The organism is Streptomyces cavernicola (assembly GCF_029968035.1).
Classification (GTDB): Bacteria; Actinomycetota; Actinomycetes; order Streptomycetales; family Streptomycetaceae; genus Streptomyces; species Streptomyces cavernicola.
The window spans coordinates 1-115,343 of the sequence record NZ_JASCIQ010000025.1; the positions used below are offsets into that span (position 1 = coordinate 1).

A 115,343-nucleotide genomic window follows, 5' to 3' on the forward strand; every position below is an offset into this window, starting at 1 on the left:
AGGGGTTCTCGGGGCGGGGCCGCCGTCGTGTGCGCCGTGCGGAGCGGGCGTTACTCGATGCCCAGCTCCTCGTACGACTTGTCGAGCTCGTTCTTCGCGACCCGCTTGCGGACCGCGAACCAGCCGCCCACCATCGCCGCGGCGATGATCGGGATCAGGTACAGCGTGCGGCGGCCGATCTCCGGGTCCTGCCACATCAGGGCGAGCACCGAGAGCAGGAAGACGATCGTGACGATCTCGGTGACCGGGGAGCCGGGAAGCCGGAACTTCGGCCGCTCGATCAGGCCCTGCTTCGACCGGCGGACGAACGCCAGGTGACAGACCATGATCGTCACCCAGGTCGTGATGATGCCGAGCGAGGCGACGTTCAGGACGATCTCGAAGGCCTTCTCCGGCATCAGGAAGTTCAGGCCGACGCCGAGCACGCACACCGCGGAGGTGAGCATGATGCCGCCGTACGGAACCTTGGAGCGGTTCATCTTCGCCGTGAACTTCGGCGCCGAGCCGGCCATCGCCATCGAGCGCAGGATGCGGCCGGTGGAGTAGAGACCGGAGTTGAGGGACGACATCGCGGCCGTGAGGACCACGAGGTTCATCACGTCACCGGCCGCCGGCACGCCGATCTTCGACAGGACGGTGACGAACGGGCTCTCGTCGCCCGAGTACATCGAGCCGGGCATGAGGAGCGCGAGCAGCACGACCGAGCCGACGTAGAACAGGCCCACGCGCCACATGATCGAGTTCACCGCGCGCGGGACGACCTTCTGCGGCTCCGCGGTCTCGCCCGCGGCGACGCCGACGAGCTCGAGCGAGGCGTACGCGAAGACGACGCCCTGCATCACGATCACGACCGGCATGATGCCCGCCGGGAACCAGCCGCCGTTCTCGGTGATCACATGCAGGCCGGGGGTCTCGCCGCCGACCGGCTGCTGCGTCACGAGCAGGAAGATGCCGATCAGCATGAAGGCCACGAGCGCGGCCACCTTGATGATGGAGAACCAGAACTCCATCTCGCCGAAGATCTTCACCGAGATCAGGTTCACGACCAGCACGATCGCGAGCGCGATCAGGGCCAGCACCCACTGCGGTATGTCGGTGAAGAAGCTCCAGTAGTGCGTGTAGAGCGCGATCGCCGTGATGTCGGCGATGCCGGTGGTCGACCAGTTGAGGAAGTACGCCCAACCGGCGACGAAGGCGCCCTTCTCACCGAGGAACTCGCGCGCGTACGACACGAAGGAACCGGAGGAGGGGCGGTAGACGACGAGCTCGCCCAGAGCTCGGACTACGAAGAAGGCGAAGACGCCGCAGACGAGATACGCGAGCGCGAGGCCCGGTCCTGCCGAGTTGAGGCGTCCTCCTGCGCCGAGGAAAAGGCCGGTGCCGATCGCTCCACCGATGGCGATCATGTTGATGTGGCGGGCCTTGAGGTCCTTGCTGTAACCGGCGTCGCCCGCATCCGCGGGCGTCTGCGGGGCATCTGTGCGGGATGCGGCCGCAGCCGTCGTGACGGCGTCCTTGCTCACGGGTGGATCTGCTCTCTCGAGGGGATGTGCCTTGGTCCGTACCCCCACCTGACCTCGAACAGAGACCACCTCGACACGAACCGACGGGACACCTTCACCCCTGACGGCGCGTTTATGCGGTGGCGCAGATCACATCGCGTTCTATCTCACATGCTGGTCGGGGCCTTGCGGCTGCCTGACCCCACCCCATACAGCCGGTGAACGGGCGGCGGCTCGGGGCCTCCCGGCCGTACGGCGGGGCGTCCGGGCACTTTCGCAGCAGTGGTGAGACAGCAATACTGTTGCACCGGACGGACGTACGACCCGGAGATGGAGCGCAGCCATGACGACCGAAGCGGACTCCTCCGCCCAGGACACCTCCGAGGACGTCGGCGGTCCGGGGGCGCCCACGCTCACGGTCGACGAGCTGGCCGCGCGCGCCGGGGTCACCGTGCGCACCATCCGCTTCTACAGCACCCGCGGGCTGCTGCCCCCGCCGGCCATCGGCCCGCGCCGCGTGGGGCGGTACGGCCCGGACCACCTGTCGCGGCTCGCCCTGATCGAGGAGCTGCAGCACCACGGCCTGACCCTCGCCGCGATCGAGCGGTACCTGGAGCAGCTGCCGCCCGACATGAGCGAGCACGACCTGGCGATCCACCGCGCCCTCGTCGCCAGCTGGATCCCCGACAGCGCCGCCGAGCTGAGCCGCGAGCAGCTGGAGCGGCGCGCGGGCCGCGCCCTCGCCGAGGCGGACGTGGACCGGCTCGCGGCGATGGACGTCCTGGAGCGCACGGACGACGCAGACACGTTCCGCATCGACCCCGGCCTGCTCCACCTCGGCCTGCGCCTGCTCGACGTGCCGATCGGCTTGGACTCGATCGTCGCCGCGCGCGAGGTGATGCTGCAGCACTCGCGCGAGGCCGCGAAGGAGCTGACGCGGCTGTTCCAGGACGAGGTGTGGGGCCCGTACAGCGAGCGCGAGCGGGACCCGGAGGCGGTGGCCGCGATGAAGTCGCTCTCCGCGCACATGCAGCCGATGGTCGTCCAGGCCCTGGTCACTGCTTTTCAGAGGACCCTCAAGGACGAACTCCGAGCTCGCTACTCCGGCCGGTCCACAACCGCGTGAATGGGCGGCTACTCGCAGAGGACCCTCAAGGAGGAGCTGCGCGAGCGGTACGTGAGAGGCGCTACGTCAGGTTGATGTGCCTGGCCGAGGCGGTCGGGGCCTGCTCGCGCTCGGCCTGGTCCATGCGCTGGACCAGGAGCTTGCCGAGTTCGACGAGGGCGGTCGGGCCCGGCTTGCCGTCGTCCTTGATGTCCGCGCGGCTGTAGGTGGTGACGACGCCGACGTACTTGCCCTGGCGGACGAGGAGCATCCGGTCGCCCATCTTGTTGCCCGCGACGGAGGTGGTGGCCGACTTCTGCTCGCCGAAGCGGCCCTCGGGAAGAGCCAGGAAGCCCTTGGCCTCGCCGTCGAGCTTCTCCTTCCAGGCGTCGAAGCCGCCCTGCGCGCTGATCGGGGTGCGGTACTCCCAGACCTCGAAGTTGGCGTACTCGCCGCCGTCCTCGAACATCTCCGTGCCGAACTCGGCGATGGCGCCGGAGACGACGGCCTCGCACCGCTTGTCACTCGGCGGGCACTGCAGGGTGCCCTTGGTGCCCTGGAGCTCTCCGTAGAACTCGTTCTCCCGGGGCTTCTTCAGCGGCTCGGGCATGTGGTCGGGGATCAACGGCACCACGACCGCGGCGGGCGCCACGTGCTTGTCGGCCTCCGGCGTCGCGGAGGAACTCGTGCTCTGCTCCGGCTCCGCCGGCTTGTCGCCGCCCTGGCCGAGGTTCGAGCCCCCGCATGCCGTGAGCGCCATGGAAAGCCCGACGACCGTGCACACGACCGACTTCAACCTCATGCGGATCATCCCCCGTTGTTCTGTTCTGCGTTCGTTCCGCGTTCTGAGCTGTTCTACCAGGCCGACGGCTGCGCCCGGAGCACGGGGCTCCGGGCGCAGCCGTCGGTCGCCTTGCGACGGGTCTCCGCTCAGGCGTCGCTGAACTTCTCGCCGCTCTCGGCCTTCGCGACGAGCAACGCCGGCGGCTCGAAGCGCTCACCGTACGTCGCGGCCAGCTCGCGGGCGCGAGCCACGAAGCCGGGCAGGCCGACACCTCCCCCGGCGCCGCCGTCGTAGCCGTTGATGTACTGCAGCACGCCGCCGGTCCAGCCCGGGAAGCCGATGCCGAAGATCGAGCCGATGTTGGCGTCCGCGACCGAGGTCAGGACGCCCTCCTCGATGAGGCGCACCGTGTCGAGAGCCTCCGAGAACAGCATCCGCTCCTGCATGTCGCGGAACGGGATCTCGTACCCCGGCTTGGTGAAGTGCTCGCGCAGGCCCGGCCAGAGCTTCGCGCGCTTGCCGTTCTCGTCGTACTCGTAGAAGCCGGCGCCGCCGCTGCGGCCGGGGCGGCCGAACTCGTCGACCATGCGGTCGATGACGGCCTCGGCCGGGTGCACGGCCCAGGCGCCGCCCTCGTCCTCGATGGCCTTGCGGGTCTCGTTGCGGATCTTGCGGGGCAGGGTGAGGGTCAGCTCGTCCATCAGGGAGAGGACCTTCGCCGGGTAGCCGGCCTGCGCCGCGGCCTGCTCGACGGAGGCGGGCTCGACGCCCTCGCCGACCATCGCGACGCCCTCGTTGATGAAGTGGCCGATGACGCGGGAGGTGAAGAAGCCGCGCGAGTCGTTCACCACGATCGGGGTCTTCTTGATCTGGCGGACCAGGTCGAAGGCGCGGGCGAGCGCCTCGTCGCCGGTCTTCTCGCCCTTGATGATCTCGACGAGCGGCATCTTGTCGACGGGCGAGAAGAAGTGCAGGCCGATGAAGTCGGCCTGCCGCTCGACGCCTTCGGCGAGGGCGGTGATCGGCAGGGTCGAGGTGTTGGAGCAGAGCAGCGCGTCGGGCTCGACGATGTCCTGGATCTCCTGGAACACCTTGTGCTTGAGCGCCGGGTCCTCGAAGACCGCCTCGATCACCGCGTCACAGCCCGCGAGGTCCTGCGGGTCGGCGGTCGGGGTGATCCGGGCGAGCAGGGCGTCCGCCTTCTCCTGCGTCGTACGGCCGCGGCTCACGGCCTTCTCGCAGAGCTTGACGGAGTAGTCCTTGCCCTTCTCGGCGGAGGCCTGCGCGACGTCCTTCAGAACGACGTCGATGCCCGCGAGCGCGCAGGAGTACGCGATGCCCGCGCCCATCATGCCCGCGCCGAGCACGGCGACCTTGCGGACCGGCTTCGGCTCGACGCCCTTCGGGCGGTTGGCACCGGAGTTGACGGCCTGCAGGTCGAAGAAGAACGCCTGGATCATGTTCTTCGAGACCTGACCGGCGGCGAGCTCGGTGAAGTAGCGCGCCTCGATGGTCAGGGCGGTCTCGAAGTCGACCTGCGAACCCTCGACGGCCGCCGCGAGGATGTTGCGCTGCGCCGGGTAGTTCGCGCCGCCCGTCTGCTTCTTGAGGTTGGCGGGGAAGGCGGGCAGGTTCGCCGCGAACTTCGGGTTGGCCGGGGTGCCGCCGGGGATCTTGTAGCCGGGCTTGTCCCAGGGCTGCGCGGACTCCGGGTTGGCGTCGATGAACGCGCGGGCCTTGGCGATCAACTCGTCGCGGTCGGCGGCGAGTTCATGGATCAGGCCGTTGTCGAGGGCGCGCTTCGGGTTGTACTGGTTGCCCTGGAGCAGCACCTTCAGGAGCGCGTCGGCGATGCCGAGGAGCCGTACGGTACGGACGACGCCGCCGCCTCCGGGGAGCAGGCCGAGGGTGGCCTCGGGCAGGCCGATCTTGGTGCCGGACGCGTCGAGGGCGACGCGGTGGTGGCAGGCGAGGGCGATCTCGTAACCGCCGCCCAGGGCCGCGCCGTTGATGGCCGCGACGACGGGCTTGCCGAGGGTCTCGATGCGGCGCAGGTCGCGCTTGATGCCCTGGCCGGCCTCGAAGGCGAGGTGCGCGGTCTCGGGGGTGACCTGGATCAGGTCGCGCAGGTCACCGCCGGCGAAGAAGGTCTTCTTGGCCGAGGTGAGGATGATGCCCCGGATGCTGTCCTTCTCGGCCTCCAGGCGGTCGGTGATCGCCGCGAGGGAGTCCTTGAACGCCTGGTTCATGGTGTTCGCGGACTGGTTCGGGTCGTCGAGCACGAGCGTGACGATGCCGGTGTCGTCCTGCGACCAGCGGATGGTGCTTTCGGTCATGTCGGGTTCTCCGTGAGGTCTGTTGGGGTGCGGGTCGGCTACGGGGGTGGGTGGCTGGGTTCGTGGGCCGACTGCCGGTCGGTGGGGGCTTGTCGCGCCCCGCGGCGGAGCCGCTGATGTCACAGCCCCGCGCCCCTGAAAGCAGGGGCTGCGCCCCGCTTTCCCCTGGGAGATGCGGCACGGAGTGCGCATCTCAGGGGCGCGGGGAACTGCGCGAGCAACCACGACGCGCCTGCACTCGGCGACGAACCTCGGCCCCTACGGCGCTCTACAGCCGCTCGACGACGGTCGCGATGCCCATACCGCCACCCACGCACAGCGTGGCCAGCCCGTACCGCAGGTCCCGTCGCTCCAACTCGTCCACCAACGTGCCCAGAATCATCGCGCCCGTCGCGCCCAGCGGGTGACCGAGAGCGATCGCGCCGCCGTTGACGTTGACCTTCTCCAGGTCGAGCCCCATGTCCTTGACGAAGCGCAGCACGACCGCCGCGAACGCCTCGTTGATCTCGACCAGGTCGATGTCGTCGATAGTCAGGCCGGCCTTGGCGAGCGCCTTGCGGGTGGCGGGCGCCGGCCCCGTCAGCATGATCGTCGGCTCGGAGCCGGAGACCGCCGCGGAGACGATCCGGGCGCGCGGCGTGAGCCCGTACCGCTCCCCCACCTCGCGCGTGCCGATCGCGACCAGGGATGCCCCGTCGACGATGCCGGAGGAGTTGCCCGCGTGGTGGACGTGGTCGATCTGCTCGACCCAGTGGTACTTCTGCAGCGCCACCGCGTCGAAGCCGCCGAGGTCGCCGATGTCCTTGAAGGAGGGCTTCAGCTTGGCGAGGGATTCGGCGGTGGTGCCGGGGCGCGGGAACTCGTCCTGGTCGAGGACGGTCAGGCCGCTGCGGTCCTTGACGGGGACGACGGAGCGCTCGAAGCGGCCGTCCTTGATCGCGGCGGCGGCGCGCTCCTGGGACAGGGCCGCGTACTCGTCGACGTCGCGCCGCGAGAAGCCCTCGATGGTGGCGATCAGGTCGGCGCCGATGCCCTGCGGCACGAAGCCGGTCTCGAAGTTGGTCATCGGGTCGGCGAACCAGGCGCCGCCGTCCGAGGCCATCGGGACGCGCGACATCGACTCGACGCCGCCCGCGAGGACCAGGTCCTCCCAGCCCGAACGGACCTTCATCGCGGCCAGGTTGACCGCTTCGAGGCCCGAGGCACAGAAGCGGTTCTCCTGCACGCCGGCCACCGTGTCGGGCAGTCCGGCGGCGATGGCGGCGATCCGGGCGATGTCGGAGCCCTGGTCGCCGACGGGGCCGACGACGCCGAGCACGATGTCGTCGATGGCGGCCGGGTCGAGGCCGGGGAAGCGGGCCTTGATCTCGTGGATCAGGCCGACCACCAGGTCGATGGGCTTGGTGCCGTGCAGGGCCCCGTTGGCCTTGCCGCGCCCGCGCGGGGTGCGGATCGCGTCGTACACGTACGCTTCGGTGCTCAAGGTCTCAAGCCTTTCGTGGTGCGGGAGGTGAGGGTGGCTCTCGGCTCTGCGAAGAAGGAGTGCCCTACAAGGAGTGCTCTACGAAGAAGAAGGCGGGCTACGGGAGCAGCGAGCGGCCGATGATCTCCTTCATGATCTCGGTCGTGCCGCCGTAGATGGTCTGGATGCGGCCGTCGGTGAAGGCCTTCGCGACCCGGTACTCGGTCATGTAGCCGTAGCCGCCGTGCAGTTGGAGGCAGCGGTCGGCGACGCGCTTCTGCAGTTCGGTGGCCCACCACTTGGCCATGGACGCGTGCACGGCGTCCAGTTCGCCCTTGTCGTGGTCCTCGATGCAGCGGTCGAGGAAGGTCCGGGTGACGGCGCACTCGGTGGCCATCTCGGCTATCTCGAAGCGGATGTGCTGGAACTTGGCGATGGAGCGGCCGAAGGCCTCGCGCTCCTTCACGTAACTCATGGTGATTTCGAGCAGGTGCTCGGCGGCGGCGATCGCGGCGACGGCGATGCCCATGCGCTCCTGCGCGAGGTTGGTCATCAGGTGGATGAACGCGCCGTCGAGCTCGCCGAGCAGGTTCTCCTTGGGCACCTTCACGTCGTTGAAGAACAACTCGGCGGTGTCCTGGGACTTCTGGCCGATCTTGTCGAGGTTGCGGCCGCGCTCGAAGCCCTCCATGCCGCGCTCGACGACGAGCAGCGACAGGCCGTGCGCGCCGCCCTCGGGGGTGGTCTTCGCGACGACCACGACGAGGTCGGCGAGGATGCCGTTGGAGATGAACGTCTTAGAGCCGTTGAGCAGCCAGTGGTCGCCCTTGTCCTCGGCGCTCGTGCGGATGCCCTGCAGGTCGGAGCCCGCGCCCGGCTCGGTCATGGCGATCGCGGTGATCAGCGAGCCGTCGCAGAACCCGGGCAGCCAGCGCCGCTTCTGCTCGTCGGTGGCGAGCGAGGTCAGATACGGGCCGATGATGTCGTTGTGCAGGCCGACGGCGAGGCCGGGGACGCCTGCGCGGGTGAACTCCTCGGCCAGTACGGCGGAGTAGCGGAAGTCCTCGTTCCCGCCGCCGCCGAACTCCTCGGGCACGGCGAGGCCGAGCAGCCCCTGCCGGCCGGCGGCGAGCCAGGCCTCGCGGGAGACGATGCCGTCCTTCTCCCACTGCTCGTAGTGCGGCGTGACCTCCTTGGCGAGGAAGGTGCGCACGGTCTCGCGGAACGCCTCATGATCGGCGTCGTACAGCTTGCGCTGCATGCCCGAGGGCGTCTGTGGCGTCATGCTGGGGCCTCCTGGAGGCGGCTTCGGGGGATGCGGTCTGTGGTCCGTCTGTGGTCCGGCGGGGGCAACTCGCTCACGGGGGCGGGCCGTTCAGGAACCGTCCCCCTCGGTCAGACGGGGCACGTCCCAGTCAGCGGCCACCTCGGCGGTGTCGGCGCCGGGCCGTGCCGGGCCGCGGCGCACGCTCACCGGGGTGGCGGAGAAGCGGGGCGCGGGCGCGGGCTGGGTGATGCCGCTGTGCTCGACGAAGGTGGCGCGGGCGGCGAGATGCGGGTGGGCGGGCGCCTCGCGCAGCGAGAGGACGGGCGCCACGCAGGCGTCGGTGCCCGCGAAGACGGCCGTCCACTCCTCGCGCGTACGGGTCTTGAACGCGGCGGCGATCGTGTCCCTCAACTCGCCCCAGGCGGCCAGGTCCCCGCGCGGCGGCGCCTGCTCGGCGATGCCGAGGAGCGTGACGAACTCGTCGTAGAACTGCTGCTCCAGGGCGCCGACGGCCATGTGCCCGCCGTCCGCCGTCTCGTAGTTGCCGTAGAACGGGCAGCCGCCGTCGAGGAGGTTGGAGCCGCGCCGGTCCTGCCAGCCGCCGGCCGCCAGCATGCCGTGGATCATCGACGCGAGGTGCGCCGCGCCGTCCACGATCGCGGCGTCCACGACCTGGCCCTCGCCGCTGCCACGGGCGTGCTGCAGCGCGGCGAGGAGGCCGACGACGAGGTAGAGCGAGCCGCCCGCGAAGTCCCCGACGAGGTTGGCGGGGATAGCGGGGGCCTCGTCCGGGCGGCCGATCATGCCGAGGGTGCCGGTGATCGCGATGTACCCGATGTCGTGGCCGGCGCTCTGGGCGAGCGGGCCCTCCTGGCCCCAGCCGGTCATCCGCCCGTACACCAGACGGGAGTTGCGAGCGTGGCACTCCTCGGGGCCGACGCCGAGGCGCTCGGCGACGCCCGGCCGGTACCCCTCGATCAGGATGTCGGCGCGCTCCACCAGGTCGAGCACCTGGGCGGGTCCTTCGGGCGACTTGAGGTCGACGAGGACCGAGCGCTTGTTGCGGTTGGTGATGTCGTACGCGGGGTCGATGGCCAGTCCGCCGCCGCCGGGGCGGTCCACCCGGACCACGTCCGCGCCGAGGTCGGCCAGGAGCATCGCGGCGAACGGGCCGGGCCCGATGCCGGCGAGCTCGACCACGCGGACTCCGCTCAGCGGACCGTTCTGCCCCTCTGCTGCTGTCCCTTGACCCTTTGCCGCTGTCCCTGTCATCGAGCCCCCAGCACTGTGACACCACTGATGTAACACCAGTGATGTTAGGAAGGCGTTCCCCCTCCGCACAAGGGTTCACGAGCAAGCGCTTAGAAATACTCAGTGGCGGGCGTCGAGTTCCGCGATCCACTTCTTCGTGGCGATCACGCGGTAGCTCTCCTCCACCCAGTCGCACAGCAGCTCGGCGTCCGGCGCGCCCTGCTCCTCCAGGGGGACGCGCACCCAGCCCGCCTTCCCCAGGCCGTACCCGGCGGGCTCCGCACCCGGGCACGTCAGCGCGTGCGCGTGCGCCTCCTCGTCCCTGAGTTTCACCGTCACGGCAAGGGGCCAACTGCCGTCCTCCACACCGAGGAAGACGAACACCTTGCGGTTCACCTTCGCCACCGACTCCCCCCAGGGGAACTCCTCGACGGCGCCGGGCAGCTCAAGGGCGAACGACCGCACCCGCTGCCACTTCCGCCGCATGGCCGCCGGGGCCTTGTGCGGCGGATTGTTCGGTTCGACCATGCCTCGCTCCGGGGTGCTCGAACGGCTGCTTCACGCTCACGCTAGCCTCGGCTGCCGACAACGGCGCGGCACGACGATGGGGTGTCATGAGCACAGGCGACGAGAAGGCCGGCAGGGCCACGACGACCGACGCGGGCCGCGCGGAGCGCCCGTACGACATCGTGCTGTTCGGGGCGACGGGGTTCGTCGGCGCACTGATCGCCGAGTACCTCGCCGAGCACGCGCCGAAGGGGCTGCGCTGGGCGCTCGCCGGGCGCTCCACCGCCAAGCTGGAGCGGCTGCGCGAGCGGCTCGCCGGGGTCGAGCCGGACCTCGCCGAGCTGCCGCTGCTGCGCGCCGACGCCGACGACCCGGCCTCGCTCCGCGAAATCGCCCGCCACGCGCGCGTGGTGGCGACGACCGTCGGGCCGTACATCACGTACGGGCAGGAGCTCGTCGCCGCCTGCGCCGACGCGGGCACCGACTATCTGGACCTCACCGGCGAGCCGGAGTTCATCGACCTCACCTATGTGCGGCACGACGCACGCGCGCGTGAGACCGGCGCGCGGCTCGTGCACGCCTGCGGCTTCGACTCCGTGCCGCACGATCTGGGCGTGCAGTTCACCGTGGAGCAGCTGCCGGAGGGGGTGCCGCTGCGGATCGACGGGTTCGTGCGCACCAACGCCTCGTTCTCCGGCGGTACGTTCGCGTCCGCGCTGACCGCGTTCTCGCGCGGGCGGCAGACGGCGGCGGCCGCGCGGGACCGCCGCCGGCACGAGCCTCGCCTGGCGGGCCGCCGCGCGTACGCACCCGTGGGCACGCCCCGGTACGCGAAGGAACTCGACGCCTGGGCGGTGCCGTTGCCGACGGTCGACCCGCAGATCGTGCAGCGCTCGGCGCGCGCCCTGGAGCGGTACGGGCCGGACTTCCGGTACCGGCACTACGCCGCCGTGAAGCACCTGCCGGTCGCGCTCGGCGGGGTGGCCGCGCTCGGCGCACTCGCCACGGCCGCCCAACTTCCGCCCGCGCGGCGCTGGTTGTCGGACCGGGTCAAGCCGGGCGAGGGGCCGAGCGAGCAGCGGCGCGCGGAGAGCTGGTTCTCGGTGCGGTTCGTGGGGGACGGGGGTGGGCGGCGGGTCTACACCGAGGTGTCGGGCGGGGACCCGGGGTACGGCGAGACGGCGAAGATGTTCGCCGAGTCCGCGCTGTGCCTCGCGTTCGACGAGCTTCCCCCGACCTCGGGCCAGGTCACGACTGCCGTCGCGATGGGGGCGGCGCTGCGGGAGCGGTTGCGGGGCGCGGGGATCGTCTTCCGGGTGGCGCGCGGGGAGCGTTGAGCCACTGTTCCAGGCCCCGCGCCGTCGACTCGGGCACCGTCGATCGCCCTGCGGGCGGCCATCTCCCCTCCCCGCCCCTTCCCGAAAGTCCTCAGCGGACAACTCCGGGGGCTGCGCCCCCAGCCCCCCGCCGCTCCCGGGGCTGCCGCCCCCACCCCCACCACGGGACTCCGCCCCGGCCCCCCTCCCGGACCCCCGCTCCTCAATCGCCGGGGGGCTGGATTTTTACGGGGCAGGGCTGATTCTGCGGGCGTGAGGGCTGCGGGCTGGGGCTGGGGCTGGGGCTGAGATGAGTGCCCCGTCAGGGGCGCGGGGAACTGCGCGAGCAACCACGACGGCGCAGCAGTCGAACAACAGCCGGGGGCGGCACCTTAAGGGGCGCGGGGAACTGCGCCACCAGCCCCCACGGCGCGACAGCCGGACAACAGCCGAGGGCCCGGGGCGAAGCCCCGGGAGGGGGGCGCTCAGCCCAAGGCCTCCGCAAGTGCACGCCTGCACAACGCATCCGCCCGCCGCGTCGACTCCGGCAACCGATACCGCGGCGCAAGCCGAAGCACGTGGGCGACCGCGACGTCGAGCGCGACCCGGTGGCCGACGGAGACGAACACCGGCTTCACCCCGTCCTGGGTCCGCACCGCACACCCCACCTCCTCCCCACCCGCGTCCACGTCCACGAGCGGCGACGTACTGCCTCGCCGAGCCCCCGGCTCCTCGTACGCGAACGTGAACGGGTTCTTGGCGACGCCGATCGTCGGGAGCCCCGTCAGCACGCCCAGGTGGCTCGCGAGGCCGAAGCGGCGCGGGTGGGCGCGCCCGTAGCCGTCGCAGACGACGAGGCCCGGCGCGGCCGTCAGCCGGTCCAACACGGCCAGGACAGCGGGGAGTTCGCGGAACGCAAGCAGCCCGGGGACGTACGGGAAGCTGACCTGCCCCACCGCGGTGGCCTCCTCGACGACCTCCAGGCTCGCCCCGTCGAGGACCACGGCGGCCGCGACGACCACGTCCCGCTCGTCGTCGTACGCCACATCGACGCCCGTGACCGTGCCTTCTCCAGGCGTCGGTCCGGGTTCGTGCAGGTCGACGCGGGCGCGCAACTCGTCCTGGACGGTGCGTGCTTGGGCTTCGGTGGTGGGCCAGTCGGCGGGGATGCGTACGGTCGTCATGGTGGTGCGAGCGTACGCGGACCGGATTGCGCGGCGAGCAGGAGGCGCAGCTCGGGCCCGAACGGAACACCGGCCTCCCGCCCGCGGTGGCCCGGGTCCGCTACTGAGCGCTGGGACCTGCGGGGATAGTCTCACCGTCATGTTCGTTCTCGAGTTGACCTACACCGCCCCGATCGAAGCCGTGGAAGCCCACCTCGACGCACACGTCGAGTGGCTCGACCGGCACCTCGCCGACGGCGTCTTCATCGCCTCCGGGCGCAAGAACCCGCGCGACGGCGGCGTGATCATCGCCGTCGGCGAGGACCGTGCCGCCGTCGAGAAGATCGCCGCCGCGGACCCGTTCAGCACCGCCGGGGTCTGCGAGTACCGCGTGACCGAGTTCATCGCGACCAAGACCGCGCCCGAACTCGCCCCGTTCAGGCAGCAGTTGGCCTCCTGAGCGACCCCGCTCACCGCAGTCGGGCGATGCGGCCCTGCTCGCCGGAGGCCCAGCAGCCGCCGTCCGGCGCGCAGTCGACGGTGTCGTACGAGCCGGTGTCGACCGTGCGCCAGGTGCGGCCCGCGTCCGTGGTGACGTCGGTGCCGGTCGGGCCGACCGCGAGCGCAGCGGCCTCGCTGTGCGGCAGCCAGGCCACGCCGGAGCGGTACGCGGGCGGCGGCTCGGCGGCGCTGGTCCAGCCACGGCCGCCGTCCGCGGAGCGGGCCGCGGCATCGGGCGAGGCCTGGTCGGGGCGGTAGTCGCCGCCGACCGCGAGGCCGTGCCGCCTGTCGCGGAACGCCAGGCCGAAGACGCCGCGCGCCGGGTCGCCGGCCGGGATCGGGGCCGTGGTCGCCGTCCAGGTGCGGCCGCGGTCCCCGGAGTGCAGCACGCGCGCGTGGGCCGCGCCGCCAGTGGCCAGCCACACGTCCCGCGGCCCGGCCGAGACCAGGCACTGGCCGCTCGCCGCGAATCCCGCCTCGCCCTCCTGCGCCGGGGGCATTCCGTCGTCCGGCAACACCTTCCAGGAGCGGCCGCCGTCGGCGGTGGACAGGATGCGGTACTTGCCGTCCACCGGATCGCTCATCGCGAGCCCGTGCCGGCGGTCGAAGAAGGTCAGGCAGTCGTAGAACGCCCTCGGGTCGGTGTTCCGGAAGGACTCCGTCCAGCTCGCGCCGCCGTCCTCGGTGCGGAAGACCCGCGAGGCCTCGCCCTCCCCGATGGCCAGAACCACGGCCCGGCGCGCGTCGAAGGCCGCCACGTCCCGGAACTCCAGCTCCCCCGCGCCCGCCGGTGACACGTCCGACCAGCCGCGCCCGCCGTCGACCGTGCGCAGCACCGTGCCCTTCGAACCCGCCGCCCACGCCGTGGACCTGCTGACCGCCGCAAGCCCCCGGAAGCGGGCATCGCTCCCGCTTGGCCTGAGCTCCCACCCCGCCGTCGTACGCGACGGTTCCCCGCCGTCCGTCGTACGCGGCGCTCCGCGCCCGGACGCGTCCTGCTGCGGCCGGGCCTCCGCCGGGGCCGCCGTGAGCGACGCCGCGAGCGCGAGGCCGCACACCCCCGCCGCCCACAGCCGTCCCGCGCCGCCGCCACCCCGTAAGCCCCACACGCCCCTACGTCCTCTGTGTCCTCTGTGCCCTCTGTGACCCCTGCGTTCCCCGTGTCCCCTCATGCGCGGGGAAGCTAGCCCACCCCGGCAGGGCCGTCCAGAGGGCCGTCGGGGCGGGGCCGCCGCCCGGCGAACGGCCGGTGACACAAGTCACCACAGGGCGTGTGCACGGATCGGCCCGTTCCGCCGTCTTCCCCGGTGTCCGGGCCCATCCCGCCCGGCAGTCGTCGAGGGAGCAGGCGTTGTCCACCGTCATCGAGCAAGCCGTCGAGGCCCGTCTCATCGCGTCCGCGCCCCGTATGCCCACCATCCCCGCGACCCTGAGCTACGACGCCCGCGACCCGTACGCCGTGCGCATGGCGTTCCCGGCGCCCGCCACCCTGGAGGGCGTCGACGTGTCCTGGACGTTCGCCCGCGAGCTGCTCGCCGCCGGCGTGGAACGGGCCGCGGGCGAAGGGGACGTACGGGTGCGGCCGTACGGGTACGACCGGACCGTCCTGGAGTTCCACGCGTCCGAGGGCACGGCCGTCGTCCACGTCCGCACCGGCGAGCTGCACCGCTTCCTCCAGCGCGCCGCCGCCCTCGTACCGGACGGGTGCGAGCATCTGCACCTCGACATGGACGGCGATCTGGCCGAGCTGCTGCGCGACGCCTGCTGAACCGCTGGGCCGGGCCGCCCAACCAGGCTTCAGCCAGGGCGAGTTGGCGAAAACTGTTGACACCCGCCGAGATCGCCTCGTACAGTGTACGAGCCTTGTTGTCGTCGATCGGAGTAGGACGTTGCTCGTCTGAGGTCCTGGGACACCGCGTAGCACAGTGATTCCGCCTGTGCCCCACGCCCGGTGCGACCTCCGACGGTGAGCCGTCCCCCCGCGCAGCAGGGTTTTTTCCGTTTCTTGCTTCCGCCCCGCCAGGGGCCCCTGTCGCGCCCTCCCCGTCGCACCCCCGTGTCCCCACGCGCTGCCCTGTCACTTCAAGCGCGCCGGAGGCCGCCCACCATGTCAACCCACCCCACATCCATCGCCTGCTCCTCGCTCCGCTTCGCCTGGGCCGACGGTACGGAGGTCTTCGACGGCCTCCAGATCGCCTTCGGCCCCGGACGCACCGGCCTGATCGGTGTCAACGGGTCAGGAAAATCAACCCTGTTGAAACTGATCGCGGGCGAGCTCGCCCCCGCCGACGGCACCGTCCGCGTCAGCGGCGAAGTCGGCTACCTGCCGCAGAACGTCACCCTCGACACCGGCCTGCGGGTCGACGACGTGCTCGGCATCGCCGCCACGCGCGCCGCCCTGCACGCCATCGAGGCGGGCGACGTGGCCGAGGAGCACTTCACCGCCGTCGGCGACGACTGGGACGTCGAGGAGCGCGCCGTCGCCACACTCGACCAGCTCGGCCTCGGCCACATCGGCCTCGACCGCACCATCGGCGAGGTGTCCGGCGGCGAGTCCGTGCTGCTCAGGCTGGCCTCGCTGCTGCTCCGCCGGCCCGACGTACTGCTGCTCGACGAGCCGACGAACAACCTCGACCTGTTCGCCCGGCAGCGCCTCTACGCGGCCGTGCAGGCCTGGTCGGGCGTGCTCGTCGCCGTCAGCCACGACCGTGAACTCCTCGACCTCGTCGACCAGATCGCCGACCTGAGAGGAGGCGAAGTCACCTGGTACGGCGGCAACTTCAGCGCCTACGAGGAGGCGCTCGCGGTCCAGCAGGAGGCGGCGGAGCGCATGGTCCGCGTCGCCGAGACCGACCTGAAGCGGCAGAAGCGCGAACTCGCCGACGCCCAGGTGAAGTTGGCGCGCCGCGTGCGGTACGGCGACAAGATGTTCGCGCAGAAACGCGAGCCGAAGATCGTGATGAACGCGCGCAAGCGGGAGGCCCAGGTCTCCGCCGGCAAGCACCGCATCATGCACGAGGAGAAGCTCAGCGAGGCCAGGGAGCGCCTCGACGAGGCCGTGGAGGCGGTGCGGGACGACGACGAGATCCGCGTCGACCTGCCCTTCACCGCGGTGCCGCCGGGCCGCCAGGTCCTCACCCTGCGCGAGCTGACACTCCGTTACGGGGCCGAGGTCAAGGGCGAGTTCGACCTGCGCGGGCCCGAACGGATCGCGCTCGTCGGCCGCAACGGTGCGGGCAAGACGACGCTGCTGCGCACGATCGCGGGACAGCTCGAAGCGGAGGCGGGCGAGGCCCTGGCGCACGTCCCGCTGCGGTTCCTGCCCCAGCGGCTCGACGTACTCGACGACACCCTGAGCGTCGCCGAGAACGTCGCGCGGGCCGCGCCCGACGCCACCAACAACCGGATCCGGGCCCGCCTGGCCCGCTTCCTGTTCAAGGGCGCGAAGGCCGACCAGGAGGCGGGCACGCTCTCCGGCGGCGAGCGGTTCCGCGCGGCGCTCGCGGCGCTGCTGCTCGCCGAGCCCGCGCCGCAGCTCCTGATGCTGGACGAGCCGACCAACAACCTCGACATGGCCAGCGTCCGGCAGCTCACCTCGGCCCTGGAGTCGTACCAGGGCGCGCTGATCGTGGCCAGCCACGACCTGGCGTTCCTGCAGTCGATCGGCGTCACGCGCTGGCTGCTGCTCGACGGGGAGCTCCGGGACACGACCGAGGAGGAGGTGCGGGAGCTGATGGCGACGGCGGAGTGAGCACCCTCGTCACCGCGGCGGGGGCCCCGCGGGCTCCGGGAGAAATCACGACAGAAGCGGTCGGGTATCGCGTCCAGCGTCGGGCGCATGCCCTGTCTGCCCGAGCACATCGTGATCACCGGAGCCCGCGAGAACAACCTCGAGGACGTCGACCTGCGCATCCCGAAAGGCCTGCTCACGGTCTTCACCGGGTGTCGGGGTCGGGGTCGGGGAAGTCGTCGATCGTCTTCGACACGATCGCCGTCGAGTCGCAGCGTCAACTCGGCGAGACCTTCCCCTGGTTCGTCCGCAACCGGCTGCCCACGTACGAGCGGCCGCACGCGAACGGACTGGAGGACCTCGCGCCCGCGATCGTCGGCGACCAGCGGCCGACCGGCGGCCACTCCCGGTCCACCGTCGGCACGATGACGGACGTGTACTCGGTGGTCCGCGTGCTGTTCTCGCGGTACGGGACGCCGAGCGCGGGCCCCGCCACGGCGTACTGCTTCAACGACCCGTCCGGGATGCACCCCGAGTGCGACGGCCTGGGCCGCACGGTCCGGCCGGACCACGGGCGCATCCTGGACGAGTCGAGGTCCCTCGCCGACGGCGCGATCCGCTTCCCGCCGTTCCGCGTGGGCACCTTCCACGGGCAGACGTACGTGAACAGCACCGACCTCGGGAGGTCGGGGGGACAGGCAGGCGCGCACCTGAGGCGAGCCCGAAGGGCGAGTTCAGGGGCGCGGGCTGTGACACGTGCGGCTCCGCCGCGTGGGCGCGACCGGACCCCACCGGACCGCACCCGGCCGCGAAGCCACAAGCAGGCAGACGCGTCTGCCAGGCCCGCACCATCGGCCGCAGCCGCCGATCGTCGGGGGATCGCGCAGTTCCCCGCGCCCCTTGAAGGGGCACGCCCCTGCCAGGGGTTCCGGCGCGCCCCCGCGTACCTGCATCATGGCCCGGACGACCGAACCCCCGGTAAGGAGCCCCACCCGTGGCAAGCAAGAAGGCCCTGATCCGCCGCCCCGGCCCGCGTCTGGCCGAGGGGCTCGTGACGCACCTGGAGCGCACCCCGGTCGACGTATCGCTCGCGCTCGCGCAATGGGAGGCGTACGGCGAGGCGCTGCGGGCGCACGGCTGGGAAACCGTCGAGGTGGACCCGGCGGACGACTGCCCGGACGCGGTGTTCGTCGAGGACGCCGTGGTGATGTTCCGCAACGTCGCCCTGATCACCCGCCCCGGTGCCGAGTCCCGCCGGGCCGAGACGAGCGCCGTCGAGCAGGCCGTGGCAGACCTCGGCGCGTCCGTGAACCGGGTCAGGGAGCCGGGCACGCTGGACGGCGGGGACGTTCTGAAGATCGGCGACACCCTCTATGTGGGGCGCGGCGGCCGGACCGACGCCGACGGGGTGCGGCAGCTGCGCGCCGCCTTCGAGCCGCTCGGGGCCCGGGTCGTCGCGGTGCCGGTGGCATCGGTGCTGCACCTGAAGTCCGCGGTCACCGCACTGCCCGACGGCACGGTGATCGGCTACCCGCCGCTCGTGGACAACCCGTCGCTGTTCGAGAGGTTCCTGCCGGTCCCGGAGGAGCCGGGCGCGCACGTCGTCCTTCTCGGCGGCGCGAAGCTGCTGATGGCGGCGAGCGCCCCGAAGTCCGCGGAGCTGCTCGCCGACCTCGGCTACGAGCCCGTACTCGTGGACATCAGCGAGTTCGAGAAGCTCGAAGGCTGCGTGACATGCCTCTCGGTCCGACTGCGCAATCTGTACGGATAGCCACAAACCCCCTGGCCACATAGGGGGCATAGGGGAGAAATCAGCCAGCCGCCCACCCTGGAGGGGGCGCTCCTTTACCTGCCACTTAACCTACGGTCTCGTAACCTACGGTCTCGTAGGCTACGTCCCCGTAGGTACGCCGCAGCAAGAGCAAGCACCTCCGTCCCCGTTGGAGCCACCCGTGACGATCGCCTCTCCCCACCTCGGCAGCCCGGACACCTGGACCGACGCACGGCTGCTGTACGCCCTCGAAGAGGTCGTGGAGAAGGAGCTCAACCGCCACCTGAAGGTCGCCAAGGATTGGATGCCGCACGACTACGTGCCGTGGGGCGACGCCCGCAACTTCCCCGAGTTCTTCGAGGACGGCGAGGAGTGGGAGCCCGGCCAGTCCAAGGTCACCGACATCGGCAAGACCGCCCTCGTGGTGAACCTGCTGACCGAGGACAACCTGCCCAGCTACCACCACGAGATCGCCACGCTCTTCGGCCGCGACGGCGCTTGGGGCACCTGGGTGCACCGCTGGACCGCGGAGGAGGGCCGGCACGGCATCGTCATGCGCGACTACCTCCTCGCCTCCCGGGCCGTCGACCCGGTGAAGCTGGAGCAGTTCCGGATGGCGCACATGAGCGAGGGCTTCGAGTCGGACAACCGGCATTCGATGCTGCACTCCGTCGCGTACGTCGCGTTCCAGGAGCTGGCCACCCGGATCTCGCACCGCAACACCGGCCACCAGTCGGGCGACCCGGTCTGCGACCGCATGCTGGCGCGCATCGCGACCGACGAGAACCTGCACATGGTCTTCTACCGGAACCTGCTGAAGTCGGCCTTCGAGCTCGCCCCCGACCTGACGATGCAGGCCGTGCGGGACGTCGTCGTCAACTTCCGCATGCCCGGCCACGGCATGCCCGGCTTCGAGCGGGCCGCGGCGCAGATGGCGATCGGCGAGATCTACAACATGCGCATCCACCACGACGACGTGCTGCAGCCCGTCCTGCGTCACCTGAAGGTCCTGGAGATCGACGGGCTCGACCCGGAGGGCCTGAAGGCGCAGGAGGAACTCGGCATGTTCATGGGCGGGTTGGACTCCGAGGCCGCCAAGTTCGACGAGAAGCTCGCCGCCCGCAAGGCCCGCATCGCGGCCCGCGGCCGCTGACCTTCCCGGCACCGCGAACCCCCTCAGGGCCGGCCTGCACCGCCATCTCCACGGTACGGGCCGGCCCTGAGTCATGCCGGATGTCTTGTCATGCGAGGTCACGTCATGGCGCATCGGGCACGTCGGGCCGCGGCCGCCGCACGTGGACCGCCGCTCGGCTGGGACCGGCCGACACCGGCTCGCTCCGGTGGGAAGCCGACGCGGTTGGATGGCTACGTGGCGAGACGCGAGCGGGATCAGAAGCAGCCGCCCTTCGGCATGCCGGAGGGCATCCTCCTCCTTGAGACGCCGGAAGGCTGGCGGCACAGCGTCCGCACCGCCGATGGCGGGACGGTCTGCGGCCGGCTCTCCGGCGTTGCGGTGGACGCCGACCCCGCCGAGGCGCGGGCCGCCGCGGCCGCCATGGTGGTGCGGTCGGCGCGGGAGTTCCACGGGGCGGACGTCGAGGTGAGCTGGGATCCGTCCCGGGAGCCCGGTGCCGGCTGGACCGCTCAGGTCGTCATCGTTGACGTCGCGGCGGGCCGGGCCCGGTGACCGTGTGCTCAGGCGCGGTCGGCCGGGGTGCGGGCGGGGCCCTTCCTGAGGCGCTCGCGCTCCTTCTCGGACAGGCCGCCCCAGACGCCGAACCGTTCGTCGTTGGCGAGGGCGTACTCGAGGCAGGCGGCGCGCCCCTCGCAGGCCAGGCAGATCTGCTTGGCCTCGCGCACGGAGCTGCCCGGCTCGGGGAAGAAGAACGCCGACCCGGTCTGGGCGCACAGCGCGAGGTCCAGCCAGCTGGGGCGGGATTCGGACACCCCGGGGTACGGGGTCTGGGTGGTGGGCTTGCCGATCATGTGGGCCATCGTGTCGGGCCCCGATAAACAAAGGATCAACGAAGCATCAACGGGCCCGTTCACTCCCGGGCGGCCGGTGCGCAAGCTCGTGCAGCATGCCGTAGTACGCCACCCCAGGAAAGGCGGCGCGCGGGCGTGTCGCGGGCGGGTCGGGGGCGGGTCGGGGGCTGGTCGGGGGCTGGTCGGGGGCTGGTCGGGGACGGGCCTCCGACGTCGCCGAGGCCCGCCGACGTTCGAGGCCCTCGCCCCTCGCCCCCCCCCGGAAGGCAGTCCTCGCTCAGCTCTCCCCCTCTCCTCCCTGTCGCGGCGCGGGCCTCATCACCGCGAAGCGCGCGCCGAACGGGTCGGTCAGCTTCGCGATGCGGCCCACGTCCTGCAGGTCCTTCGGCGGCATCCCCACCGAGCCGCCGAGCTCGCCCGCCTTCGCGGCGGCCGCGTCGCAGTCGGCCACCTCGAAGTACGGCAGCCAGTGCGAGGGGCCCTCGGCCTCCAGCGGGTCGATCTCCTTCGACACCACTCCGCCGAGCATCGACTCCGCGTCCGTGCCCTCCGGGTACAGCGTCGTGTACGTACCGCCGGGGAAGGGGACCTCGAAGGTCTGCAGGCCGAGCGCCTTGCTGTAGAAGGCGGAGGCCGCGGCGACGTCCGAGGTGTACAGCTCGGCCCAGCAGAGCGAGCCCGGTCGCTGCACGGCCTCGAAGCCCTGCATCTGCCCGGCCTGCCAGGCGCTGAACCCGGCGCCCGTGGGGTCCGTGAACACCGCCATCCGCCCGAGCTCCCCTACGTCGACGGGCTCCAGGACGACCGTGCCTCCGGCCTGCTCGACGGCCTTGGCGGTGGCCTCGATGTCCGGCGTGCGGAAGTACAGCGACCAGGCGGGCGGGGCGTCCGCCTCCGGGACCTGCATGCCGCCGGCCACGGACTGGCCGTCGCTGCGGTACGTCACATACCCCCCGAAGTCCTCGCCCGCGCTCTCCGACGCCCAGCCGAAGACCCCGCCGTAGAAGCCGTTGGCCCGGTCGATGTCGGGGGTGCCTACGTCCGTCCAGGTCAGTGAACCGGTGACGAAACGGGTGGTCAGCATGATCGCTCCCTAGAGGTGTCCTGCTCTCCCTGCCTCTCCGAGTCTGGCACCGGGCACTGACAATCGCGTCCCGGAGAGCCGACCTGCCCATTCGCCTGCCCGCCGCCCCACCGATCCGCCGATCCACCGATCCACCGATCCGCCGAGCCCCGGGTTCGCCGATCCCCGGTTCGTCGATCCGTCCGTTTACCGATCCGCCGGTACGCCGGGCGGCGGTCACCCCGCCCACCTCCTCCGACTTATGAAGGAACCTTCCCTAAGAGAGCGCTCTCAGCCACAACTCTTGACGCCACTAAGGGAGTTGGCCACTGTGGTCGGCACGCGGGCGCCCCCAACCCCGCGCCCCCCACACCCCAGGAGACTCCGTGATATCGCGTCGAGTGTTCTTGACCGCCACCGCAGGCGCCGCCACCGCGCTGAGCTACCCCGCCTGGGGAAGCGCCCTCAGCCCCAGCGCCGAGGCCGCGCCCGAGACCTGTGAACTCGCCCTGGAGAACAAGTCGTTGACGGGCACGGTGCACGCGTACGTCACCGGGCACGAGCAGGGCACCGACCGCTGGGTGCTGCTGCGGCCGGACGGCGGCGTCTACAAGCCCGAGTCGCCCGCCGAGCCGGAGACTCCGCTCCCCGTCGACTGCGCGATCCCGCTGGGCGGCCCCGGCGACGCCCCCGTCGTCCTGACGCTTCCTCAAATGTTCGGCGCGCGCGTCTACTTCGTACGCGATGACAAGCTGGACTTCTTCCTCAACCCCGGCCCCTCCCTCGTGGAGCCCGCGTTCGCCACGAAGGAGGACCCCAACTACGGGCGCACCTGGTCGTTCTGCGAGTTCACGTTCAACCCTCAGCAGCTGTACGCCAACATCAGCTACGTCGACCTCGTGACCGCGCTGCCGATCGGGCTGAGGCTGGAGGGCGACGGCACACACGAGGTGGCGCCGCTGCCGGACGGCGCCGTGCAGAAGATCGCCGACGATCTGGCCGCGCAGGCCGCGAAGGACGGGCAGCCCTGGGACCAGCTGGTGATCAAGGGCGACGGCGGGGACGTGCTGCGGGTGATCTCGCCGCAGAACCTGATGGCCCCGTACTTCGACCGGCCGGACGAGATGCCCTTCCGTGACGTGTTCGACGGGTACGTCGACCAGGTCTGGGAGAAGTACCGCTCCGAGGACCTGCGCATCGACCTGCAGGGCGGACGCGGTGTGCTCGCCGGCCGGGTCGACGGGGACACGCTGTCCTTCGACGGCGGCCACAGCTTCCCCAAGCCGACCTCGAAGGACGTCTTCACCTGCAACCACGGCCCGTTCGCCAACAACCCGGACGACCCCGACGACAAGAAGGGCCTCATCGCCCGGCTCGCCGCGGGCTTCAACCGCAGCATCATGCTCAGCCACCCCGAGCAGCCGAACGGCACCACGTCGGCGGACTACTACCAGGACGCGACGACCAACCACTGGGCGCGCGTCGTCCACGCCAACTCCCCCATCGGGTACGCGTTTCCGTACGACGACGTACGTCCCGACGGCGAGCCGGACGTGTCGGGCGCCGCGCACGACGGGAACCCGCGGCGGTTCACGGTGTCGGTCGGCTCCTGAGCGGGCAGTCGGGCGGGCGGGCGTTCAGGCTGAGGCCCGGCGGACGAGGGCGGTCGGTGTGACGACCACGCTCTCTCCGGGGCCCTCCTGGGCGTCGCCCCGTTCCCGTCCGTCCCGTTCCCGTCCGTCCCGCTCCAGTCCGCGGAGCAGCAGGCGGGCCATGAGACGGCCCATCTCCTCGACGTCCTGGCGCACGGTGGTGAGCGGCGGGCTCGTCTGCTCGGCGACCGGCTCCAGGTCGTCGAAGCCGACGACCGCCACGTCCTCGGGCACCCGCCGCCCCTGCTCGTGCAGCACCCGCAGCGCACCCGCCGCCGACAGGTCGTTCGCCGCGAAAACCGCGTCCAACTGGGGGCTGCGGTCGAGGAGTTCGCGCATCGCACGCTCGCCGCCCGCCGGGGTGAAGTCGCCGTGCGCGAGCAGCGCCGGGTCGGCGTCCGGCAGTACGTCGCGGTAGCCGTCGAGGCGGTCCACGGCCGAGGTCTGGTCGAGCGGCCCCGTGATGTGCGCTATCCGCTCCCGGCCCAGGGACCGCAGATGCCGTACGGCCTCACGGGCGCCGCCGCGGTTGTCGCAGTCGACGTACGGGGTGTGCTCGCCGTCGCGGTCCGGGCGGCCGCCGTACACGGTGGGCAGGGCGGATCGGCGGATGATGTCAGGGAGTTCGTCGTCCAAGTGCACCGAGAAGACCAGGGCCCCGTCGACGTGCCCGCCCGCGAGGTAGCGGCCCACGCGGGCGTAGTCGTTCCTTCCCTCGACGAGGAGCAGCACCAACTGCGAGTCGAGGGCGGTGAGTTCCTTGCTGATGCCGCGCAACTGGCGGGCGAAGAAGGGGTCGGTGAAGACGCGGGTCTCGGGTTCGGCGATGACCACGGCCACGGCGTCGTGTCGCCGGGTCACGAGGGAACGGGCGGCCTGGTTGGGCACGTAGCCCAGCTCGTCGACCGCGCGGAGGACTCTTTCGGCGAGTGAACTGCGTACGCCTGTACCGCCGTTGACGACTCGGGAGACGGTCGCCCGGGAGACGCCGGCGTGGGCTGCGACGGCTTCCAGGGTGGGGCGGGGTGCGGTCACCGTTGGACTCCTCGAGGGGTTGGCGGCGCGGCCAGGATAGTCACCGAGGCCGGCTGCCCGGCTCGGTGCGGTCGGCTCGGCGACCGCACCGAGCGGCTTCGTTCTTTTGATCCCCTCCCCACCCCTTCCCGAAAGTCCTAGCGGACGGCTTCGGGGCTGCCGCCCCTGGACTCCCCCTGCCCGGGGCTGCCACTCCTGGCCCCAGCTTCAGGGCCGCCGCCCCTGGCCCCAGCTTCAGGGCCGCCGCCCCTGGCCCCAGCTACGGGGCTCCGCCCCGGACCCCATCCCGGGGGCCAGCCCCCGAACCCCCGCTCCTCAAACGCCGGAGAGGCTGATTTCGCCCCGCCACCCAAGCGTGGAGGGACTCGATGGGGGCGCGCCCCGAGACACCGGAGGGACTTGATTCGCCCCACCTCCCAGATGGCGGAGAGGCTGGATTTGCCCCCCGCCCCCTCAGATGCCAGGACTGCGCCTCTTGCAGGTGGGGAGTCAACTACCCCTCGCTAAAGCGAGGGGCTTGCACGGCGGGCGCCACTGGCTGTGGCGGTGCGCTTGCGTCCAGTCCCGCGCCCGGATCGTGGGCGTGGGACAGGGGCCGTTGACTCGGCCCCGCGTCGCCGCCACACCTCGCACGCACGCGTGCGGATGTTACGGGAGCCGTTGCGGTCTGCGTGATCAACGAATCCGCAGGACCGGCACACGAACCGGGCTTGTGTGGCCCGGTTCGCCTTGTCGATGTGCCCGCACTCGGCGCAGGTGCGGGAGGTGTACGCCGCCTCGACGTGCACCACCGGCACCCCCGCACGGCGGGCCTTGTATCCGATGAAGCCGTCCAGCTGGGCGAACGCCCAGGAGTGCAGGGTGGCCCGTTGGGGCTTGCGAAGCCGTACCCGCTCGCGGATCCCGCCCAGGTCCTCCAGGGCGATGCCGCGTCCGGTGCGTTCTGCCTCGGCCACCACATGCTTGGCGATCTTGTGGTTGATGTCCCGTACCCGCCGCTGTTCCTTCTTCCGCCGCTTCTTCAGCCGGCGTCTGGCGGAGGGAGTGTTCTTCTTCTGCAGCTTGGTCCGCAGGGCGCGTTCGCGTTCCCGGACACGGTTGATCTGACGTCCGGCCATGATCTGACCGTCGGATGTGGTGGCGACGTTGACGATGCCCAGGTCGATGCCGAGGAAGTCGGTCACCTCGGTGTTCAACGGCTGTTCGGGGATCTCGCAGGTGGCCTGCAGGAACCACATGCCGTCCCGGTACAGCAGGTCGGACTCGCCCTTGCGGCACTTCGCCAGGGTGGCCAACTGCCCTGCCCCGCCCGTGAATCCCACATCCTTGACCCGCCCGTTCACGGTCCATATCGACACACGCCGCTGGTCCATCTGCCAGGACAGCATCCGGTCGTCATACGGCTGCGCGCTCTCGGGCCGGAAGGTGATCGGCTTCCCGGTCGCCTTCGCATGACGCTTCGATCCCGGTCGGCCCAGGTTCCCGGCCTTCAGGTTGGCCTTGAGGACCGTGTACGCGTCGCAGGTCTTCTTGATCACGTGTTGGGCGGCCTGCGCGCCCAGGCCCCACCGGGCGCGGATTTCGGTGTAGGTGAGCTTGCGCAGGTCGTAGGTGCGCTGGGTGTCTGTCTCGAACGCGACCGTGCTCACCCAGGTCGCGGCCTCGTTGCAGGCGTGCAGGGTCGCCTCAAGTGCCTGTGCCTGCACGGGTGTTGGCTGGAGTTTGACCTGCACCACCAGTTTCACGCCAGCAGGCTAGCTCCTAAGGTTGATCTGTGTCACCGAGATGGGAATCAAACCCGGATATACGCAGGGGACGCAGCGTCGTCTACAGCCTGCATGCTCACTTGGTCTTCACTCCCAAGTATCGGCGCGGAGTGTTCACCGACGAACTCCTGGTCCGCTGTGAGGAGGTCATGCGGGACGTGTGCGCCGACTTCGATGCCGAGCTGCGCGAGTTCAACGGCGAGGCCGACCACGTCCACCTCCTGGTCCACTACCCGCCCAAGGTCGCCCTGGCCCGACTGGTCGGCTCCCTCAAGGGTGTATCCGCGCGCCGCCTGCGCCAGGAGTTTCCTGCCCACATCAACCGATATCTGTGGGGCGAGCACTTCTGGTCACCGTCCTACTTCGCCGCCTCTGTCGGCGGCGCCCCACTCGCGGCGGTCAAGGAGTACATCGAGAACCAGAAGCGACCCGGCTGATGCACAAGCCGTCCCCGGCTCCGCCGGGCAGCTCTACGAGTGCTCCGCACTCGAATCCCGACACCGCGACGCTCCGCGTCGCGGCCACAAGATGCGATTCCTCCTGGTCGTGAACGACCAGGGTTCCTCGCAAGAGCCCTGCTCAATCTGCGGACTGGAGCGGCGATAGCCGCCCCGAAAGGGGCGCGGGGAACGGCGCGACCAACCACAACGGCGCGGCAGCCGTACAACTGCCGGGGTACGGGGCGAAGCCCCGAGAACGGGGGCCAGCACCGCAACCCCAAGCAAGGAACGGACACGGCAACCACCGAAAGCAAGGTCCGGGAACACAGCCCCGACAGGGGCGCGGGGAACTGCGCGACCAACCGCAACCGCACGGCACCCGAACAACTGCCGGGGCACGGGGCGAAGCCCCGAGAGCGAGGTCCGGGGGCGTAGCCCCAGGCAGGAGGCGGGGCCCCAGGCCCCTGAAGCCGGGCCCAGGGCCGCGCCGCCGGTGCCCGCCGTCCGCCAGGACTTTCGGGAAGGGGCGGGGAGGGGATCAAAACAAGCCCTGCTCCGGCCAAGTAGGCCCCCTCGACGAGCCGTTCAGCACACCGACTCACGGGGGAAGAGGGAACCCACTCGACCGGATGTCTCGGGGGCGGGACGCGACCAGGCCAGGCCAGGCCAGGCCAGAGCAAGCTCTAGTGCTCGGCGTGCTCACCCCCGTGCCCCGGCACCGTCCCATCCGCCTTGGCCACCAGAAACATCCCCACCATCCCCATGTCCGAGTGGCTCTGGACGTGGCAGTGGTACATCCACGCCCCCGCCCCGACCCCCTCCCCCGCCACGACCTGGAACCCGAAGGAGTCCGCAGGTCCGGTGATCTTGTTGTCGATGACGGGGCTGGGGTCGTCGGGGCCGGTCAGGATGCCCGTGCGGTTGTCCGCCCAGCGGTGACCGTGCATGTGGAACGTGTGGTAGTACTCGCCGTGCGTGATCATCACGATCTCGACCCGCTCGCCCATGGTCGCCTTGAGGTCAGGCCCCTTGGGAAGGTTGTTGATGGTCATGTCGTTGAAGACGATCGTGTACGTCCGGTCCGGCAGGACGTCCCCCTCGCGCCGCACGATCAGCCCGCCGTAGAGGCCCTTGCGCAGGCCGCCCGTGCCGTGGTCGGTGCCGACGACGTGGTCGTGGTAGTGCCAGTAGCCCGCGCTGCCCGCCCGCCACGTGCCGTCCTTACGCCGCCCCGGGGCGTGTGTGCGCCAGGTGTACGTGCGTGAACTGCCGGGCTCCACATGGCTGTTGTTGTGCCGGGTGCCGTCGCTGCCGATCTCGTAGTCGACACCGTGCGGGTGCAGGCTGGCGGCGGCGTCCGTCAGGTTGTGCACCTCGATGTGCAGGGTGTCGCCCTCGACCATCTCCAGGAGCGGCCCGGGGATCGTGGCCTTGCCCTGCTCCAGGCCGTAGCCGAGCTGCCCGTCGGCGAGCTTCTCGACGTACAGCTTGATGTGCCGGGTCTCACCGTTCGCCTCGGCCAGGCGCGCCCCGGAGGCCGGTCCGGACTCGGCGGCCCCCGCGGGCGAACCGGGAAGCACGCCCGACATCGATGTCAGCCCGGCAGCCACCGCGGCCCCTCCGCCGAAGAGCCGGCGGTTGAATCCGCGTCTGCCGAGTTGCCCGCCCAGTGCTTCCGTCATCGCCGAACTCCCCGGAGCCGTAACGAGATTGACGGGGTGACAAGGACCCCCCGGACGGGCACACCGTAGCTTCGGGCTCCTCGTTTATCCACACTCAGGACAAAGTTTGTGCCATCGCGGTCATAGCTATTGGCGGGTCACCGAAAGAGGTCTAGCTTCCTTGGCGCTGTTGCTGTGCACGATGAGGGGTGGGTGACCCATGCGGAGCGCACCACGTCAGAAACCCGCGGACGCGGACGGGTTGAGCAGAGACAGACACAGAGACAGACGCAGAAGCAGAAGCAGAAGCAGGCACAGATCTCGCAGGCTCTGGGCGACCGGCCTCGCGATCGGCGCCCTCGCCGGAGGGCTGCTCGCCTCCGGCCCCGCCTCCGCTCGGCCGGATCCGGGCCCTGACCGTACGCCGGCGACGAGCCGTACGACAACGATGTCGCTGCCCTCTCCGCCGGGCGGGAGCAATGTGCGGGTGCTGCTCTTCCACGGCTCGGCGAGCCCGGAGACGCCGCTGGTCAACGCGGGGATCGAGGCCGTGGAGAAGATCGGTCTGTCCGGGCCGACCCAGCAGCGCTTCTCCGTCACGGCCACCGACGACGCCTCGGTGTTCACCGACGAGCGGCGGCTCGGCCGGTTCAACGCGGTGGTGTTCCTGACCGGCGGCGGCGATGTCCTGGATCCCGAGCAGGAGTTGGGACTTGAGGCGTACATGGAGGCGGGCGGCGGCTTCCTCGGCGTCCATGACGCGGCCCGCGCCGAGCCGTACTCGGACTGGTTCACGGGCCTGATCGGCGCCCGGCCTGCCGAAGGAACCCCTCCCGCGCAGCGCGCGACCGTGGAAGTCGGCGACCGGCAACACCCGGCGACCAAGGGCCTCCCCCTGGAGTGGAAGCGCCCCGACAAGTGGCTGAACTGGGAGAAGAACCCCTCCGGCGACGTGCACACGGTGGCGCGCGTGCGCGAGGCGACGTACAAGCCGGGCGAGGGCGCCAACGGGCCTGATCATCCGGCGAGTTGGTGCCGTGACTACGACGGCGGGCGGTCCTTCTACACCGGCATGGGCGGCACCGTCGACTCCTACGCCGAGACGGACTTCCGCGCCCATCTGCGCGGCGCGCTGCTGTGGACCACGCGGCTCGTACGGGCCGACTGCAAGGCCGCGATCAACGCCAACTACAAGGCGGAGCGGGTCACGCAGCCCAACCAGCCGGGCCAGAACGACCAGATCGGTGAGCCGCACGGCCTGGTGACGGCGGATGACGGGCGGGTGTTCTACATCGGCCGCGGCGGCGCCGACTCCTCGCAGCCCGTGGTGACCGACTGGAACAACCCCGACATCGGCAAGGGCAAGGGCGAGATCCACGTCTACGACCCGAAGACCAAGAAGGTTCAACTCGCGGGCGCGCTCACGGTGTTCGGCAACAAGGGCGGCGGCGACGAGCTGGTCAAGGTCGAGGAGGGGCTGCTCGGCATCGAGCTGGACCCGGACTTCGGGGACAACGGCTGGGTGTACCTGCACTACACCCCGCACTCCGAGATCAACCGCGAGACGCACATGGCGGAGCGCCGCGTCTCCCGGTTCACTCTCGACCCGCAGACCGACAAGCTGGACCTGGGCAGCGAGAAGGTGCTGCTCAAGTGGCCGGTGCAGATCCACAGTTGCTGCCATGCGGGCGGCGGGATGGCCTGGGACTCCAAGGACAACCTGTACATCGCGACCGGCGACAACAACTCCAGTCGTTTCAGCGACGGTTACTCCGGCAACAACCCGGAGCCGAACTTCGGCGGCGTCTCCTTCGCGGACGCGCGCCGCACCGCGGGCAACACCAACAATCTCAACGGCAAGATCCTCCGCATCCACCCCGAGCCGGACGGCACGTACACGCTCCCCGAGGGCAACCTCTTCACCGGCGAGGAGACCGACGAGGGCGGCGGGAAGACGCGCGGCGAGATCTACGTCATGGGCGTGCGCAACCCGGCGCGCATCTCGATCGACAAGGAGACCGACACGCTGTACGCGGGCTGGGTCGGCCCCGACGCCGGTTCCCCGTCGACGACTTGGGGCCCGGCGAAGTACGACACGTTCGCCGCGATCACCGGTCCGGGCAACCACGGCTGGCCGTACTGCATGGGCAACAAGCAGCCGTACCGGGACCGCAACCTGCCGGATCCGACGCAGCCGCTCGGCTGGTACGACTGCGACGCCCCGAAGAACGAGTCGCCCCACAACGACGGCCTGGTGAACCTGCCGCCGGTCACGTCGAACACCATCTGGTACTCCCCGCAGGGCGGCGGCCCGGACTTCCCGCGCGACGCGAACGGCGTGCCCTCGTACAAGACCGAGGAGCAGACGTTCCGCCTGCCGTGGCTGAAGGGCGGCGGGCAGGCCGCGATGAACGGGCCGCTGTACCGGTACGACGCAGACAGCGCGAGCGAGGTCAAGTGGCCCGCGTACTGGGACGGGAAGTGGTTCGTCGGCGACTTCTACGACAGCGACCAGCCGCGGCACGCGGTGCTCACCGACCCGAAGACCGTGGGCAAGGGCGGCATCCCGGTGCACGCCGAGTCGCTGAAGAAGATCGTGCCGATCGGCAACGACGGCATCAAGAACCTCATGGACTGGAAGTTCGCGCCCGACGGTTCGCTGTACGTCCTGGACTACGGGCGCGGCTTCTTCACCTCGGACGCCAAGTCGGCGCTGTGGCACGTCACTTACGAGGGCGGCGCGGCCACGCCGAGCGCCGACCAGCTGGCCAGGAAGGGCTGACCGGTGAGACACAGACATGGATACCTGAGGCTTCTGCTCGCCGCGCTCCTCATGATGCTCGGCCTGACCGCCCCTACGGCGTACGGCCAGCCCGATCCGGGCATGCGGCCGGTGCAGGACGAGGGCGCGGCGGCGCAGGTCCTCAGCTGGACGGCCGGTGACGGGATCGACAAGTACGTGTCGGCGCCGACCACGGCGGTGGCGGGTCCGGCGACGATCGTCTTCGAGAACAGCGCGGCGACCGGCAACACCACGGGCATGCCGCACACGTTGACGTTCGACGTGTCGGACCCCGAGTACAACAACGACGTCTCCCTGAACATCCTCGCCAACCCCTCCGACGCGGAGGGCGGCAAGCACACCGCCGAGGTGACGCTGACGCCGGGCCGGTACCTGTACCACTGCACGATCCCGGGGCACGGCACGATGCAGGGCATCCTGACGGTGACCGAAGGCGGCGGCGAGGACACCACCGCCCCGGAGACCTCGGCGAAGGTCGACGGCACGCAGAACGCGGACGGCGCGTATGTCGGTCAGGCCGCGGTGACCGTGTCGGCGAGCGACGAGAGCGGCGGTTCGGGCGTCGACAAGGTCGAGTACGCGCTCGGGGACGCCGGCGACTGGCAGCCGTACACCGCTCCGGTCGTCGTGAACCAGGTCGGCAGCCACAAGATCCGCTACCGGGCCACGGACAAGGCGGGCAACGTCGCCGCCGAGAAGGCCGTCGAGTTCGCGGTGGTCGCGCCGCCCACGGACGACACCACCGCCCCGGAGACCTCGGCGACGGTGACGGGCGAGCAGAACGCGGACGGCGCGTACGTCGGCATGGCCACGGTCACGGTCGCGGCCTCGGACGCGGGTTCCGGCGTGAACACCGTGCAGTACGCGGTGGGCGACGCGGGCGAGTGGCAGGCGTACACGGCGCCCGTGATGTTCCACGAGCCGGGCGCGTACAAGGTGCGGTACCGGGCGGCGGACAAGGCGGGCAACGTCGCCGCCGAGAAGGCCGTCGAGTTCGTGGTCGTGGCGCCACCGGCGGAGGACACGACGCCGCCGGAGACCTCCGCGAAGGTCGACGGGACGCTCGACTCCGACGGCGCGTACGTCGGTAAGGCCACGGTCACCGTGTCCGCGACGGACGGCGGCTCCGGCGTGGACAAGGTCGAGTACTCGCTCGACGGGGCGCCGTACGTGGCGTACACCGAGCCGCTGGTCGTGGACCGGACGGGCCGGCACGAGGTGGCGTACCGGGCGAGCGACAAGGCGGGCAACACGTCCGAGGCCCGGGTGGCGGCGTTCACGGTCGTCGAGGGCGGGGGCGTGCCCGCGCCGGACTGCCCCGAGTACGACGAGCGGCCGACGGTGTTCGTCGGGGACGTCGACAGCGGCGTGCCCAACCGGATGACGAAGAGCCGCTGCACGATCAACGAACTGATCGAGGACGAGAAGGACTGGTCGTCGCAGGCGCTGTTCCTGAAGCATGTGGAGGAGGTCCTGGACGCGCTCGTCGAGGAGGGTGTGGTGGACGCCCGCGAGCACCGCACGATCTACCGCGCCGCCAAGCAGTCCGGCATCGGCAGGCCCGGCCAGACCGAGGGCTACCGCAAGCTGTTCGACGGCTCGGCCGACTCGTTCGCCAAGTGGGAGCACGTGGGCGGTGGTTCGTTCGGCCTGAACGAGGACGGCTCGATGACCTCGGGCACGACCGAGGCCGGCCTCGGCATGCTGTGGTTCCCGGAGCGGAAGTACGAGGACTTCTCGCTGAAGCTGCAGTGGCGGGACGACGCGCCGGGCGCGGGCAACGCCAACTCCGGTGTGTTCGTGCGGTTCCCGCAGGTCCACGACCACCCGGAGGAGCCGCGTCCGGAATGGGTCGCCATCAAGTACGGGCACGAGGTGCAGGTGCTCGACCGTCCCGACGGCGACATGTACAAGACCGGCTCGATCTACGGCTTCGACCGCGTCGGCCTCGCGGACGCCGGGGTCACGCCCAAGGGCACCTGGAACGACTACGAGATCCGGGTGGTCGACCAGCACTACGAGGTGTTCCGCAACGGCAAGCTGATCAACGAGTTCGACAACACGGGCGGCCAGCTCTTCGAGCCCCCGCGCGCGGACGACCCGGGCACGGACGGTCGCAGATACGCCTCCGGCTATGTGGGGCTCCAGGTCCACGGGGTCACGGACGTGGTCTCGTACCGGGACATCCGGATCAGGGAGTTGTAGGGGTACGGGGTGGTACTTCTCCCCACCCCGCCCCTTCCCGAAATCCTGCGGAGGCTTCGGGGGCTCCGCCCCCGGACCCCCGCTCCTCAAACGCCGGAGGGGCTGGTTTTGGGCGGCGATGGGGCCCCGATAGGGGCGCGGGGCTGTGACATAAGCGGCTCCGCCGCAGGGCGCGACCAGCCACGACGGCGCGGCAGCCAAAGAACGACCGGGTCCCGGGGCTAAGCCCCGGAGCGTCCGCCGAGGACTTCGGGAAGGGGCGGGGAGGGGAGAAAGAACGGCCCTAGTCCGCGTGCTTCGCCCTGCTCGGCTGGACCCGCTTGGGCTCGCCCGGCATCTTCGGGTACTCCGGCGGGTACGGCAGGTCGCCGAGCCCGTGGTCGCGTTCGTCCTTCGCGGCGAGGTCGAGGAGCGCCTCCAGGGAGAAGCGGTGGTCGTCCATGTCGGCGTGCACGTCGCCGAGTTCGGCGTAGCGCGCGGGCATGGTCGCGATGTCGAAGTCCTCGGGGCGGGCCGTGCCGACCTCGTCCCAGCGCAGGGGCGCGGAGACCGGGGCGTGCGGGCGGGGGCGCACGGAGTAGGCCGAGGCGATGGTGCGGTCGCGGGCCGTCTGGTTGTAGTCGACGAAGAGGCGCTCCCCGCGCTCCTCCTTCCACCACTTCGTGGTCACCTGCTCCGGCATCCGGCGTTCCAGTTCCCGGCCGACCGCGATCGCCGCGCGCCGGACCTGCGTGAACGTCCAGCGCGGCTCGATCGGTACGAAGACGTGCAGGCCGCGCCCGCCGGAGGTCTTGGGCCAGCCGCGCAGTCCGCCGAACTCGTCGAGTACGGCGCGCAGTTCGTGCGCGCCGCGGACCGCGTCGTCGAAGTCCGTGCCGGGCTGCGGGTCGAGGTCGATGCGCAGCTCGTCGGGGCGGTCGACGTCGGCGCGGCGGACCGGCCAGGGGTGGAAGGTGAGCGTGCCGTACTGGGCGGCCCACAGGACGGCCGCCTCCTCGGTGGGGCACATCTCGTCGGCGCTGCGGCCGCTGGGGAAGGTGATGTGGGCGGTGGGGATCCAGTCGGGCATGTTCTTGGGGGCCCGCTTCTGGAAGAACCACTCGCCGGTCACGCCGTCCGGGTAGCGCTCCAGGGTCGTGGGACGGTCGCGCAGGGCGCGCAGGATGCCGGGCGCGACGGCGGCGTAGTACCGGGCGACGTCCAGCTTGGTGAACCCGCGCTCGGGGAAGAACACCTTGCCCGGGTTGGACAGGCGCACGGTCCGGCCGCCCGCCTCCAGCTCCACCGCTTCGCCGCCGCCCATGCGAGCCACGGTAGGCGTACCCGACATACCTCGCACACCGGGCAGCGGTCCTCGTACGCGCGCAGAATCGGTTGCATGGATCTGCCGGTGATGCCGCCCGTCAAGCCGATGCTCGCGAAGCCCGTGAAGAAGATCCCGCCGGACATGCAGTACGAGGCCAAGTGGGACGGGTTCCGCGCGATCGTGTTCCGCGACGGGGACGAGATCGAGCTGGGCAGCCGTACGGGCAAGCCGCTGACCAGGTATTTCCCCGAGCTGGTGGCCGCGCTGAAGGAGAACCTGCCGGGGCGTTGCGTCCTGGACGGGGAGATCGTCATCGCCCGCGAGGGCCGCCTGGACTTCGACGCGCTCACCGAGCGCATCCACCCCGCCGACTCCCGGGTCCGCACGCTCGCCGAGCGGACCCCGGCCTCGTTCGTCGCGTTCGACCTGCTGGCGCTCGGCGACCGCTCCCTCGTCGACGCGTACTTCGGCGACCGTCGCGCCGAACTCGTCATGGCCCTGGCCGACGCGCGCCCGCCGGTCCATGTGGCGCCCGCGACCACCGACCCCGAGCTCGCCGCCGAGTGGTTCCGCACGTACGAGGGCGCGGGCCTCGACGGGGTGATCGCGAAACCGCTCGACCTGCTCTACCGGCAGAACGAACGCCTGATGTTCAAGGTCAAGCACGAGCGCACCGCCGACGTCGTCGTGGCCGGCTACCGCTTCCACAAGTCGGGGCCGATCGTCGGCTCCCTGCTGCTCGGCCTGTACGACGATTCGGGCGCCCTGCAGCACGTCGGGGTCTGCGCGGCGTTCTCCATGCAGCGGCGCGAGGAGCTGATCGCCGAGCTGGAGCCGCTGCGCCTGGAGTCCGCCGACGAGCACCCGTGGGCGGCCTGGACGGAGGAGTCCGCGCACGAGTCGGCCCGGCTGCCGGGTGCGCCGAGCCGCTGGTCCGGCAAGAAGGACCTGTCGTGGGTTCCGCTGCGACCGGAGCGCGTCCTGGAGGTGGCGTACGACCACATGGAGAACGGGGCCCGCTTCCGGCACACCGCCCAGTTCCGCCGCTGGCGCCCCGACCGCACCCCGGAGAGCTGCACGTACGCGCAACTGGAGGAGCCGGTGTCGTACGACCTGGCGGAGGTCCTGGGACCGCGCGGGCCCGGCGACAGCTCGCCGTGAGGCGTCGTGCCTGCGGTCACCTCTGTGGTCACGCCCCCCCTGTGCTCACGCCGCGTCGTGGAAGACGAGCCCGAGCGTGCGCCGCGTGCCGGAGCGGACCACGCTCACCCCGTGCCGCAACTGCCCCGCCGACCAGCCGCGGGCGGAGCGCACCGGGCGTTCCCTGGTCGTGAAGATCAGCCCGCGGCCCTGCTCCAGGAGCACCGACGTGCCCCGTGACTGGGCCCGCGGGCGCTGCTCGACCAGCAGGAACTCGCCCCCGGTGTAGTCGGCGCCGGGCCGGTCGAGGCCGATGACGACCTGGAGCGGGAAGACCGCGTCCCCGTACAGGTCGCGGTGCAGGGCGTTCCAGTCGCCCGGCCCGTACGTGAGCAGGATCGGGGTCGGACGCGTCTGGCCGAGGGCGTGGCACTGCTCCAGCCAGTCGTCGAAGTCGTCCGGCCAGGGCGCGGGGCGGCCGAGGCGTGCCGCCCAGTCGCGGGCGATCGGCAGCAGGCGCGGGTAGAGGGCGGCGCGCAGTTCGGTGACCGGCTCGGGCAGCGGGTGGTCGAAGTAGCGGTACCGGCCGGAGCCGAAGCGGTGGCGTGCCATGTCGACGGTGGAGCGGAACCGCGCGACGTCGTCGTAGAGCTCCGCGATCCGGCGGCAGGCGGCGGGGGTGAGGAGCGGGGGCGTGGACGCGCAGCCGTACGCGTCGAGTTCGGCGCCGAGCGCGGGCCAGTCGGCGGCCGCGACCCGGTCGGCGGGAGAGGAGAAGGGAAGAGGGGCTGTCACGTGGTTCATGCCTTTCAGGCTCACGCGCGGGCGGGCGCGAAGCTGGCGCATTTCGGACAGCTGGCTGCGGCCTTAACGGGGGCCACGGGGGTATGGGTAGGGCATGGGGAGCGGCATAGGTAGGCGACTGTTTCTGCTGGGGTGCGCCGCCGTTCTGGCCGGCTGCACCCTCCAGCCGCAGCAGCAGGACGAGCAGCGGCGTCCGGGGGCCGGCGAGGACGGCTGCGTCCCGCTCGCGGTGAAGATCGACAACGTGGCTCCGGCCCGCCCGCACACCGGGCTCGACCGGGCCGACGTCATCCATGTCGAGCAGGTCGAGTCGGGGCTGAGCCGCCTGCTCGCGATGTACACGACGGGCCGGCTCCCGGACTCCGTGGGCCCGGTCCGCAGCGCCCGCGAGACGGACCTGGACCTGCTCGGGCAGTACGGGCGGCCGGTGCTCGCCTACTCCGGTGCGCAGTCCAAGCTGCAACCCCTCATCGACGCGGCGCCGTTGGAGCCGCGCACGCCGGGCGACGACCCGGACGCGTTCGTGCGCTCCGCGGACCGGGCGGCCCCGCACAACCTGTTCCTGCGCCCGGACCGCCTCGACCCGCACCCCTCGGCCTGCGACCCGGCGTCGTTCGGGTTCCGCGTCGGCCCACGCCCGCCGGGCGGCGAGGAGACCATCCGGTACAGCGTCCGCTACCCGGCCGCGAGCTTCGACTTCGTCTGGTCGGCGGAGCGCGGGCACTGGCGGGTCGAGCTCGACGGCAAGCCCTCGAAGCTGACCCCGGCGACGGTGATCGTGCAGTACACGGACATCCGGGACTCCCGCTTCAAGGACCGCTGGGGCAGCGTCTCCCCGCTCACCGAGACCACGGGTTCCGGCCGTGTCCTGCTGCTGCGCAACGGCCGCGCGTACGACGGCGAATGGAGCCGCACGGCCGCGAACCGGCCGACGGATTACCGGACTTCGGACGGCCAGCACCTGGACATCGCCAAGGGTCAGGTGTGGGTGGTGTACGCGCAGGGCTGAGGTCCGCTCGACCGTGAGCGCGCTTCATTGTCGGCTGCCGGTCGGTGGGGGCCGGTCGCGCCCCGCGGCGGAGCCGCTGATGTCACAGCCCCGCGCCCCTGAGATGCGCACTCCGTGCGGCATCTCCCCATCGGTCCCGCTGCGTCCAAGATCGCGGCTCGTTTGTCCATGGGCTCGGCGGCTCGGCGCCCAGTAGCGTGCCCGCACTCCCCGGCCCCGGCGTTCGGGGCCGCCCCTCATCGGATCGGAGCGCGCCATGCCCCTGCGCCGTACCGTCACCGCCGCCACCGCGATCGTCGCCGCCCTCACCGTCGTCGTGGGGCTGCCGCCCGCCGCCGCGTCGGCGCGGGGCGCGGCGGGCACGTCCTTCCACGTCGACTGTGCGCGCGGCGACGACTCCGCCGCCGGTACCGCACCCGGCGCCGCCTGGCGGTCCCTGGAGCGGGCGAGTCGTCAAGTCCTCGGCCCCGGCGACCGGTTGCTGATCAGACGCGGCACCGCATGCACCGGCGTACTGACCCCGAAGGGCGCGGGCGCCGACGGCTCCCCCGCCGTGATCGACGCGTACGGGCAGGGCGCGAAGCCACGCCTTGAGGGCGCGGGGGCGCGCGCCACCGTGCACCTGGTGAACACCGAGCACTGGCGGATCTCGAACCTGGACGTGTCCAACACCGGCGCGCCCACCACCACCGAGCGCCGCGCGGGCGTCCTCGTACAGGCTGTGGACTACGGCGTGGCCGAGGACTTCGTGGTGGACGGCGTGGACGTGCACGACGTCAACGGCGCCGACTTCAAGGACCCGGACCCCTCGGGCGGCATCCTCTTCGCGGTGCAGGGCTCCGAGCGGCCGACCCGCTTCGACGGCGTCCGGATCGAGGACTCCACGGTCCGGCACGTGGACCGCACCGGCATCGGCACGTCCTCCACCTGGGGCCGCCGCCCCGAGCACCCGGAGGGACCGGGCACGAGTTGGGAGGCGATCACCGGTCTGACGATCCGCGGCAACGACGTACGGGACGTGGGCGGCGACGGCATCGTCGTGCAGACGGCCTCGAAGGCGCTGGTGGAGCACAACTACGTGGACGGCTTCAACATGCGCTCGGCGGGCTACAACGCCGGGATCTGGGCCTGGAACTCCGACGATGTGCTCTACCAGTACAACGAGGTCACCGGCGGCCACGGCACCCTCGACTCGATGGCCTTCGACTTCGACGGCGGCAACAACCGCAACGTCTACCGCTACAACTACAGCCACGACAACGAGGGCGGCTTCCTGCTCGTCTGCAACGGCTCGGGCATGACGACGGACGGCAACCGCTTCCACGACAACGTCAGCATCAACGACCGCAACACCATGGCCCCGTACGCGGTGATCTCGGTCGTCTGCAACCCCACGACGGACACCCGGATCTACCGCAACACGGTCGTCACGGACCGCGCGGACACCGCCCTGGTCTCCAACAACGGGCAGAGCGGCACGACGTTCCAGGACAACGTGTTCGTGGGCGCGGCCGGTGCGGGCTCCCCCATCAAGGACACGATCAGCACGTACCGCAACAACCTGTACTGGCACACCGCGCAGCCCCGCGACCCGCAGGCCGTGAACGCCGACCCGCTGCTGCGCTCGGCCGACCCGCGCACCCCGGACGACCTGCGGCTGCGCTCCGGCTCCCCTGCTCTCGGCGCGGGCTCGGTCACGGCGGACGACGGGACGCGTCAGGACTACTTCGGCAATCCGCTCACCGATGTCCGGAACATCGGCGCCGACCAGGGCGCGGGCCTCGGGAAGTAGGTCCGCGGCTCGGGGGCCGGCCGGTCCGCTCCTCAACTTCCCCTCGGCGTCAGCGACTTGACGTCCAAGGAGCGGACCGTCGGCGCCTTGTCCGTACTGCCGCGCTCGGCCGGGTCACGGGCCGGCGGATGGTCGAGGGCGACCTCGGCCGGCTGGGCCGCGGCCACCGCGGTCGGTGCTGTCACGGCGACGGCGCCGAGCAGCAGGGCCCCTACGGCCATCGGCGCGAGGGCGCGGCGCGGGCGGCCCGGCCCCGGTTGCCGCCGGGCGCGGCCGGCCGCCCGCAGCAGGGCCGCGCAGCCGTCCGCCGCGCGGTGCAGGGCGAGTTGGATGAGCGGCGCCCCGGCGGTGGCGGCCACGGCGAAGACGACCGCGCCGGCCGTGGTGCCGTACAGCTTCAGTTCGGAGGCGAGCGCCATGGCCGCGGCGGCGGCGAGGCCCGAGCCCACCAGCTGCGGCAGACTCGTCCCCGGCCTGGCGTGCCGGTTCGGCGGATGGTTCGGCGGCCCGGCCGGTGGCCGGTTCGGTGACCGGTTCGCGTTCCGGTTCGCCTGCCGGTTCGCGTTCCGGTCGGGGCGGGTTCCCGTACGGGGCTCCGGCCTCTCGTGGTCGTTCGGGCGTCGGTCGGCGGCGTGCCGTGCTCCCATCGTGTTCCTTCGCACTTCGGTCGGGTCCGTCCCCACCGATGCTCGGGGCCGTGAAGGCAGATGGCGGGTGCATCTTGTTGGACGCGCGGTGAGGGCGCGAGCATCGCCCGTCATGGCCGCTGCGCACAGCTTCACTCGCGCGCGAAATCCGCTGAAATTCCCTGAAATTCCCTGAAATCCATGCCCTTCATCCGTCCCGTAGCCGCGCCGCGCGGGCTCCCGATCCGGCCGGAAAGGATGAATACGCCGCGGTCGGATGGCCGCCGCAGCGGTAGACGCCGGGCGCTCGCACGGAAGGACTGCGCCAGCGAATCCAGCAGGGACGCTACGGACGCTACGGACGACGGAGGCGCTGCGATGACAGCGAGATCTGCACCGGCCACCCGCACCAACCGCCACGGCGCGCGACTGCTCGCGCTCGTCGCCGCCGGCGCGCTCACCCTCGGCGCCGCGGCCGACGTCGGCGCGCAGGACATCGGATCCGGCGGCGCCGGGCGGACGGCCGCTGCCCCGGGCGAGGTGTCACCCTTCACCGGCAAGGAGGCGAACCCGGGCCAGGTGCTCGCCGTGAAGTTCGACAACGCCCGCGGGGCCCGCCCGCACCACAACCTGAACAAGGCCGACATCGTCTACGTCGAGAAGGTCGAGGGCGGGATGAGCCGCCTGATGGGCGTGTACGCCAGCCGCAAGCCGGCCTCGGTCGGCCCGGTGCGCAGCGCCCGCGAGTCCGACGTGGAGCTCCTTCGGCAGTTCGGGCACCCGGCGCTCGCCTACTCCGGGGTGCGCAGCTCGCTCACCAGCTACCTGAACCGCTCGCCGATCTATGTGCGGTCGCACGGCCGGGTACCCAGCGCGTACTTCCGCAGCGCGAGCCGGCAGGCACCGCACAACCTGTTCGTGAAGCCGACCGCGCTCCTGAAGTCGGCGCCGAAGGCGAGCCTCGCCAAGGACATCGGGTTCCGCTTCGGCGCGGCCCCGCAGGGCGGTGTGAAGACGAGCAGCCGCACCGTGCGGTACGCCAGCGCGAGCCACACCTTCCGCTGGTCCTCGAAGCTGCAGCGCTGGCGGGTCTCGTTCGACGGCTCGCCCGCGATGCAGACCAACGGCAAGCAGATGGCGCCCCGCACGGTCGTGATCCAGCACGTCGCGATGCCGCCGTCCAAGTACCGGGACGTGAACGGCGCGGTCACCCCGTACATCAAGACGATCGGCTCGGGCAAGGCGACGGTGCTGCGCGACGGCAAGGCCTACTCGACCCGTTGGAGCCGGCCGACCGCCGAGTCGGGCACGACGTTCACGCTCGCCAACGGGCAGCGGATGCCGTTCGCGACGGGCCAGGTGTGGGTGGTCTACGCCGACCGCTGAGGTCCCGCCCCGCGCTCTCTCTAGGGTGGGCGCATGGACGACACCCAGTCAGGACCGCCCTTCACGCTGCTCCCCGGTGCCGCCGACGCACCCGTTCTGCTGCACGTCCCGCATGCCGCGCGGACCGTGCAGGCGGTGCGCGGCGGCATCGTCCTTGACGACGCGGCGCTCGCCCGGGAGTCGGACCACATGGTCGACGCGCACACCGACGTCCTCGCCGCCCGTGCGGCCGCCGCGGCGCGCCGCACCCCGTGGCGGTTCGTCAACCGGCTCTCGCGGCTCGTCGTCGACCCGGAGCGCTTCCCGGACGCGCGCGAGGAGATGCGCAAGGTCGGCATGGGCGCGGTCTACACCCGCACCTCCGACCGACTCCCCCTCCGCGCCCCGGACTTCGACGAACGGCCACTGCTCGACCGGTACTTCCACCCGTACGCGCACGCCATGACGGAGGCCGTGCGGGAGCGGCTCGCCGCGGCCGGCCGCGCGGCGATCCTGGACGTGCACTCGTACCCCACGCACCGGCTGCCGTACGAGCTGCACGGCGAAGGGCCCCGGCCGCCGGTCTGCCTGGGCGCCGACCCGTTCCACACCCCGCCCGAGCTGCTCGCCCGCGCCGAGTCGGCGTTCGCGCGCTGCGGGACGACCGGCCGGAACAGCCCGTTCGCGGGGGCGTACGTACCCCTTGAGTTCTACGGGTCCGAGCCGCGCGTGACGGCCCTGATGCTGGAGATCCGCCGCGACCTCTACATGGAGGAGCCGGGCGGACCGGCGGGACCGGGCCTCGACCTGCTCGCCGAGGCACTGACGGAACTGGTCGACTCCCTTGCGGAGTAAGGCAGTTCCCGGCCGGGGAGGTCAGGACGAGTCCTTCATCACCGTCCAGCCGCCGTCGACGAGGAGGCTCGACCCGGTGATGTACGAGGCCTCATCGGCGGCGAGGAAGGCGATCGCCGCGGCCACTTCGTCCGGCCTGCCGAGGCGGCCGGCCGCGGTCTGTGCGGCGCTGCGCTCGCGGTCCTCGGCCGACAGTCGGTCCCACGCACCGGTGAGGACCGGTCCGGGCAGGACGGCGTTGACCCGCACCTCCGGCCCGTACTCCACGGCGAGTTGACCGCAGAGCGAGACGAGGGCGCCCTTGGTCGCGGCGTACGCGGGATGGCCGGGGATGCCGGCGTGGGCGTGCACGGACGAGGTGAGGACGACGGCGCCGCGCTGGGCGCGCAGTTCGGGCAGCAGCGCCTTGAAGCCGAGGAACGAGCCGGTGAGGTTGACGGCCAACTGCCGGTTCCAGGACTCCAGGCGCATCTCGTGGGCGCGGGTGACGTCCACGGTGAAGGCGTTGCTGACGAAGACCCCGACCGGACCGAACTCCGCTGCGGCCTCGGCGACCCGCCGCCAGTCGTCGGGCTCCGCGACGTCGGCGTGCACGAACGCGGCCTGCCCGCCCCGCTTGCGGATCTCGGCGGCCGTGTCCCGGCCGCGCTCCGCGGACACGTCGGCGAGCACGACGGCCGCGCCCTCGGCGGCTAGCCGGGCGGCGCTGGCGGCCCCGATGCCGGACGCGGCCCCGGTGACCACGGCGACCCGTCCGCCGAACCGCCTTCCCGGGGTGGGGAGTTCGGGGTCGGTCACGGCGGCGGTCGCGGAGCTCGCAGAGGCCATGGACCGACTTTAATGCTCCCGCTCCAGGCGCCGATACTCCTCTGCGGTCGCCTTCGGCACCTGCGCCCGCGGGCCGTACATGGAGCGGGAGAGGCGGGCGCGCAGCCGGTCCGCGCGCCGGATCCTGCGCCGCACGCCGCCGGCGTCGGTGTCCGGCCCGGTCTCGTACGGGGCGGGCTGCTCGTGGGCCGTGAGGGTGTGCCGCTGCGCCGGGGTCAACGGCTCGTGCACCTCGACGTACCCGCCGTGCGGCAGCCGTCTGATGGTGCCGCTCTCCCGGCCGTGCAGCACCTTGTCGCGGTCGCGGTGCTGCAGGCCGAGGCAGATGCGGCGGGTCACGACGAAGGCGAGGGCGGGCACGGCGAACACGGCGATCCGCACCGACCAGGTGATGACGTTGATGGACAGGCCCAGATGCGTGGCCACGATGTCGTTGCCGCCGCCGATCAGGAGCACCCCGTACAGGCTGAGCCAGGCCACGCCGAGCGCGGTGCGGGTCGGGACGTTGCGCGGGCGGTCGGCGATGTGGTGCTCGCGGCGGTCGCCCGTGACCCAGGCCTCGATGAACGGGTAGACGGCGATGGCCAGCATGACCAGCGGGAACAGCAGGAACGGGATGAGGACGCCGAGCGCCAGGGTGTGCCCGAAGGCATTGATCTCCCAGCCGGGCATGACCCGGATGAGCCCTTCGGAGAAGCCCAGGTACCAGTCGGGTTGCGCGCCCGTGGAGACATGGTCGGGCCGGTAGGGGCCGATCGCCCACACCGGGTTGATCGTCGCGACGGCCGCCATCAGCGCGAGCACGCCGAACACGAGGAAGAAGAACCCGCCGGCCTTCGCCACGTACACGGGCAGGAACGGCGCGCCCACCACGTTCCGCTGCGTGCGGCCGGGCCCCGCGAACTGGGTGTGCTTGTGGAAGAACACCAGGATCAGATGGGCGACGACCAGGCCGAGCATGATGCCGGGCAGCAGCAGGACGTGGATCGGATAGAGCCGCGAGATGATGTCGTGCCCGGGGAACTCGCCGCCGAACAGGAACATCGACAGATACGTGCCGACCACCGGGATCGACAGGATCGCGCCCTGGGCGAAGCGGATGCCGGTGCCGGAGAGCATGTCGTCGGGCAGCGAGTAGCCCGTGAGGCCGGTGATCAGGCCGAGCATCAACAGGGTCCAGCCGAACAGCCAGTTGAGCTCGCGCGGCTTGCGGAACGCCCCGGTGAAGAACACCCGCATCATGTGCACGAGCATCGCGGCGACGAACACGACCGCCGCCCAGTGGTGCAGCTGCCGGATCAGCAGCCCGCCGCGCACCTCCATGCTGATCTCGACGGTCGACTCGTACGCCCGGGTCATCAGCACGCCGTTGAGCGGTTCGTACGGCCCTCGGTAGACCACCTCGACGGCGCTCGGCTCGAAGAACAGGGTGAGCCAGACGCCGGTGAGGATCAGGATCAGGAAGCTGTAGAGGCAGATCTCGCCGAAGAGGAACGACCAGTGGTCCGGAAAGACCTTGCGCATCTGGGACTTGGCGACGGCGCAGAGCCCGAGGCGACCGTCCGCCCAGTCGGCGAGCCGCTCGCCGCGCCCCGGCCCGGGGCCGCGCCCGCCGCCGCGTGGCTGCGCGCCTTCCGTGCGTACATCGCTCATGCGTGTCTCCCTCGGGCGACCGCTGCACACTCCTCCAGGTGCAGGGTAGGTCCGGAATCTGATGTTCAACCCCCTTCTGCACGAGGCGAGTTGGGGTTCCGTCCGAGGGCGGTCGGTCGGTCAGCCTTCGGACTGGCCCGGCAGCCAGTCGCGCGCCGGGGCGAACTCCGTCCAGCGTCTTCGGCCGCCCACCCGCGCGCAGGCGGCGAGCAGCGCGCCGATCCGGTCGGGCTCGCGCCCTTCCGGCCACACCAGGGACCAGGCGTACAGGGGCGTCGGCTCGACGAGTGGCACGAACCGCACGCCGGGCGTGTCCGCGCTCACCGCGTCGGCGGGGAAGAGGGTGAAGCAGCCCGGGTCGGACCGCACCTGCGCGAGGAACGGGTCGAGGCCCAAGTTGGCCGACCCGACCCGGTGTTGGATGCCGAAGCGGCGGGCGAAGCAGTTCAGGAAGTCGAGCCGGGCCAGGTCCGCCGGGTAGCGCAGCACACTGTCCCGGAGGTCGACGGGCCGAAGCCGCTCGGCCCCCGCCAGCGGGTGCTCCGCGCTGAGCACGGCGTCCACCGGTTCGAGGCGTACGAGGCGCCGGGCGAGCCCGGCCGTGGCGCGCGGGTCGAGCACGGGCACGCGACCGAGCCCGGCGTCGACGTCGCCGCGCCGCACCGCGTCGGCGACGGACGGGAAGTCCCGGCCGGTGCCCGGCTCGATGTCCAGCTTGGTGCCTGGCTCGATGCCCGGTTCGGCACCCCCCGGCCCGGTGCCCGGTTCGGCGCCTGGCTTGATGTCCGGCGCGGCGCCCGGCTCGGCACCCGGCCCGGTGCCCAGCTCGACGCCCGACCTCGCTTCGTCGGCAGCCAGTTGGGCGAGGATGCGCAGCGGCCCGTACAGATGCCCCCACACGTCGATCCGCAGCGGTCGCCGGCCGTCGTCCTGCGCGGCGGTCACGGCCCGCTCCCCCGCCGCGAGGGCCTGCCGGGCACCTCGCGCGGACTACCAGCACGTCGTCTCGGCGGCCGTCGACGCGCTCGCCGCTCGCGGGGACGTAGACACCGGCCGCCTCGGGGTGTGCGGGCTCAGCCTCGGCGGGTTCTACGCGTCGGTCGCCGCCGCGCACGATCCGCGTATCCGGGCGGCGGTCGCGGTCAGCGGCCCGTACCGCCTGCACCCCGACGAGCTGCCGCAGTACGTCAGGGAGACCCTGGCCCTGCGGTGCGGAGGGGCTGACGCGGCACGGGAGTTCGCCTCCTGGGTCGGCCTGCGCGGCGTCGCCCGGCGCATCACGTGCCCGCTGCGGGAGGTGGAGGGCGGCGAGGACGTGACCCCGGGCGTGGTCAACGGCGAGCAGTTGGCCCGCGAGGCCTCGCAGGGTTCGTACGAGGTGATCCCCCACGGCGACCACCTCCTGGGCAACGCCCGAGCGGAGTGGCTGCCGGGGACGGCGGACTGGTTGGTGGGATTCGTGCCCCGATAGGGGCGCGCGGGGAACCGCGCGAGCAACCACGACGGCGGGAAAGCCGAAAGAACAGCGCCGCAGGCTTACGGGAAGGGGCGGGGAGGGGCAACTGAAGGAGCCCGTCCGGCGATTGAGGACGCGAGCCCGCAGGGCCATGCATCGCCTCCCCCAACCCAGGCGGAGCTACGGCACGACCGCCACAGGACAATGCGCATGCAACAGCACGGCGTTCGCCGCCGACCCGACCAGGAACGCGTCGGGCGAGAGGCGCCGACGGTGGCGGCCCACGACGAGGAGCCCCGCCGTCCGGGAGGACGCGACGAGCTGCCCGGCGGCGTCCGCCGGGGCGACCACCCGGGTGACCTCGACGTCCGGCCGCTGCGCGACGAACGGTTCGAGCCGCCGCTGCTGCGCCTCCCGCAGGTCGGCCTCGATCTGCGGCCGATCGTCGTCGCCGGCGGCCGCGACGTACGGCCCGACGAGGGTGAGCGTGGACAGCGGCACGGTGTACGCGGTGACGACCTCGAGGCGGGCACCCTTGCGGGCGGCCTCCGCGAAGGCGAACTCCACGGCCGCGTCCCCGGTCTCCTCGGGTTCGAGGCCGAGCACGACGGGCGGCACGCCGTCCGGCAGCCGCACGGGCTCGGTGCGCGCGGCGTGCGGCACCACCACGACGGGGCAGCCGGCGCGCGCCGCGCAGGCCCGGCTCACCGAGCCGAGCAGCAGGCTGGCGAAGCCGCCGCGTCCGCGCGAGCCGACCACGAGCAGCTGCGCCTCGTCCCCGAGCGCGGTCACGGCGGACGGTACGTTGCCGTCGACGCTGACCATGCGGACGGGCGGCAGGTCGGTGCGGCCGTCGAGGAGCGCGCTCACCTCTTTCAGGACGGGCGACTCGTCCGGCTCGGGCAGCGGGATGACCGGCAGGTCCCCATGGAGCGGCACCTGTGTCACGTAGTCGGTTCTGACGTGCGTGACGACGAGTTCCGCCCCTCGCTCGCGGGCGGCGGTCAACGCCCATTCCAGGGCCTTGACGCTGTGTTCGGATCCATCGACTGCGGTGACGACCGGAAGCGCGTTCATGCCTCCATCGTGCGCACACTTCGACCGGGTCGGCAGGGGCGAAGGTCCTCCGTACGAGGGGCTGACCGGCCCCTTCGCCCGAGGGACCGCCTCACCTGCCGGGGTCGCTCAGCGGGCCACGAACTGGGTGAGTATCGCCTGCACTTCGTAGATGTTCACGCCCTTGGTGAAGGTCTTCTCGATCGGCGCCGACTCTCCCGAGACCCAGATCTTGAGCTCCGCGTCCAGGTCGAAGTGCCCGGCGGTCTCCACGGCGAACCTCGTGATGCTCTTGTAGGGCACGGAGTGGTACTCGACCTTCTTGCCGGTGATCCCCTGCTTGTCTATGAGGACGAGGCGGCGGTCGGTGAAGAGGATGGTGTCGCGGATCAACACGTAGGCCGCGTAGACCTGTTCACCGTGTCCGAAGAGCCGCGCGTACTCCTGCTGCGCCTTGCCCGGGTCGACGGTGTGAGCGTTGCCGAAGAGCGCCATGAGCTGAACCCCCGTTGGTCGGTCGACACGTACTGCATCGCTCTTCGAACTGTAACCACGCCCACTGACACAACCCCGAACGGGGGGACCTCACCGACGGGCCGACCGCCTCCGGACCGGCCCGTCGATGAGGTCGCAGCGGGTCAGGCGGCCGCGCTGACGACGAGCGGGCCGGGTGCACCCGGCGGTCGGCCCGCCTGCGCGAAACGGCCTCGGCCATCGGAGACGAGTTCGTCCTGGCCCTGGACTTCATGCACCTCGGCGAGCAGGTGCGTGATGCACTCCTCCTTGCCGAGCTGGGTGAGGTGCTGCGGGAGCGTCACCCACACGGGTCCTCCCTGCTTCGTGTCGCCGACCGCGTGACCGTGGAAGCCCGGAGCGTCGAACGGATGCTCCACGACCCGGGCACCGCAGTAGTCCATCAGCTCCTGGCATGTGGGCGGCTCATCGGTGGGCGCGTACTCCCGTCCCAGGGCCAGGAACTCGCTGAGCCGGGCACGCAGTTCGTCGGCCTCTTCGAACGTGACCTTCGCGTACCCCCAACCCTGGGAGCCGCCGACGGTCACGTCGATCTGCGGGAGCCGGGTGTACGGCATGTGCACCATGGCGAGCTCCAGCGTCTCGGGATGCAGCCCCACCTTGCTCTTGGACAGCGTGTGCAGCCCGAGCTCCATCACGTGCTCGTGCGACGCGTGGAAGTAGTCACGCAGGAGCCCCGTCAGATTGTGCTCGTCCCAGTCCCGGTACTGGCACCAGGGCGGGCACGGGGGGACGATTTCGAGGGGGTGGTTCGGCGACGGGTAGTGCTCGACGGTCTCGGCAGCGACCACGGATGACATGGTCGAAACGGTGCCGGACACCACGCAGTTGCAGCGCGAATCGCTCCACTTCTTCGATCAGGGTGCCGAGCTCGGCGCTGTCGATCTCCGCACTCGCGTCGACGGTCGAGAGCCACAGGCGGGGCGGTACCCCGCTCGTCTCCTCGTCGTGCCCGAGCCCGACGCGGACCGTCATCAGCGGTTCCCGGGCGGCGCCGCCATCCGGCCCGAACAGCCGGACAGGTGCGCTCAGATGACTCCCGGTGGCTTCCGCCGCCGATTCGCCGGCACACCAGTCGGGGCAGCGCGGCTCGGCGGACTGCAGCGTGAGAACTGTTGTGTGGGACATGATGCCTCCTTGTTGGAGATGTGTTCTTCCAACAAGGAGTCTTCGCCTCGGCGCGGGCCCACGGATCTAAACTCGCATTGCCGATGTACGGCGTGCTTCACGCCTTCAGCCTCGCGGGCCCGCGGTGAGCGTCGCCTCACGCACGGCCGACTCGGCACAACGAAAGATCCCCACGGTTCCGAGGAACCGTGGGGATCTGATCTGTGTCCGAGGGGGGACTTGAACCCCCACGCCCGATAAAGGGCACTAGCACCTCAAGCTAGCGCGTCTGCCATTCCGCCACCCGGACTAGGTGTCTGCCGCCTGCCGGGGCCTTGCCCCGCGGCGACATGGACAACAATACCAAGGATTCAGAGTGCCTTTCACCTGCGTATCCCTCGGCCTGCGAGCCTGCCCCGGCCGGAGCGGGCAGCGGATCTCCGCAGGTGGGCGCAGGTACACCGTTCGTGTTCACGTGATCACCCGCTGCCGATCTTCGGCCGTCGCGAGCCGGCCCGCATGGGGCGGGACCGGCTCGCGAGTGGCGCGCGTCACATGACGGCCGGGGTCGTCACGGCATCAGGTGGTACTCCGGGAAGTTCCCGGGCAGCCGTTCCCCGTCGTCGCCCTGGGTGACCGCGCGGATGAGGAGTTCACCGCCGACGAACGCGCCCCGCCAGGACGCCCCGAAGCCGCCGAAGAGCTCCTCGCGGTCGCCGCGTGAGCGGGGCTTGTCGTGGCCGACCTTGAAGGCGCGGATCTGCGGGGCGAGGCGCTCGTACGTGGCCCGGTCGTCCGTGGAGAGCGTGGCGACGAGCGCGCCGTTGGACGCGTTCATCGCCGCCAGGAGCTCCGCCTCGGTGTCGACCAGGACGATCGTGTCGACCGGACCGAAGGGTTCCGCGTGGTGCAGCGGCGACGAGGGCGGCGGGCCGAGCAGCGTGACCGGCGGGACGTACGCGGAGATGTCCTGTCCGGGCAGGAAGTGGCCGTCGGCCAGGGTGCCGCGGTGCACCGGCACCGCTCCGCGGTCGACGGCCTCGGTGACCTGGTCGGTGAGCTCCTTGGCCTTGGCCGCGTTGATGAGCGGGCCGAAGTCGAGGCTGGGCGGCGGGTCCGCCGGGTCGGCGACGGCGAGCGGATGGCCGATGCGGATGGAGCGCACCGCCGGGAGGTACGCGTCGAGGAACTGGTCGAAGAGGGAGCGCTGGACGACGAAGCGTGGGTAGGCGGTGCAGCGCTGCTTTCCGTAGTCGAAGAGCTTCGGGACGACCGCGGAGAGCGCGTCCCAGTTCGTGTAGTTCCAGATGCCCCAGGTGTTGAGGCCCTCCTGTTCGAGGATGTGGCGTTTGCCGAGGTCGGCGACGGCGGTGGCGACGGCCGCGCCGGTGTCGCGGCCGCCGACGAAGGAGACGCAGCCGATCTCGGGCGCGCGCACCAGCGCTTGCGAGAGCTCGCCTCCGCTGCCGCTGACCAGGGTGATCGGGACGCCTTCGCGGGCGGCGAGCGCGCAGGCCAGGGTGAGACAGGCGAGGCCGCCGTCGGTCGGGGTTTTGGCGATCACGGCGTTGCCCGCGAGGGCCTGTACGAGCATCGCGTGGACCAGGACGGACATCGGGTAGTTCCAGCTGGCGATGTTGGAGACCGGGCCGTCGAGCGGGGCGCGGCCGTCCAGCATGGGCTCGATGCCGTCGACGTACCAGCGCACGCCGTCGATCGCCCGGTCCACGTCGGCCTGCGCGAGGCGCCAGGGCTTGCCGATCTCCCAGACGAGGAGGAGGGCGAGCAGCTCGCGGTGCTCGGTGAGGGCGTCGAGGGCGGCGGCGATGCGGGCGCGGCGTTCGGCGAGCGGCACGTGCCGCCAGGCGCGGTGCTGGTCGAGCGCCGCGCGTACCGCCTGTCGGGCGGTGGGGCCGTCGAGGCGCGGCGGGCCGGCGATCGGGGTGCCGTCGACGGGGCTGGTGGCGGGCAGAGTGCGACCGCCGGGCTGCCAGTTCGCGGCCCAGAGGTTGAGCACCCGGTCGTCGAGGAACGCCTCGGGGGCGACGTTCCGGCAGCGCTGCCAGGCGTCGTTCCAGGCCGTTCCGGGCTTGAGGGTGAGGGTCGCGGCGGTCGTCGGTTCGGGGCTTGCAGGGGCCATCGGCGTTCTCCGCTCTCGGTGCACAGTCCGGCGCGGGAGGTGCATGGCGGTACGGGGCCTCAGGTGGTTCCGAGTCGTTCGAGGACGAGGCGGGCCGTCTCGGTGGGGGTCGCGCCCACGCGTACGCCTGCCGCTTCAAGGGCTTCCTGCTTGGCGCGGGCCGTTCCGGAGGAACCGGAGACGATCGCTCCGGCATGGCCCATGGTTTTGCCCTCGGGCGCGGTGAACCCGGCGACGTAGCCCACGACCGGCTTGCTGATGTGCTCGCTGATGTACTCCGCGGCGCGCTCCTCCGCGGCGCCGCCGATCTCGCCGATGAGGACGATGAGTTCGGTCTCCGGGTCGTCCTCGAAGGCCTGCAGGCAGTCGATGTGCGTGGTGCCGATGACGGGGTCGCCGCCGATGCCGACGCAGGTGGAGAAGCCGATGTCGCGCAGCTCGTACATGAGTTGGTACGTGAGCGTGCCCGACTTGGAGACCAGGCCGATGCGGCCGGGCTTGGCGATGTCGGCGGGGATGATGCCGGCGTTGGCCTGGCCGGGGGTGATGAGGCCGGGGCAGTTGGGGCCTACGACGCGGGTGCCGCGCTGTTTCGCGTACGACTGGAAGGCGACCGCGTCGTGGACGGGGATGCCCTCGGTGATGACGACGGCGAGGTCGATGCCGGCGTCGGCGGCCTCGGTGACGGCGGCCTTGCAGAAGGCGGGCGGTACGAAGACGACGGTGACGTCGGCGCCGGTGGCTTCGATGCCTTCGCGCACGGTGCCGAATACATCGATGCCACCGGCGCGGTCGTCGAAGTCGACGGTGCGGCCGGCCTTGCGGGGGTTGACGCCGCCCACGACGTTCGTGCCGGCGGCGAGCATACGGCGGGTGTGCTTCATGCCCTCGGCCCCGGTCATGCCCTGGACGAGGACCTTGCTCTCCTTGGTGAGGTAGATCGCCATGGTGTGAACTCCTCTGTTCCGGGCGCTAGTTGGCCAGCTGCGCGGCGCGCCGGGCGGCGCCGTCCATGGTGGTGACCTGTTCGACGAGCGGGTAGTGGTGGTCGTCGAGGATGGCGCGGCCCTGGGCGGCGTTGTTGCCGTCGAGGCGTACGACGAGGGGTTTGGTGAGGCGGACCTCGCCGAGGGCCTGCACGATTCCGTCGGCCACGGCGTCGCAGGCGGTGATGCCGCCGAAGACGTTCACGAAGACCGACCGGACGTCGGGGTCGGAGAGGATGACGGCCAGGCCGTCGGCCATGACCTGGGCGGATGCGCCGCCGCCGATGTCGAGGAAGTTGGCGGGGCGGGCGCCGCAGCCGGCGACCACGTCGAGGGTGGACATGACGAGGCCCGCGCCGTTGCCGATGACGCCGACCTGGCCGTCCAGCTTCACGTAGTTGAGGCCCTTGGCGGCGGCCCGCGCTTCGAGCGGGTCGTCGTGGGCCGTCTCCGCGCCGCCCCAACGGGCCTGCCGGAAGCGGGCGTTGTCGTCGAGGGTGACCTTGCCGTCGAGGGCGAGGAGCTGTCCGTCGCGGGTGCGGACGAGGGGGTTGACCTCGACGAGCACGGCGTCCTCCTCGGTGAGGACGGTCCACAGCTTGACGAGGACGTCGGCCGCCTCGGGCGGGAGCTGCGCGGCGCGGGCGATCTCGGCGGCCTTGTCGGCGGTGACGCCGTGCGCGGGGTCGATCGGGATGCGGGCGACGGCCTCGGGGCGGGTCGCGGCGACCTCCTCGATCTCCATGCCGCCCTCGGCGGAGGCGATCGCGAGGAAGCGGCCGGCGGCGCGGTCGAGGACGTAGCCGACGTAGAACTCGGTCTCGATCGCTACTGGTTGGGCGAGCATCACCTGGCGCACGGCGTGCCCCTTGATGTCCATGCCGAGGATCTGGCGTGCCGTCAGCTCGGCTGCGGCCGCGTCGGCAGCGAGCTTGACGCCGCCCGCCTTGCCTCGCCCTCCCGTCTTCACCTGGGCTTTGACGACAACGCTGCCGCCGAGGCGCTCCGCCGCACCGCGGGCTTCCTTGGCCGTGGCGACGACCTCGACCTTCGGCACCGACACGCCGTATTCCTCGAAGAGTTCCCTTGCCTGGTACTCGAACAGGTCCATTTCGGCTCCTGACTCAAAAGTGCCGCACGCCCCCTGGACACCACTGACCGGATGCGGGATAACAAGGTTCATACAGTATTCGTCGACTGTATGCAATCTACCGCGACAGCGGTGGACGCAGCGTCGGCACGTGCGCGACCGCAGCTCACGGGCCGTTCATGAGCTGCGTGTGAGGACGTCAACTCCCCTACGAAGGGACGGGACTTCGCCATGCCCGACGAAAACAGCCAGAACCTCATTTCCGGTGGGCACCTGGTCGCCAAGGCACTCAAAGCGGAGGGCGTGGAGGTCATCTACACCCTGTGCGGCGGCCACATCATCGACATCTACGACGGCTGCGTCGACGAAGGCATCGAAGTCGTCGACGTACGCCATGAACAGGTGGCCGCCCACGCCGCCGACGGCTACGCACGCATCACCGGAAAGCCCGGCTGCGCCGTCGTCACCGCGGGTCCCGGCACCACCGACGCCGTGACCGGTGTCGCCAACGCCTTCCGCGCCGAGTCACCGATGCTCCTCATCGGCGGTCAAGGGGCCCACACCCAGCACAAGATGGGCTCCCTGCAGGACCTGCCGCACGTCGACATGATGACGCCCATCACCAAGTTCGCCTCGACCGTGCCGGACACGGCGCGCGCCGCCGACATGGTGTCCATGGCGTTCCGCGAGTGCTACCACGGCGCCCCCGGCCCCTCCTTCCTGGAGATCCCGCGCGACGTCCTCGACGCCAAGGTCCCGGTCGAGAAGGCACGCGTGCCCGAGGCCGGCCGCTACCGCGCCTCGACCCGGTCCGCCGGCGACCCCGAGGCGATCGAGAAGCTCGCCGACCTCCTCGTGCACGCCGAGAAGCCCGCGGTGCTGCTCGGCTCCCAGGTCTGGTCGACGCGCGGCACCGAGGCCGCCACCGAACTCGTCCGCACCCTCAACATCCCCGCCTACATGAACGGCGCCGGGCGCGGCACCCTCCCTCCCGGCGACCCGCACCACTTCCAGCTCTCCCGCAGGTACGCCTTCTCCAACGCCGACGTCATCGTGATCGTCGGCACCCCCTTCGACTTCCGGATGGGCTACGGCAAGCGGCTCTCGCCGGACGCGGCCGTCGTCCAGATCGACCTGGACTACCGCACGGTCGGCAAGAACCGGGACGTCGACCTCGGCATCGTCGGCGACGCGGGCCTGATCCTGAAGGCCGTCACCGAGGCCGCCTCCGGGCACGCTTTTAATGGACTCAGTAACGGCGGCGCGTCGAAGCGCAAGGAGTGGCTGGACGAGCTGCGCGCAGCCGAGCAGACCGCGATCGAGAAGCGGCTGCCGAGCCTGCGCTCGGACGCCTCCCCCATCCACCCCTACCGCCTGGTGAGCGAGATCAACGACTTCCTCACCGAGGACTCGATCTACATCGGCGACGGCGGCGACATCGTCACCTTCTCCGGCCAGGTCGTACAGCCCAAGTCGCCAGGCCACTGGATGGACCCGGGTCCGCTCGGCACGCTCGGCGTCGGGATTCCGTTCGTGCTCGCCGCGAAGCAGGCCCGCCCCGACAAGGAGGTCGTCGCGCTCTTCGGCGACGGCGCGTTCTCCCTGACCGGCTGGGACTTCGAGACGCTCGTCCGCTACAACCTCCCCTTCGTCGGCATCGTCGGCAACAACTCCTCCATGAACCAGATCCGTTACGGCCAGAAGGCCAAGTACGGCGACGAACGCGAGCGCGTCGGCAACACCCTCGGCGACGTCCACTACGACAAGTTCGCCCAGATGCTCGGCGGTTACGGCGAGGAGGTCCGCGACCCGGCCGACATCGGCCCCGCACTGCAGCGGGCCCGTGAGTCGGGCAAACCCTCGCTCATCAACGTCTGGGTCGACCCGGACGCGTACGCCCCCGGAACCATGAACCAGACCATGTACAAGTGAGGAGCTGCTCGTCATGACGACCAAGGCCCTTGAGGGCGTGCGCGTCCTCGACATGACCCACGTGCAGTCCGGCCCTTCCGCCACCCAGCTCCTCGCCTGGCTGGGCGCGGACGTGGTGAAGCTGGAGGCGCCGAGCGGCGACATCACGCGCAAGCAGCTGCGCGATCTGCCCGACGTCGACTCCCTCTACTTCACGATGCTCAACTGCAACAAGCGGAGCATCACCCTCAACACCAAGACCGAGCGCGGCAAGGAGATCCTCACCGAGCTGATCCGGCGCTCGGACGTCATGGTCGAGAACTTCGGCCCCGGGGCCGTGGACCGCATGGGGTTCACCTGGGAACGCATCCAGGAGATCAATCCGCGAATCGTCTATGCCTCCATCAAGGGGTTCGGTGAAGGGCCGTACACCAACTTCAAGGCCTACGAGGTCGTGGCGCAGGCCATGGGCGGATCGATGTCGACCACGGGCTTCGAGGACGGGCCACCGCTGGCTACGGGGGCCCAGATCGGCGACTCGGGAACCGGCATTCATGCCGTCGCCGGAATTCTCGCGGCGCTCCTGCAGCGGGAGAGCACCGGGCGTGGGCAGCGGGTCAACGTGGCCATGCAGCATGCCGTGCTCAACCTCTGTCGGGTGAAGTTGCGCGATCAGCAGCGCCTGGCCCATGGCCCGCTCGCTGAATATCCCAACGAGGACTTCGGCGACGAAGTTCCCCGATCCGGAAACGCGTCCGGCGGCGGTCAGCCGGGCTGGGCGGTCAAGTGCGCGCCGGGCGGCCCGAACGACTACGTCTACGTCATCGTGCAGCCCGTCGGCTGGCAGCCGATCGCCAACCTGATCGGCCGGCCCGAACTGGCGGAGGACCCCGAGTGGGCCACGCCCGAGGCCCGGTTGCCGAAGCTGAGCAAGATGTTCCAGCTGATCGAGGAGTGGTCCTCGACCCAGCCCAAGTGGGAGGTGCTGGAGCAGCTGAACGCCCACAACATCCCGTGCGGCCCGATCCTGTCGACGAAGGAGATCGTCGAGGACGCCTCCCTGGCCGCCAACGAGATGGTCGTGAAGGTCCAGCACCCGGAGCGCGGCGAGTTCACCACCGTCGGCTCCCCGCTGAAGCTCTCCGACTCCCCCGTGGACGTGGTGAGTTCGCCGCTGCTCGGCCAGCACAACGCAGAGGTGTACGTCGGCGAGCTCGGCCTCGGGGACGAGGAGCTGCGCCTGCTCAAGTCGAACGGAGTGATCTGACGTGATGGCAGAGGACCGCACACTGACGGTGCGGGCGCTGCTCGACGCCGTGCGCGCCGACGGCCGCACCGCACTGACCGCGCCCGAGGGCAAGGTGATCGCGGACGCGTACGGAATCGCCGTGCCGGGCGAGGAGTTGGCACGGGACGTGGAGCAGGCGGTCGCGGCGGCGGCGCGCTTCGACGGGCCCGTCGTGATGAAGATCGTCTCGCCGGACATCCTGCACAAGACGGACGCGGGCGGCGTGATCGTCGGGGTGGAGGGCGCGGCCGATGTGCGGGCCGCGTTCTGCAAGATCATCCAGAGCGCCCAGGCCTACGCTCCGGACGCCCGCATCGACGGCATCCAGGTGCAGCAACTCCTGCCGCAGGGACAGGAGGTGATCGTCGGAGCGGTCACCGACCCGACGTTCGGGAAGGTCGTGGCGTTCGGGCTCGGCGGCGTCCTCGTCGAGGTCCTGAAGGACGTGACGTTCCGCCTCGCGCCCGTGGACGCCGACGAGGCGGTCTCCATGCTGGACTCGATCCGCGCGGCGGAGATCCTGCGCGGCGTGCGCGGGGCGGCCGGCGTGGACCGCTGGGCGCTCGCCGAGCAGATCCGCCGGGTCTCCCAACTCGTCACCGACTTCCCGGAGATCGCCGAGGTCGACCTCAACCCGGTGATCGCCACCCCGGAGGGCGCGCTCGCCGCCGACATCCGCGTGATCCTCTCCACGGAGGCCCCGAAGCAGCGGCGTACATACAGCCGGAGCGAAATCCTGCGCTCCATGCGGCGGTTGATGCAGCCGCGCTCGGTGGCCGTCATCGGCGCCTCCAACGAGCAGGGCAAGATCGGCAACTCGGTGATGCGGAACCTCGTCGACGGGGGTTTCTCCGGCGACATCCACCCGGTGAACCCGAAGGCCGATGACATTCAGGGCCGCAAGGCGTACAAGAGTGTCACCGATGTTCCGGGTGACGTGGATGTGGCGGTTTTCGCGATCCCCGCGAAGTTCGTCACCTCCGCGCTCGAAGAGGTGGGGCGCAAGGGCATCCCGAACGCGGTGCTGATCCCGTCCGGCTTCGCGGAGACCGGTGAGCACCAGCTGCAGGAGGAGATCGTCCAGATCGCCGAGCGCCACGGAGTGCGTCTCCTCGGCCCGAACATCTACGGCTACTACTCCACGTGGCAGGACCTGTGCGCCACGTTCTGCACGCCGTACGACGTGAAGGGCGGGGTCGCCCTGACCTCCCAGTCGGGCGGCATCGGCATGGCCATTCTGGGCTTCGCTCGGGCCACGAAGACCGGTGTCTCCGCGATCGTCGGGCTCGGCAACAAGTCGGACCTCGACGAGGACGACCTCCTCACCTGGTTCGGCGAGGACCCCAACACCCAGTGCATCGCCATGCACTTGGAGGACCTGAAGGACGGGCGGGCGTTCGTCCAGGCCGCCAAGGAGACCGTCCCGAAGAAGCCCGTCGTCGTCCTCAAGGCGGGCCGCACCGCGGCCGGTGCGAAGGCCGCGGGCTCGCACACGGGGGCCCTCGCGGGCGACGACGCCGTGTACGACGACATCCTCCGGCAGGCCGGGGTGATCAGGGCGCCGGGCCTCAACGACATGCTGGAGTACGCGCGTGCGCTGCCCGTGCTGCCCACCCCCAAGGGGGACAACGTCGTCATCATCACGGGCGCCGGCGGTTCGGGCGTGCTCCTGTCGGACGCGGTGACCGACAACGGCCTCTCCCTGATGGAGATCCCGGACGACCTGGACGCCTCGTTCCGCCAGTTCATCCCGCCCTTCGGGGCCGCGGGCAACCCGGTGGACATCACCGGCGGCGAGCCCCCTTCCACGTACGAGGCGACGATCCGGCTCGGTCTCGAGGACCCGCGGATCCACTCCCTCGTGCTCGGCTACTGGCACACGATCGTCACTCCGCCGATGGTGTTCGCCGAGCTCACCGCGCGCGTGGTGGCCGATTTCCGCAAGCGCGGCATAGAGAAGCCGGTCGTGGCCTCCCTCGCGGGCGACGTCGAGGTCGAGGAGGCGTGCGCGTACCTCTTCGAGCACGGGGTCGTCGCCTACCCGTACACGACCGAGAAGCCCGTCGCCGTGCTCGGCGCGAAGTACCGCTGGGCGCGGGCGGCAGGACTGCTCGGAGGTGGTCGATGAGCTGAGGGGCTCTCGAACCACGGGGCCCGCGGCGGCCGCTCGCCGCGGGCCCCGGTGCGAAGAGAACGGACAGGGGGCGCTGGCCAGACTTCTTCCACGCGAGGGGTTCGATCGACATGACGACAACCGACCTGCCAACCACCGTCCCCTATCGGGAGGTGACGGACGCCAACGGCCGCACGTACCGCGTTGGCGAGACCGACATCGACATCATGGGGCGCAAGCGCAAGTGGATGGTCATCCTGCCGTGGGTGGGCATGATGGGCATCAGCTCCGCTGAGTACGCGTTCGCGTCCGCGGAGGACACCCTGCACACCGCACACCACTGGGCCAGCGGCCACATCTTCTGGATGATGACCGTCTGGGTGTTCTTCCAGGCCGCCGTGGCCTTCCCCGCCGGACGGCTGCGTGAGAGCGGCAAGCTGCCGGCCCGCTGGGCGATGATGCTCGGCTCCGTCGGCACCCTGCTCGGCTATCTGTCCCTGGCGTACGCCCCGCACGTGGTGTTCGCCTACCTCGGCTTCAGCATGTTCAGCGGCATGGGCGCAGGCATGGTGTACGCCACCTGCGTCAACATGGTCGGCAAGTGGTACCCGGAGCGCAGGGGCGGCAAGACCGGCTTCGTGAACGGCGGTTTCGCCTACGGTTCCGTGCCCTTCGTGTTCATCTTCACCGGGGTCATGGACCTGTCCAACTTCCGTACGGTGCTTCTACTGGTGGGGCTTTTCCTGGCCGCCGTGGTGGCCGGAGCCGGCTTCTTCTTCAAGGACCCGCCGAAGAACTGGTGGCCCGCCGAGATCGACCCGCTGAACCCGCCGGACGACCCGCGGGCCCGCCGCTCGCTGGAGAAGAACCCGCCGGCCGTGAAGCAGTACTCCCCCTTGGAGGCCTGGAAGACCGGCCGGGTGGCGCTGATGTGGTTCTGTCTGGCGTGCACCTCGGGCGTGAACATCTTCGGCATCGCCTTCCAGGTCGACATCGGCAAGGAGGCGGGCTTCGCCAGTGGAATCGTGGCCACCGCGATGTCGCTCAAGGCGATCGTCAACGGCACCGGACGCGGCGTCATCGGCTGGCTCTCGGACCGCTACGGCCGCAAGCAGTGCCTTCTGTACGTGTGCGTCATCCTGGGGCTCGCGCAGTTCGGCATCATCTGGTCGGCCACCACGCAGAACCTGCCGCTGTTCCTGACCTTCTCCGCGATCTCCGGGTTCGGCGGCGGCGCCATCTTCCCGATGTTCGCGGCGCTCACCGCCGACTACTTCGGTGAGAACAACAACGCCACCAACTACGGCATGGTGTACAGCTCGAAGCTCGTCTCCGGTCTGGGCGCGGGCATGGGCGCCGTGGTCGTGAGCGCCTGGGGCCACTCCGGCGCGTTCATCCTCGCGGGCTCGATCTCGTTCTTCGCCGGGTTCGTGGCACTGTTCCTGACCCCGCCGGGACGGCCCAAGTCCAAGAAGATCACGCCCAATCCGCAGCCCATCAGCAGGGACGCGCACTAGGCCCCGCTGTTCGTTCCGTACCTCCCCTACGAAGAGCCCCCGGCGCGCTGCCGGGGGCTCTTCGGGTGCGTACTGGGGTGTTCCGGGGTGTCAGTCGCTCTCCCGCAGGGAGTGCAGGTGCTCGCTCGACTTGCGGGCGAACTCGAGGGAGTCGACCGGATTGTCGTGCTCCGCCTGCCAGTGGTGGTAACGCCGGCCGATCGGGGTGCGGTTGGTCACCTCGGACAGGAACCGCCGGTAGTCGATGTCGCCGTCGCCCACGTCCACCATCCGGTAGCCGTCCCTGGCCGCCTCGTCGTGCTCGCCGTCCTTGACGTGGAACAACGGATACCGATGCGGCTGCTTCAGCACGTAGTCCAGCGGCTCGAACGGCGCGGGCGTGCCGTCGACGCGCTTGGAGAAACGGAACTGCGCGGCGTACGCCCAGTAGATGTCCATCTCCAGATACACCAGGTCCGGGTCGGTCTCGGCGAGCAGCACGTCGTAGAGCCGCACGTCGGGCCGGTCCGTCGCGAACGAGAACTCCTCGGCGTGGTTGTGCTGGTAGAACTTCATGCCGCGCTTCTTCGCCGCCGCGCCGTACGCGTTGAACTCCTCGGCGCAGCGCTTCCAGCCGTCGACGGTCGTGCCGTAACGCCAGGGGCCCGAGGCGGTGCCGATGTGCTGGAGGCCGAGGGCCTGCGCCTCGTCGAGGACCTTCTCCAGGTTCTGCGCGAAGGTGTACGCGTTCGGGTCGTCGGAGTAGTAACCGACGTGGCTGCCGATGGGGTTGAGGCCGTGGTCGGCAGCGAGGCTCTTGAGCTGGGCGAGGGTGATGGGGCCTGCGGTGCCCTGGGTGTAGCCGGCGAACTCGATCTCGTCGTAGCCGTACGCGCTCAACTTCTCGAAGACGGGGGCGAATCCGAGGGTGGAGACCTTGTCGCGGAGGCTGTAGAGCTGGATGCCGAGGCGGCCGGGCGGCAGGACGGGGCTGCCCGTGGCGCCGGCGGCCGTGGCCGGCGCGCCGCTCGACGAGGTGGCGGACGCGGTGCCGGCGGTCGCGCCGGCGAGGGCCGCGGCGGTGGCTCCCGCGGCGACGCCGAGCATGCCGCGGCGGCTGAGTCTGCGGGCGAGTTCGGGGTCGGACGCGGACGTGCGGGAGTAGCGGGGCATGCGGGAACTCCTCGTGGTCACGGGGCGTTGTCAGTGGTGTCTGGTTGAGTTGTTCTCAGCCGCCGATCAGCAGTGCAGACCGGCGAGTTGGAGCAGCAGCGACTTCACATCGGTGGCCCGGAGCGGGCCGGTGACAGCGCGGGGGGTGGAGCACAGGATGAGCGGACCGTCGTTCGGATCGTCGGGAAGGCGCCCATGGCTGCCGCGAATAGGTGAGGCGTCCAGCGGCACCACCGCCATGCGGTAGCGCATCCCGAGTTTCTTTCGGGCCAGCGCCTTCGCGGCCTTGACCTTCACATACGGGTCGAGGGGATCCATGAACAGCTCGACCGGGTCGTAGCCCGGCTTGCGGTGGATCTCCACAAGCTGCGCGAAGTCAGGTGCCCGTGCGTCGTCGAGCCAGTAGTAGTACGTGAACCAGGCGTCCGGCTCCGCGACGGCGACGAGTTCGCCGGCGCGCGGATGGTCGAGTCCGTACTCCTTCTTGCCCTCGTCGCCCAGGAGTTGATCGATTCCCGCCAGGCCTTGGAGTGCTTCACGAGCGGCGTCGAGATCTTCTGGGCGGCGGACGTACACATGGGCGATCTGGTGGTCGGCGACGGCGAAGGCACGGGACGCCATCGGGTCGAGGTACTCCATGCCGTCCTGGGTGTGGACCTCGAGGAGCCCTGCGCGGCGCAGGGCGCGGTTGATGTCGACGGTGCGGCTGACCTTGGTGATGCCGTACTCGGAGAGCGCGACGACGGTGCGGCCCTCGCGGGCGGCGTCGTCGAGGAGAGGGGCCAGGGTCTGGTCCAGGTCGGTGGCGGCCTTGTGGGAGCGCGGATCGTCGGGACCGTAGCGCTGCAGGTCGTAGTCGAGATGAGGGAGGTAGCAGAGCGCCAGGTCGGGGTTGCGGGTGTCGATGATGTGGCGGGTCGCGTCGACGATCCACTGCGAGGAGACGATGTCGGCGCCGGGGCCCCAGAAGTGGAAGAGGGGGAACGTGCCGAGTTTCTCGGTGAGTTCATCGTGCAGGGCCGGGGGCCGGGTGTAGCAGTCGGGTTCCTTGCGGCCGTCGGCGTAGTAGACGGGACGGGGGGTGACGGTGATGTCGGTGTCTGCGCCCATGGCGTACCACCAGCAGATGTTGGCGACGGTGTAGCCGGGGTGGGCGCGCCGTGCGGCGTCCCACAGTTTGTCGCCGGAGACGAGTCCGTTGTGCTGGCGCCACAGGAGTACGTCGCCGAGCTCGCGGAAGTACCAGCCGTTGCCGACGATGCCGTGCTCGGCGGGTGGGGCGCCGGTGAGGAACGTGGACTGGGCGGCGCAGGTCACCGCAGGCAGGACGGTGCCGAGTTCGGCTTTCGAGCCGTCCTCGGCGAGGGACTTGAGGCGCGGCATGTGGGCGAGGAGACGGGGGGTGAGGCCGACGACGTCCAGGACGAGCAGAGGGGTGGGCGCGGCTGTCGGGTCCGGCGCTTGCGTCATGGCAGTTCCTTGAGGCCGAGGTCGACGAGGAGATCGCGGGCGAGGGTGAGTTCGGCGGCGATGCCGTCGGCGAGCTGGCTGCGGGCGCGCGGCCGCAGCGCGGCGGGCAGGGCCTGCCAGGTGTAGGTCTCGACCTCCAGGTGGCGGGTGCGCGGATGGGCGCCGCCGACCAGGCGGGCGAGGGTTTCGCGGAGCACGGACAGGGTGGAGGTGAGCGGGGGCGCGGGCGCGGCGTGCAGGGGTACGTGGAAGTGGGCGCGCCAGGGGCCGGTTTCGGGCAGCGCGTCGCCGGAGAGGGCGGGGCCGAGGTCGTCGGTGCCGTGCAGCGTTCCGGCGGTGCGGGTGCGGGTCTGGTGCAGAAACCGGGGCTCGTCGAAGGCGGACAACGCCTCGCGGACTTCGGGTAGTTGGGGGTGTTCGGCGTGCAGGGCGGCGGACAGCTGGGCCTTGGGGACGGCTATGCCGGCCGTGTCCAGGGCGTCGAGAGCGGTGTGCGGATCTTCGAAGGAGGTGGCGAGATGACAGGTGTCGATGCAGATGCCGATGCGGTCGGGGGTGTGCGGGGGATCAAGTGGCTTCGGCGCGGCCTGAGTTGGGTGCGCCGCCTGGCGGGGGTGCGCCGCGGCGCCCGGTGCGCCCGCCGGGGCGGGCGTGGTGGTGGCGCGGCGGTGGAGCTCCTCGCGTACGGCGGTGAGCGGGGCGATGGCGTCTGCGGTGGTCTCGACGATGCAGCCGGGCTCGGGTTCGAGGCCGATGCGGATGGAGCGGCCGGTGAGCTCCTCCAGGGCGTCGAGCCGCTCGGCGAGGCTGACGAGGGCGTCGCGTGCGGTGGCGGCGTCCCGTTCGGTGAACGGGGTGCGCCAGGCAAGGGGAAGCGTGGAGATGCTGCCTTCCCTGACGTCGTCGGGCAGCAGCGCCGTGAGCAGCCTGGCCAGGTCGGTGGTGTGGGTCAGCCGTTCGGCGTCGGTCCAGTCCGGCTTGTAGACCCGGTACTTGACCTCGTCGGCGCCGAACCCCTCGTAGGGGAAGCCGTTGAGGGTGACCACTTCGAGGCCGCGCCGGTCGAGGTCGGCGCGGAGTTCGCGCAGGGCGGCCGGGTCGGAGGTCAAGGCGCGGGCGGCGTCGCGAGCCAGCCACAGACCGATGCCGAGCCGGTCCCGGCCGAGCCTGCGGCGGACCGGCTCGCAGTACTCGCGCAGCTGCGCGCGGACTCCGTCGAGGGTCTCGGCCGGGTGGACGTTGGTGCAGTACGCGAGGTGGACGACGGAGCCGTCGGGGTGCCGGAAGCGCATGGGTCACTCCCCTCCGCGCCGGATGGAGTTCCCTTCGTGTGTGGCACCTGTCTCCTTGCCCGGCGGGTCGAGGACGAGGCGGCCGCTGAGTCCGTAGAAGGTGACGGGGTTCTGCCACAGGACCTGGTCGACGTCGGCCTCGGAGAAGCCCGCCGCGAGCATGGCCTCGGCGACCTTGCGGGTCTTCAGGGGGTCGCTTCTGCCCCAGTCGGCGGCCGAGTTGACCAGCACCTTCTCGGGTCCGTAGGTCTGCAGCAGCGCCACCATGCGGACCTCGTCCATCTTGGTGTCGGGATAGACGGAGAAACCGAGCCAGCAGCCGGCGTCCTTGGCCTCCTTGACGGTCGTCTCGTTGAGGTGGTCGAGCAGGACCCACTGCGGGTCGAGCGCGGACTCGGCGACGACGTCCAGGGTGCGGCGCAGGCCGGCGAGCTTGTCGCGGTGCGGGGTGTGCACCAGCGCGGGCAGTTCGTGGTCGGCGGCGAGCTGCAGCTGGGCGGCCAGGGCCCGGTCCTCGGCCGGGGTCATGGAGTCGTAGCCGATCTCGCCGACGGCGACGACGCCGTCCTTGACGAGATAGCGCGAGAGTTGGTCGAGGACCGGCGTGCAGCGAGGGTCGTTGGCCTCTTTCGGGTTGAGGGCGATCGTGCAGTGGTGGGCGATGCCGTACTGCGCCGCGCGGAAGGGCTCCCAGCCGAGCAGGCCGTCGAAGTAGTCGTAGAAGGAGGCCGGGGACGTACGCGGCTGACCGAGCCAGAAGGCGGGCTCCACGACGGCCCGCACCCCTGCGGCGTACATGGCTTCGTAGTCGTCGGTGGTCCGGGAGGTCATGTGGATGTGCGGGTCGAAGATGCGCATCAGGACTCCTTGCAGGGTGCGTGGCCCTCGCCCGGGGCCTGGGTGAGGCCGAGGACACGGTGGAGATCGTCGGGGACGGGGCGGCCGGCGGCGGTGCGTTCGGCGGCGTAGTCGCCGAGCATGCGGGCGAGTTCGGCGTCGCCTCGGGCCCGTGTCCGCAGGGCGGCGACGGCGGCGACCGGGACGCCGATGAACAGGCACTTGAGGATCGCGTGCCGCCAGCCGTGGGCGTCGAGATGCTCGGCGGCGTACGGGCCGACGGCGGCGGCGACCAGGCGGGGGTCGTTGGTGCGCAGGGCGTCCTCGGTCAGGGGCAGGGCCTGCGGGCCGTGGACGAGAGGGGGCAAGGAGAGGAGGACGGCGCGACGTTCGTCGGCGGTGCCCTGCCGGTAGAGGCGGGTCACGGTGGCCAGGTCGGCCTGGGCGGCTTGCAGGAGCAGCACGCGCGCGGTGTCGGCGTGGGCGGCGCCGCAGCGACGCCCGGCCTCGGCGAAGCGCAACTCCCAGAGGGCCGGGGCTGGTTGCTGCTCCACGGAAGCCTCGTCGAGAGAGGCGGTGCCGGAGGTGGCGGCGGAGGACTTGGCGTGCTCGGCGGCCTGGTTCAGGGTCTTGTCGAGCCAGGCGCGGGCGGAGTCGTCCAGGGCGGCGCGGAGCTCGGCTGCGCTGTCGGTCACTTGGGTCCCCCTTGTCCTGGGACGGAGGTGAGAAGCGAGGGAGCGGGCGAGGGAGCAGGCGAGGCAGGGGGCGAGGAATCGGCCGAGGGTGCGGGGATGGAGTTCGCGGCGGTCGTGGCCCGGCGCAGGAAGTGGAGGGATTCTTCGGCGAGTTGAGGGCCGGCGTGGGAGTGGCGGGGCAGCTCCACGACGGTCAGGCCCTGGTAGCCGGTGGCGGCGAGGGCGTGGAGGACGGGCGGGAAGTCGATCTCGCCGGTACCGAAGGGAAGGTGCTCATGGACGCCGCGGCGCATGTCCTCGATCTGTACGTGCCGTAGCCACGGGGCTGCGGCGGCGACGCAGGCCGCCGGAGGCTCGGGCTCCAGGCACTGGCAGTGGCCGATGTCCAGGGTGAGGCCGAGGGCGGGCGGGTCGCCGAGGTCGTGGCGCAGGCGGTGGAAGTCGGCCAGGCGGGCGAGGAGATGGCCCGGCTCGGGTTCGACCGCGAGCGGTACGCCGGCCTCGGTGGCAGCGTCGACGACCGGCTCCATGGCCTCGGCGAGACGCTTCCAGCCGGACTCGGCGTCCGTGCCGGGCGGGAGGGTGCCGCTGAAGCAGTGCACGGCGTGGGCGCCCAGGTCGGCGGCGACCTGGACGGCCCGCAGGAGCAGCCGTACGCGCGCGGAGCGGCCGTCCGGGTCGGGGTCGAGCAGGGAGGGGCCGTGTTTCCGGCGGGCGTCCAGTACGTAGCGTGCGCCGGTCTCGACGGTGACCGAGAGGCCGAGTCGGTCGAGGCGGCGGCCGATGCGGCGGGTGCGTTCGACCAGGTCGGGGGCGAGGGGGTCGAGGTGCATGTGGTCGAGGGTCAGGCCGAGACCGTCGTAGCCGAGGTCGGCGAGGAGGGCGAGGGCGTCGTCGAGACGGAGGTCGGTGAGGCCGTTGGTGCCGTAGCCGAAGCGGAGGGTCATGTGGCGCTCACCTTCTTGCCGAGGCGGCGGGCTATCGGTGCGAGGGCGGCCGTGGCGAGGGCGGTTCCCAGGGAGCCGGCGCGCGCGGCGAGAGCGGACTGGAGGGGGATCATGGCGCGGATGCCGCCTCCGACGGCACGTTGGGTGAGCTGCGGAGAGGGGTTGAGGGTGGCGTGCAGCAGCGGGCGGGCGGCGGTGGCCACATACAGGGCGCCGAGCAGGTGGTGCGGGGAGACCCGGAGGGAGGCAGGTCCTGGCAGCCCCAATACGCCGGGGCCGGGCAGGCCGAGGGAGGCCGGCCCCGGCATACGGAACCCTCCGGCGCCGGGCAGGCGGTGGGAGGCGGGGCCAGAAGCAACTACCCGACCCAGAAGGGAGGTTGCCGCGAGGGCGGCGAGTGGGGTGAAGGAGGAGCCGCCCTGGGCCTCGCGGCGGGAGACGGTCGTGACCGCGAGGGTGTGGGCGGCGAGGACGCCGGAGGAGGGCAGGGCACGACGGACAGCTCCGGCGACACCACCGAAGCCGCCACCGCCACCGCCACCTGAACGCGCTCCCGCGCCGGCACCCGCACCCGGCGAAGCCACCCCCGCGGCCACACCGGAAGCCGCCACACCAGAACCAGCACCAGCACCAGCACCAGCACCAGCCCCGGCCCCCGAAGCCACAGCTCCCAGAAGCAGGTCCAGGCCGCGGGCGGTGGCCATGGCTGCCGGGCCTGCCGGGGTGTGTTTGAGCTTCAGGTCGTACGCCCAGACCGTGCCGGCGAGGAGGCCGGACACGGCGAGGGCAGGTCGGCCGGCGCGGGCGGCGAGGCCGAGGCCGGCGGCGGTCAGGGCCCCCGCGGCGGCGAGGGCGGCGCCGGGTGGGATGCGGCCGGAGGGCAGGGGGCGGTGCGGGCGTTCGAGGGCGTCCTCGTCCTGGTCGGCCCAGTCGTTGAGGGCCATACCGGCCTCGTAGAGACAGAGGGAGGAGCCGATGGCGGCGAGAGTGCGGGTGTTGGGGCGGACGCCGATGGCGGCGGCGCCGGCGAGGGCGTCGCCGGGGACGGTGAACAGGGCTGAGATGCGCAGGAGTTCGGCCCAGTCACGGGCACGCCCGAGGGACGACCGGCACGGCCGGCACCCGGAAGCCGACTCCCCGGCCCCCCGGGACACCTCGGACCCCTGAGAACTCTCGGACCCCTCGGACCCACAGGCCCCCTCAGAGCTCTCGGATCCACAGGCCCCCTCAGAGCCCTCGGGCCCGCAGGCCCCCTGAAGCCCCCGGCGCCTCACTGGGCCGCCCCGAGGCGCGAGGCGAAAGCCAGAAGCTCGGCGTACTGCTCGCCGAGGGCGGAGGTGTGGCCGTCGGGGTCCTTGAAGTAGAAGCCCAACTCCGGGCGTGGGCCGGTGAGTCCGAGGTCGGCGGCGCGGGCTAGGAGGCGGGCGAGGTCGAGGACGAGGGGTGCGGCGAGGGCCGAGTCGCAGCCCTGCCAGATGGTCTGGAGGACCATGCGGGAGCCGAGGAAGCCGTCGAAGGCGATGTGGTCCCAGGCGGTCTTCCAGTCGCCGAGGGCCGGTACGTCGTCGATGTGCACCTCGCCCTGGGGGGCGGTGCCGAGGACGTCGGCGAGGACGCGTTCCTTGCCCGCGTTCTTGGCCGCGGCGGCGGCCGGGTCGGCGAGGGCGGCGCCGTCGCCGCCGCCCAGGAGGTTCGTGCCGGACCAGGCGCGGACGTCGAGGGCGCGCTGCAGGAACATCGGCGCGAGCACGGCGCGGAGCAGGGTCTGGCCGGTCTTGCCGTCGCGCCCGGCCCAGGGCAATCCGGACGAGGCGGCGGCATCGGCGAGAGCAGGGTGGTGAAGACCCGTGGAAGGGGTGAAGTTGACGTACGGGCAGCCGGCGCGGAGTGCGGCCGCGGCGTACAGGGAGCTGGCGGGCAGGCGGGCGTCCCCGGGCGCGGGGTGCGGCTCGGTGGAGGCGACGTTGACGACCACGGTCCGGGCGAGGCCGCGGCGGCGGGTGAAGGTGCGGATGTCGTCGGCGAAGGCGGCGATCAGCTCGTCGTCGGACCGCGCGTCACCGTTCGCCGGCCCGCCGGGCCTGATCTCGGCGTCGGCGGCGGCGAGTTCGGCGTGCACAGCGGAGGGCAGTCCGTGCGGCAGGACTCCCCCGGCGGCGAGGTGTTCGGCGCGTTTGGGCAGCGGGCACTCCACGGTGTCGTGGCCGCCGAAGACGAGTGTGCCGAGGGGTGGGAGGCCGGCCTCGGCGAAGGGAGGTGTCTCGGTCACCATGCCGGTCGCCGGGTGGAGTCCGGCGGCCACCGCCGCACTGCCCGCGACCGCCGTGGTGGCGACCGAGCCGCGGGCGCCGATCAGCCAGACGCCGCAGGAGGGGACAGGAGTGGACGAAGGGGTCACGGCACAGCCTCCTTGGATGGGTGGAGACGACGGGCGGAGGTCCGGCGTCCCCCGCCCGCCGCCGTTCGACGGCCCGCGCCCGGGAGGGCGCGGGCGTGCACAACCGGAGCCGTCAGCCGCCGGACGCGGCGGACGAACCGGACGCCTCGGACGCGCCGGAACCGACCGGCTCTTCCGACGTGCCCGACTCCCCGGACGCGTCCGACTGCCCGGCGCCACCGGCCAGTTCCTTCACCCGGATGTCGCGGAACGACACGTCGTCCCCGTCTCCGTGGTTCTGGATGCCGATGTGCCCCTGGGTCAGGCTCCGTGCCGGATCGGTGTTCGTGTAGTCGTTGATCTTCACGCCGTTGAGCCAGATCTGCAGGTGCTCGCCCTCGACGCGGAGTTCGTACGTGTTCCACTCTCCCGGCGGGTTGAGGGCCTTGTCACGGGCCTCGATGTCGGCGGACTGGAATCCGTACACGGAACCCGTGGTCTTCTCGGGCACGTCGGTGGCGTCGATCTGGATCTCGTAGCCGTTGTTCACGGCCGACCAGGGGTCGTCGGAGGGCGGGAAGCCGATGAAGATCCCGGAGTTGTCGTCGCCGGCCGTCTTCCAGTCGAGCTTCAGGGAGTACGAGCCGAACTCCTCGGCCTCGTACCAGAGCATGCCCATGCCGCCGACGGTGGTGAGCGTGCCGTCCTTCAGTTCGAAGGAGCCGGGGCCTGCCTGTTTCCAGCCGTCCACGGAGGTGCCGTCGAAGAGCTTGGTGTAGCCCTGCTCGGGCCGGCAGTCGGCGTTCACCGCACCCGTGGCGTAGCGGATGCCGCCCAACAGGTGCTGTCGGAAGGCGGGTTCGGCGTACGACTCCTTGGTGTGGCCGCCGCCGGTGTAGAAGGAGCGCCCGGCTCGCCCTTCGGAGGGCGACTGGCACCAGGCGATGGGGTGGTCGCCGTTCATGGTGCCGCCGGTGTACGACGCCTCGTCGAGGGAGGCGAGGACGCGGGCGCGGTCGCGGGGGTTGGAGCGGTAGTTGTACCACTCGTCGGTGCGGTCCCAGGTGGGGCCGAGGTGGGCGGTCGCCGCGTGGGCGTGGTCCTCGACGTCGATCTGGGCGGGCTGTATGTGCGGGTGGGACTGGAAGTAGGCGCCCGCGAGTTCGCCGTAGAAGGGCCAGTCGTACTCGGTGTCGGCGGCGGCGTGGACGCCGACGTAGCCGCCGCCGTCCTTGACGTACTTCTCGAATGCGGACTGCTGTTCCGCGTCGAGGACGTCGCCCGTGGTGGAGAGCCAGACGACGGCGTCGTACTTGGCGAGGTTGCCGGGGGTGAAGGCGTCGGCGTCCTCGGTGGCGTCGACGGTGAAGCCGTTCGCGGCGCCGAGTTCCTTGACGGTGGCGATGCCCTCGGGGATGGAGTCGTGCCGGAAGCCGGCGGTCTTGGAGAAGACGAGGACGCTCTCGGTGTCCTTGCCGGGCTTGGCGGGCTTGCCCTTCTCGCCGGGTGCGGACGCTGCCGGTCCGGACACGCAGCCGATGAGCAGGGCGGCTGTCGCGGTCGCGGTGAGCAGTCGGGCTCGTGTGCGCATTGCGGTCACTCCCTTTCGCTGCTCGGTGGGTCAGCCGGTGGTGAAGGTGAAGTCGTCGATGTCGTAGAGCGCGCCGGTGCCCTCGCCCTTGAAGACCAGGTAGAGCGTGGTCGATTCGGCGGTGGCTCCGCTCAGGTCGGCGCTGACGTCGGCGTAGGTCTCCCAGCCGCCGGTCGGGTCGACCTTGGCGGTGCCGAGGAGTTTGCCGTCGGCGGCTCCGGCGCGGACTTCGAGGGTGCCGCCGGCTCCTGCGGAGGCGACGCGGGCGGTGATCTTGGTGGCGTTGCCGAGGACGTAGGGCTTGAAGGAGATCCAGTCGCCGTTGTCGACGTCGCCGACGGCCTTGCCGCCGTGGGCGGTGCCGTGGCTGACGACGTTCACGCCCTGGGAGTCGTCGAAGTGCTCGGCCTGCCGGTGCTTGGGCTGGACGACGTTCTGGGCGTGGGTGGTCAGCGCGGGCTGGCCGTTCGCGCCCTGGTCGGTGTATTCGGCGTCGAAGACCCCGAAGATGTTGGCGTTGGGGTCGTGCTCGCCGTCGGCGGAGGTCTGGATGGTGCCCTCGCAGCCGTTGGCGGAGGTCACGGGGTGGCCGTGGCTGTCGTGGCCGAGGATGTGCGTGACCTTGACCTTGGAGCAGTCGATCGTGCCGTCCTCCGAGTCGGTGACGGTGACCTTGAAGGGCACGGCGTCGCCGAAGGTGAACAGCTGCCCGTCGGCGGGCAGTTCGAGCTTGACGGTCGGGGCGGTGTTGCCGACGGTGATGTGGGCGCTGGCCGAGCCGGTGCGACCGGTCTTGTCCTTCGCGGTCACGGTCGCGGCGTAGACGCCGTTCTCCTCGAAGGTGTGGGCGGGGTTCTGCTCGGTGGACGTGCCGCCGTCGCCGAAGTCCCAGCTGTACGTGAGCTTGTCGCCGTCGGCGTCGGTGCCGGCGGCCTTGAACTGCACCTTCAGCGGGGTCTGGCCGCTGGTCACGTCGGCGTCGGCCTCGACGACGGGCGAGTGGCCGTCGGTGGCGTTCTCGATGCGGTAGAGCGCCGAGTGCTCGTCGCCGTTGAAGAAGCCGGTGCCGTAGTCGAGGACGTAGAGGGCGCCGTCGGGGCCGAAGTCCATGTCCATGACCTGGGTGCCGGTCCAGGGGAAGTCGTTGATGGACTGCACGGCGCCCGCGTCGTCCGCCGCGATCCGCTTGATCCAGCGGCGGCCGAACTCACCGGCGAAGAAGTTCCCGTCGTACGACTCGGGGAACTTGACCTGCGAGTCGGAGGCGGCGTCGTAGCGGTAGACGGGCCCGCCCATCGGGGACTCGGAGCCGGCGCCGAACTCCGGCACGGAACCGCCGTCGTACGGAATCCACGCTTCCTGGGCGGCGGGCAGGTCGGTGAGGCCGGTGTTGTGCGGCGACTCGTTCTTCGGGGCGGCGCAGTCGAAGGCCGAACCCGAGGTGCCGGTCGCGAAGTCGTAGTCGACGTAGGCGTCGTTCTTGCCGGTGCAGTAGGGCCAGCCGAAGTTGCCGGGCTTGGTCACGCGGGCGAACTCGACCTGGCCTGCCGGGCCGCGCTTGGGGTCGGCGGTGCCGGAGTCGGGGCCGTAGTCGCCGACGTAGACGGTGCCGGTGGGCTTGTCGACGCTCATGCGGAACGGGTTGCGGAAGCCCATCGCGTAGATCTCGGGGCGGGTCTTCTCGGTGCCCTTCGCGAAGAGGTTGCCGTCCGGGACGGTGTACGAGCCGTCGTCCGCGACCTTGATGCGGAGGATCTTGCCGCGCAGGTCGTCGGTGTTGCCGGAGGTGCGCTGCGCGTCGTAGGCGGGGTTGCGGTCGGCGCGCTCGTCGATGGGCGTGAAGCCGTCGGAGGCGAAGGGGTTGGAGTCGTCGCCGGTCGACAGGTAGAGGTTGCCGTCCTTGTCGAAGTCGATGTCGCCGCCGACGTGGCAGCAGATGCCGCGGCTGGCGGGGACGTCGAGAACCTTCTTCTCGCTGGCCGCGTCGAGGGTGCCGTCTTCGTTGAGGACGAAGCGGGAGAGCCGGTTCACGCCGTCGAACTTGGCGAAGTCCTCGGCGGTGCCCTCGTTGGGCGCGTCGCCGGACGGGGTGTCCAGGGGCGGGGCGTAGTAGAGGTAAATCGCTCTGTTCTGGGCGAAGTTCGGGTCGATGCCGACGCCCTGGAGGCCCTCTTCGTCGTGCGTGTAGACGGGAATCTTGCCGGCGACCTTCGTGGTGCCGTTGGCGTCGGTCAGGCGCAGGGTGCCGTCGCGGGAGGTGTGCAGGACCGAGCGGTCGGGGAGCACGTCGAGGGTCATCGGCTCGCCCATCTCGGGCTCGCCCTTGGCGAGGGTGACCTGCTGGAAGTCCTCGGCGGCGGGCTTGCCGCCCTTCTTCTGGGAGTCCTTCTCCTGAGAGCCCTTCTCCGCCACGGTTGCGGTGCCCGAGCTGGGCGCGTCCGGTACGGCGGTGGCGGGGGCGGCGAGGGTCAGCGAAGCGGTCGCCATGACGGCGCCGGTGAGCAGGGCGAGCGTCTTGCGCAGTCTGAGCCTGTCTCTGTGCACGAATGTCCTCCGGAATGCAGCCGGTGGTACCTGGCGTGTGCGATACGTGCGGTGCGCCGGGGTGCGCCGTCACCCCGGAGGGGCTCGTTTCCCTACGTCTCAGGGAAGGTAGCCATCTTCGTCCCCGATAGAAAGCCCTTGCACAGCACAAGAGTTGGACTTTCGCCTGGGGCTGGACAAAGTGGTCGTACGAGAGGGAGGGCCTATTCCCCGCTTCCGAAAGCCGCGTCGAACGAAGCCGTGGGCGGTTCGAAGTCGTAGGCCTTCAGGCGGGCCAGCGCCTCCGGCGCGCCCTGGAGGCGGTCCATGCCCGCGTCCTCCCACTCCACCGAGACCGGCCCTTCGTAGCCGATCGAGCGGAGCATCCGGAAGACGTCCTCCCAGGGCACGTCGCCGTGGCCGGCGGAGACGAAGTCCCAGCCGCGCCGCGGGTCGCCCCACGGCAGGTGCGAGCCGAGGCGCCCGTTACGGCCGTCGAGGCGGCGCCGGGCCTCCTTGCAGTCGACGTGGTAGATGCGGTCGCGGAAGTCGTAGAGGAAGTTGGTGGGGTCGAGGTCCTGCCAGACGAAATGCGAGGGGTCGAAGTTCAGGCCGAACGCGGGCCGGTGGTCGACCGCTTCCAGGGCCTGGGCCGTGGACCAGTAGTCGTACGCGATCTCGCTCGGGTGGACCTCGTGGGCGAAGCGGACGCCCTCCGCGTCGAAGACGTCGAGGATCGGGTTCCAGCGGTCGGCGAAGTCCTGGTAGCCGCGCTCGATCATGCCGGGCACGACAGGCGGGAACATCGCGACGAGATGCCAGATCGCCGAGCCGGTGAAGCCGACCACGGTGTCCACGCCGAACGCGGCCGCGGCGCGCGCGGTGTCGGCGATCTCCGCGGCGGCCCGCTGCCGTACGCCCTCCGCTTCGCCGTCGCCCCAGATGCGGGCGGGCAGGATCGCCCGGTGCCGTTCGTCGATGATCGCGTCGCAGACGGCCTGCCCGACGAGATGGTTGGAGATCGCCCAGCACTTCAGGCCGTACTTCTCCAGGAGCTGGTGGCGCCCCTTGACGTACGCGGGGTCGGCGAGGGCCTTGTCGACCTCGAAGTGGTCGCCCCAGCAGGCGAGTTCGAGGCCGTCGTAGCCGAAGTCGCGGGCGAGCCGGCAGACCTCCTCCAGGGGCAGGTCGGCCCACTGTCCGGTGAAGAGTGTGAAGGAGCGTGCCATCAGTACTCAAACCTCCAGTACGGGAACGGGGGTGTACGCGGAGTTCTTCGCCGCGCTCTCCTCCACCGCCGCGAGCACCCGCTGCACGCGCAGGCCGTCCGCGAAGGACGGCGCGGGCTCGGCGCCGTCGGCGATGGCGTGCACGAGGTCGCGGGCCTGGTGCACGAAGGTGTGCTCGTAGCCAAGGCCGTGCCCCGGCGGCCACCAGCCCTCCAGATACGGGTGGTCGGCCTCGGTGACGAGGATGCGGCGGAAGCCGGCCGAGGTCGCGGGCTCGGTGTCGTCGTGGAAGGACAGTTCGTTGAGCCGCTCCAGGTCGAAGGCCAACGAGCCCTTCTCGCCGTTGACTTCGAGCCGCAGCGCGTTCTTGCGCCCGGTGGCGAACCGGGTCGCCTCGAACGTGGCGAGCGCCCCGGAGCCGAGCCGCGCGGTGAACACGGCCGCGTCGTCCACGGTGACCTGCCCGCGCCCCGCTCCCCCAGCGCCCGCGAGGCCGGTGGACGCCCCGGCGAGCAGCGGCCGTTCCCGTACGAAGGTCTCGGTCATCGCGGAGACGCCGACGATGTGCTCGCCCGCGACGAACTGCGCGAGGTCCACGATGTGCGCACCGAGGTCGCCGAGCGCGCCCGAGCCCGCGTGCTCCCGCTCCAGGCGCCAGGTCAGCGGGAACTCCGGGTCGACCAGCCAGTCCTGCAGATAGACGACGCGGACGTGCCGGATACGGCCGATCCTGCCCTCGGCGATCATGCGGCGGGCGAGGGTCATCGCGGGCACCCGACGGTAGTTGAAGCCCACCATCGCCAACTGGCCGCGCGCCCGCGCCCGCCCCGCCGCATCGGCCATCGCCTCGGCCTCCTCCACGGAGTTGGCGAGCGGCTTCTCGCAGAGCACGTGCTTGCCCGCGTCCAGGGCGGCGATGGCGATCTCGGCGTGGCTGTCGCCGGGCGTGCAGACGTCGACGAGCTGCACGTCGTCGCGGTCGAGGAGGGCCCGCCAGTCGGTCTCAGCGTGGGACCAGCCGAGCCGGTCGGCGGCGGCCCGCACCGCGGCCCCGTCCCGGCCGCAGATCGCCGTCAGGTGCGGGGCGAGCGGCAGGTCGAAGACGCGGCCCACGGTGCGCCAGCCCTGGGAGTGCGCGGCGCCCATGAAGGCGTAGCCGACCATGCCCACGCCCAGTCGGGGCCGCGCGGCCCCGCTCCGCTCACCGGACTGCCCGGCCGAGGCACGCTCGGCCTCGGCACGCTCGGTCTCGCCCTGCTCCCCGTTGTGCTGCATACGGAATGCCTCCTCGTCGACGACGGTGGGGGGTGTGCCGGGTGTGCCCGGCGTGCTCAACCCTTGTTCCGGGCCGGTCACTTGAAGCCGGTGGGCAGGTACTGCTTCACGTTGTCCTTGGTGACGACGGCCGAGTAGAGGGTGATCGACGACGGGATCTCGAACTCCGCCATACCGCCGACGCCCTTGCCCTGGCCGAGCGCGCGGGCCAGGTCGATCGCCGAGGCGGCCATCGTCGGCGGGTAGAGGACGGTGGCCTTGAGGACGCCCTCGCCGGACTCGATGGCCTGCATCGCGGAGAGCGCGCCCGCCCCGCCGACCATGAAGAAGTCGTCCCGGCCCGCCTGCTCGATGGCGCGCAGCGCGCCCACGCCCTGGTCGTCGTCGTGGTTCCACAGGGCGTCGAAGTTCTTCTGCGCCTGCAGGAGTTGGGACATCTTGGCCTGCCCCGACTCGACGGTGAACTCGGCGGCCTGCCGCGCCACCTTCTCGATGTTCGGGTAGTTCTTCAGGGCGGCGTCGAAGCCCTCGGTGCGCTGCTTGGTGAGCTCCAGGTTGTCGAGCCCGGCCAGCTCCACGACCTTGGCGTTCTTCTTGTCCTTGAGCTGCTCGCCGATGTAGTGCCCGGCGTTGAGGCCCATGCCGTAGTTGTCGCCGCCGATCCAGCAGCGGTAGGCCTGCGGGTTGGCGAAGATCCGGTCGAGGTTGACGACGGGAATGCCGGCCCGCATCGCCTTGAGCCCGGCCTGCGTCATGGCCTTGCCGTCGGCGGGCAGGATGACGAGGACGTCGACCTTCTTGTTGATCAGGGTGTCGATCTGGCCGATCTGCGCGGCCGTGTCGTTGGAGCCCTCGGTGATCGCCAGGGTGACGTCCTTGTACTTCTTGGCGCGTTCCTTGGCGTTGACGTTGATGGCGTTGAGCCAGCCGTGGTCGGCCTGCGGCCCGGCGAAGCCGATGGTGACGGGCTTGCCCGGCTTGTCGTCGGCGACGGGGGCGTCGGCCGCCTGGCCGCCGCTGCCCTCCTTGGGCTCGTTGCTCGTACAGGCGGTGAGGAAGGCTCCGCCGGAGACGGCGGCTGCGCCGAAGAGGAGCCTTCTGCGGCTGGCGGCGGCTGACAGGCGTGGCGTTTCAGGCATGGCGGACCCTTCGCGTAAGGCCGGTGACAAGGGAAGTACGGGGTCAGGACGTACGGGTCGGTGCTGGTCGGCACGTACGGGTCAGGGCGTGGAGGTCGTCCGCCGCTGGACGAGGACCGCGGCGACGATGATCGCGCCCTTGGCGATCTGCTGGGTCGCGCTCTCCAGGTTGTTGAGCGCGAAGATGTTGGTGATCGTCGTGAAGATCAGCACGCCGAGCACGGAGCCCGTGATGGTGCCCCGACCACCGCTGAGCAGGGTGCCGCCGATGATCGCGGCGGCGATGGCGTCCAGCTCGTACAGATTGCCGTTGGTGTTCTGACCCGAGCCGGAGAGCACGATCAGGAGGAAGGCCGCGATGCCGCAGCAGAGGCCGGACAGCAGGTAGAGGTAGAGGCGCTGGCGGCGGACGTCGATGCCGGCGAGGCGGGCGGCCTCCGCGTTGCCGCCGACGGCGACGGTGCGGCGGCCGAACGTGGTCCGGTTGAGGAGCAGCCAGCCGATCACGGTGACGGCGGCGAAGACCAGGACGAGCGGCGGGACGCCGAGGAGGTACGCGTCGCGCTCGCCTAGGTCGAGGACGGACGGGATGGTCACCATCTGCGTCTTGCCCTCGGTGATCTGCAGGGCGAGCCCGCGCGCCGAGGCCAGCATGGCGAGCGTGGCGATGAACGGCACCATGCCGCCGTACGCGATGAGCAGTCCGTTGACGAGCCCGCAGCCCACGCCGACGATCACGGCGGTGAAGAGGACGCCCGCGAAGCCGTACTCCTGGGTGGCGACGGTCGTGGCCCACACGGAGGCGAGGGCGACGATCGCGCCGACGGACAGGTCGATGCCGCCGGAGGTGATCACGAAGGTCATGCCGACGGTGACGACGCCGATCACCGAGGCCTGGGTGAGGACCAGTTGCAGGTTTCCGGCGGCGAGGAACGCGTCCGGTTGGGTGAGTCCGCCGATCAGGGCTAGCGCGGCGAGGACGCCGATGAGGGACAGGGTGCGTACGTCGGCGCGGAAGATCCGGCCGCGCCAGGCTCCGCCGTCGCCGGAGGCGGACTTCCCGGAACCGGGACCGGGACCGGGACCGGTTCCGCCGCCGTCGAGCAGCGGCTGCGGTCCTTCCCGTCGTGCGGGTGTCGCGGGCTGCGTCATGAGGCCGGGCTCCCTTCCATGACGAGGTCGAGTACGCGGTGTTCGTCGAGTTCGCGCGCGGGCGCGGTGTGCACGACGCGGCCCTCGCGCAGGACGAGGACGCGGTCGGCGAGGCCGAGGACTTCGGGCACTTCGCTGGAGACGAGGAGCACGCCGAGCCCGTCGTCGGCGAGCCGCCGGATCACGGCGTACAGCTCGGCACGGGCGCCGACGTCCACGCCGCGCGTGGGCTCGTCGAGCAGCAGCACCCGGCAGCCGCGAAGGAGCCAGCGGGCGAGGACGGCCTTCTGCTGGTTGCCGCCGGAGAGGGTGCGCACGGGCGCGGCGGGCCGGTCGGGCTTGAGGGACAGCTCGCGGGTGGCGCGGCGGGCGGCGGTGAACTCGGCGCCCCGGTCGAGCCAACCGCCGTGGGAGAAGCGGGACATGGAGGAGACGGAGACGTTCCGGGTGATGGACTCCAGCATCAGCAGCGCCTGCGCCTTGCGCTCCTCGGGGGCGAGTCCGAGCCCGGCGCGCACGGCGGCCCGCACGCTCCCGGTCCGCAACGGCCGCCCGTCGACGAGCACTTGACCGGAATCGGGCTTGCGCGCCCCGTAGATCGTCTCCAGGATCTCGGACCGTCCGGAGCCGACGAGTCCGGCGAGGCCGACGATCTCACCGGGCCGCACCTCCAGGTCGACGGGCGCGAACTCCCCGGTCCTGGCCAGTCCTCGGACAGTCAACAGGGCTTCGCCGACCGGGAGTTGGACGGGCCGTTCGGGGAAGACGTACTCGACGTTGCGGCCGGTCATCAGGGCGACGACCTCGCGGGTCGGGGTGGACTTGGCGGGGAGCCCGCCGACGACGGCGCGGCCGTCCTTGAGGACGGTGACGCGGTCGCCGATGCGCCGGATCTCTTCGAGCCGGTGCGAGATGTAGACGACGGCGACACCTTCGGCGGTGAGGTCGGCGACGATCCGGAAGAGGTTGGCGACCTCGTCGGGGTCGAGCGCGGCGGACGGCTCGTCCATCACGATCAGCCGTACGTCGTGGGAGAGCGCCCGCGCCATGGAGACGATCTGCTGCTGCGCGGCGGAGAGTTCGCCGACGGCACGGGCCGGGTCGATCTCGGGGTGGCCGAGCCGACGCAGCAGCCCGGCGGCGGACTGCCGCGCCTCCCGGCCGCGTACGACGAATCCGGCGGCGGTGGGCTCATGGCCGAGGAAGACGTTCTCGGCGACGGACAGGCCCTCCACCAGGTCGAGTTCCTGGTAGATGGTGGCGATGCCGAGGCGCATGGCGGCGATCGGGGACTTGAGGGTGACGGTGTCGCCGCGCCAGGTGATGCGGCCGTCGTCGGGCTGGTGGGCGCCGGCGAGGACCTTGATGAGGGTGGACTTGCCGGCGCCGTTCTGCCCGAGCAGGCAGTGCACTTCACCGGCGCGCACCTCCAGGTCCACGCCGTCGAGCGCGCGGACGCCGGGGAAGGACTTGGTGATGCCGGACATCGTGAGGAGCGGTCGCTCGGGATCGGGCGGCGACGGTTCGGGCAGCGATGGTTCTGGTGCCATGGTGGTTCCCCTCGGCGAGTGCGGGGCCGGTTCAGGGCAAGCAGGGCAGAGCAGGGCAGGGCGCTGTGCTGGTGCGGTGTCGACATACGGCTTGCGGTGACGTGCGGGTCGTACGTACCGGCGGGTGTTTCTCGTACGTACCGGTCAGGCCGGTGAGAACAGGTGGTCGCTGATCAGGCGGGCGGCGCCGATGACTCCGGCGACGGGCCCCAACTCGCCCAGGACGATGGGGAGGTTGCCGGTCGCGAGGGGCAGCGACTGGCGGTAGACCTGGGTGCGGATCGCGGCGAGGAGGGTGTGCCCGAGTCCGGTCACGCCGCCGCCGATCACCACCAGGCCGGGGTTGAAGAAGCTGACGAGTCCGGCGATGACCTGGCCGGTGCGGTTGCCGCCCTCGCGGATGAGGTCGAGGGCGACGGGGTCACCGGCGGCCGCGGCCGCTGCCACGTCGACGGCGGTCAGGCTTCCGGCCGCTTCGAGGCGTCCGGCGAGTTCGGCCGAGCGGCCCTGGGTGGCGGCCTCCTCGGCGTCCCTGGCCAGGGCGGCGCCGCTGAAGTGCGCCTCCAGGCAGCCCTTGTTGCCGCAGGCGCAGGGGCGTCCGTCGGGTTCGACCTGGATGTGGCCGATGTCCCCGGCGGAGCCCGTCGTACCGCGGTAGACCTCGGCTCCGACGACGAGGCCGCAGCCGATGCCCGTACCGATCTTGACGCAGATGAAGTCGTCCACGGAGCGGGCGACTCCGGCGTGCTGTTCGCCCATGGCCATGAGGTTCACGTCGTTGTCGACCATGACCGGGCAGCCGAGGTCCTGGCTGAGCGCCTCGCGCACCGGGAAGCCGTCCCAGCCGGGCATGATCGGCGGGGCGACGGGCACGCCCTCGGGGAACCTGACGGGTCCGGGCACCCCGATGCCGCAGCCGTCGAAGCCCTCGGCGAGGCCGGAAGCCCTCAACTTGGCGGCCATGGCAAGGACTTGCTCGAAGACCGCCACCGGGCCCTCGCGTACGTCCATGGGCTGGTTGATGTGGCCGAGCACCTCCAGCTCGGCGTTGGTGACGGCCACGTCGACGGAGGTGGCGCCGATGTCGACGCCGAGGAAGCGGAGTTCGGGCGCGAGCCGGATGTTGTGCGAGCGCCGTCCGCCGCGGGATGCGGCGAGCCCGTCGGCGACGACCAGGCCGGTCTCCAGGAGCCGGTCCACCTCGACGGCCAGCTTCGACCGGGAGAGGTCGACCTGATCGCCCAGCTGGGCCCGGGAGTTGGGGCCGCCGTCGCGCAGCAGGCGGAGCAGTCGCGCCTGGTGCGCGTTCGCGGGTCGTGCCGTCATCCGTCTCACGCCGCCCCTCCCGCCGTCGACAGGCATCGCCGGTCACCGTCGGCCGTCGTCATCGGCCGCCGCCGCCCCTTCTTCGACCGCTGCGGGCCGCCGTCGGGGCTGGCTTTCGAGGGGAACGTAGCAGCGGCTGCCGGAGGCGGGAAGAAGTTGCGCAGGAATTACCCATGACTTTTTCCTGCGACAGGACAAAGCCGGGTCGGGGCTGGTCCGGGGCCCGGTCCGGGAGCCGGTTCGCGGGCCGGTGCGGGGGCGCGTCCGGGGACGGGGCCGGGGAGGGGCCTGTTCCGCCCCCTCGAACCCGGTCATTACGCTGCGGCGATGGGTGATGAGCAGCGACTGCGGATGGCCGAACTCGGTTCCGACGCGGCCTCGGCGATGCGGGTGGTGGCGCACTTCGACGCGCTCGCGGAGGGGGCGGCGTCCGAGGACTCAGGCGCCGAGCCTCCAGGCGCCGAGCCTCCAGGCGCCGAGCCTCCAGGCGCTGAGCCTCCAGGCGCTGAGCCTCCAGGCGCTGAGCCCTCGGACGCCGGCCCCGCGGACGCCGAGGCCGTGATCCGCTCGGCCGCGCTGCTCGCCGGGTGCGTGGTCGGCGCCCGCCGCCCTTCGGGCCGGGTCGTGCGGTACGACGGCCGGGGCGAGCCACAGCCAGAACCACCGCCAGGACCGCAGCCAGGACCGCAGCCGGGACCGCACTCGGCGGCGGCACCGGGCGGCGGCGACGGCACGGTATGGCTCGAACGTCCGGGCCCCGCACACGAATTGGACCCGGTGCTGCTCGACCGCCTGGCGCACACGCTGCGTGTCCTGGACGCCGGCCCGCCCGTGCCGCGCGCCGGTCTGCGGCTCGGCGACCCGGCCCTGGTCGAGGTGCTGCTCTCGGCGGAGGAGCGGCGGGCCGACCGGGTGCGGGCGGTCGAGCTGTCCGGCCTCGACCCGAGCCGGGACGTACGGGTCCTCGCGGTGTACGCGGACCGGGTGGGCCCGGTGGCCGAGCTGATCGCCCGGCTCTGCCCGGGTCCGCTGATCCGCTCGGCCCCGATCGGCAACCTGACGGCGGTCCTGACGCAGACCCCGTGCGACACCCGCCGCCTCTGCGACGAGCTGCACACCGCGCTCAGCGGCGACCTGTCCACACAGGGCGGCCCGGCGGCGGGCGCGGGCCCTGGGTGGGGATCGGCGAGCGGGTCGGGGTGTACGCGGCGCCGACGTCCTGGGCCCAGGCGCGGCGTGCGCTGCGCTTCGCCTCGTCCACGGTGCACGGCCGGCGGGCCGTGACGTACTCCGGGCTCGGCCCGCTCGACCTGCTCGCGGACATGCCGCTCGACCGGCTGCTCGCCGAGCGCGGCATCGCCCGTATCAACGCGCTCGCCTCCTCGTCCGCGGCGGGCGCGCAGGACGTGGACACCCTGGAGGCGTTCTGCGTGTACGGCTCGCTGCGCCGTACCGCCGCCGAACTGCACGTCCACCACAGCACGGTGGCGAGCAGGCTGCTGCGCGTGGAGCGGGAGATGGGCTGGGATCTGGGCAGCTCGATCGACCGCTTCATGGCGACGCTGATCCTGATGCTGCGGCGTATGGCGCTGTCTTCGGGGGAGCTGGGGGCGGGGTAGCGGGCGGGTGGGCCGATGAGCGGCGGACGAGGGGGCTCAGACGGGCGTCGGCCGGGAGAGCGGATCGCCCGACACCTGTCTGCTGCGCGGCGCGGAAGGGGCCGAGCACAATCGTCCGGACACGGCAGAAAGGGCCCCACCATGACCACCACACCCACGACTCCCGTCATCGACCCCCGGCGCACCTGGTCCCTCGTGGAGGAACGCCTCGCCGCCACCACGAACGAGCGGCACCGGGTCGTGCTGAGTGTGGTCCTGGAACACATGAAGGCCGAGGCCGCGGCCGACCTGGACGGCCTGATGGCGACGCTGTCGCCCGAGCCCGACTACCACTTCTGGACCGGCGGCAAGGACTTCGGCCCGAAGACGACGGAGGGGGTGCGCACGTACTACGCGAACTTCGTCGCCTCGAACACGAACGTCCTGGAGTACGAGATGGAGCGCCTCGTGGTCGACGACCACTGCCTCGTCACGGAGGGCCTGCTGAAGCAGATCTATCCCGGGGCGTACGCGGCTGCGCACGGCTTTCCCGTCGACGACGAGTCGGCGGACTATCTGATCGTGAATCGTCAGTTGCTGCTGTGGCCGGTGGATGCGGAGGGGCGCATCCAGGGTGAGGACTCCTACAGCTCGGGTCCGGTGAGCATCACGAAGCTGACGTTCGACCAACTCCCGCAGGGGTACGTGGAGTTGGTCCACGCGCACTGATCCTTCCCCACCCCGCCCCTTCCCGAAAGCCTCCGGCGGTGTTCGTTCGGCTTTCCCGCCGTCGTGGCTGGTCGCGCAGTTCCCCGCGCCCCTTAAAAACCAGGCCTGTCGGGGCTGAATCCAGCCCCTCCGGCGTTTGAGATGGGGGTCCCCCTGCTCGAGCGAAGCCGAGAGCTTGGGGGAGGGGGTCCGGGGGCTGGCCCCCGATGCCGTATGCGGCCACGCGGCGGCAGCCGCATATCGGACACAGCCGGGAAGGGGCGGGGAGGGGATCCAAAAAGCCCGAAGGGCTAGCCCTCGGTCGCTCGGGGGGCGCGGGTGCGTTCGTGGTACGTGGCACGCGTGTGCTCCGTATGCGCCCGCATCACCCGAGTCGCCCGCTCCTCGTCCCGCTCGCTGATCGCCGCGATCAACTCCCGGTGCTCGATCCACGACTGCTCACCACGCTGCCGCGCCACCGGCGTGTAGTACCAGCGCACCCGCCGGTCCACCTGCCCCGCGAGCTCCGCGAGGACGAGGTTGCCGGCCAGCTCCATCACCTTGGCGTGGAACGCCGCGTTGGCCGCGACGACCTTGTCCACCTCGCCGTCGGCGACGGCCTGTTCGCCGCCCGCGCAGAGCTCCTCGAGCGCGGCGATGCCCGCCGAGTTGGCGTTGGCCGCGGCGAGCCGGGCGGCCTCGGCCTCCAACAGCGTGCGGACCGTGAGGAGTTGATCGGCCTCCGCCTCCGTCGGCTCGTGCACGAACGCGCCCTGCGCGGGCCGCAGATCGACCCAGCCCTCGGTGTTGAGCCGCTGCAGCGCCTCGCGCACCGGCTGCCTCGACACCCCGAGGTGCCCGGCGAGTTCGCTCTCGACCAGGTGCTGGCCGGGGCGCAGGGCGCGGGTGGTGATGAGTTCGAGCAGCGCTTCGTAGACCCGCTCGCGCAGCGGGCCCGGCCGCTCCAGTTTCGGCACGGCACCGTGCGGCAGTCCTGTGGACAACATCGCGGTCCCCCTCGTCGCTCAGGAGCGACCGCCACAGACGCAGCCGCCGCTACTCACGTTGGCTATCGTCTACAGTCTACCGAGCACAATGGCCAGTACACAGGGGAGTCGGGCTCGTCACAGTGGCCGAATCCGGCCGTTACGGGCAGCGCACGACCTGTCCGGCGTACGACAGGTTCCCACCGAAGCCGAAGAGCAGCACCGGCGCCCCGTGCGGGATCTCGCGCCGCTCGACCAGCTTGGACAGGGCCAGCGGGATGCTCGCGGCCGAGGTGTTGCCGGACTCCACGACATCCCGGGCGACGACGGCGTTGACGGCCCCGATGCGCTCGGCGACGGGCTCGATGATGCGCAGGTTGGCCTGGTGCAGGACGACCGCGGCGAGGTCCTCGGGGCGGAGGCCGGCGCGCTCGCACACCTTGCGGGCGATGGGCGGGAGTTGAGTGGTCGCCCAGCGGTAGACGCTCTGCCCCTCCTGCGCGAAGACGGGCGGCGTGCCCTCGATCCGGACGGCGTGCCCCATCTCCGGCACCGAGCCCCACAGCACGGGGCCGATGCCGGCCTCCTCGCCGTCCGGCACGGCCTCCACGACGGCGGCGCCCGCACCGTCACCGACCAGGACGCAGGTCGTACGGTCGCTCCAGTCCGTGACCTCGGACATCTTGTCGGCGCCGATGACGAGCGCGCGGGTCGCCGAACCGGCGCGGATCGCGTGGTCGGCGGTGGCCAGGGCGTGCGGGAACCCGGCGCAGACCACGTTCAGGTCGAGCACGGCGGGCGAGGGCATGCCGAGGCGGGCGGCGACGCGGGCCGCGGTGTTCGGGGAGCGGTCCACGGCGGTGGAGGTGGCGACGACGACTAGGTCGATCTCCTCGGCGGTGCGGCCCGCGGCGGCGAGAGCCTTGGCGGCGGCCTGCGCGGCGAGCGCGTCGACCGGCTCCTCGGGGCCCGCGATGTGCCGGGTGCGGATGCCGACGCGGCTGCTGATCCACTCGTCGCTGGTGTCGACGAGCTTGGCCACGTCTGCGTTCGTGAGCACCTTCGCGGGCTGGTGGTGGCCGACCGCGGTGATACGCGTGCCGTTCGTGCCGTACATGGTGCGGGGCCTCTCCGACGCCGGGGTGCTGAACAGGAGGCCCAGTCTTGTTAGCGACTCACGGGTACGACGGCACGCAAGGTGACAGTTTTCGGCCGCAGTCATTGGAGCTTTCACACCATTGCCGCACGTGGACTGCCCGTCGAGCCGCCACTCCCCCTGCCGAACAGCCTCGGGGCTACGCCCCGGACCCCGGTCGTTGTTCGGCTGCCCGCTACGTCGTGGCTGGTCGCGCAGTTCCCCGCGCCCCTATCGGGGCCCCACCTCAGCCCGAATCCAGCCCCTCCGGCGTTTGAGGAGCGGGGTCTGGGGCGGAGCCCCAGTTCGGGAAGGGGCGGGGTGGGGAAAAGCTCAGCGGAGCCGGCGTGCCCTCAGCACCACGTCCTCGTGGTGGTGGGCCCCCGCCCCGCCCTCGATCACCCGCGGCCGCCGCTCGGAGACCTGGACCTCCCAGTCCACACCGAGGAGCGCCGCGACCGTGTCCGGCAGGACATAGTCGGCCGGGTCGAAGCCCGCCTCCCGGGCGTGCTCCGGGTCCACGACATGGTGGACGACGAGCAGCACGCCCCCGGCCGCGACTGCGGAGAGGAGCGCACGCTCGGCCGCCCCCTCCGGCGTACGCAGCAGCGCCGGGTACTGGGCGGAGACCAGGTCGTACGAGCCGGACGGCAGCGCCGCCTCGGTCAGTTCGGCGTGCACCCAGCGCACCGGGACCCCCGCGTCCGCCGCGTGCACGGCCGCCCGGTCGAGGGCCACGCCGGAGACCTCGACCGCGGTCACGTCCCAGCCGCCGCGGGCGAGCCAGATCGCGTCCGCGCCCTCGCCGCAGCCGACGTCGAGGGCGCGGCCGGGGGTGAGCCCGGCGACCTCGGCGACGAGCGCGCCGTTGGGCCGGCCGCTCCACAGTTGCTGTCGGTCGGCGTACCTGTCGTCCCACTCGGCCCGCACCCCGGGGTCGCCGAGGTAGCCGTCGGGGGTCTCGGACGCGGGCGTTCCCGCTGCGATGTCGTCGGTCATGGGGCCACCGTGCCCCGGCCTCCCCCGCCGCACCCAGAAAACTTGCCGGTACGGCAAAAGCCCGGCCCGCCGCGGCCCGCCGCGGCTCACCCGGTGAACAGCTGGGTCGCCTTCCGTACGAGTTCGTAGAGCCCGTACGCGAGCGGAAGCCCCACCCACAGCCAGGCGAAGGCGGTCAGGGCGCGGCGGTCAGGCCTTGCGTCGGGGCGCAGCATCGGGTTCCTTCCCGGGGGCGGGGACGGGGGCGGGCCCGGCTCCTGCCGGTGCGTGGTGGTGGCGGGCGTGGACGGGCCGGATCAGCTCGTTCGCGGCGAAGCCGACGAGCAGCAGGCCGATCATCACCGTGAACGAGAGCCCGTACAGGCCGGGGCCGCTCTTGCCCGCGGCCTCCTGCGAGTCGGCGACATGGTTGACGATCAGCGGGCCGAGCACGCCGGCCGTGGACCAGGCGGTGAGCAGCCGGCCGTGGATGGCGCCGACCTCGTACGTGCCGAACAGGTCCTTCAAGTACGCCGGGACGGTGGCGAAGCCGCCGCCGTAGAAGGAGAGGATCACCAGGGCGCAGCAGATGAACAGCGGCTTGGAGGCGTCGCCGAACTGGGCGATGAGGAGGTACATGAGCGCGCCGACGCCGAGGTAGAGCCGGTACACGTTCTTGCGGCCGATGAGGTCGGAGGTGGAGGACCAGCCGAGGCGGCCTGCCATGTTGGCGGCGGAGAGCAGCGCGACGAAGCCGGCCGCTGCGGGGACGGAGACCGGGGTCGGGGTGTCGGCGAAGAAGTCCGTGATCATCGGGGCGGCCTTCTCCAGGATGCCGATCCCCGCGGTGACGTTCATGCAGAGGACGAGCCACAGCAGCCAGAACTGGGGCGTACGGAGGGCCTGCCGGGCGGAGACCTGCGGGCCCGCGGGCACGGCGCCCCGCTCCCCCGCCGAAGCACCCCGCTCCCCCGCCTCGGCGACGGCCCCGGCCGGGACGCGGACGAGCAGCACGCCGAGCGTCATGAACACCGCGTACGTCACGCCGTGCACGAGGAACGCGAGGGCGATGCCGCCGCTGTCCGTGCCGAAGGACGCCAGCATCTGCGAGGACCAGGGCGAGGCGATGAGCGCGCCGCCGCCGAAGCCCATGATGGCGATGCCGGTGGCCATGCCGGGCCGGTCCGGGAACCACTTGATGAGCGTGGAGACGGGCGAGATGTAGCCGATGCCGAGCCCGATGCCGCCGACGAAGCCGTAGCCGAACACGATCAGCCAGTACTGCTCGGTGACGGCGCCGAGCGCGGCGAGCAGGAACCCGGAGGAGAAGCAGCACAGCGCGACCGTCATCGCCCAGCGCGGGCCGTTGCGTTCGACGAGGGTGCCGCCGAACGCGGCGGAGAGGCCGAGCATCACGATGCCGAGCTGGAAGGGCAGCGCGCTCTGGGTGCCGGAGAGGCCGAGGGCCGATTCGAGCGGCGGCTTGAACACACTCCAGGCGTAGGCCTGTCCGATGGAGAGGTGCACGGAGAGCGCGGCCGGCGGCACCAGCCAGCGGCTCCATCCCGGCGGGGCGAGAGGCGGGGTGGTCATGGTCGCGAACTCTAGGAACGCCGCAGGGCAGTTGGGAAGAGCGCGAACGACGTTCGGTCCGCCGACAACGGCGTTCAGGGGCTCGGGACGTGTCCGTGAAGGCGCCGGGTCAACGCTCGGCAAGGTGCTGCGCGAACCCTTGCCGCCCCAACCCCCATACTGTAGACAATATTTCGTCGACACCGTGCGACTCCCTTGAAGCGCTCCCGGTGCTTCAACTCCTCGGTCCCCTCAACCGACAGGAGCCACACCGTGAAAGTCGCAGTTCTCGGCGCCGGAGCGATCGGCGCCTACGTCGGGGCCGCGCTGCACCGCGCCGGCGCCGATGTCCATCTCATCGCCCGTGGACCGCACTTGGCGGCCATGAGGCAGCACGGAGTGCGTGTGCTCAGCCCTCGCGGCGACTTCACCGCGCGGCCGCACTGCACCGACGACCCGGCCGAGATCGGCCCGGTCGACCATGTCTTCCTGGGCCTGAAGGCGACCTCGTACGCGGCGTGCGGGCCGCTCGTGGCGCCTCTGCTCCAGGAGCACACCAGCGTGATCGCCGCCCAGAACGGCATCCCCTGGTGGTACTTCCACCGGCACGGCGGGCCGCACGACGGGCACCGCGTCGAGAGCGTCGACCCCGGCGGCTCGGTCAGCGCGGTGCTCGCCCCGCAGCGGGCCGTCGGCTGCGTGGTGTACGCGGCGACGGAGCTCGAAGGGCCGGGCGTCGTACGGCACTTGGAGGGCACCCGGTTCTCGATCGGCGAGCCCGACCGGTCCGTGTCCAAGCGCTGCCTGGAGTTCAGCGAGGCCATGCAGGCGGGCGGCCTGAAGTGCCCGGTCGAGCCCGAGCTGCGCGAGGACATCTGGATCAAGCTCCTCGGCAATATCTCGTTCAATCCGATCAGCGCCCTGACCAGGGCCACCATGCGGCAGATGTGTCTGCACGGCACGACCCGCGAGGTGATCGAGCAGATGATGCAGGAGACCCTGGCCGTCGCGCACACGCTGGGCTGCCGGCCCGGCATCTCGGTGGAGAAGCGCATCGCGGGCGCCGAACGCGTCGGCGACCACCGCACCTCCACGCTCCAGGACCTGGAGAAGGGCAAGCCCCTGGAGCTGGACGTGCTGCTCGCCGCCGTCGTCGAACTCGCGGGCGTCAGCGGCGTCCCGGTGCCCACGCTCCGTACCGTGCACGCGCTCTCCGACCTGCTCGCCCACCAGACCGCCCCGCCGACAAGGAGCGCGGCATGACACCACCACCGGCACCACCGCCGGCACCACCACCGTCGGCACCACCACCAGGAGGGGGCAACGGCCGTACGCGGAATGGGGGTTCACGCAAGCGGGACCGCGCCCCGAAGACGTACACGCGGCTCACCCAGCCCCTGGTCCGTGACGTGAAGGGCGGGCCGCTGCGGCCCGCCACCTGGGACGAGGCGCTCGCGAAGGCCGCCGAAGGGTTCCGCCAGGCGCGCGTGCAGCACGGACCGGACGCGTTCGCGATGCTGTCCTGCGCCCGCGCGACCAATGAGATGAACTACGTGGCGCAGAAGTTCACGCGGGTCGTCATGGGCACCAACAACGTGGACTCCTGCAACCGCACCTGCCACGCGCCCAGCGTGGCCGGACTCTCCGCCGTCTTCGGCTCGGGCGGCGGCACCTCCTCGTACGAGGAGGTCGAGCACACCGACCTGATCGTGATGTGGGGCTCCAACGCCCGCTTCGCGCACCCGACCTTCTTCCAGCACGTGCTGCGGGGGATACGGAACGGGGCGCGGATGTACGCCGTCGACCCGCGCCGTACCTCCACCGCCGAGTGGGCCGAGTCCTGGCTGGGTCCGAACGTCGGCACCGACATCCCGCTCGCGCACGCCGTGGCCCGCGAGATCATCCACGCGGGCCTGCACAACGAGGCGTTCATCGAGCGTGCCACCAGCGGCTTCGAGGAGTACCGAGCCCTCGTCGAACCCTGGACGCCGTCCCTCGCCGAGAAGGTCACCGGAGTGCCGGCCGCCGCGATCCGCGACCTCGCGCACGCCTACGCGACGGCTGAACGCGCCCAACTCTGCTGGACGTTGGGCATCACCGAGCACCACAACGGCACCGACAACGTCCGCGCCCTGATCAACCTGTCACTGCTCACCGGCCACGTCGGCAGGTACGGCGCGGGCGTGCAGCCGCTGCGCGGGCAGAACAACGTGCAGGGCGGCGGCGACATGGGCGCCATCCCCAACCGGCTGCCCGGCTTCGAGTCCGCCGTCGACCGTCTGGGAGCCTACGCATGACCGCCATTCCGCTGCAGCCGCCGCGTCGTCTCGTGGAGTTCACGCTCGACGACGAACCGGTACGGGTCCCCGAGGGGTCCACCGTCCTGGACGCCTGCCGGGCCGCGGGCAAGGACGTGCCGACGCTCTGCCAGGGCGACACGCTCACCCCGAAGAACGCCTGCCGGGTGTGTGTCGTCGAGGTCGAGGGGGCGCGCACCCTCGCCCCGGCCTGTTCCCGCAAGGCGGAGCCGGGCATGGAGGTGCGTACGGACACGGAGCGGGCCCGGCACAGCCGCAAGCTGGTTCTCGAACTGCTCGCGTCCTCCGTCGACCTGTCGACCACGCCGCGCGTCGAGGAGTGGCTGCAGGAGTACGACGCGAAGCCCGACCGCTTCGGCCCGGACGCGGCCCGCCTGAACGAGTCCCCGAAGGTCGACAACGACCTGTACGTACGCGACTACGACAAGTGCATCCTCTGCTACAAGTGCGTGGACGCCTGTGGCGAGCAGTGGCAGAACACCTTCGCCATCGCGGTCGCCGGGCGCGGCTTCGACGCCCGGATCGCCGTCGAGCACGATGCCCCGCTCACCGACTCCGCCTGTGTGTACTGCGGCAACTGCATCGAGGTGTGCCCGACGGGCGCGCTCAGCTTCAAGAGCGAGTTCGACATGCGGGAGGCCGGTACGTGGGACGAGTCGGCGCAGACGGAGACGACCACGGTGTGCGCGTACTGCGGTGTGGGCTGCAACCTGACGCTGCACGTGCAGGACAATGAGTTCGTCAAGGTCACCTCGCCGCACGACAACCCGGTGACCCACGGCAACCTCTGCATCAAGGGCCGCTTCGGCTACCGACACGTACAGAACCGGGACTGATCACCTCATGGGACGCGTCACCGAGCGACGCCGCGTCATCCGTGTCCGGGACGGGGCGGTCTCCACCCGCCCGGACACGCTGGTCGCGGAGGAGCCGCTGGAAATCCGCCTCAACGGCAAGCCCCTCGCCATCACGATGCGCACGCCGGGCGACGATTTCGCGCTCGCCGCCGGGTTCCTGGTGAGCGAGGGCGTGCTCGGCTCGGCGGAGGAGCTGCGCTCGATCGTGTACTGCGCGGGCGCTCAGGCCGACGGCTCGAACACCTACAACGTGGTGGACGTCTCCACGGCCCCCGGTGTCGTGCTCCCCGACATCACCCTCGAACGGAACGTCTACACCACGTCGTCCTGCGGTTTGTGCGGCAAGGCCAGCCTGGACGCGGTGCGTACGACGGCGCGTTGGCCCATCGACGACGCGACCGGTACGGACCACGGGAACGGCAGCGCTCCCCCGTTCCGTATCGACCCCGAACTGCTCGCCGTCCTCCCCGACCGGCTGCGGGCGGCCCAGCGGGTCTTCGACCGGACCGGGGGCCTGCACGCGGCGGCGCTGTTCACAGGGGACGGCGAACTGCTCGACGTGCGGGAGGACGTGGGGCGGCACAACGCGGTCGACAAGCTGGTCGGCCGCGCCCTGCAGGACGGCCGGCTTCCGCTGGCCCGCACGATCCTGCTCGTGTCCGGGCGCGCGTCCTTCGAGCTGGCGCAGAAGGCGGTGATGGCGGGCATCCCGATGCTCGCCGCGGTCTCCGCACCGTCCTCTCTCGCCGTGGACCTGGCGGCCGAGTCGGGGCTCACCCTGGTGGGCTTCCTGCGCGGTACGTCCATGAACGTGTACGCGGGCGACCATCGCATTGCCCTGCAGGCCACGGCCGGTCAGGGCTGACGCGAGCGCCCGCCTACGCGGCGGCGGGGTCCCGGCCGGTGAGGAGCGCCCCCTGCGCCGGCCGGGCCCGGCGTGCACGTCCGTCCGGATACGCGGGTTTATCCGGATGCGCGGGGGCGGTGGCCGTACGTAAGGTCATCGCCCGTGGAACCGCTCTCCGAAAAACAGATCCGCTCGTCCTTCGTGAACTGCACCAAGGGCGAGGCGGCCCGCCTCAAGCTGCCCCTCTACTTCGCCGAACTCCCGTGGGCCGACCTGGACTTCCTCGGCTGGGTCGACCCGGGCGCCCCGCTCCGCGCCCACCTGGTGGTGCCGCGCGGCGCGGACGAGGCTCCGCTCGGGATCTCGCTGCGGGTGCCGTCGGTCAACCGCACGAGCGCGGTGAAGTCCAGCCTCTGCCAGATCTGCCTGACGGCCCACGCCTCCTCGGGCGTCACGCTCCTCGCCGCCCCGCTCGCGGGCGCCCGCGGCCGCGAGGGCAACACGGTCGGCACGTACATCTGCGCCGACCTGGCCTGCCCCCTGTACGTACGCGGCAAGCGCGAACCGAAACTCCGGACGACGCGCTACGAGGAGTCCCTGACCTTGGAGGAACGCCTCCACCGAATGAACACCAACCTGTCCGGCTTCACGACTCGAGTCCTGGCGGGCTGACCCTTTCTCCTCCCCACCCCGCCCCTTCCCGGCTGTGCCTGATATGCGGCTGCCGCCGCGTGGCTGCGGCGCTTCGGGGGCCAGCCCCCGGACCCCCCCAAGCTCTCGGCTGCGCTCGAGCAGGGGGGACCCCCATCTCAAACGCCGGAGGGGCTGGATTTCTGCGGGGCCCCGACAGGTGCGCGGGGCTATGACATCTGCGGCTCTGCCGCATGGGCACGACCAACCACGACGGCGCGCCAGGCGAAGGACGACCGAGGGCGGGGCGTGCCCCTATAGGGGCACGGGGCTGTGACATAAGCGGCTCCGCCGCGTGGGCGCGACCAGCCACAACGGCGCAGCAGCCGAACAACGACCGGGGCGGCACCTCAAGGGGCACGGGGAACTTCGCGACAGCCGAACGACGGCCAGGGCAACACCAAGGGGCGCGGGGAACTGCGCGACCAACCACGACGGCGCGGCAGCCAAACAACAACCAGGGGCGGCACCTCAAGGGGCGCGGGGCTGTGACATAAGCGGCTCCGCCGCGTGGGCGCGAGCAACCACGACGGCGCAGCAGCCGAACGAACCACCGGGGGCGGGGGGCGAAGCCCCGAGAGCGGGGACCGGGGGCGGCAGCCCCGGAGCGGGGGGCAGGGGGCGCGGCCCCCGGAGCTGTCCGCTGAGGACTTTCGGGAAGGGGCGGGGAGGGGAGAAGCAACAGCACCCCGATCCCCCGCGCACGACTTCTTGTCGACGCCTCCCACCCCAAGTACCGTCTGTGACCCGGACATTGGACGTGGGATGTCCGGATGACGTGAGATGACGTGAGATCAGACACCGCCAGGACCGCTCGAAGGGCAGGTCTCAGCATGCCGTCCGGACTCCGCACACGACTCCGCACAAGACTCCGAAGAGCACGTCCCAGAAGGGCCTTACGCCCCCTCCTCGCCACCCTCACCGCCGCCACCCTCGCAGCAGCAGCCCCCCTCACCGCACCCGGCGCCCAAGCCGCCCCCGAGCAGGCGGACTTCTCGCAGCAGGTCCTCTTCAAGGCCTCCCAGGACCCGGGCTACGCCTGCTACCGCATCCCCGCCGTCGTACAGACAAAAGCAGGCACCCTGCTCGCGTTCGCCGAGGGCCGGGTCAACGACTGCACGGACGCCGGCGACATCGACCTCGTCGTCAAACGCTCCACGGACGGCGGCCGCACCTGGGGCCCGCTGCAGGTCGTCAACGAGGGCGCGGGCGACACGCACGGCAACCCCGCGCCGATGGTGGACCGCGAGACCGGCCGCATCCTGCTCGCCGAGACCTGGAACCCGGGCAAGCCCGGCGGCGGCAACTGCGACGTGCCGTGCGAGCGCACCCCGCACCTGCAGTACAGCGACGACGACGGCCGTACCTGGTCGAAGCCGCGCGACCTGAGCGACCAGATCCTGCCCGCCGACTGGAACTCCTGGTACGCGACGGGCCCGGTGCACGGCATCCAGCTGGAGCGCGGACCGCACGCGGGCCGCCTGGTCTTCGGCGTCAACACCGAGACGTGGAACGGCAGTCGGGTCACCGCCAACCACGCCGCCCTGATCACCAGCGACGACGGCGGCGACACCTGGAAGGTGGGCGCGACCGACTCCTGGCCCATCGCCGAGGACGGCACGTTCCGCCAGAAGCCCTCCGAGGTGACGCTCACCGAGCGCGGCGACGGCGAGATCTACGTCAGCGGGCGCGAGCAGGACGGCACCGATCTGGGCCACCGCAGCCACGCGGTGAGCCGGGACGGCGGCGCGAGCTTCGACGGCAAGTTCCGCGCGATCCCGGACCTGTACGCGCCCCAAGTGCAGTGCGCCACCGTCGGGTTGGCGAGCCGCATGCTGCTGTCCTGCCCGGCCGACCCGGACCGGCGGCGCACGATGATGGTGCGCTCCTCGTACGACGGGGGCCGCACCTGGGACAGCGTGGACCGCGGCACGGTCGTGTCCACGGACTGGTCCGGCTACTCCGACCTGGTGGCCATCGAGGGCGCGGACCGGGTCGGGCTGCTCTACGAGGGCGGCGCGGTCGACGCGCGCGACGAGATCCGCTTCGCCCGCTTCACCGAGGACTGGCTGAAGCCGCGCCGCGGCCCCGACCCGACCACCCCCGACCAGGCGACCGGCGCGTCCGGTGCGGCGGTGCTCGGCGGCGCCCGGCAGACGGCGGGCCGCTACGGCGGCGCGCTCTCCTTCGACGGCACGGACGACGCGGTACGCCTGCCTTACCGAGCCCAACTCCCGCTGTACGACGACGAGTTCACGGCGTCCGTATGGTTCCGCTACTCGGCGGCGAGCGGGGAGCATCCGCTGTTCTGGATGGGCGGGGTCGGCACCACGCAGCCGCAGGTGTGGCTGCGCGGCGAGCCCGCGTCCGGGCGGATCACCGGCCTGATGACCGCACGGAACGGCGCTTCCCCGTCCCGCTCGGCGGTGGTGCGCAGCACGTCGGCGTACAACGACGGCAAGTGGCACCACGCCGTACTGCGCCGAACGGGCGAAGAGTTCAGCCTGACCGTCGACGGCGCGAGGACCGCCGTACCGGCCGTGCCCGGCTCGGTGAGCCGCACCTCGGGGTTCGGTGTGCACATCGGCCAACGCGTCGACAGCCGGGGCCACTTCGCCGGTTCGCTCGACGAAGTACGGGTGTGGAACCGGGCGTTGAGCGACGCCGAAGTGACACGGCTGCGCACTCCTGGGGCGGCTGTGACACCCGACACCGTGCTCTGGCTGCCCATGGACCGGATCGACGCGGGCCGTTAACGTCCGGTGCGTGTCAGCCGCTGAGCGTACGAGGAGCCCGAGGGCCGGGAAGCGGAAGCGCGGCGCCTTACTCGCGCTTCCGCTCGTCGCGGTCCTGGTGGGCGTTCTGTTGGCCGCCCTCCCGGGTGAGGACGACCCGGTGGGCGGCGCCGCGTGCACCCCGCGCAAGGTGGCGTCCTGGGCCCCGGACCAGCGCACCACCGGGGAGTTCGCCCGCTACGGCAACGACGCGGCCCGCGAGGACGACTGGACCGGCGGCGACGGCACGCACTCGGTGCGGCTTCCGGACGGCCGGACGCTGTGGCTGTTCTCCGACACGTTCCTCGGCAAGGTGCACGCCCCGCCGAACCGCTGGGGCCAGCCGCACGCCTGGCGCGACGACAGCGCGCCGTTCGTGCGCAACTCGGCGGCCCTGATGGACCGTTCGGGCCGCCTCGAACGCACCCTGCCCGCGCCGCTGTTCGCCGACCCGGCCGCCGGGCAGTGGCGCTGGCCGGTCGCGGCGAAGGTCGAGCCGCGCTCCCCCGGCTCGTCCGAGCAGGTCGTGCGCGTCCTCCTCTGGACCCGCGCCACCGGCACCGGGCCGTGGATCTACGGGCTTCCGCTCGCCACCGAGGTCGCCACGCTCTCCCTGCCCGACCTGCGCCTCGAAGGCACGGTGAAGGTCTCGGACCAGTCCGCCGTCCCGGACCCCGCCGAGCGCGTCCTGTACGGGACGACGACGGTGGACGGCGCGGAGTACACGTACGTCTTCGGCGGCAACGACGGGCAGACCGCGACGCGGCCGACTGCGGAGGCGTACGTGGCGCGCGTGCCGCACGGCCGGCTCGCCGAGCCGGACGCCTGGCGGTACTGGGACGGCGAGGGCTGGGGCAAGGGCGAGGCGGCCGCGCCGGTCCTCGGGGACGGGGCGAAGAAGGGGGTGGGCAGCGCGTACAGCGTGGTCCGCGACGACGGGACCTGGGTGCTGTTCACGACGGCGGCGGGCGCCGAGGGCCTGACGACGCTCACCACCTACTGGGCGTGCGCGCCGACCGGCCCCTGGCACGGCCCCGCGAAGGGCTTCACGCCGCCGCTGCCGCCGGACAGCGCGCCGCAGCCGGGCACCGCCGTCTACAACCCGCAGGCCCACCCGGCGCTGCGCGCCGACGACGGCCGGCTGCTGCTCGGCTACGACGTGAACTGGCTGGACCCCGACCCGCAGGTGGCGCAGGGGCACGTCAACCGGAACGTGTCGCTGTACCGGCCACGGTTCCTGCGGCTGCGGCTCGCTCCAGGCGACTGATCGGACCGGGGTCGTCCGGCACCGGCTCGGCAACGGGAGGCTCGGCGTCGGCGGAGACCTCCGGGTCGCGGGCACGGCGCTTGGCGATGACGGCGCAGACCATCAGCTGCATCTGGTGGAACAGCATCAGCGGAAGCACCGCGAGCGAGGCCTGCGCCCCGAACAGGACGCTCGCCATGGGCAGTCCGGCCGCGAGGGACTTCTTCGACCCGGCGAACTGGATCGCGACCCGGTCGGCCCGGGAGAAGCCGAGCCTCCCCCAGCTACCGCCGGGGGGACCCCCAGCGCCGAACCAGGTGAGCGACAGCATCACGGCGAGCAGCACGATCTCCACGCCGAGCAGCGCGAGCAGCCGCAGCGGGGTGACCTGGTGCCAGATCCCGGCGACCATGCCCTGGCTGAACGCGGTGTAGACGACGAGCAGGATGGAGCCGCGGTCGACGAGCCCGAGGACCTTCTTGTGCCGGGCGACGAACGGCCCGACCCAGCGGCGAAGGAGCTGCCCGGCGAGGAACGGCACGAGCAGCTGCAGCACGATCTTGACGAGGGAGTCGGCGGAGAACCCGGCGTTCCCGCCGATGAGTCCGGCGGCGAGCAGCGGCGTCAGGACGATCCCGGCGAGCGAGGAGAAGGACCCGGCGCAGATCGCGGCGGGCACGTTGCCGCGCGCGATGGAGGTGAACGCGATCGACGACTGCACGGTCGACGGCACCAGGGTCAGGAACAGGAAGCCGCTGTAGAGCGCGGGCGTCAGGACGTACGGCACGAGCCCGCCGGCGGCCAGGCCGAGCAGCGGGTAGACCGCGAACGTGCAGGCGATGACGGTGAGATGGAGCCGCCAGTTCCGCAGCCCGTCGAGCGCCTCGCGGGTGGAGAGGCGGGCGCCGTAGAGGAAGAACAGGAAGGCGACGGCCGCGGTGGCCGCCCCGGAGGCGACGTCGGCGCCCGTGCCGCGCGCGGGGACGAGTGCGGCGATGCCCACGGTGCCGAGGAGAAGCAGGACGTACGGGTCTATCGGCATCCAGGAGGGCCAGGTCGGGCGTTTCACGGTGCGCTGTGCTCCAGTGCGATGGGTCGGTGAAGGGGCACGCGTTGCGGAGCGTGCCCTCTCCATCGTCCTCCTGATCGCCGTGATCGGGAATCCGGGATACGGGACTGACTGCTATCGCGATACGTGATGACCGCGCTAGCGTGGGCGGTATGTACGACCCCGCACAGCTCCGCACGTTCCTGGCCGTGGCCCAGACCCTGAGCTTCACGCGGGCCGCGCGCCGGCTCGGCCTGCGGCAGTCGACGGTCAGCCAGCACGTGCGGCGCCTGGAGGACGCGGCGGGCCGCACCCTCTTCGCGCGGGACACGCACAGCGTGGAGCTGACCGAGGACGGTGAGGCGATGCTCGGCTTCGCCCGGACGATCCTGGAGGCGCACGAGCGGGCGGCGTCGTTCTTCGCCGGTACGCGGCTGCGCGGGCGGTTGCGGTTCGGGGCGTCGGAGGACTTCGTCCTCACCGAACTGCCGGAGATCCTCAAGGCGTTCCGGCGCGAGCATCCGGAGGTCGACCTGGAGCTGACGGTCGAGCTCTCCGGCACGCTGCACCGCAGGCTGGCCGAGGGGCGGCTCGACCTGGTCCTCGCGAAGCGGCACGCGGGGGCGGACGGGACGCTGGTGTGGCGGGACGAGCTGGTGTGGATCGGGGCGGAGACGGGTGGGGAGCGGCTGCGGATCGACCCGCAGGAGCCGGTGCCGCTGATCGTCTATCCGCCGCCGGGGGTCACGCGGGCGCGTGCGCTCGAAGTCCTTGAGCGGCAGGGGCGGGCCTGGCGCATCGCCTGCAGCAGCGGCAGCCTGAACGGGCTGGTGGCGGCGGCGCGGGCGGGGCTCGGCGTGATGGCCCACACCCGCAGCCTGATCCCTCCGGGCCTGGTCCGTATCCGCTCGGGTCTGCCCGACCTCGGCGGCGTCGACTTCGTCCTCCGCCACGGGCGGACCCGGGCCCGCGCCCAGGAGGCGGCGGACGCGCTGGCCGCGGCAATCCTGGCAGGCGGACACCGCCTCCACCGCGCCCGCTGAACTCTTCCCCTCCCCGCCCCTTCCCGAAAGTCTTCAGCAGACAGCCACGGGGGCTGCGCCCCCGCCCCCCCGCTCTCCGGGGCTGCCACCCCTGGACCCCCGCTTCGGGGGCCAGCCCCCGGACCCCCGCTCCTCAAACGCCGGAGAGGCTGGATTTCGCGAACTGGCACTGGATCCAGCCCCGGCAGGGGCTGGTTTATTAAGGGGCGCGGGGAACTGCGCGACCAGCCACGACGGCGCGGGCGACCAAACAACGACCGGGGAACAGGGCGGAGCCCCCAACAGGGCCACGACGGCACGGCAGCCGAAAAACAGCCGGGGCTCGGGGCGAAACCGCGGTATTTCAGGGGCGCGGGGAACTGCGCGACCAGCCACGACGGCGCGGGCGGCCAAACAACGACCGGGGAACAGGGCGGAGCCCCCAACAGGGCCACGAAGGCACGGCAGCCGAAAAACAGCCGGGGTTCGGGGCGGAGCCCCGGGCGGGTGGCGGGGCGACGACCCGCGTGACCGCCGCGTACGCATTCCGTGGAGATTACCGCACCGAAACTTACCCGAGGTAAGGGTTCTGCCCCACCCTCCCCCCTTGTCACCCCATTTCGCCTCCTGACCTGTGACGATGACGTGGATCCAGGAACCGCCACCCCCTCCCGTACAGGACCCGCTTGGGGTACCGTCACCCGCGCTGTGTGGAGCGCCACAAGGAGAACCATTGCGCGAGTTCACCTCACCTCCCCTGGCGTCGGCGCCGCCGGTGGGCGGTCTGGCCGATGCCGTCTTCGACCATGCCCTCGAGGACCCGCTGCGCATCGCCCTGGGACGCAAGGTCGACGGCCGCTGGCAGGACGTGACCTCCGCCGAGTTCCGTGACGAGATCCTCGCCCTGGCCAAGGGCCTCCTCGCGCAGGGCGTACGGTTCGGCGACCGCGTGGCGATCATGTCCCGTACGCGCTACGAGTGGACGCTCTTCGACTTCGCCCTGTGGACCATCGGCGCGCAGGTCGTGCCGATCTACCCCACCTCCTCCGCCGAGCAGGTCTTCTGGACGCTGTACGACGCGGAGGTCTCGGCCTGCGTCGTGGAGCACGAGGATCACTCGATGACGATCGGCTCGGTCATCGACCGGCTGCCCGCGCTGCGCCGGCTCTGGCAGCTGGACTCGGACGCGGTCGGCGAACTCCGCGCCGCCGGCGAGCACATCGAGGACGAGGTGGTGCACCGGCACCGGCGCGCGGTCACGCCGGACTCGGTCGCGACGGTGATCTACACCTCCGGTACGACGGGCCGCCCGAAGGGCTGCGTGCTCAGCCACGCCAACTTCATGTACGAGGCGGACAACGTCATCGGCCGCTGGGAGCCGGTGTTCCACTCCAAGCGCGGGGACGAGGCGTCCACGCTGCTCTTCCTGCCGCTCGCGCATGTCTTCGGGCGGATGGTGGAGGTCGCGGCGGTGCGCGGCCGGGTCAAGCTGGGGCACCAGCCGAACCTGAACGCGGCCGCCCTGCTGCCCGATCTCGCCGCGTTCCGGCCGTCGTTCATCCTGGCCGTGCCGTACATCTTCGAGAAGGTCTTCAACGCGGCCCGCAGGAAGGCGGAGACGGACGGCAAGATCGGGCCGTTCGACAAGGCCGTCGAGGTCGCGGTGCGGTACTGGGACGCAATGGAGCACAAGGCGTTCGGCACCGGCCCTGGACCGTCGGCGGCGCTGCGGGTGCAGCATCAGCTCTTCGACAAGCTGGTGTACTCCAAGGTCCGCGCGGCGATGGGCGGCCGGGTGCGGCACGCGATGTCCGGCGGCTCCGGGATGGACCGCCGCCTGGGCCTGTTCTTCGCGGGCGCGGGCGTGCTGATCTTCGAGGGGTACGGGCTCACCGAGTCGACCGCCGCGGCCACCGCCAACCCGCCGGAGCAGACCCGCTTCGGCACGGTCGGCCGCCCCATCCCCGGCACCACGGTGTACGTCGCGGAGGACGGCGAGGTGTGGCTGCACGGCGGCCATGTCTTCCAGGGCTATCTGGGCAACCCGAAGGCGACGGACGAGGCGCTGCACGAGGGCTGGCTCGCCACCGGCGACCTGGGCCACCTCGACGAGGACGGCTATCTCACGATCACCGGCCGCAAGAAGGAGATCCTGGTGACCTCCGGCGGCAAGAGCGTCTCGCCCTCGCAGCTGGAGGAGCGGGTGCGGGACCATCCGCTGGTCGCGCAGTGCATCGTCGTCGGCAACGACCGGCCGTACATCGCGGCGCTCGTGACCCTGGACTCGGACTCGGTCGACCACTGGCTGAACATGCGCGGCAAGCCGAAGCTGACCCCCGCCGATCTGGTCCGGGACCCGGATCTGGAGACGGAGATCCGGCGCGCGGTGGTGGCGGCCAACACCCTTGTCTCGCAGGCCGAGTCGATCCGTACGTTCCGCATCCTGGCGCACCAGTTCTCCGAGGAGCACGGGCTGCTCACGCCGTCCCTGAAGCTGAAGCGGAAGGCGATCGAGGAGACGTACTCGGCCGAGGTGGAGGCCCTCTACCGCGCGTGAGCGGCCCCGGCCGTCGGCTCACCCGTACGAGTGAACGTATGTGCGACTGGCCGCAGGCCTGATGTCGCCCCGCTAGATTCGCCTTGTCCGGCAACGCAGTTGCGGGACCTACCGTCGGACGGACGGGAAGTCAGGCCTGTGGAGCCCACGTAAGACCACCCGCCAGCGGGCGGCAGGGGCAGTGAAGCAGGAACCCGAGGTGGTGCCGCGCGCGGTGCCGACCGAAATCGTCGACCCCGGTCGGCGAGGGCGTCAAAGCAAGAAGGACACCGATCACGATCACGTGTCCACCTCTGAGCCCGCGCCGCGGGCAGCGCAGGACCGGCGGCCGACACCGATAACCAAGGTTCGGCCGCCGCTGCGCGACGACGGCCAGGACCCCGCCAAGAACCTGGCCGCGGCCCGCAAACTCGTCCAGCAGGACAAGGTGTTCGCGATATCGCCGATGAGCTCGGTCACCTTCTCCGGCGCCGACTTCCTCGACAAGGAGAAGGTGCCGACCTTCGGCTGGGGCACCGTCCCGCAGTTCTGCGGCCCCGAGTACATCTACGGCTTCACGGGCTGCCTCGTCCCCATGCCGGGCGGCACCATCACCCAGGCCTGGCAGGAGGGCCTCGCCGACGTGATGGGCGGCGCGAAGGGCAAGTCCGTCGCGATCCTCGCCAACGACAACGACGCCGGCACCTTCGCCATCCGCACCTACAAACAGGGCTTCGCCGCCGCCGGCTTCGAGGTCACGTACGCCAAGGCCGTCGTGCCCGCGACGTCCACGCCGAGCGACTGGTCCGCGTACACCAAGGAGATCCTGCGCAGCGACGGCGGCAAGGCCCCGGACGCGGTCGTCTCGGTGATGCAGACCCCGTACAACATCGGCCTGTTCACGGCGATCAAGCGGACCGGGTACAAGGGCGTGCTCAGCGACCCCACCGACTACGACCCCGGCCTGCTCGCCAAGAGCGCCACCCGGAAGGCGCTCGACGGGGTGCATGTGCTGCTGACCTTCGAGCCGTTCGAGTCGGACAGCGCGCGGATGAAGCAGTTCAAGGCCGACATCAGGAAGGCCGCCGGGAAGGACGTGCCGCTCAACATGCACATGATGACGGGCTACATGTCCGCCGACCTGTTCCTCGCCATCGCCGAGAAGGCCGGCAAGAACCTCACCACCGCCTCCTTCCAGCAGGCCGCCAAGGGCTTCAAGGACACCGGCACCATGGTCGGCGACCGCGAACTGCCCAAGGGCCAGAAGGAGTCCTTCGGCTGCGGCGCGCTCGTCCAGCTCAAGAACGGCCGCTACGAGGTGTCCTCGCCGTATCGGTGCTACGAACCGATCCCCTTCAAGTGACGGCGGCCCACCATGGCTGACCTCCTCGGATTCGTCCTCAGCGGTCTCGTCTCGGGTGCGCTGTACGCGCTGCTCGCCACGGGGCTCGTGCTCTCCTACTCGGCGTCCGGCCTGTTCAACTTCGCCCACGGCGCGACCGCTTACCTCTGCGCGCTCGCCTTCCACGAACTGCACTCCGGCTTCGGCTGGCCCGCCGTGCCGACCGCGCTCCTGCTTGTCTGCGTGATCGCGCCGGGGCTCGGCTGGGGCCTGGACCGGCTGATGTTCCGCAAGCTCGCCAAGGTCGGCGAGACCGCCCAGATCGTCGCCACCATCGGCCTGTTGGTGGCGCTGCCCGCGCTCGGCCTGTGGATCGTCGAGCTTCTGGAGCGGGCGGGCGCGCCGGTGAAACCCGCCGAGAACCAGTTCGGCCTGCCGGGCGTCGGGCCGAGCCCCGCGGAGTCCTGGCAGCTCATGGACGGCGTCGGCGTCGACTCGGACCAGCTGATCACCTGGGTCACCACGGCCGTGGTCGCCGCCGGGCTCTGGCTGCTGCTCCGGCACACCCCGCTGGGCCTGCGCCTGCGGGCCGTCGTCGACAACCGCTCCCTGGTCGAGCTGCGCGGCATGAGCGCCGACCGGCTCTCGTCGGTGGCGTGGATGCTGTCGTCGGCGCTCGCGGGCCTGGCGGGCGTCCTCGCCACGCCTCTTCTCGGCCTGTCCGCCCACGACTTCACCCTGTTCCTGTTCGTCTCGGCGACCGCCGCCGTCCTCGGCCGCTTCGCCTCCATCCCCCTCGCGTTCGCGGGCGGCCTCGCGCTCGGGGTGCTGCAGAACCTCGTCGCCGGGTACGCCTCGTTCGCCGACGACATCACCGGCTTCCGTACGGCCGTGCCGTTCCTGATCCTCTTCGCCGGACTCCTCCTCATGGCCAGGCGACAGCGCACCGCGGGCACCGCCGCCGTGGACGCACCGCCGCTCGACCACCTCAACGGGGCGTCCTGGCAACGGCGTTGGGGACCGTGGGCGGTGGCGGCGCTGCTGCTCGGGGTGGCCTTCTACACCGTCACGACGCCCTTCTGGAGCGGCATCCTCGCCCAAGGCCTCGCCATCTCCCTGGTGTTCCTCTCCTTCACGGTCGTCACCGGGCTCGGCGCGATGGTCTCCCTCGCACAGGCCACGTTCGTCACGGGCGCGGCCCTTGTCGCGGGCCTCCTGATGAGCCAGGGCTGGCCGTTCCTCGGCGCTGCCCTGGTCGGCACCTGCGCGGCGGCCCTGCTCGGCGCGGTGGTCGCACTGCCCGCCCTCCGCCTCGGCGGCCGCTCCCTCGCCCTCGCGACGCTCGCCCTCGCCTTCCTCGCCGACCAAGTCCTCTTCCAGACAGGCTGGTTGAGGAACGGCGACACCGGCTGGGAGATCCCCCGGCCCATCCTCGGCCCGATCGACCTCGGCGACGACCGGGCGCTCGGCGTCGCCCTGCTCGTCCTCGTCACCGCCGTCGTCGCGGCCCTCAGCGCGCTGCGCAACTCGCCGACGGGCCGCGCGATGCTCGCCGTACGCTCGGCCCCCGCGGCGGCGATGGCCTCCGGCGTCTCCGTGGTCCGTACGAAGCTGCTCCTCTTCACCCTCTCCGCGGGCCTCGCCGGGTTCGGCGGCGTCATGTACGCCTCGTACAACACCCGCATCACCGCGACCGACTTCACCGCGATGACGGGCCTCGTCTGGCTCGCGGTGGTCGTCGCGGCGGGTGTGCGCAGGCCGCAGTACGCGGTGGTGGCGGGCCTCGTCTTCGCCCTGGTCCCGCACCTGATGGCGGACTACGTGACGGAGTCCGTGCATCTGCCGGTGATCCTGTTCGGCTTGGCGGGCCTGGCCCTGGCGAACGACCCGGACGGGTACGCGGCTGCGGTGGCGGTTCGACGGTTCCGGCGGCGCGCGTCTTCTTCCCCTGACCCGCCCCTTCCCGAAGTCCTCAGCGGACAGCTCCCGGGGGCTGCGCCCCCGGACCCCCTTTCCGGGGCTGCCGCCCCTGGACCCCGCCTCGGGGCTCCGCCCCGGACCCCGTATCGCGCTTCGCGCTCGTCCTCAAACGCCGGACGGGCTAGTTTTTCAGGGGCGCGGGGAACTGCGCGACCAGCCCCCACGGCGCAGCAGCCGAACAACGACCGGGGCGCGGGGCGGAGCCCCGAAGCGCCGCAGGCTTTCGGGAAGGGGCGGGGTGGGGAGAAAACCGCCCTGGTCCTCCACGACCTGCACGCCGGCTACGACGGAGCCCCCGTCCTCCACGGAGTGGACCTGGCCCTGAGAGCCGGCGAGATCCTCGCTCTCCTGGGCCCCAACGGCGCGGGAAAGACGACCACTTGCCGAGTGGCGGCGGGACTCCTCGCACCCCGCACCGGCCAGGTGCACGCGGCCGGCCGGGACGTGACCCGGCAGTCCCCCGTCCACCGCTCCCGCGAGGGCATCCTCCTCGCCCCCGAGGGCCGCGGCATCTTCCCCGCCCTCACCATCGACGAGAACCTCGCCCTGCACCTGCCGAACCGCACCGACCGGGACGCGGTGTACGAACGGTTCCCCGCGCTCGCCGCACGCCGCACCGTGGGGGCCGGCTCGCTCTCCTGCGGCGAGCAGCAACTCCTCGCGCTCGCACCGCTGTTGCAGCGCCCGCCGAAGGTCCTGATCGCCGACGAGCCGTCCCTGGGGCTCGCGCCCCGCGTCGTCGACGAGGTGTTCCGGCTGCTCACCGAACTCCGGGACGCGGGCACGGCGTTGCTGCTCGTCGAGGAGAAGGCCGCCGAGATCCTGGGTGTCGCGGACCGGGTCGCGTACCTGGCCCAGGGCCGTATCTCGTGGTGCGGCCCGCGCGCGGAGGTCGAGGCGGACCGCCTGACGGAGGCCTACCTCGGCATCGCCACGCACACCAGCGCCACACGTACGGAGGTGAGCGGCCCATGACCACGAGCACAACCACAACCACGGCAACGACCACGACCCGGCACGTGCTCGAAGCGAGCGGGATCGACGTGCGGTTCGGCGGTGTGCGGGCGCTGCGGGACGCGCGGATCGCGGTGCGGCCCGGCGAGGTGTGCGGCCTCATCGGGCCCAACGGGGCCGGGAAGACCACCCTGTTCGACGTCGTCTCCGGCATCCGCCGCCCCGACGCGGGCCGTGTGCTGCTCGACGGAGTCGACGTCACGCGCCGTTCCCCGGTCTGGCGGGCCCGGCACGGCATGCGGCGCACCTTCCAACGCCAGCAGCTCTTCGGCCAGTTGACCGTCGCGGACAACCTGCTCGTCGCGCAGGAGTGGCGGGGCGGCGGAGGCGGGCTCGTGGCCGACGCGATCGGCGCGCCGAGCCGCCGCAGGCGTGAACGGGCGCGCAGGGAACGGGCGTTGGAGGTGCTCAGGGAGTGCGGCCTGGACGACCTCGCGGCCGACCACGCGGGCGCGCTGCCGGTCGGCCGTGCCCGCATGGTGGAGTTGGCGCGGGCGCTCGCCGACCCGCCGCGCCTGCTGCTCCTGGACGAGCCCGCGTCGGGCATGACGGCCGCGGAGCGCGCCCAGTTGGCGGCCGTCGTACGGCATCTCGCGGACGAGGAGGGGTGTGCGGTGCTGCTCGTCGAGCACAACGTGGCGTTCGTGATGGAGCTGTGCGCCCGCGTCGTCGTCCTCGACCTGGGCGCGGTCCTCGCCGAGGGCACGCCGGCTCAGGTGCGGGCCGACCCGAGGGTGCGGGACGCGTACCTGGGGACGGTGGCGGCGACGGGCTGACCGGCGTGCCCGGCCGAGGCGGTGAGGGGGCGTGGCCTGGGAGCCGCCTCACCGCCCCGACCTGCGTGAACGTGTCGTGAACGGGAATGCCGGAAGGGGCCTGGTCGTTGACGATGTAAGTACCACCCATCACCGAAGGATCGAGAGCTCGTGAGCAAGGTCCCCACCATCACCCTCAACAACGGCGTCAGCATGCCGCAGCTCGGCTTCGGCGTCTGGCAGGTGCCGGACGACGAGGCGGAGCGCGCGGTCGGCACCGCCCTGGAGGCCGGGTACCGCAGCATCGACACCGCCGCCGTGTACGGCAACGAGGAGGGGACCGGCCGGGCCCTCGCCTCCTCGGGCATCGCGCGCGACGAGCTGTTCGTCACCACCAAGCTGTGGAACGCCGACCAGGGCTACGACGCGACACTGCGCGCCTTCGACGCCTCCCTGGCCAAGCTCGGCCTGGACCACGTCGACCTGTACCTGATCCACTGGCCGCTGCCCGCCCGGGACACGTACGTGGACACGTACAAGGCCTTCGAGAAGATCTACGCCGACGGCCGCGCGAAGGCCGTCGGTGTCTCCAACTTCCTGCCGGAGCACCTGGAGCGGCTGCTCGGCGAGACGTCGATCGTGCCCGCGCTCAACCAGATCGAGCTGCACCCGCAGCTGCAGCAGGCCGAGTCCCGCGCGGCGCACGCGCGGCACGGGATCGCCACCGAGGCCTGGTCGCCGCTCGGCCAGGGCAAGGGCCTCCTCGAAGTGCCGACGATCGTCGCGATCGCGCAGAAGCACGTCCGCAGCCCGGCCCAGATCGTGCTGCGCTGGCACCTGCAGCTGGGCAACGTCGTGATTCCGAAGTCCGTGACACCGTCCCGGATCGCGGAGAACATCGACGTGTTCGGCTTCGAGCTCGACGACGAGGACCTGAGCGCGATCGCGGCGCTCGACGAGGGCAAGCGGCTCGGCCCGGACCCGGCTACGTTCGACGTGGCCTGACCGGTCCTCTTTCCGCATGCTTCTGCATGCTCTGCATGCTCTGCATGTTCGGCCGAAGCCGCCGTACGGATCGTTCCGTACGGCGGCTTCGCCGTTACCCGCCGCTCCCGCACGCGCTGCCGTGCGCGGCTCAGGCGTCCTTGCGCTTACGCCCCGCGTGCACGGTCTGTGTGGCGAGCAGGAACACGTCGGGACGGTGGTCGAGACCCGCCTCGTCGTCCGGGTCGATGAGCCTTGCGACGGTGGCGGCGTCGTCCGCGTCGAGCCCCTCGCGCAGGCCGCCGCGCCCCCGGCCGAAGACATCGGCGACGTGCGCGCGGACCGTGGCGGAGGCGGGCGCGGGCAGGTCGAGCAGGTGGGTGCGCGTCTCGAGGTGGGTGAGTCCGGCGGCGGTGAGGAGCGCACCCCAGTCCTCCGCTTCGTCCTTGACGTCGGGCAGCGCGGCGCGCATCTCGTTGAACCGGGCCGCGTCCGCCGCGTCGAGCCTGGCCTGCAGTCCGGGGGTGCCGATGCCGATGTCCCGCGGCAGGTAGCGCGCCGGAAGCCCGCCCTCCAGGAGGACGAGAACGCCGCCGGGCGCGAGGTGCCGGGCGAACTCGGCGAGCGCGGCGCGCTGGTCGCCGAGGTGGTGCAGGGCGAGGCCGAGCCAGATCACGTCCGCGTCGCCGACGTCCGCGAGGCCCGCGGGGAGCTCGGCGAGGCGGGTACGGACCCGGTCGCCGAGCCCGTTGCGCTCCGCCCGCCGCGCGGTCAGGTCGAGCAGTGCCTGGGTTGCGTCCACGGCGACGACCTCGGCGCTCGGGAAGGCCTCGGCGAGCGCGCGGGTGACGACGCCGGGGCCGCTGCCGGCGTCCACGATGCGGCGCGGCTCGGGTTGTGCGGCGCGCACCTGCTCGATGATCCGCGCGGTCATCGGCGCGTACGCAGCGGCCCGCCGCTCCAGGCTCGCGCTCATCTCGGCCCAGTCGGCGTGGCTGTGCTCGTGCTCATGTGCACCCATGTGATGTCGCCTCTCAGGTCGTACGTGTACGGGCGCAGCGTGCGCGCGAGGGGGCGGCCCCGTCGAACCCTGTTGCGGTTCCGGCAAGAAGGGCGTTTGTCTTTCCCCACCCCGCCCCTTCCCGAAAGACTGCCGTCGGCACGGGGGCCAGCCCCCGGACCCCCGCTCCTCAAACGCCGGAGGGGCTGAATTTGGGCGGGGCTACGGGCCCCGACAGGGGCGCGGGGCTGTGACACTGGCGGCTGCGCCGCGGGGCGCACCCAACGACGACGGCGCGGCTGAATCTAGCCCCGTAAGGGGCTGGTCTTCAGGGGCGCGGGGCTGCGACATCGGCGGCTGCGCCACGTGGGCACGACCAGCCACGACGGCGCAGCAGCCGAAGAACAACCGGAGTGACGGGGCGAAGCCCCGGCCTTTCAGGGGCGCGGGGAACTGCGCGACCAGCCACAACGAAGCGGGCAGCCGAACGACGGCGGTATCCGGGGCGAAGCCCCGGCAGGGGCGCGGGGCTGTGACACTGGCGGCTGCGCCACGTGGGCACGACCAGCCACGACGGCGCAGCAGCCGAAGAACAACCGGAGTGACGGGGCGAAGCCCCGGCCTTTCAGGGGCGCGGGGATCTGCGCGACCAGCCACAACGGCGCGGCAGCCGAACGACGGCCGGGGCACGGGGCGCAGCCCCGGGAAGCGAGGTCCAGGGGCGGCAGCCCCGGGAAGCGGGGGCCGGGGGCGGCAGCCCCGGGAAGCGGGGGCCGGGGGCGGCAGCCCCGGGCGCGGGGCCGGGGGGCGCAGCTCTCGGAGTTGTCCGCTGAGGACTTCAGGCAAGGGGCGGGGAGGGGAAGGGAAGACTCAGGCCTTGACGCCGTGGGTCCGCGCCAACGCCTCCACCCGCCCCGCAAGCCCGAAGTCCTTCTCGGTGACCGCCCCACCCACACTGTGCGTGTTCACCGACAAGTCCACGGAGTGGTACCCGAGCACCAGGTCGGAGTGGTGATCGAGCTCGTCCTGCACCTGCGCGATATGCACGACGAGCGCCGCCGCCGCGAAGTGCGAGCCGAGCCGGTACGAGCGGGTCAGCTTGTCGCCCTGGAACGCCCACCCGGGCAGCTCCGCGAGCTTGTCGTCGATCTCCTGCTGCGACAGCGGTGCCAGTGCCATGGCAAGCGCTCCTTACGAGGAAGGGAAGAAGGGAAGAAGGGAGGAAGGGAGGAAGGGAGGAAGGGAGGACGGGAGGACGGGAGGAAGGGAGGACGGGAGGAACCCAGGACGGAGGAAGGTACGAGAGGCTACTCGCGCCAGCCTGCCACAGCCCGCGCGCCCGGGATCGGTTACGGTCCTCGCATGACCAGCGCCGAGGGACGTGCAACTGCCGTACGGGGCAAGGGAGTCGGCCCCCTCCTGCGCGGCTGGCGGGAGCAGCGCCGCATCAGCCAACTGGACCTCGCGCTGCGCGCCGACTCCTCGGCGCGGCACATCAGCTTCGTGGAGACCGGCCGGTCCCGGCCGAGCGAGGAGTTCCTGCTGCGCCTCGCCGAGCACCTGGACGTCCCCGTACGGGAGCGGAACGCGCTGCTCCTGGCCGCCGGGTACGCCCCGAAGTTCCCGGAGACCCCGCTGGACGACCCGTCCCTGGAGGCGCTGCGCGCCGGTCTCGACCAGCTGCTCCGGGGGTACGAGCCGTACCCGGCGCTGATCGTCGACGCCACGTACCAGGTGGTGGCCGCGAACCGGGGCATCGCGATGCTCATCGAGGACGTGCCCGAGCATCTCCTGGAGCCGCCGATCAACACGATGCGGCTCGCCCTGCACCCGGAGGGCCTGGCCCCGAGGATCCGCAACCTCGGCGAGTGGCGGGCGCATCTGCTGCACCAGATGGAGCGCCAGATCGCCCTGCACCGCTCGGACGCGCTGCGCGAGCTGTACGAGGAGGTCGCGGCCTACCCGGTGGCGGACCCGGGCGAGCGGCCGGGCCCGGAGGAGCCGCCGATGCCGTACTTCGCGCTGCCGCTGCGCCTGGAGCACCGGGGCCGACTGCTGTCGTTCGTGTCGTCCATCGCGACGTTCAACACCCCGATGGACGTGACGGTCGCCGAGCTGGCCGTGGAGACGCTGCTCCCGGCCGACCCGGCGACGGTCAAGCACCTGCGGGACCTCATGCCCTGAGCGACAGGTACTGTGCTCCCGCGAAGGCGCCGACGACGACCGCCTGCAGGGCGATCCACACGGCCCCGATCCCGGTCGGCGCGAACCACAGGACGAGGCCGAGCACGCTGAGCACCGCCCAAGCCGCGTTCACCTCGACCACGACCTGCACCCCGAACCGCGGCGGCTCGGCCCGCGCGGCGAGCGCCCCGACCCCGGCGGCGAACACGACGAGCCCCACCCCGAGCGCGAGCAGCAGCCCGGAGTCCACGCCGAGCAGCCGCCCGACGGGCCCCGAAGCGACCCCGTACACCAGGCCGTTGACCCCGGTCACGACGGCGTCGGCCCCGAGGAACCGCCGCAGCCCCACGCGCGGCTCGGTGGTCCGAGCAACCCCACTGAGCAGATAAGTCGACATCTCCACCACGCACCCTCTCCCGATCACACCGACAACTGCCTGCACGAAAACCCTGCCGGGAGGGGGGTGGGGGCGTCGATTACGTGAGAGGTAAGCCTCCGGCGTGCGGGGTCCGGGGCGGAGCCCCGAACAGGGGCGGGGTGGGGGAAGACACAGACGGACCCTGCAGAGATGTCGCCCGCCCGTATCGCGCTTACGTTCGCCGGAGGCGAGAGGCGTGGCGACCGTACGGAACGAGGAGCTCGACGGTGACCGACCAAGTGACGGAACCGGGCGCCGCGCTGCTGCGCGCCGGCAGGTTCTTCCGGCGGGGCACGGCCGCCCCCGACCTGCACAGCATCGAACGGGTCGGCGGCCGGCAGGCGGACGCGTTCTACCGGGACCGGTGGAGCCACGACAAGGTCGTGAACTCCACGCACGGCGTGAACTGCACGGGTTCCTGCCGTTGGAAGGTGTACGTCAAGGACGGCATCATCACGTGGGAGACGCAGCAGACGGACTATCCGAGCGTCGGCCCCGACCGTCCCGAGTACGAGCCGCGCGGCTGCCCGCGCGGCGCCGCGTTCTCCTGGTACACGTACTCGCCGACGCGCGTGCGCTACCCGTATGTGCGCGGGGTGCTCCTCGACCTGTACCGCGAGGCGAGGCAGCGGCTGCAGGACCCGGTGCTGGCGTGGGCGGAGATCCAGGAGGACCCGGAGCGGCGGCGCACGTACCAAGTGGCGCGCGGCAAGGGCGGGTTGGTGCGGTCGACGTGGGACGAGGCGCTGGAGATCGTCGCGGCCGCGCATGTGCACACCATCAAGAAGCACGGCCCTGACCGGATCGCCGGGTTCTCGCCGATCCCGGCGATGTCGATGGTGTCGCACGCGGCCGGGGCCCGTTTCCACTCCCTCATCGGCGCTCCGATGCTGTCGTTCTACGACTGGTACGCGGATCTGCCGGTGGCCTCGCCGCAGGTCTTCGGCGACCAGACCGACGTACCGGAGTCCGGGGACTGGTGGGACGCGGCGTATCTGATGATGTGGGGGTCCAATGTCCCGGTGACGCGGACGCCGGACGCGCACTGGATGGCCGAGGCGCGTTACCGGGGCCAGAAAGTGGTCGTGGTCGCGCCGGACTACGCGGACAACGCGAAGTTCGCCGACGAGTGGCTGCACCCGCACCCCGGCACGGACGGCGCGCTGGCCCTCGCGATGGGGCACGTGATCCTCAAGGAGTTCTTCGTCGATAAGCAGACGGAGTTCTTCGACGACTACGTCCGCAAGTTCACCGACCTGCCGTTCCTGGTGACGTTGAAGGAGAAGGACGGCAGTTACGTCCCGGCCAAGTTCCTGCGCTCCTCCGACCTGGGCGACGACGGGGAGGGCGGCGAGTGGAAGACCGTCGTCCTCGACGAGAGCACCGGGCAGCCCGCCGTGCCCAACGGCTCCCTCGGCTTCCGCTGGACCGACTCCGGCAAGGGGAAGTGGAACCTGCAGCTGGGGACGATCTCCCCTCAACTCTCCCTGTACGGGGCGGAGTTCGCGTCCGGCGTCGAGGTGCTGCTGCCGCGCTTCGACACGGACGGCGGCACGCACGGGCAGGGCCGCGGCGAGGTGCTCGCGCGCGGCGTGCCCGCGACCCGGCTCGGCGGCCGGGGCGGCCCGCTGGTCACGACGGTCTTCGACCTGCTGCTCGCCCAGTACGGAGTGGGGCGCGAGGGCCTGCCGGGCGCGTGGCCCGCCTCGTACGAGGACGCCTCGTCGCCCGGCACGCCCGGCTGGCAGGAGGCGCACACGTCCGTACCGGCGGCGAAGGCGGTGAAGATCGCCCGGGAGTTCGCGCGCACCGCGGAGCAGTCCCGCGGGCGCTGCATGATCCTGATGGGGGCGGGCACCAACCACTGGTTCCACTCCGAGACGATCTACCGCGGCTTCCTCGCGCTGCTCACCCTCACCGGCTGCCAGGGTCGCAACGGCGGCGGCTGGGCGCACTATGTCGGCCAGGAGAAGTGCCGTCCGGTGACGGGCTGGGCGACGCTCGCGGGCGCGGGCGACTGGTCGCGGCCGCCGCGGCAGATGATCGGCGCCGCGTACTGGTTCCTCAACACCGACCAGTGGCGCTACGACCGCTTCGCGGCGGACGTGCTCGCCTCGCCGCTCGGTGAGGGCCGGTTCGCGGGCATGACGGGCGCGGACTGCCTGGCCCAGTCGGCACGGCTCGGCTGGATGCCGTCGTACCCGACGTTCGACCGGAACTCCCTGGACCTGGGTGAGCAGGGCGTGGACGACACCTTGGCCCAACTCCGGGACGGCAGCCTGAAGTTCGCGTGCGAGGACCCGGACGCGCCGGAGAACTGGCCGCGCGTGCTGACCCTGTGGCGGGCCAACCTGCTCGGCTCGTCCGCGAAGGGCGCCGAGTACTTCACCAAGCACCTCCTCGGCACGCACTCCTCGCTGCGCGCCGAGGAGGCGGGCCCGGACGAGCGGCCGCGCGACGTGGCCTGGCACGAGGAGGCCCCCGAGGGAAAGCTGGACCTGCTGCTGTCCCTGGACTTCCGGCAGACCTCGTCCACGCTCCTGAGCGACGTGGTGCTGCCCGCGGCGACCTGGTACGAGAAGCACGACCTGTCGTCCACGGACATGCACCCGTACGTGCACTCCTTCACCCCGGCCGTCGACCCGCCGTGGCAGGCCCGTACCGACTTCGACACGTTCCTCCAACTGGCCCGCAGATTCAGCGAGTTGGCGGCCCCGCACCTGGGCGTGCGGAAAGACCTGGTCGCCACTCCCCTGCAGCACGACACCCCGGGCGAGACGGCACAACCGGGCGGTGTCGTACGGGACTGGAGGCGCGGGGAGTGCGAGCCGGTGCCGGGCAGGACGATGCCCAACCTGACGGTCGTGGAGCGGGACTACACGGCCATCGGCGACAAGTTCGCGGCGCTCGGCCCGCTCGTCGAGGAGCTGGGGCTGCCCGCGAAGGGCATCGCGCTCCGGCCCGACCAGGAGGTGGCCGACCTGGGCGAGCGCAACGGGCGGGTGCGGGGCGGGCCCGCCGACGGGCGGCCGCTCCTGGACACGGCGGTGAAGGCCTGCAACACGATCCTCGCGCTGTCCGGCACCACCAACGGCCGCCTCGCCACGCAGGGTTTCCACACCCTGGAGAAGCGCACGGGCCAGGAGATGGCACACCTGGCGGCGGAGGCCGAGGGCAAGCGCGTCACGTACGCGGACACGCAGGCCGCGCCCGTACCGGTGATCACATCGCCGGAGTGGTCGGGCAGCGAGTCCGGCGGACGGCGGTACACGGCGTTCACCCTCAACACCGAGCACCTCAAGCCCTGGCACACGCTGACCGGGCGGCAGCACTTCTTCCTCGACCACGACTGGATGCACGAGCTCGGCGAGACGCTGCCCGTGTACCGGCCGCCGCTCGACATGAACCGCCTGTTCGGGGAACCGGAGTTGGGCCCGGACGGCCAGAAGCAGGTCACCGTCCGCTATCTCACCCCGCACAACAAGTGGTCCATCCACTCCGAGTACCAGGACAACCTGTTCATGCTGTCGCTGTCCCGCGGCGGACAGTGCATCTGGATGTCCCCGCAGGACGCGGCCGCGATCGGCGTCGAGGACAACGACTGGATCGAGGCGGTCAACCGCAACGGCGTGGTCGTGGCCCGCGCGATCGTCTCGCACCGCATGCCCGAGGGCACCGTCTACATGCACCACGCCCAGGAGCGCACCGTCGGCGTGCCGCGCACGGAGACCACCGGCAAGCGCGGCGGCATCCACAACTCGCTCACCCGGGTCCTGATGAAACCGTCCCACCTGATCGGCGGGTACGCCCAACTCTCCTGGGCCTTCAACTACTTGGGCCCGACGGGCAACCAGCGCGACGAGGTGACGGTCATCCGCCGCCGCAACCAGGAGGTCCAGTACTGATGCGCCCGATGGCCCAGGTAGCCATGGTCATGAACCTCGACAAGTGCATCGGCTGCCACACCTGCTCGGTCACCTGCAAGCAGGCGTGGACCAACCGCAGCGGCATGGAGTACGTCTGGTTCAACAACGTCGAGACCCGCCCCGGCCAGGGCTATCCGCGCCGCTACGAGGACCAGGAGAAGTGGCGCGGCGGCTGGGAGTTGAACAAGCGCGGCGCGCTGAAGCTGAAGAACGGCGGCCGCATCAAGTCCCTGCTCACCATCTTCTCCAACCCGAAGCTCCCGGAGATCAAGGACTACTACGAGCCCTGGACGTACGACTACAAGAACCTCACCGACGCCCCGCTCGGCGACGACTACCCGGTGGCCGAGCCGCGCTCGCTGATCGACGGCAAACCGATGAAGGTCGAGTGGTCCTCGAACTGGGACGACAACCTGGGCGGCGCGACCGAGTACGGCGACCTGGACCCGATGGTGGAGAAGGTACGCCGACAGGCTCAACAGGCTGCAGAGAAGGTGAAGTTCGCGTTCGAGCAGACCTTCATGTTCTATCTGCCGCGGATCTGCGAGCACTGCCTCAACCCGTCCTGCGTCTCGTCCTGCCCGTCCGGGGCGATGTACAAGCGGGCGGAGGACGGCATCGTCCTCGTCGACCAGGACGGCTGCCGCGGCTGGCGCAAGTGCGTGACGGGCTGCCCGTACAAGAAGGTGTACTTCAACCACGCCACCGGCAAGGCCGAGAAGTGCACGTTCTGCTACCCACGCGTCGAGGTGGGCCTGCCCACGGTCTGCTCCGAGACCTGCGTGGGCCGGCTCCGCTACCTCGGGGTGATCCTGTACGACGCCGACAAGGTGACGCGGGCCGCCTCGACCAAGGACGAACAGGCCCTGTATGAGGCCCAGTTGGGGGTGTTTCTCGACCCGGAGGACCCGGAGGTGCGGCGCGCCGCCGAGCGGGCCGGCATCCCGTACGACTGGGTGGAGGCGGCACGCCGCTCCCCCGTGCACGC

At 71.4% G+C, this 115,343-nt stretch carries 91 protein-coding genes, 1 tRNA gene and 3 pseudogenes (1 of these 95 running past the window's edge); 42 read left to right on the forward strand and 53 right to left on the reverse strand.

The features are described from left to right. Positions 1 to 50 precede the first annotated feature (50 nt). Positions 51 to 1,523, reverse strand: a complete 1,473-nt coding sequence (locus QIS96_RS22810; RefSeq protein ID WP_282544560.1) for an amino acid permease — start codon at positions 1,521 to 1,523, stop codon at positions 51 to 53. Between the two features lie 322 nt (positions 1,524 to 1,845). Here QIS96_RS22810 and QIS96_RS22815 point away from each other — a divergent pair, with 322 nt between their 5' ends. After that, complete coding sequence (locus QIS96_RS22815; RefSeq protein ID WP_282544561.1) at positions 1,846 to 2,628, forward strand: MerR family transcriptional regulator; 783 nt, start codon at positions 1,846 to 1,848, stop codon at positions 2,626 to 2,628. A 61-nt stretch (positions 2,629 to 2,689) separates the two neighbouring features. Here QIS96_RS22815 and QIS96_RS22820 read toward each other — a convergent pair whose 3' ends face one another. From QIS96_RS22820 to QIS96_RS22845, 6 genes are all read right to left on the reverse strand, one after another. Further along, positions 2,690 to 3,409, reverse strand: coding sequence for a hypothetical protein (locus tag QIS96_RS22820; protein WP_282544562.1), 720 nt, complete (start codon positions 3,407 to 3,409; stop codon positions 2,690 to 2,692). Between the two features lie 128 nt (positions 3,410 to 3,537). Beyond that, entirely contained in the window at positions 3,538 to 5,727 is a 2,190-nt protein-coding gene (locus QIS96_RS22825) for a 3-hydroxyacyl-CoA dehydrogenase NAD-binding domain-containing protein (RefSeq protein WP_282544563.1), read from the reverse strand. Between the two features lie 268 nt (positions 5,728 to 5,995). Beyond that, complete coding sequence (locus tag QIS96_RS22830) at positions 5,996 to 7,210, reverse strand: acetyl-CoA C-acetyltransferase (RefSeq protein ID WP_282544564.1); 1,215 nt, start codon at positions 7,208 to 7,210, stop codon at positions 5,996 to 5,998. Positions 7,211 to 7,307: 97 nt separating this feature from the next. Then, a complete protein-coding gene (locus tag QIS96_RS22835; protein ID WP_282544655.1) occupies positions 7,308 to 8,450 on the reverse strand; it encodes an acyl-CoA dehydrogenase family protein in 1,143 nt (380 codons plus the stop codon). 114 nt (positions 8,451 to 8,564) lie between these two features. Then, positions 8,565 to 9,728: a CaiB/BaiF CoA transferase family protein gene (locus tag QIS96_RS22840; protein WP_282544565.1), complete on the reverse strand. Its 1,164-nt coding sequence runs from the start codon at positions 9,726 to 9,728 to the stop codon at positions 8,565 to 8,567. Positions 9,729 to 9,827: 99 nt separating this feature from the next. Beyond that, positions 9,828 to 10,235, reverse strand: coding sequence for an MmcQ/YjbR family DNA-binding protein (locus tag QIS96_RS22845; protein WP_282544566.1), 408 nt, complete (start codon positions 10,233 to 10,235; stop codon positions 9,828 to 9,830). A gap of 86 nt (positions 10,236 to 10,321) precedes the next feature. On the opposite strand from QIS96_RS22845, the gene QIS96_RS22850 reads away from it, so the two are divergent. Next, the gene (locus QIS96_RS22850) at positions 10,322 to 11,551 is read left to right on the forward strand and encodes a saccharopine dehydrogenase family protein (protein ID WP_282544567.1); all 1,230 of its coding nucleotides are present in this window, start codon (positions 10,322 to 10,324) and stop codon (positions 11,549 to 11,551) included. A gap of 464 nt (positions 11,552 to 12,015) precedes the next feature. Here the strand turns inward: QIS96_RS22850 and QIS96_RS22855 are convergent, their stop codons facing one another. Continuing rightward, complete coding sequence (locus QIS96_RS22855; protein WP_282544568.1) at positions 12,016 to 12,714, reverse strand: endonuclease V; 699 nt, start codon at positions 12,712 to 12,714, stop codon at positions 12,016 to 12,018. A gap of 139 nt (positions 12,715 to 12,853) precedes the next feature. Between QIS96_RS22855 and QIS96_RS22860 the strand changes: the two genes are divergently transcribed. Next, positions 12,854 to 13,153 (forward strand): YciI family protein, encoded by a 300-nt coding sequence (locus tag QIS96_RS22860; protein WP_282544569.1) that lies wholly within the window; start codon positions 12,854 to 12,856, stop codon positions 13,151 to 13,153. Positions 13,154 to 13,163: 10 nt separating this feature from the next. Here QIS96_RS22860 and QIS96_RS22865 read toward each other — a convergent pair whose 3' ends face one another. Then, positions 13,164 to 14,303 carry a sialidase family protein gene (locus tag QIS96_RS22865; protein ID WP_282544570.1) on the reverse strand — a complete coding sequence of 380 codons (1,140 nt, stop codon included), beginning with the start codon at positions 14,301 to 14,303 and terminating at the stop codon, positions 13,164 to 13,166. Between the two features lie 242 nt (positions 14,304 to 14,545). Here QIS96_RS22865 and ssgD point away from each other — a divergent pair, with 242 nt between their 5' ends. The 6 genes and pseudogenes from ssgD (at position 14,546) to QIS96_RS22895 (ending at position 20,382) form a co-directional block, all read left to right on the forward strand. Next, the gene (gene ssgD, locus QIS96_RS22870; protein ID WP_282544571.1) at positions 14,546 to 14,962 is read left to right on the forward strand and encodes a spore wall synthesis regulator SsgD; all 417 of its coding nucleotides are present in this window, start codon (positions 14,546 to 14,548) and stop codon (positions 14,960 to 14,962) included. A gap of 339 nt (positions 14,963 to 15,301) precedes the next feature. Further along, positions 15,302 to 16,945 (forward strand): ABC-F family ATP-binding cassette domain-containing protein, encoded by a 1,644-nt coding sequence (locus tag QIS96_RS22875; RefSeq protein WP_282544572.1) that lies wholly within the window; start codon positions 15,302 to 15,304, stop codon positions 16,943 to 16,945. Between the two features lie 87 nt (positions 16,946 to 17,032). Further along, positions 17,033 to 17,604 (forward strand): annotated as a pseudogene (locus QIS96_RS22880) (excinuclease ABC subunit UvrA); the annotation flags it as partial. Between the two features lie 314 nt (positions 17,605 to 17,918). Further along, entirely contained in the window at positions 17,919 to 18,695 is a 777-nt protein-coding gene (gene ddaH / locus QIS96_RS22885) for a dimethylargininase (protein ID WP_282544573.1), read from the forward strand. 181 nt (positions 18,696 to 18,876) lie between these two features. Then, complete coding sequence (locus QIS96_RS22890) at positions 18,877 to 19,848, forward strand: acyl-ACP desaturase (protein ID WP_282544574.1); 972 nt, start codon at positions 18,877 to 18,879, stop codon at positions 19,846 to 19,848. 216 nt (positions 19,849 to 20,064) lie between these two features. After that, positions 20,065 to 20,382, forward strand: a complete 318-nt coding sequence (locus QIS96_RS22895; RefSeq protein WP_282544575.1) for a hypothetical protein — start codon at positions 20,065 to 20,067, stop codon at positions 20,380 to 20,382. Positions 20,383 to 20,390: 8 nt separating this feature from the next. Here QIS96_RS22895 and QIS96_RS22900 read toward each other — a convergent pair whose 3' ends face one another. Together QIS96_RS22900 and QIS96_RS22905 are read right to left on the reverse strand one after the other, a co-directional pair. Next, the gene (locus QIS96_RS22900) at positions 20,391 to 20,681 is read right to left on the reverse strand and encodes a WhiB family transcriptional regulator (protein ID WP_282544576.1); all 291 of its coding nucleotides are present in this window, start codon (positions 20,679 to 20,681) and stop codon (positions 20,391 to 20,393) included. 277 nt (positions 20,682 to 20,958) lie between these two features. Continuing rightward, positions 20,959 to 21,765, reverse strand: coding sequence for a VOC family protein (locus QIS96_RS22905; RefSeq protein ID WP_282544577.1), 807 nt, complete (start codon positions 21,763 to 21,765; stop codon positions 20,959 to 20,961). Between the two features lie 380 nt (positions 21,766 to 22,145). Here QIS96_RS22905 and QIS96_RS22910 point away from each other — a divergent pair, with 380 nt between their 5' ends. After that, complete coding sequence (locus QIS96_RS22910; protein ID WP_282544656.1) at positions 22,146 to 23,357, forward strand: glycoside hydrolase family 64 protein; 1,212 nt, start codon at positions 22,146 to 22,148, stop codon at positions 23,355 to 23,357. A 24-nt stretch (positions 23,358 to 23,381) separates the two neighbouring features. On the opposite strand, the gene QIS96_RS22915 is transcribed toward QIS96_RS22910, so the two are convergent. Both QIS96_RS22915 and QIS96_RS22920 read right to left on the reverse strand, forming a co-directional pair. Continuing rightward, on the reverse strand, positions 23,382 to 24,431 hold the full coding sequence (locus QIS96_RS22915; RefSeq protein ID WP_282544578.1) for a LacI family DNA-binding transcriptional regulator: 1,050 nt from the start codon (positions 24,429 to 24,431) through the stop codon (positions 23,382 to 23,384). Between the two features lie 503 nt (positions 24,432 to 24,934). Further along, positions 24,935 to 26,176: an RNA-guided endonuclease InsQ/TnpB family protein gene (locus tag QIS96_RS22920; protein WP_282544579.1), complete on the reverse strand. Its 1,242-nt coding sequence runs from the start codon at positions 26,174 to 26,176 to the stop codon at positions 24,935 to 24,937. 29 nt (positions 26,177 to 26,205) lie between these two features. Here QIS96_RS22920 and tnpA point away from each other — a divergent pair, with 29 nt between their 5' ends. Then, complete coding sequence (gene tnpA / locus QIS96_RS22925; protein ID WP_282544580.1) at positions 26,206 to 26,634, forward strand: IS200/IS605 family transposase; 429 nt, start codon at positions 26,206 to 26,208, stop codon at positions 26,632 to 26,634. 686 nt (positions 26,635 to 27,320) lie between these two features. On the opposite strand, the gene QIS96_RS22930 is transcribed toward tnpA, so the two are convergent. Further along, on the reverse strand, positions 27,321 to 28,319 hold the full coding sequence (locus tag QIS96_RS22930) for a multicopper oxidase domain-containing protein (protein ID WP_282544581.1): 999 nt from the start codon (positions 28,317 to 28,319) through the stop codon (positions 27,321 to 27,323). A 427-nt stretch (positions 28,320 to 28,746) separates the two neighbouring features. Between QIS96_RS22930 and QIS96_RS22935 the strand changes: the two genes are divergently transcribed. Further along, entirely contained in the window at positions 28,747 to 31,080 is a 2,334-nt protein-coding gene (locus tag QIS96_RS22935; RefSeq protein WP_282544582.1) for a ThuA domain-containing protein, read from the forward strand. Between the two features lie 51 nt (positions 31,081 to 31,131). Continuing rightward, entirely contained in the window at positions 31,132 to 33,306 is a 2,175-nt protein-coding gene (locus QIS96_RS22940; RefSeq protein WP_282544657.1) for an OmpL47-type beta-barrel domain-containing protein, read from the forward strand. A 283-nt stretch (positions 33,307 to 33,589) separates the two neighbouring features. Here QIS96_RS22940 and ligD read toward each other — a convergent pair whose 3' ends face one another. Then, a complete protein-coding gene (gene ligD / locus QIS96_RS22945) occupies positions 33,590 to 34,609 on the reverse strand; it encodes a non-homologous end-joining DNA ligase (protein WP_282544583.1) in 1,020 nt (339 codons plus the stop codon). Between the two features lie 75 nt (positions 34,610 to 34,684). Here ligD and QIS96_RS22950 point away from each other — a divergent pair, with 75 nt between their 5' ends. After that, a complete protein-coding gene (locus QIS96_RS22950) occupies positions 34,685 to 35,773 on the forward strand; it encodes an ATP-dependent DNA ligase (RefSeq protein WP_282544584.1) in 1,089 nt (362 codons plus the stop codon). A gap of 45 nt (positions 35,774 to 35,818) precedes the next feature. Here the strand turns inward: QIS96_RS22950 and QIS96_RS22955 are convergent, their stop codons facing one another. Further along, positions 35,819 to 36,556: a 2OG-Fe(II) oxygenase gene (locus QIS96_RS22955; protein ID WP_282544585.1), complete on the reverse strand. Its 738-nt coding sequence runs from the start codon at positions 36,554 to 36,556 to the stop codon at positions 35,819 to 35,821. 94 nt (positions 36,557 to 36,650) lie between these two features. Here QIS96_RS22955 and QIS96_RS22960 point away from each other — a divergent pair, with 94 nt between their 5' ends. Both QIS96_RS22960 and QIS96_RS22965 read left to right on the forward strand, forming a co-directional pair. After that, on the forward strand, positions 36,651 to 37,565 hold the full coding sequence (locus QIS96_RS22960; protein WP_282544586.1) for a DUF3048 domain-containing protein: 915 nt from the start codon (positions 36,651 to 36,653) through the stop codon (positions 37,563 to 37,565). A gap of 256 nt (positions 37,566 to 37,821) precedes the next feature. Continuing rightward, the gene (locus QIS96_RS22965) at positions 37,822 to 39,357 is read left to right on the forward strand and encodes a right-handed parallel beta-helix repeat-containing protein (RefSeq protein WP_282544587.1); all 1,536 of its coding nucleotides are present in this window, start codon (positions 37,822 to 37,824) and stop codon (positions 39,355 to 39,357) included. 32 nt (positions 39,358 to 39,389) lie between these two features. On the opposite strand, the gene QIS96_RS22970 is transcribed toward QIS96_RS22965, so the two are convergent. Next, on the reverse strand, positions 39,390 to 40,004 hold the full coding sequence (locus QIS96_RS22970) for a hypothetical protein (RefSeq protein ID WP_282544588.1): 615 nt from the start codon (positions 40,002 to 40,004) through the stop codon (positions 39,390 to 39,392). 357 nt (positions 40,005 to 40,361) lie between these two features. On the opposite strand from QIS96_RS22970, the gene QIS96_RS22975 reads away from it, so the two are divergent. Both QIS96_RS22975 and QIS96_RS22980 read left to right on the forward strand, forming a co-directional pair. Then, complete coding sequence (locus QIS96_RS22975; protein ID WP_282544589.1) at positions 40,362 to 41,369, forward strand: DUF3048 domain-containing protein; 1,008 nt, start codon at positions 40,362 to 40,364, stop codon at positions 41,367 to 41,369. Positions 41,370 to 41,402: 33 nt separating this feature from the next. Beyond that, entirely contained in the window at positions 41,403 to 42,203 is an 801-nt protein-coding gene (locus QIS96_RS22980) for an N-formylglutamate amidohydrolase (RefSeq protein WP_282544590.1), read from the forward strand. Between the two features lie 21 nt (positions 42,204 to 42,224). Here QIS96_RS22980 and QIS96_RS22985 read toward each other — a convergent pair whose 3' ends face one another. The 3 genes from QIS96_RS22985 to QIS96_RS22995 all read right to left on the reverse strand — a co-directional run bounded on the left by QIS96_RS22985 (position 42,225) and on the right by QIS96_RS22995 (position 45,629). Further along, positions 42,225 to 43,031, reverse strand: a complete 807-nt coding sequence (locus QIS96_RS22985) for an SDR family NAD(P)-dependent oxidoreductase (RefSeq protein ID WP_282544591.1) — start codon at positions 43,029 to 43,031, stop codon at positions 42,225 to 42,227. Between the two features lie 9 nt (positions 43,032 to 43,040). Beyond that, a complete protein-coding gene (gene qcrB, locus QIS96_RS22990) occupies positions 43,041 to 44,684 on the reverse strand; it encodes a cytochrome bc1 complex cytochrome b subunit (protein ID WP_282544592.1) in 1,644 nt (547 codons plus the stop codon). Between the two features lie 120 nt (positions 44,685 to 44,804). Next, entirely contained in the window at positions 44,805 to 45,629 is an 825-nt protein-coding gene (locus tag QIS96_RS22995; protein WP_282544593.1) for a LysR substrate-binding domain-containing protein, read from the reverse strand. Here QIS96_RS22995 and QIS96_RS23000 point away from each other — a divergent pair. Next, on the forward strand, positions 45,553 to 46,155 hold the full coding sequence (locus QIS96_RS23000; RefSeq protein ID WP_282544594.1) for an alpha/beta hydrolase family protein: 603 nt from the start codon (positions 45,553 to 45,555) through the stop codon (positions 46,153 to 46,155). The genes QIS96_RS22995 and QIS96_RS23000 overlap by 77 nt on opposite strands. A gap of 165 nt (positions 46,156 to 46,320) precedes the next feature. Here the strand turns inward: QIS96_RS23000 and QIS96_RS23005 are convergent, their stop codons facing one another. The 8 genes and pseudogenes from QIS96_RS23005 to sucC all read right to left on the reverse strand — a co-directional run bounded on the left by QIS96_RS23005 (position 46,321) and on the right by sucC (position 53,074). Next, complete coding sequence (locus QIS96_RS23005; protein WP_282544595.1) at positions 46,321 to 47,217, reverse strand: universal stress protein; 897 nt, start codon at positions 47,215 to 47,217, stop codon at positions 46,321 to 46,323. A 108-nt stretch (positions 47,218 to 47,325) separates the two neighbouring features. Further along, positions 47,326 to 47,691: a PH domain-containing protein gene (locus tag QIS96_RS23010; protein WP_161697346.1), complete on the reverse strand. Its 366-nt coding sequence runs from the start codon at positions 47,689 to 47,691 to the stop codon at positions 47,326 to 47,328. A gap of 143 nt (positions 47,692 to 47,834) precedes the next feature. After that, on the reverse strand, positions 47,835 to 48,530 hold the full coding sequence (locus QIS96_RS23015; RefSeq protein WP_282544596.1) for a DUF6907 domain-containing protein: 696 nt from the start codon (positions 48,528 to 48,530) through the stop codon (positions 47,835 to 47,837). A 19-nt stretch (positions 48,531 to 48,549) separates the two neighbouring features. Next, positions 48,550 to 48,858: pseudogene (locus tag QIS96_RS37905) on the reverse strand (DUF6907 domain-containing protein); the annotation flags it as partial. A 204-nt stretch (positions 48,859 to 49,062) separates the two neighbouring features. Next, positions 49,063 to 49,147: transfer RNA gene (locus tag QIS96_RS23020), tRNA-Leu, on the reverse strand. A gap of 261 nt (positions 49,148 to 49,408) precedes the next feature. Then, positions 49,409 to 50,977 carry an aldehyde dehydrogenase family protein gene (locus QIS96_RS23025; protein WP_282544597.1) on the reverse strand — a complete coding sequence of 523 codons (1,569 nt, stop codon included), beginning with the start codon at positions 50,975 to 50,977 and terminating at the stop codon, positions 49,409 to 49,411. Positions 50,978 to 51,036: 59 nt separating this feature from the next. After that, on the reverse strand, positions 51,037 to 51,924 hold the full coding sequence (sucD, locus tag QIS96_RS23030) for a succinate--CoA ligase subunit alpha (protein ID WP_282544598.1): 888 nt from the start codon (positions 51,922 to 51,924) through the stop codon (positions 51,037 to 51,039). A 25-nt stretch (positions 51,925 to 51,949) separates the two neighbouring features. Continuing rightward, positions 51,950 to 53,074: an ADP-forming succinate--CoA ligase subunit beta gene (gene sucC, locus QIS96_RS23035; protein ID WP_282544599.1), complete on the reverse strand. Its 1,125-nt coding sequence runs from the start codon at positions 53,072 to 53,074 to the stop codon at positions 51,950 to 51,952. 210 nt (positions 53,075 to 53,284) lie between these two features. On the opposite strand from sucC, the gene QIS96_RS23040 reads away from it, so the two are divergent. The 4 genes from QIS96_RS23040 to QIS96_RS23055 all read left to right on the forward strand — a co-directional run bounded on the left by QIS96_RS23040 (position 53,285) and on the right by QIS96_RS23055 (position 59,882). Then, positions 53,285 to 54,985 (forward strand): thiamine pyrophosphate-binding protein, encoded by a 1,701-nt coding sequence (locus tag QIS96_RS23040; RefSeq protein ID WP_282544600.1) that lies wholly within the window; start codon positions 53,285 to 53,287, stop codon positions 54,983 to 54,985. A gap of 13 nt (positions 54,986 to 54,998) precedes the next feature. Then, positions 54,999 to 56,231: a formyl-CoA transferase gene (gene frc, locus QIS96_RS23045; protein ID WP_282544601.1), complete on the forward strand. Its 1,233-nt coding sequence runs from the start codon at positions 54,999 to 55,001 to the stop codon at positions 56,229 to 56,231. A gap of 4 nt (positions 56,232 to 56,235) precedes the next feature. Next, complete coding sequence (locus QIS96_RS23050; RefSeq protein ID WP_282544602.1) at positions 56,236 to 58,380, forward strand: acetate--CoA ligase family protein; 2,145 nt, start codon at positions 56,236 to 56,238, stop codon at positions 58,378 to 58,380. A gap of 116 nt (positions 58,381 to 58,496) precedes the next feature. Then, on the forward strand, positions 58,497 to 59,882 hold the full coding sequence (locus QIS96_RS23055; RefSeq protein WP_282544603.1) for an OFA family MFS transporter: 1,386 nt from the start codon (positions 58,497 to 58,499) through the stop codon (positions 59,880 to 59,882). 90 nt (positions 59,883 to 59,972) lie between these two features. On the opposite strand, the gene QIS96_RS23060 is transcribed toward QIS96_RS23055, so the two are convergent. The 16 genes from QIS96_RS23060 to QIS96_RS23135 all read right to left on the reverse strand — a co-directional run bounded on the left by QIS96_RS23060 (position 59,973) and on the right by QIS96_RS23135 (position 80,437). After that, positions 59,973 to 61,034: a sugar phosphate isomerase/epimerase family protein gene (locus QIS96_RS23060; protein ID WP_282544604.1), complete on the reverse strand. Its 1,062-nt coding sequence runs from the start codon at positions 61,032 to 61,034 to the stop codon at positions 59,973 to 59,975. A 66-nt stretch (positions 61,035 to 61,100) separates the two neighbouring features. Beyond that, the gene (locus QIS96_RS23065; RefSeq protein WP_282544605.1) at positions 61,101 to 62,504 is read right to left on the reverse strand and encodes a nucleotide pyrophosphatase/phosphodiesterase family protein; all 1,404 of its coding nucleotides are present in this window, start codon (positions 62,502 to 62,504) and stop codon (positions 61,101 to 61,103) included. Next, positions 62,501 to 63,796 (reverse strand): metabolite traffic protein EboE, encoded by a 1,296-nt coding sequence (eboE, locus tag QIS96_RS23070; RefSeq protein WP_282544606.1) that lies wholly within the window; start codon positions 63,794 to 63,796, stop codon positions 62,501 to 62,503. Before eboE ends, QIS96_RS23065 begins: the two co-directional genes overlap by 4 nt. A gap of 3 nt (positions 63,797 to 63,799) precedes the next feature. Further along, on the reverse strand, positions 63,800 to 64,654 hold the full coding sequence (locus QIS96_RS23075) for a TatD family hydrolase (RefSeq protein ID WP_282544607.1): 855 nt from the start codon (positions 64,652 to 64,654) through the stop codon (positions 63,800 to 63,802). Further along, positions 64,654 to 65,328: an EboA domain-containing protein gene (locus tag QIS96_RS23080; protein ID WP_282544608.1), complete on the reverse strand. Its 675-nt coding sequence runs from the start codon at positions 65,326 to 65,328 to the stop codon at positions 64,654 to 64,656. Before QIS96_RS23080 ends, QIS96_RS23075 begins: the two co-directional genes overlap by 1 nt. Continuing rightward, positions 65,325 to 66,275, reverse strand: coding sequence for a sugar phosphate isomerase/epimerase family protein (locus QIS96_RS23085; RefSeq protein ID WP_282544609.1), 951 nt, complete (start codon positions 66,273 to 66,275; stop codon positions 65,325 to 65,327). Before QIS96_RS23085 ends, QIS96_RS23080 begins: the two co-directional genes overlap by 4 nt. Next, positions 66,272 to 67,429 (reverse strand): SCO3242 family prenyltransferase, encoded by a 1,158-nt coding sequence (locus QIS96_RS23090; RefSeq protein ID WP_349017410.1) that lies wholly within the window; start codon positions 67,427 to 67,429, stop codon positions 66,272 to 66,274. The genes QIS96_RS23085 and QIS96_RS23090 overlap by 4 nt, the downstream gene beginning before the upstream one ends. A gap of 116 nt (positions 67,430 to 67,545) precedes the next feature. Next, positions 67,546 to 68,673: an inositol-3-phosphate synthase gene (locus tag QIS96_RS23095; protein WP_282544610.1), complete on the reverse strand. Its 1,128-nt coding sequence runs from the start codon at positions 68,671 to 68,673 to the stop codon at positions 67,546 to 67,548. 112 nt (positions 68,674 to 68,785) lie between these two features. Continuing rightward, a complete protein-coding gene (locus QIS96_RS23100) occupies positions 68,786 to 70,243 on the reverse strand; it encodes a ThuA domain-containing protein (RefSeq protein ID WP_282544611.1) in 1,458 nt (485 codons plus the stop codon). Positions 70,244 to 70,273: 30 nt separating this feature from the next. Further along, positions 70,274 to 72,730 (reverse strand): PQQ-dependent sugar dehydrogenase, encoded by a 2,457-nt coding sequence (locus QIS96_RS23105; protein WP_282544659.1) that lies wholly within the window; start codon positions 72,728 to 72,730, stop codon positions 70,274 to 70,276. A 260-nt stretch (positions 72,731 to 72,990) separates the two neighbouring features. Next, on the reverse strand, positions 72,991 to 73,995 hold the full coding sequence (locus QIS96_RS23110) for a sugar phosphate isomerase/epimerase family protein (RefSeq protein ID WP_282544612.1): 1,005 nt from the start codon (positions 73,993 to 73,995) through the stop codon (positions 72,991 to 72,993). A 6-nt stretch (positions 73,996 to 74,001) separates the two neighbouring features. Continuing rightward, positions 74,002 to 75,159 carry a Gfo/Idh/MocA family protein gene (locus QIS96_RS23115; protein ID WP_282544660.1) on the reverse strand — a complete coding sequence of 386 codons (1,158 nt, stop codon included), beginning with the start codon at positions 75,157 to 75,159 and terminating at the stop codon, positions 74,002 to 74,004. Positions 75,160 to 75,347: 188 nt separating this feature from the next. Continuing rightward, the gene (locus QIS96_RS23120) at positions 75,348 to 76,409 is read right to left on the reverse strand and encodes a substrate-binding domain-containing protein (protein ID WP_282544613.1); all 1,062 of its coding nucleotides are present in this window, start codon (positions 76,407 to 76,409) and stop codon (positions 75,348 to 75,350) included. Positions 76,410 to 76,490: 81 nt separating this feature from the next. Further along, on the reverse strand, positions 76,491 to 77,561 hold the full coding sequence (locus tag QIS96_RS23125; RefSeq protein ID WP_282544614.1) for an ABC transporter permease: 1,071 nt from the start codon (positions 77,559 to 77,561) through the stop codon (positions 76,491 to 76,493). Beyond that, on the reverse strand, positions 77,558 to 79,048 hold the full coding sequence (locus tag QIS96_RS23130; protein WP_282544661.1) for a sugar ABC transporter ATP-binding protein: 1,491 nt from the start codon (positions 79,046 to 79,048) through the stop codon (positions 77,558 to 77,560). The genes QIS96_RS23125 and QIS96_RS23130 overlap by 4 nt, the downstream gene beginning before the upstream one ends. A gap of 207 nt (positions 79,049 to 79,255) precedes the next feature. Further along, positions 79,256 to 80,437: an ROK family transcriptional regulator gene (locus QIS96_RS23135; protein WP_282544615.1), complete on the reverse strand. Its 1,182-nt coding sequence runs from the start codon at positions 80,435 to 80,437 to the stop codon at positions 79,256 to 79,258. A gap of 327 nt (positions 80,438 to 80,764) precedes the next feature. Between QIS96_RS23135 and QIS96_RS23140 the strand changes: the two genes are divergently transcribed. From QIS96_RS23140 to QIS96_RS23150, 3 genes are all read left to right on the forward strand, one after another. After that, on the forward strand, positions 80,765 to 81,721 hold the full coding sequence (locus QIS96_RS23140) for a hypothetical protein (RefSeq protein ID WP_282544616.1): 957 nt from the start codon (positions 80,765 to 80,767) through the stop codon (positions 81,719 to 81,721). Next, complete coding sequence (locus QIS96_RS23145; RefSeq protein WP_282544617.1) at positions 81,718 to 82,056, forward strand: helix-turn-helix domain-containing protein; 339 nt, start codon at positions 81,718 to 81,720, stop codon at positions 82,054 to 82,056. The genes QIS96_RS23140 and QIS96_RS23145 overlap by 4 nt, the downstream gene beginning before the upstream one ends. Positions 82,057 to 82,197: 141 nt before the next feature. Next, entirely contained in the window at positions 82,198 to 82,764 is a 567-nt protein-coding gene (locus tag QIS96_RS23150) for a hypothetical protein (protein WP_282544618.1), read from the forward strand. A 290-nt stretch (positions 82,765 to 83,054) separates the two neighbouring features. On the opposite strand, the gene QIS96_RS23155 is transcribed toward QIS96_RS23150, so the two are convergent. The 5 genes from QIS96_RS23155 to QIS96_RS23175 all read right to left on the reverse strand — a co-directional run bounded on the left by QIS96_RS23155 (position 83,055) and on the right by QIS96_RS23175 (position 87,435). Beyond that, entirely contained in the window at positions 83,055 to 83,750 is a 696-nt protein-coding gene (locus QIS96_RS23155; protein ID WP_282544619.1) for a GntR family transcriptional regulator, read from the reverse strand. A gap of 139 nt (positions 83,751 to 83,889) precedes the next feature. Further along, complete coding sequence (locus QIS96_RS23160) at positions 83,890 to 84,846, reverse strand: beta-ketoacyl-ACP synthase III (protein ID WP_282544620.1); 957 nt, start codon at positions 84,844 to 84,846, stop codon at positions 83,890 to 83,892. Positions 84,847 to 85,197: 351 nt separating this feature from the next. Then, entirely contained in the window at positions 85,198 to 85,863 is a 666-nt protein-coding gene (locus tag QIS96_RS23165; protein ID WP_282544621.1) for a class I SAM-dependent methyltransferase, read from the reverse strand. 86 nt (positions 85,864 to 85,949) lie between these two features. Then, positions 85,950 to 86,078: an MFS transporter small subunit gene (locus QIS96_RS23170; protein ID WP_282544622.1), complete on the reverse strand. Its 129-nt coding sequence runs from the start codon at positions 86,076 to 86,078 to the stop codon at positions 85,950 to 85,952. Beyond that, positions 86,053 to 87,435: an OFA family MFS transporter gene (locus tag QIS96_RS23175; RefSeq protein ID WP_282544623.1), complete on the reverse strand. Its 1,383-nt coding sequence runs from the start codon at positions 87,433 to 87,435 to the stop codon at positions 86,053 to 86,055. Before QIS96_RS23175 ends, QIS96_RS23170 begins: the two co-directional genes overlap by 26 nt. A gap of 252 nt (positions 87,436 to 87,687) precedes the next feature. Between QIS96_RS23175 and QIS96_RS23180 the strand changes: the two genes are divergently transcribed. The 7 genes and pseudogenes from QIS96_RS23180 (at position 87,688) to QIS96_RS23210 (ending at position 96,167) form a co-directional block, all read left to right on the forward strand. Then, on the forward strand, positions 87,688 to 88,677 hold the full coding sequence (locus QIS96_RS23180; protein WP_282544624.1) for a 2-dehydropantoate 2-reductase: 990 nt from the start codon (positions 87,688 to 87,690) through the stop codon (positions 88,675 to 88,677). 86 nt (positions 88,678 to 88,763) lie between these two features. Continuing rightward, a pseudogene (locus QIS96_RS23185) lies at positions 88,764 to 89,690 on the forward strand (molybdopterin oxidoreductase family protein); the annotation flags it as partial. Positions 89,691 to 89,707: 17 nt separating this feature from the next. After that, positions 89,708 to 90,568, forward strand: a complete 861-nt coding sequence (locus QIS96_RS23190; RefSeq protein WP_282544625.1) for a 2Fe-2S iron-sulfur cluster-binding protein — start codon at positions 89,708 to 89,710, stop codon at positions 90,566 to 90,568. 7 nt (positions 90,569 to 90,575) lie between these two features. Further along, on the forward strand, positions 90,576 to 91,454 hold the full coding sequence (fdhD, locus tag QIS96_RS23195; RefSeq protein WP_282544626.1) for a formate dehydrogenase accessory sulfurtransferase FdhD: 879 nt from the start codon (positions 90,576 to 90,578) through the stop codon (positions 91,452 to 91,454). A gap of 144 nt (positions 91,455 to 91,598) precedes the next feature. Continuing rightward, positions 91,599 to 92,108: an FBP domain-containing protein gene (locus tag QIS96_RS23200; protein ID WP_282544627.1), complete on the forward strand. Its 510-nt coding sequence runs from the start codon at positions 91,599 to 91,601 to the stop codon at positions 92,106 to 92,108. Positions 92,109 to 92,959: 851 nt separating this feature from the next. Further along, positions 92,960 to 94,882 (forward strand): sialidase family protein, encoded by a 1,923-nt coding sequence (locus QIS96_RS23205; RefSeq protein WP_282544628.1) that lies wholly within the window; start codon positions 92,960 to 92,962, stop codon positions 94,880 to 94,882. A gap of 10 nt (positions 94,883 to 94,892) precedes the next feature. Next, positions 94,893 to 96,167 carry a DUF4185 domain-containing protein gene (locus QIS96_RS23210; RefSeq protein WP_282544629.1) on the forward strand — a complete coding sequence of 425 codons (1,275 nt, stop codon included), beginning with the start codon at positions 94,893 to 94,895 and terminating at the stop codon, positions 96,165 to 96,167. Here the strand turns inward: QIS96_RS23210 and QIS96_RS23215 are convergent. Beyond that, on the reverse strand, positions 96,103 to 97,215 hold the full coding sequence (locus QIS96_RS23215; protein WP_282544630.1) for a bile acid:sodium symporter family protein: 1,113 nt from the start codon (positions 97,213 to 97,215) through the stop codon (positions 96,103 to 96,105). The genes QIS96_RS23210 and QIS96_RS23215 overlap by 65 nt on opposite strands. A 152-nt stretch (positions 97,216 to 97,367) precedes the next feature. Here QIS96_RS23215 and QIS96_RS23220 point away from each other — a divergent pair, with 152 nt between their 5' ends. From QIS96_RS23220 to QIS96_RS23245, 6 genes are all read left to right on the forward strand, one after another. Beyond that, a complete protein-coding gene (locus QIS96_RS23220; protein WP_282544631.1) occupies positions 97,368 to 98,237 on the forward strand; it encodes a LysR substrate-binding domain-containing protein in 870 nt (289 codons plus the stop codon). Between the two features lie 712 nt (positions 98,238 to 98,949). Further along, a complete protein-coding gene (locus QIS96_RS23225) occupies positions 98,950 to 100,773 on the forward strand; it encodes an AMP-dependent synthetase/ligase (RefSeq protein ID WP_282544632.1) in 1,824 nt (607 codons plus the stop codon). A 337-nt stretch (positions 100,774 to 101,110) separates the two neighbouring features. Further along, positions 101,111 to 102,115, forward strand: coding sequence for an ABC transporter substrate-binding protein (locus tag QIS96_RS23230; RefSeq protein WP_282544662.1), 1,005 nt, complete (start codon positions 101,111 to 101,113; stop codon positions 102,113 to 102,115). 12 nt (positions 102,116 to 102,127) lie between these two features. Next, positions 102,128 to 105,049, forward strand: a complete 2,922-nt coding sequence (locus QIS96_RS23235) for an ABC transporter permease subunit (RefSeq protein WP_282544633.1) — start codon at positions 102,128 to 102,130, stop codon at positions 105,047 to 105,049. Continuing rightward, a complete protein-coding gene (locus QIS96_RS23240) occupies positions 105,046 to 105,864 on the forward strand; it encodes an ABC transporter ATP-binding protein (protein WP_282544634.1) in 819 nt (272 codons plus the stop codon). Before QIS96_RS23235 ends, QIS96_RS23240 begins: the two co-directional genes overlap by 4 nt. A gap of 150 nt (positions 105,865 to 106,014) precedes the next feature. Further along, positions 106,015 to 106,848, forward strand: coding sequence for an aldo/keto reductase (locus QIS96_RS23245; protein ID WP_282544635.1), 834 nt, complete (start codon positions 106,015 to 106,017; stop codon positions 106,846 to 106,848). 130 nt (positions 106,849 to 106,978) lie between these two features. On the opposite strand, the gene QIS96_RS23250 is transcribed toward QIS96_RS23245, so the two are convergent. Both QIS96_RS23250 and QIS96_RS23255 read right to left on the reverse strand, forming a co-directional pair. Next, positions 106,979 to 107,848 (reverse strand): class I SAM-dependent methyltransferase, encoded by an 870-nt coding sequence (locus QIS96_RS23250; RefSeq protein WP_282544636.1) that lies wholly within the window; start codon positions 107,846 to 107,848, stop codon positions 106,979 to 106,981. 849 nt (positions 107,849 to 108,697) lie between these two features. Beyond that, positions 108,698 to 109,006 (reverse strand): 4a-hydroxytetrahydrobiopterin dehydratase, encoded by a 309-nt coding sequence (locus tag QIS96_RS23255; protein WP_282544637.1) that lies wholly within the window; start codon positions 109,004 to 109,006, stop codon positions 108,698 to 108,700. Between the two features lie 183 nt (positions 109,007 to 109,189). On the opposite strand from QIS96_RS23255, the gene QIS96_RS23260 reads away from it, so the two are divergent. Further along, a complete protein-coding gene (locus tag QIS96_RS23260) occupies positions 109,190 to 110,011 on the forward strand; it encodes a helix-turn-helix domain-containing protein (RefSeq protein ID WP_282544638.1) in 822 nt (273 codons plus the stop codon). Here the strand turns inward: QIS96_RS23260 and QIS96_RS23265 are convergent. After that, entirely contained in the window at positions 110,001 to 110,408 is a 408-nt protein-coding gene (locus tag QIS96_RS23265) for a hypothetical protein (RefSeq protein ID WP_282544663.1), read from the reverse strand. The genes QIS96_RS23260 and QIS96_RS23265 overlap by 11 nt on opposite strands. 248 nt (positions 110,409 to 110,656) lie before the next feature. Here QIS96_RS23265 and QIS96_RS23270 point away from each other — a divergent pair, with 248 nt between their 5' ends. Beyond that, on the forward strand, positions 110,657 to 114,334 hold the full coding sequence (locus QIS96_RS23270) for a nitrate reductase subunit alpha (RefSeq protein WP_282544639.1): 3,678 nt from the start codon (positions 110,657 to 110,659) through the stop codon (positions 114,332 to 114,334). Beyond that, on the forward strand, positions 114,334 to 115,343 hold the 5' portion of the coding sequence (gene narH, locus QIS96_RS23275; RefSeq protein ID WP_282544640.1) for a nitrate reductase subunit beta. The gene runs 610 nt beyond the window's last position; 1,010 of the gene's 1,620 nt are visible here — the first part of the coding sequence; its start codon is at positions 114,334 to 114,336; the stop codon falls past the right edge of the window. Before QIS96_RS23270 ends, narH begins: the two co-directional genes overlap by 1 nt.

What these genes read in the sequence shown, in the direction of transcription:
- QIS96_RS22815 (WP_282544561.1), top strand. Translation starts at nt 1,846, where the DNA reads ATGACGACCGAAGCGGACTCCTCCGCCCAGGACACCTCCGAGGACGTC.
- QIS96_RS22820 (WP_282544562.1), bottom strand. Translation starts at nt 3,409, where the DNA reads ATGAGGTTGAAGTCGGTCGTGTGCACGGTCGTCGGGCTTTCCATGGCG.
- QIS96_RS22825 (WP_282544563.1), bottom strand. Translation starts at nt 5,727, where the DNA reads ATGACCGAAAGCACCATCCGCTGGTCGCAGGACGACACCGGCATCGTC.
- QIS96_RS22835 (WP_282544655.1), bottom strand. Translation starts at nt 8,450, where the DNA reads ATGCAGCGCAAGCTGTACGACGCCGATCATGAGGCGTTCCGCGAGACC.
- QIS96_RS22840 (WP_282544565.1), bottom strand. Translation starts at nt 9,728, where the DNA reads ATGACAGGGACAGCGGCAAAGGGTCAAGGGACAGCAGCAGAGGGGCAG.
- QIS96_RS22845 (WP_282544566.1), bottom strand. Translation starts at nt 10,235, where the DNA reads ATGGTCGAACCGAACAATCCGCCGCACAAGGCCCCGGCGGCCATGCGG.
- QIS96_RS22850 (WP_282544567.1), top strand. Translation starts at nt 10,322, where the DNA reads ATGAGCACAGGCGACGAGAAGGCCGGCAGGGCCACGACGACCGACGCG.
- QIS96_RS22855 (WP_282544568.1), bottom strand. Translation starts at nt 12,714, where the DNA reads ATGACGACCGTACGCATCCCCGCCGACTGGCCCACCACCGAAGCCCAA.
- QIS96_RS22860 (WP_282544569.1), top strand. Translation starts at nt 12,854, where the DNA reads ATGTTCGTTCTCGAGTTGACCTACACCGCCCCGATCGAAGCCGTGGAA.
- QIS96_RS22875 (WP_282544572.1), top strand. Translation starts at nt 15,302, where the DNA reads ATGTCAACCCACCCCACATCCATCGCCTGCTCCTCGCTCCGCTTCGCC.
- QIS96_RS22900 (WP_282544576.1), bottom strand. Translation starts at nt 20,681, where the DNA reads ATGATCGGCAAGCCCACCACCCAGACCCCGTACCCCGGGGTGTCCGAA.
- QIS96_RS22905 (WP_282544577.1), bottom strand. Translation starts at nt 21,765, where the DNA reads ATGCTGACCACCCGTTTCGTCACCGGTTCACTGACCTGGACGGACGTA.
- QIS96_RS22930 (WP_282544581.1), bottom strand. Translation starts at nt 28,319, where the DNA reads ATGACGGAAGCACTGGGCGGGCAACTCGGCAGACGCGGATTCAACCGC.
- QIS96_RS22935 (WP_282544582.1), top strand. Translation starts at nt 28,747, where the DNA reads ATGTCGCTGCCCTCTCCGCCGGGCGGGAGCAATGTGCGGGTGCTGCTC.
- QIS96_RS22940 (WP_282544657.1), top strand. Translation starts at nt 31,132, where the DNA reads ATGATGCTCGGCCTGACCGCCCCTACGGCGTACGGCCAGCCCGATCCG.
- ligD (WP_282544583.1), bottom strand. Translation starts at nt 34,609, where the DNA reads ATGGGCGGCGGCGAAGCGGTGGAGCTGGAGGCGGGCGGCCGGACCGTG.
- QIS96_RS22950 (WP_282544584.1), top strand. Translation starts at nt 34,685, where the DNA reads ATGGATCTGCCGGTGATGCCGCCCGTCAAGCCGATGCTCGCGAAGCCC.
- QIS96_RS22955 (WP_282544585.1), bottom strand. Translation starts at nt 36,556, where the DNA reads ATGAACCACGTGACAGCCCCTCTTCCCTTCTCCTCTCCCGCCGACCGG.
- QIS96_RS22960 (WP_282544586.1), top strand. Translation starts at nt 36,651, where the DNA reads ATGGGGAGCGGCATAGGTAGGCGACTGTTTCTGCTGGGGTGCGCCGCC.
- QIS96_RS22965 (WP_282544587.1), top strand. Translation starts at nt 37,822, where the DNA reads ATGCCCCTGCGCCGTACCGTCACCGCCGCCACCGCGATCGTCGCCGCC.
- QIS96_RS22970 (WP_282544588.1), bottom strand. Translation starts at nt 40,004, where the DNA reads ATGGGAGCACGGCACGCCGCCGACCGACGCCCGAACGACCACGAGAGG.
- QIS96_RS22975 (WP_282544589.1), top strand. Translation starts at nt 40,362, where the DNA reads ATGACAGCGAGATCTGCACCGGCCACCCGCACCAACCGCCACGGCGCG.
- QIS96_RS22980 (WP_282544590.1), top strand. Translation starts at nt 41,403, where the DNA reads ATGGACGACACCCAGTCAGGACCGCCCTTCACGCTGCTCCCCGGTGCC.
- QIS96_RS22985 (WP_282544591.1), bottom strand. Translation starts at nt 43,031, where the DNA reads ATGGCCTCTGCGAGCTCCGCGACCGCCGCCGTGACCGACCCCGAACTC.
- qcrB (WP_282544592.1), bottom strand. Translation starts at nt 44,684, where the DNA reads ATGAGCGATGTACGCACGGAAGGCGCGCAGCCACGCGGCGGCGGGCGC.
- QIS96_RS23000 (WP_282544594.1), top strand. Translation starts at nt 45,553, where the DNA reads ATGCGCAGCGGCCCGTACAGATGCCCCCACACGTCGATCCGCAGCGGT.
- QIS96_RS23005 (WP_282544595.1), bottom strand. Translation starts at nt 47,217, where the DNA reads ATGAACGCGCTTCCGGTCGTCACCGCAGTCGATGGATCCGAACACAGC.
- QIS96_RS23010 (WP_161697346.1), bottom strand. Translation starts at nt 47,691, where the DNA reads ATGGCGCTCTTCGGCAACGCTCACACCGTCGACCCGGGCAAGGCGCAG.
- QIS96_RS23015 (WP_282544596.1), bottom strand. Translation starts at nt 48,530, where the DNA reads ATGTCATCCGTGGTCGCTGCCGAGACCGTCGAGCACTACCCGTCGCCG.
- QIS96_RS23025 (WP_282544597.1), bottom strand. Translation starts at nt 50,977, where the DNA reads ATGGCCCCTGCAAGCCCCGAACCGACGACCGCCGCGACCCTCACCCTC.
- sucD (WP_282544598.1), bottom strand. Translation starts at nt 51,924, where the DNA reads ATGGCGATCTACCTCACCAAGGAGAGCAAGGTCCTCGTCCAGGGCATG.
- sucC (WP_282544599.1), bottom strand. Translation starts at nt 53,074, where the DNA reads ATGGACCTGTTCGAGTACCAGGCAAGGGAACTCTTCGAGGAATACGGC.
- QIS96_RS23040 (WP_282544600.1), top strand. Translation starts at nt 53,285, where the DNA reads ATGCCCGACGAAAACAGCCAGAACCTCATTTCCGGTGGGCACCTGGTC.
- frc (WP_282544601.1), top strand. Translation starts at nt 54,999, where the DNA reads ATGACGACCAAGGCCCTTGAGGGCGTGCGCGTCCTCGACATGACCCAC.
- QIS96_RS23050 (WP_282544602.1), top strand. Translation starts at nt 56,236, where the DNA reads ATGGCAGAGGACCGCACACTGACGGTGCGGGCGCTGCTCGACGCCGTG.
- QIS96_RS23055 (WP_282544603.1), top strand. Translation starts at nt 58,497, where the DNA reads ATGACGACAACCGACCTGCCAACCACCGTCCCCTATCGGGAGGTGACG.
- QIS96_RS23060 (WP_282544604.1), bottom strand. Translation starts at nt 61,034, where the DNA reads ATGCCCCGCTACTCCCGCACGTCCGCGTCCGACCCCGAACTCGCCCGC.
- QIS96_RS23065 (WP_282544605.1), bottom strand. Translation starts at nt 62,504, where the DNA reads ATGACGCAAGCGCCGGACCCGACAGCCGCGCCCACCCCTCTGCTCGTC.
- eboE (WP_282544606.1), bottom strand. Translation starts at nt 63,796, where the DNA reads ATGCGCTTCCGGCACCCCGACGGCTCCGTCGTCCACCTCGCGTACTGC.
- QIS96_RS23075 (WP_282544607.1), bottom strand. Translation starts at nt 64,654, where the DNA reads ATGCGCATCTTCGACCCGCACATCCACATGACCTCCCGGACCACCGAC.
- QIS96_RS23085 (WP_282544609.1), bottom strand. Translation starts at nt 66,275, where the DNA reads ATGACCCTCCGCTTCGGCTACGGCACCAACGGCCTCACCGACCTCCGT.
- QIS96_RS23100 (WP_282544611.1), bottom strand. Translation starts at nt 70,243, where the DNA reads ATGCGCACACGAGCCCGACTGCTCACCGCGACCGCGACAGCCGCCCTG.
- QIS96_RS23105 (WP_282544659.1), bottom strand. Translation starts at nt 72,730, where the DNA reads ATGGCGACCGCTTCGCTGACCCTCGCCGCCCCCGCCACCGCCGTACCG.
- QIS96_RS23110 (WP_282544612.1), bottom strand. Translation starts at nt 73,995, where the DNA reads ATGGCACGCTCCTTCACACTCTTCACCGGACAGTGGGCCGACCTGCCC.
- QIS96_RS23115 (WP_282544660.1), bottom strand. Translation starts at nt 75,159, where the DNA reads ATGGTCGGCTACGCCTTCATGGGCGCCGCGCACTCCCAGGGCTGGCGC.
- QIS96_RS23120 (WP_282544613.1), bottom strand. Translation starts at nt 76,409, where the DNA reads ATGCCTGAAACGCCACGCCTGTCAGCCGCCGCCAGCCGCAGAAGGCTC.
- QIS96_RS23125 (WP_282544614.1), bottom strand. Translation starts at nt 77,561, where the DNA reads ATGACGCAGCCCGCGACACCCGCACGACGGGAAGGACCGCAGCCGCTG.
- QIS96_RS23130 (WP_282544661.1), bottom strand. Translation starts at nt 79,048, where the DNA reads ATGTCCGGCATCACCAAGTCCTTCCCCGGCGTCCGCGCGCTCGACGGC.
- QIS96_RS23135 (WP_282544615.1), bottom strand. Translation starts at nt 80,437, where the DNA reads ATGACGGCACGACCCGCGAACGCGCACCAGGCGCGACTGCTCCGCCTG.
- QIS96_RS23140 (WP_282544616.1), top strand. Translation starts at nt 80,765, where the DNA reads ATGGGTGATGAGCAGCGACTGCGGATGGCCGAACTCGGTTCCGACGCG.
- QIS96_RS23150 (WP_282544618.1), top strand. Translation starts at nt 82,198, where the DNA reads ATGACCACCACACCCACGACTCCCGTCATCGACCCCCGGCGCACCTGG.
- QIS96_RS23155 (WP_282544619.1), bottom strand. Translation starts at nt 83,750, where the DNA reads ATGTTGTCCACAGGACTGCCGCACGGTGCCGTGCCGAAACTGGAGCGG.
- QIS96_RS23160 (WP_282544620.1), bottom strand. Translation starts at nt 84,846, where the DNA reads ATGTACGGCACGAACGGCACGCGTATCACCGCGGTCGGCCACCACCAG.
- QIS96_RS23165 (WP_282544621.1), bottom strand. Translation starts at nt 85,863, where the DNA reads ATGACCGACGACATCGCAGCGGGAACGCCCGCGTCCGAGACCCCCGAC.
- QIS96_RS23170 (WP_282544622.1), bottom strand. Translation starts at nt 86,078, where the DNA reads ATGCTGCGCCCCGACGCAAGGCCTGACCGCCGCGCCCTGACCGCCTTC.
- QIS96_RS23175 (WP_282544623.1), bottom strand. Translation starts at nt 87,435, where the DNA reads ATGACCACCCCGCCTCTCGCCCCGCCGGGATGGAGCCGCTGGCTGGTG.
- QIS96_RS23190 (WP_282544625.1), top strand. Translation starts at nt 89,708, where the DNA reads ATGACCGCCATTCCGCTGCAGCCGCCGCGTCGTCTCGTGGAGTTCACG.
- fdhD (WP_282544626.1), top strand. Translation starts at nt 90,576, where the DNA reads ATGGGACGCGTCACCGAGCGACGCCGCGTCATCCGTGTCCGGGACGGG.
- QIS96_RS23205 (WP_282544628.1), top strand. Translation starts at nt 92,960, where the DNA reads ATGCCGTCCGGACTCCGCACACGACTCCGCACAAGACTCCGAAGAGCA.
- QIS96_RS23220 (WP_282544631.1), top strand. Translation starts at nt 97,368, where the DNA reads ATGTACGACCCCGCACAGCTCCGCACGTTCCTGGCCGTGGCCCAGACC.
- QIS96_RS23235 (WP_282544633.1), top strand. Translation starts at nt 102,128, where the DNA reads ATGGCTGACCTCCTCGGATTCGTCCTCAGCGGTCTCGTCTCGGGTGCG.
- QIS96_RS23240 (WP_282544634.1), top strand. Translation starts at nt 105,046, where the DNA reads ATGACCACGAGCACAACCACAACCACGGCAACGACCACGACCCGGCAC.
- QIS96_RS23250 (WP_282544636.1), bottom strand. Translation starts at nt 107,848, where the DNA reads ATGGGTGCACATGAGCACGAGCACAGCCACGCCGACTGGGCCGAGATG.
- QIS96_RS23255 (WP_282544637.1), bottom strand. Translation starts at nt 109,006, where the DNA reads ATGGCACTGGCACCGCTGTCGCAGCAGGAGATCGACGACAAGCTCGCG.
- QIS96_RS23260 (WP_282544638.1), top strand. Translation starts at nt 109,190, where the DNA reads ATGACCAGCGCCGAGGGACGTGCAACTGCCGTACGGGGCAAGGGAGTC.
- QIS96_RS23265 (WP_282544663.1), bottom strand. Translation starts at nt 110,408, where the DNA reads ATGTCGACTTATCTGCTCAGTGGGGTTGCTCGGACCACCGAGCCGCGC.